This window comes from Pseudoalteromonas sp. SR43-2, assembly GCF_014163885.1.
GTDB lineage: Bacteria > Pseudomonadota > Gammaproteobacteria > Enterobacterales > Alteromonadaceae > Pseudoalteromonas > Pseudoalteromonas distincta.
The window spans coordinates 57,672-173,014 of the sequence record NZ_JACJED010000002.1 but is presented as its reverse complement, the minus strand read 5'-3'; the positions used below and the strand labels follow the sequence as shown (position 1 = coordinate 173,014).

Below are 115,343 nucleotides of genomic sequence, written 5' to 3'. Positions count from 1 at the left end.
GTGCAATAGAACTTGGCTGATAGCCTAGCTCTTTCATTGCTTCTAATACCTTTTTTTTAGTTTTTTTGCTTACGTAGTCGTTGTCGTTAAGTACCCTTGAAACAGTTGATAAAGACACACCTGCCATTTCTGATACTTGATAAATTGTCGCCATTGATGTCCTAGCTTATATGTGTTTTTACTCGCGCTTTATAAAAATATAAAGCGCGAAGGGTCATTAAAAGTTAATTTACACATTACTGCGTCTAATTGCTAAGTCTTCTGTTATTTTTTGCGTCATCGCTGAGGTTAGTGGATAAATAAGCATCAATGCGGCGCCTAAAAAAGCAAATGCGGCAGGTATCCAGCTCATAAGTAACTGCATACCAGGTAAGGCTTGTGTAATTGTTAGCTCATCCATACCGTTATAGCCGTAGCCTGCAAGTACCACCAATACTAATGCACCGGCAAAACCACCACCTGTTTTTTGCACAAATGTACCCGCAGAATAAATAAGGCCTGTAGCGCGGCGTTTGTTTTTCCACTCTGAATAATCGGCTGAATCACCAAGCATACTAAAAAATAATGTTGGCATCATCGCGGCAAAAAATTCAGCAGCGCAACCAAAGGTAAATACAGCAACCAGGTTATCGCTAGGCACCCAGTAAAATGCAGTAGTGAGTATGCCGCTTAGCATTAATGATGCAATAAATAGGTTTCGTTTACCCATAATTTCGGCCAGTTTACCTGTGGCAAGTGCGCCAAATATAGATACAACCAACAAAGCAATAAAGTATTGCCCAGCCATGAGTTCATTGGCTACGTGGTACTTAAAGTAGTACGCAATTACACCGTATTTTATGCCATTAAACATCATGGTTAAAAAACCAATGCCGAGTAACACCAGCCAAGGTTTGTTGGTCAGAAGATCAACCATATCGCGCTGTGATCCCGTTAAGCTTTGTTTATCTTTATTGAGTAATTTTTTAATAACGAATGTCATTGCAGCCATAACAAGGGCAAAAAATACGCCGCTGTATAAATCGCGGTAATAAAAAAACAGGGTGGTAGCAAGTAAAGGTAGGATTATAAATGGCAGGCTTTTGGTTAAATCAAACAACTCTGATTTTAAATTGCCTTCATTTGAGGCGTGCGGTGTTACACGCTCTTTGGTGGTCGCAAACGTTATAATCATTAAAATAATAAGTAAGCTGGCAAATAAGTACATAGTAAGCTGATAGCCTTTGGTGTTGTCGCCGCCACCAAAAAATGCCACTAGCTCAGGTAAAAAACCCATAACCAATAAGCCACCAGTAAACGCACCTGCAAACCTAAAACCAGAGAGCTTTGTGCGCTCTGTATCGTCTGGTGTCATAACGCCCATAAGTGCCGAGTAGGGCACGTTACTTACGGTGTAAGCAAGCGTTAAACCTATGTAAGTTACGTAAGCATAAATAAGTTTATTGGTGGTGCTAAAGTCGGGTGTAGTAAAACACAACACCATAAACAAGCCCAAAAACGGTGCCGAGTAGAGTATCCATGGGCGAAATTTACCAAAGCGCGACTGCGTTCTGTCGGCAATCATACCCATAATAATATCGGTTACGCCATCAGACAGCCTTACCACCAAAAACAACATGGCAGCGGCGGCTGCCGATATGCCAAATGTATCGGTGTAAAACACCGCTAAATAAGCAAGCGCGCCGCGCCATACTAAGTTAGCACCGGCATCGCCCATGGCGTAACCGACTTTTTCGTATAAAGGGAGTTTGTTCACTGTGTGTGTTCTTATTGTTATAAGCCGAAAAATTATCGGCTAGTTATTAGGTTACTGTATGCTTTACCGCTGGCTTTAACAGTTCGTTTTTGTGTGTTGTAGTCTACGTGTACTATTCCAAAGCGCTTTAAATATCCTTCTGCCCATTCAAAGTTATCCATTAGGCTCCACGCAAAGTAACCATCTACTTTTACGCCTTGCTCGGTTGCGTTATGCAGGGCATTTAAATGCTCGTGGTAATATTCAATACGGTCGTTATCTTTGATTTCACCGTCTTTAAATTCGTCAGCCATGGCTGCACCGTTTTCGGTAATATAAATAGGTGGTAGGGTGTATTTTTCGTTTAACGATACAAGTAATTCTGTCAGCGCTTTAGGATAAATTTCCCAGCCTATATCAGTCATTGGTGCTTTATGTGGCAGCTCATGGTAAAAGTCGGTTTCGCTTGCTTGATAATGCATGCGGGTATAAAAGTTAACCCCTAGGTAATCTAGCGGTTGAGCAATTATTTCCATATCGCCATCTAAAATATCAGGGTGGTGGGCTTTAGGTAATTGCTTAATAATATCAGGGTATTTACCTTGCATTACAGGCTGCATGTACCATTGGTTTATATAGTCATCAGCAAATGCAGTGGCTTTTAAATCGTCTTCACTTTGGCTAACTGAGTAACAAGGCGTAAAGTTAAGTACAATACCGTTTAGCGTATTTGGGCTATTTTTAGCAAGTACTTGCATAGCCAAACCGTGACCCAGTAATAAGTGGTGCGCGGCTTTACGACCAAATTCACGACCTACAATGCCAGGCGCATGTACGCCAATTTCGTAACCTAAATAAGAGCTGCAAAAAGGCTCGTTTAAGGTGGCGTAAGAGTGCACACGTTCCCCAAAAGCTTTTGTAATTAAATCTGTGTAATGTGCAAACTCGTAAGCGGTGTTACGGTTTAGCCAACCGCCTTCATCTTCAATATGTTGTGGTAAATCCCAGTGATACAGCGTTACAAAAGCTTTAATGTTACGACGTTTTAATTCATCTAAAATGTCGGTATAAAACTTAACGCCTGTCGGGTTTAAGTGACCGCTTTTAGTCATTACGCGCGGCCACGAAATCGAAAGTCTATAAGCGTCCACACCTAATGATTCAATTAAGTTTATATCTTCTTTCCAGCGAGTGTAGTGCTCGCAGGCTACATCGCCATTTGAATTGTCGACTATTTTGCCTTCTTTACTGCAAAAGGTATCCCAAATACATGGCAAGCGATCAGCTGCGCCGCCTTCAATTTGAAATGAGGCCGTAGCTACACCATAAGTAAAATTTTTGGCTAAAAGTGGTGAGCCACTAGGTAAAGATAATTGTTTCATTAAGAGAAAACCTCTGCTTCTTTTTTGGTAAAGTTTGCTTTGTATAGAGCGGATATTAAATTCATTATTGGAAGCGCTTCCATATTTAATTTGATTAATCACTAAGTATGGTATTTAATAACTTTAAGGAAGCGCTTCCATATTTAGGTTAGTGGCTATTGTTAAACAGGTCAATAGTTAAATTTAAATAACAAATAGGCGCTCACAAAATCACACTGACACAACACAGGGCTATAAAAATGAAAAAAAGCTTAAACACTAACAGGTTACACATGCTCCCCATTTTAATAGGAGGATTGTGTGTTTTAAGTGGGTGTAATAAACAAGAGATTAACGCAAATAATAGCCAAGGCGCCGTAGCCAAAAAGGCTGAGCATGAGCAAGGTAATTTATCACTTTGGCCAACGCTTAAAAGCAAAGTAGTTAAAACGCCCGAAATTGAAAATACAATTGCACAGTATTTAAAAACAATGACGCTTGAGCAAAAAGTAGCGCAAATGATCCAACCTGAAATTCGCGATATTAGTGTTGAAGACATGCGCAAATACGGTTTTGGTTCGTATTTAAATGGCGGTGGCTCTTTCCCTAATGCAAATAAGCATGCAACGCCTGCAGATTGGATAACACTTGCTGAGAGCATGTATCAGGCATCAGTTGATGACTCAATTGATGGCAGTAAAATTCCGACCATGTGGGGCACTGATGCAGTACATGGCCATAATAATGTGATTGGGGCGACGTTATTTCCGCATAATATTGGTTTAGGTGCTGCTAATAACCCCGCATTAATTGAGCGCATTGCAGCAGCTACTGCAATAGAGGTAATGGCAACAGGCATAGATTGGGTGTTTGCACCAACTGTTGCGGTTGTGCGCGACGACCGATGGGGCAGAACGTACGAAGGCTACTCAGAAGATCCTGCAATTGTACGTGAGTATTCAGCCGCAATTGTAAACGGATTGCAAGGCAGAGCCGATGAAGACTTTTTAAGTGATAAACGCGTAATTAGTACCGTTAAGCACTTTTTAGGCGATGGAGGCACTGTAGATGGTGACGATCAAGGCGATAACATTGATAGCGAAGAGGTGTTATATAATATTCATGCGCAAGGTTATATAGGTGGCTTAACCGCAGGTAGTCAGTCGGTTATGGCATCGTTTAATAGCTGGAATGGTAAAAAAAATCACGGCAATAAATACCTACTTACTGATGTGTTAAAAACAAAAATGGGTTTTGATGGCTTTGTTGTAGGAGATTGGAACGGACACGGACAAGTTGCAGGCTGTACAAATGAAAGTTGCCCGCAGGCTGTTAATGCGGGGCTTGATATTTTTATGGTGCCAACGGGTGCTTGGAAGCCACTTTATGAAAATACAATTAAACAAGTAAAAGCGGGCACAATAACAATGGCGCGAATAGATGACGCCGTAGCACGTATTTTACGCGTTAAATTACGTGCGGGTTTATTTGATAAGCCAAGCCCTGCAAATCGAAAATATTCAGGTAAATTAGAACTAATAGGTGCGCCAGCACATCGCGATATTGCCCGCCAAGCGGTACAAGAGTCGCTAGTACTGCTTAAAAATAACAATCATTTATTACCGCTTAACCCATCAAGCAACATACTTATAGCGGGCGATGCGGCCGATAACATAGGCAAGCAATCGGGTGGTTGGAGTATTACGTGGCAGGGAACTAATAATCAAAATGCAGATTTCCCTGGGGCAACGTCTATTTATGCGGGACTAAAAACGCAAATAGAGGCTGCTGGCGGTAACGCTATTTTAAGCCCAACGGGTGAGTTTAATACCAAACCCGATGTAGCCATTGTTGTATTTGGTGAAGAACCATACGCAGAGGGACATGGCGATAAAGACAACCTTGAGTTTGAACGTAACAATAAACGCTCTCTTAAAATATTAAAAACATTAAAGCAGCAAAATATACCGGTTGTTTCTGTGTTTATATCGGGCAGACCAATGTGGGTTAACAGCGAGCTTAACGCGTCAGATGCATTTGTAGCAGCATGGCTTCCTGGCACTGAAGGGCAAGGCATTGCTGATGTTTTATTAGCGGATAAAAATGGGAAGGTACAGTATGACTTTAAAGGTAAGTTGTCTTTCTCGTGGCCTAAATCGCCACTACAAACCGCAGTAAATAAGGGCGATGCTGATTACTCACCATTATTACCCTATGGCTTTGGCTTAACGTATAAAGATGAAAGTACGCTTGCCAATAATCTAAATGAAGACTCAGGTGTTGATATTAGTAACCTTGCGCCGCTGTCTATATTTAATGGCAGTTTTAAAACACCGTGGCGTTTGTTTTTAAATTCAAACAGCGAGCAGCACCAAGTAGCAAGTAACAGTGTAAAGCTTGGCGGCATTACTTATCGCACTGAAGACAAAGCGATTCAAGAAGATGCGATGCAATTTAATTTTGATGGCACTGCAGCCAGCTACATCGAAATTAATAGTAACTTTACCGAAGACAAAGTGGCCTATATTGAAGCAAATTCAGCCCTTAGCTTTAGCTATAAAGTAAACCAAATACCTAGCTCACAGACATACCTTGCAATGAAGTGCGAACAAGGCTGTGGCGGCGAGCTTGATATTACCCGTGATCTTGAAAATGCTGATTTAAATACATGGCAAACCATGAGTATAGATTTAACGTGTTTTGCTAAAAAGGGCGTTGATTTTGCCAGAGTAACCAGCCCTTTTATTATTAAAACGGCAGGAGAGCTTAACGTTTCAGTTGCAGATATTAGCTTTAAACCACAAAGCGCTAAAAGCGCCGTGGTTAAGTGTGAAGAATAAAACGTAAAAGTTGTTGTGTGTACCAAAAACCCTTAGTAATAAGGGTTTTTTATGCTGGGCAATACTGCTTTAAAAACTCATGATGAGATGGTAATTGGCTTACGCGTTGCTCTATTTGTTGCTTAATACCGTGTAAAAAACGGGTGAGTTCTTCATCACTCATCATGCTGGCTATTAAGTGATGTTGATTAGGCTCAATACCTTGACCAAGCATAACTTGCACCCACGAATCGACTCTAAAAATATCGCCATCGTCTAAAAACACACGGCCGGTTTGTTTAAACAAATCAATTTTATGCTGAAGTGTTTTTGGCACCTCCATGGCGCTACAGTGTTGCCAAAACTCACTGTCATCGCGATTAGTTACTTTGTAGTGCAGCACAATAAAGTCGCGAATATTTTCAATTTCGCTTTTAAGTTGTTTGTTGTATTCGTCAATGGCGTGATTGGTAATGCCATTAAACGGAAATAAACGCATAAAGCGAATAATACCCGACATTATTAAGTGAATGCTGGTGGACTCAAGTGGCTCAACAAAACCGCTAGCAAGGCCAAGCGCTAAGCAGTTTTTGTTCCAGCCTTTTAAGCGACGCCCTGTTTTAAATTTAATTATACGGGGCTCTGTAAGCGCCTCGCCTTCAATGTTATTTAATAATAGCGCTTTGGCTTGTACGTCATCCATATATTGGCTGCAATAAACTAATCCGTTGCCGACACGGTTTTGCAGTGGTATACGCCATTGCCAACCGCTTTTATGGGCAATAGAGCGGGTAAGTGGCAATACGGTATCGCTGGTCGATTTTGTTTGCACCGCAATGGCGCTGTTACACGGTAGTAAATGCGACCAGTCTTCGTAGCCAGTATGCAATGCTTGCTCTATTAATAAACCTCTAAAGCCGGTGCAATCAATAAAAAAGTCGCCGTTAATATGCTCGCCATTATTTAAAGTAAGTGATTCTATATGGCCCGTTTTAGTGTTTTTTACTACTTTTTGTATTTTACCTTCAATGCGTTTTACACCCAGTGGCTCTGAAAATTCACGTAAAAACTGCGCGTAACGCGTGGCATCCATATGGTAAGCATAGTTAATGGGGTTTTGCTGATTAAACGCAAATTTACCGCCTTTAGCCGCTTGCAGCTCGTAGCAGTAATCGCCAAATGGGTTGTTTATTCCTAAAGTTTGACCTTGCAGCCAAAAGTGATGAAATTCACCCGCCCAACATTCTTTGCCCGTTGCGCCAAATGAGTGAATATAATGCGTGTTTTCATCGCCCCAGTTTTCAAAGCTAATACCTAATTTAAAGCTTGCTTGAGTGGCTTTCATAAATGCTTGCTCGTTTATACCCAGCAATTTATGAAATGTACGAATAGGCGGAATTGTTGCTTCACCAACACCTACAGTGCCAATATCGTCAGATTCAACAAGGGTTATGTTTATATTGTTACCAACTAGTTTAGCAAGTGCTGCTGCGGCCATCCAACCTGCAGTGCCGCCTCCAGCAATTACTACGTTTTTAACAGCGTTTGTTTTAGTCATTATGTGGCTGCCCATTATTTGATAAAAGGTGATTTAAAAGCGCGCGATTACTTGGCAGTCCATTTAAACACTGCGCTATTTTTTCGCGATTTTGCTGATAATAGTAATCCCCAGCGCGGGGGTCGTTAAATGTATTTTGTGCAGAGATTGTTTGTGTATTAAAGCCCATGCCATATAAAACGTATTGGTAACTGCTTGATGAAAACACTTCTTCGTTTTCAATAAAATCAAAGCGGCTAGGGGGCTGAAATTGCCAAAGTTTAAGTAAGTTTTGCAGGCGCTCGGGCGCGGTATTTAAATTACTAATATCTTGCCAATAAGGCGTGTCGTCGCGCTCGCTTAGCACATAATGAAGTTTTAAAAATTCAATAACGCGCTGCCAACGAGTGCTAAAACGCTCATTAAAACGCGTTTCAAGCTGGCTCATGTGAGTACGGTTTTGCGGTAGTTGCTCGCTTATCATGCTAATTGAAAGCTCAACCATAGCAAGAGCTGACGCTTCAAGTGGTTCTAAAAAGCCAGCAGACATACCCACGGCAACACAGTTTTTAATCCAAAATTTTTGCCTGTAACCAGGGTTGAATTTTAATACACGGTAGGTAAGTTGCTCAGCTTGTTGCTCACTGCTGCTTTTGGCTATGTAGCTTTTTAGTGTATTTGTTGCGCTTTCATCGCTTTGATATTTACTACTAAATACATAACCTGTACCACGGCGTGTTGGCAGGGCTATATCCCAAATCCAGCCGTTACTTTGCGCTGTAGATAGCGTAGCTGAGGCAATTGGTTGATTGATGTGTGCATTAGGTATTTGCGCCGCAACAGCGCTGTTATTAAATAAAATATGATCTTGCGCTATAAACTCACTATTAAAATGCTCACCAATTAAACGAGCGCATGAGCCTGAGCAATCTATAAATAAATCACCCGTTATATTGCCATTATTATTTGTTTTTAATGAAGCAATATAGCCATGATCGTCGTTAATAACCTCGGTTACATCGTCAATAATATGTGTAACGTTTAGGTTTTTAACGCAGTGATTTTTTAAAAGTTCAGCAAATTTACCCGCATCTAAATGATAGCCATAGTTGGTGACCGCTGCATATTCGGGTGTTTGTAATTGCTTTGGTGCAAGTGCTGCTTGGCATACAAAGCTTTGCATATTTACAACGTCGGCAAATTTTTGATCAGGCGCAATACGTTGCCAACTGGCGTGTAAATTAGTGTGCTCGTAGCCTTGTGGATTCATAAAAGGGTGGTAGTAGTTTTCTCCCTCGGTGAGGTTGCGCCAATTTATAAATTTAGAACCTTGCTTAAATGACGCGTCGCACTGGGTTATAAAATCAATTTCTTTAATGCCAATGCGCTGTAGCGTGTTGCGCATTGACGGCCATGTGCCTTCGCCCACGCCCAATATAGGCACATTTGCCGACTCCACTAACGTTACATTAAGGTGCGGGTGTTCGGCGGCTAATAAGCCTGCGCTTAGCCAGCCGGCAGTGCCACCACCTAAAACGACTATTTTTGTTATTGGTTTGGTCATGAGTTAACACCCTAAAGTTGATAACAATTAAACTAGCATTAATACTGTTTTAAATACAAAAAAGCCGCTAGTAAAAACTAACGGCTTTACTTTGTATTACCTTTAGAAGTTGTAACGCATACCAATATTGTAACGTGCGCCTAGCTGTTGTAGGTTCCACAATTGTACTGACGTACGGCCGTGTTCGCGGCTGTTTTGTTCAGTAATGTTAAGGCCTTCAACAAAAAACGATAGTTGTTCGCTGTAGTTGTACGCAACATTAAAGTCGATTTGATAATATTCTTCAGTAAAGCCAGGCTCGTTTACGTATCGAGCTGCGCTATTTAAAAACTTATCACGCCAGTTGTAAGCAATACGTGCTTGAAAATCATCGTTTTCGTACATTGCAATAAAGTTGGCTGTATCGCTTAAACCCACTAGTGCAAATTGTGTAGTAGTAGGGTCAGCGTTTACATCAAAGTCTATGTCGCCATTAACTGTGGTGTAGTTTGCTTGCACACCAAAACCGCTTTCACCAAAAAAGTGCTGAAAGGCAATTTCAAAACCATCAATAGTGGCATTTTTATTGTTGGTAGGTACTTGCGCTGTAAATTCTAGTAATGGGTCGTCGCTGTTAGCAATTACATCGTAAGCGGCTTCAAACTCTTCGTAGGTCATAGAGTCAAAATCAACGCCATTTTCTGTTGCGGCAACCATTTGAAATAAGTTTGAATCGGTTAGGGCAAGTCCGCGAGATTCTAGCTCAGCAATGGCAGCTTGAGCACGAGGACCCGCTGTTGCATCGCGTAATCCGTAGTAGTTTTGCGTCATGGGTGTTAAACCAATAAAGTTTTCGATGTCTTTAGTGTAATAACCTACCGACACATAACTTGTTTCTGCAAAGTACCACTCAGCCGATACATCAATATTATCTGATTCAAGCGGCACTAAACCAGGATTACCCGTTGACGCTGTAGCCGGTGAAGAACCGGCTAAAAGAGTAGGGGCACCTGGTACACCAACAGTCGCTGCTGAACTTAAGTTATCGTAAGTTGGGCGAGCAATTGTTGTGCTATAAGAAAAACGCGCTTTTACGTTTTCAATTACTTCTATGTCAAAGTCAAAGCTTGGTAAAAAATGATCGTAGCTAGATTTAAGCGTGAAATCTTCTTTAGCCGAGCCAAAACGAACATTAAAGTCGTTATTACCTTCCCACGCTACTGCGTTAGGTAAATCGATATTAGCCGTTGAGGTAATGTCGGTAGACTCTTGGCGCGCGCCAATTACAATGTTGTATGGCATATCGCCAATGTAGCCGTTGTAAGTAAATTGCACAAACGCTGCGGTTATATCTTCTTCAATGGTGCGGTTAGTTGCAAATGCGCCATCGGCTGCAAAGTTAAAGCCGTATTCTTCACCTGCCCAGTAACCAATTTGCGATGCGCTGCCGGTATAACCTTGGTTGTACGAGCCCGATGTATCGTAGTCGTCAAACTCAGCTAAAAAGTTTGTTGGGTTTAGGTAGCCATCAGGTAGTTCGCCTGGGTTTTCGATACCCCAGTTACCCATAGTATTACGTGTAAGTGATTGCAGTGAATGGCTTTCCATAGAGCGAGACTCTATACCAAAGTCAATTGCGCCGTTTTCAATTTCGTATTTACCATGGATTCTAAATTCTGTGATTTCAGATTCTTGGCGAGCAAAGTTAGAATCTAAAATAGACGTACCCACATCAGAGGCATCTAATGTGTTATTACAATTTAGGTTGTCTCGGCGGCAATCATCAAAATCGATACTCATTGATGGAAGCTCACGGCTAAAATCAACTTCTTGTGCGTTAACTACGTTTGCGCCTAAGCCTGCGTTTACCCAGCTGCCGTAAGGTGCATCTGGTTTGCTAGTGGCTTTTGAATTGTGCGCATCAAACATAAAGCTCAATTCTGAATTGAAATAGTACTCAACGTTTAAACCAATAGAGTCGTTTTGGTTAACTTGGTTTAGCTCTTGAAACGCTAAACCTAAATCGCGTGTTTGCTGATCGCGACGTTCTTCTCGGTAATAAATAGGAGTTTTTACTGTGTTGTCGTCAAATGTTAGCGCGCTTTTGTAGTTATCCATCCAAATTGATTGCTCAGCACGGGCTTCGAATAAATCTTGCTTAGAATATGTGTAATCAAGCGTGGCTGTTAAATCGTCAATAGGGCTGTATTGCAGCGTTAATTGCGCGTTTGTACGAGTACGTTCTCTGTCGGCAATGGTGTAGCGCAAATCTGATGGCATTGAATAAAGCTGACCAACAGCGGGTGCATTAGTTAAAACAATATCGTCTGCAGCTTGTGGGATTGTGCCGTCAAAAGCTGATGTATTCCATTGATTTACAAACGCACCTGTTGATGAGCTATCGCGCTGTTGCATGCTTGCCGTTAACGAGGCACCAAATTTAGCTTCACTGTCGGTCCAGCTAATTAAGCCAGAAAGCTCTGGTGTTATGTCATCACCAACGCGGTTTGTTGAGTCGTGTAAAGCTTTTACGCCAATGCTTGAAACAAAGCCTGGATTGTCGAGTGGGCGAGCGGTATTAATATTAATTGTTGCGCCAATACCACCTGATGCAATGCTAGCTTTACCCGTTTTATATACTTCAACCGATTTAACGCTATCAGACGCTAAGTTTGCAAAGTCAAATGCACGAGAGCTAGGTGTACCACCGCCTGCAGGCAAAGATGCCGCCGGCATTGTACGCCCGTTTAGGGTTACCATATTGTAGTCGGGGCCAAAACCACGAACCGTTACTTTAGAGCCTTCACCATTTGAGCGATCAATCGACACACCCGTAATACGCTGTAGCGACTCGGCTAAGTTGGTATCGGGGAATTTACCAATATCTTCAGCTGATATTGCATCTACAACACCGGCGGCGTCGCGTTTTAAACGAGTCGATTCTTTAATACTGCTTTTAAAACCAGTAACTTGGATTACTTCAACATCTGTATTTGCTTCTTGTGCATATACAGGCAAAGAGATTGATGCACCTAAAATCAGAGATAGGCTGGTCGCTATCTTTGTTTTTCTTACAATATGGTTGGACATTCGGTTTCCCTCGCGCTTTTATCATTATTATTAACAGCTTGTATGGGGCTGTTATTGTGTAGTTATAAACATTGTCAAATGTGTGGAAGCGCTTCCAGAAAAACCCGCTTAACTAAGTTTTGTGGAAGCGCTTCCAGAAATGCTAGTTTATATTTTGAATAGGGTCAACTGTTGTTTTAATAAAATGAGACTAAATTGTTTTTAAAATGTATGTTTTTTGGATTTAATTTTATTTAAAGTATAAATTACAATTGGTTATAAAAAACCGTTTGCAATAGTGCGGTAACAACATTTTATTATAAGAAAACCAATTATTGATTAATTTAGTTATTTACACATTTTTATAAGGTGTTTAAATCAGCTTTCAATACTAGCTAAAATTAATAAATCGGCCGTTGGTCACTCAACAAAAAATAGGTACATTTGCTAACTTAGCGAAAATGCCGATGTAGTGATTATGTACAACGCAATTGAAGCAATCGCATCAAGCGGCGGCTCTATCTCAGTTTATTAATCGGTCATTAAAAACCAGCAGTTGTTTAAAAAATCGTTAATTAAATCACTAAAAAGTAACGTAGTTTTTGCAGAAGATGGTTTAAAAATAAACTTATAAAGTATTGCGCATAAGAGTGTTGCGGGTCGTTAGTTTTATCGCTATTTTAAAGGCTCTCTCATAGATGGATTTTATTATGCGCATTAAATTTTTAGCGAGCTTTTATTCTTTCTTCTTGTTTGCTCTTTTTGGTTGTGAAGATCAAAGTATGGCAATTCAAGGTAGTCCTCAGCTAAATAATAATGTAAGTAACTCACCCTCTAATCTCAAAGTAAACACGCCTTCAGCAGCTCAAACACACGAACCCGCTTTAGTACTCGGTATGCTAGCAACACATTGTAAAAGTAATGAAGCAGCCTACATTAACGCAAAAATGCATAAAGTTGTGCGTAACCCAGATGAAAATACAGCCTACAAGTTAGAGCCTACCGATAAAGTGCTTTCTATTTGCGTTGCAAAAGATGACTCATCACTTAGTTATCGATTTGGTAGAGTTAATGACATAGGGCTTGAAAAAGAAGCTACACCAAATGCACCATTTGGCAGTTATTACAGGCAAGTAGGGCGTATTGGCGAGAGTATTTTATTTTTTAGTAACGGCGAATATCATTACTATATTATTAACTCAGGCGGTATGGGCAGTGGTGTAACCGTTAATGTTTATAAAAACGATACATTAATAACTGAGCTGTTTTCGGGTAATGATCCTTACGATGATTTTGTTATAGCAACCGATTTAAATTTCCCTAAAAAATTGGTTATCGAAAAACAGCCATTTAATAAGCAAATGCAGTAAATAATGACTCCACAGCAGCAAAACGTTATAGAGCAAGGGCATTGGTTTAAAAACCGTAGCGCTTATTTAAAAAGCTTTTTATTAACGCAGGGCAAAACGCTCTCACTAAAGGCTCAGCAATCATTATTTTTGCGAGGTGATAAGCACGATGGAATTTATGCCGTACTTAGCGGCGTGGTGCGTATTAGTGGCGTAAGTAACGAAGGCAAAGAAGCTGTATTGAGCTTTATTGATTCATCACTGTGGTTTGGCGAAGTTACCTTGTTTGATGGTGGCCTGCGCACTCATGATGTATATGCACAAACTGATGTTGTGCTTTTTTACGTGCCCCAACGCGAGCTTGAACAGCTATTAAACGAACAGCCACAATATTGGCAAGAGTTTGGTTTATTGCTGGCACAAAAGTTACGCCTAATGTTTACCTCAATGGAAGATCACGCATTACTAAGCGCTGAGCAAAAAGTATGCAATCGACTTTTAATGCTTAGCGAACATACAGAGCACTTAACACCGCTTGTTTTATCTCAGCAGCAACTTGCTGATATGACCTACCTAACGCGCCAAACTATTAATCAAATACTGCAACAGCTTGTTAGCCTACAAGCCATTAGTTTGGGGTATCAACGTATAACTGTTTTAGATAAACAAAAGTTACAGGCGCGTGCTACACAAGCTTAAATAGAGACTTTTTTATTTAGTTGGAACCAAAATTGCTACAGATAATGTAACGCAACAATGGATTTGAGCTAATGACTACAATAACCTTTAAAAATCAATATAGTAACTATAACTCTCCTGCAGTAAATAAAGCGGCAGGACTAAGCGAAGTTGCGGCAACTAATACCCTCCCTAACGAAAAAACAAATGATGTTAAAGGCATTACCTCAGCTCCTAAAGAACCAACGTTTTTAGAAAGTGCTCAAGAAGCGCTGGTTTATCAGCGCTTAGGTGTAAACAAAAACAAAATAGACGAACTAAAAGCGACAATAGAAGAACTCACTAAAGAGCTACAAGGAGAGGGCGCAGACCCTGACGCAATTGCTGATAAAATTGATGAGCTTCAAAAAATGCTTGAGCAAGAGTATCAAAAAGGGCGCGAGCGAACGGATATGCAAGGTGAGCATGAGCCGGGTAAAATAATTTCTGCATTTGTTTAATTTACAAAATGTCGGATACCTGACATTGTTGTTGTGTCAACTTTTGCTAAAGTAAGTTTTATATATAAAAATAAAGGCAAAACAATGAAAACACTTCAACAGCAACTTGGTAAATATGGTTTGTATCATCGTTCTAAGCGCAATGTACTAACGCACTTTTTTGGTATTCCGCTGATTGTATTTGCAGCGTTGTGTTTACTAGCGCGTATTCAAATCCCCCTTGGTAGCTTTGTAATTGATGGCGCACAACTTTTTGTATTAGCGTCGGTTGTTTATTATTTTATGCTGAGCTTTTCGCTTGGCTTTATTATGGCCGTAATATTCACCTTACTCCTTGTTGGTGCTCAGCCTATTGCGGCAATGGCGTTTTGGCCTTGGTTGAGTATTGGCGTAGGTGTGTTTGTATTTGGCTGGGTACTGCAGTTTATTGGGCACTATTACGAAGGTAAAAAACCAGCGTTTGTAGATGACCTAATTGGCTTAATTATTGGCCCTTTGTACGTAACCGTTGAACTACTATTTTTAATGGGCTTTTACAAAACATTAGAAGATGAAGTAAACGCAATAGCAGGTCCTACAAAGGCGTAAAATACTTTACTAAGTACCTTTATAAAACCTAATAAATAACAATAAAAGGGCAGATAACGCATGCAATATAATAATAAAACAGTGTGGATCACCGGTGCATCGTCAGGTATTGGTAAAGAGCTTGCTATACAATTTGCCGAGCTTGGAGCGCGCGTTATTTTATCGGCGCGCAATGTAGATAAATTAAACGATTTAAAAGCAACGCTTAAAGGCGAAGGGCACTTAGTTGTGCCACTGGACTTAGCACAGCCAGAGCATGTACTAAGTACAGTAACAGCAAAAATGAGCGAGCTTCCTGTAATAGATATTTTAATTAATAACGGCGGCGTATCGCAGCGCAGTTTATTTTTAGAAAACGATTTTAACGTGTATCGCCAATTAATGGAGGTTAATTACTTTGGCTTAATTGCACTTACTAAAGCTGTATTGCCTACTATGGTGGCAAGGCGCAGTGGCTCAATTGTGTCTATTAGTAGTGTGGCGGGTAAAGTAGGTTCAAAATTTAGAACAGGTTATTCGGGTTCTAAATATGCGGTTGTTGGTTTTATGGATTGCCTACGTGCAGAAGTAGCACAACATAATATTCATTGTTTAACAATTTGCCCTGGCTCTATTAAAACAGCAATTGCGCATAACTCACTAAACGAGCAAGGCATAGCGCAAAATAAACCAGAAGAGTCGATAGAAAATGGCATGGATGTAAGCGTAGCGGCTTCAAAAATGATTCGTGCCATTAGCAATAAAAAAGACGAAGTGATTATTGGCAAAGGTTTAAGTGGTTGGGCGCCTACAATTAAGCGCTTTTTTCCTACTTTGTTTAATAGGCTAAGCGCAAAAACAAACTATAGGTAGCGTCGTTTATTTCAAAGGCGTAAAATGCCGTAAATTTGATCAATTTAGAAAAGGATTCTAAATGAAGTATTTATGGCTGAGCCTGTTTTTTATTGTATTAATTTGGTCTGGTATTAACCCAAAAGATCAATTTACATGGCTGCTTGAAGTTATCCCCGCAATTATTGGTTTAGTGCTGCTAGCAAGTACCTATAGCCACTTTAAACTTACCCCTATTTTATATACATTTATTTTAGCGCATTGCATAGTGCTGATGATTGGCGGGCATTACACCTACGCCGAAGTCCCTTTGTTCGATAACCTATTTGGTAGTGAGCGTAATAACTACGACAAAGTAGGGCACTTTTTTCAAGGGTTTGTACCTGCACTACTAGCACGCGAAATTTTACTGCGCAAAAAAGTAGTAAATGGTCGAGGCTGGTTAATCACCTTTGTTATTTCGGTATGTTTGGCATTTAGCGCCTTTTACGAATTAATAGAGTGGTGGGTTGCAGTGTTAAGCGGCGAAAACGCAGAAGCGTTTTTAGGCACGCAAGGTTACGTGTGGGATACCCAATCAGATATGGGACTGGCGTTATTTGGGGCTATTTGCTCATTGTTAGTACTTTCAAAAGTACACGACAAACAGCTAAAAAACGTTAAAGATTATTTATAGAAAAAGTTATATAAACGCTTATAAAAGCATTGATAAAAGACTATTAACGTATGACAGTAAACACTAGTGATTACTCAATTAGCACAGACAAAAGCAAACTTAACTTTAACGTTATTTATAACTTTATTGCTAATAGCTACTGGGCCAAAGGCATTCCTAAAAGCGTGATGCAATCGGCTATTGATAACTCAATGTGCTTTGGTGTTTACAGCGCTCATAACGAGCAAGTTGGCTTTGCCAGGGTAGTGACCGATAAAGCAACCTTTGCCTATTTAGCCGATGTATTTATTGCCCCGCACTTGCAAGGAAATGGGCTGAGTAAGTTACTTATTAAAACGATAGTAGAGCACCCTGAGCTGCAAGGGCTCAGGCGCTTTTTATTAGCAACTTCTGATGCGCATGGCCTTTATGCGCAATACGGGTTTAAACCGATAGACAACCCCGCACTACTAATGCAAATAAACCCTGAGAATGTGTATGGTAAAAATAATCGTGATACCTATTAAATGGGGAAGAGCAAATTCCGTCTAATGTTCTGTTATGTTTTTTTTGCACTCCACTTGCCAGAGAGAATCATGACATAAACACCGACGGTAATTGTACCAAGCATTAATCCTATAAAAGGCGATGAGCTCCCAACAAATATAGACATGCCTAGTGAAGCACCTAAACATAAAGTTACAGCACTTAACTGTGCTCGATTAAGTTTATTTTTGAATTTCATTTTGGACTCCTGATCCTTCAAGTTACTGTAAATAGTCGAAACACATAACGCTTTAAGCAGAGGCGCCGCTTGCGGCGTCCTGCTGACTTAACTTGTTAGCTTCAAATTCTACGATACGCTTAGCTGAGTGGAATGCCCGAATCTCATCTAGATTGACGTATGCTAAAAGGCCGAATGACAAAACCCAAGCAATTAAAGCTGCAAGCCCTGCCAGCCCGATTGAAACGAAATTATCAAGAAATATGATTGGCCCCAAAGAAAGTAGTGCAAAGGTCAAGTACCCCAAAGACAATCTAGCGTGCTTCCACCACCGTTTTGAATCCGTGTCTAATGAAGATTTAAATGTAATCTGCTGAACCACTTGATCGCCATCTCGGCTTACGGAAAGATTCCGTAAGCCGAGAGTATAATCAGTGAGCTTACTCAGAGGATCCTTTTCTTCGAGAAAATAACGAATGATAGAAGCTTCCAATTGCTTACCGGATAACCCCCAGTAGCCTCTTTCAAGAAGATAATCATCAATTGTTTTCCACTTTTCACCCAAGATAAATTTTTCTGCAAACTCATAATCAGCTCTTAACTTCTCTTTCTTCTTAGAAAATAGTTCAGAGAAAGCCTTGTATGCGGCTATAACACTTACAAATAGAGCTATTATTTTACCTATGTTTTCAATGCTGAAAAATTCCACTGATCTCTCCTTGAAGCTAACGAGCCTTTAGATTAACTCGTTTTTAAATTTGTTTTTATTGATAAACAAACCATAGCTGAGTTCCTATTTTGGTTCAATTGATTACTGTATTTTTACGCAGCATATAAAGAAGTGTTTGGTGTTGTTTTAATTGGCGTTTTGGACGGGATTATGGGTGCTGCTTTAGTAGCTTTATTTTAGTTTAAAAGGGCTTACCCTCATTAATGCATCGTGTTTTTCAGCTTTTCTATATTATGAACAAGGCAATACAGTTGCCGCAGCGTGAAGTAAGGCATTCACTTTCATTTGACCCCGTAAGGTCAATTTATTCATACCTTTATTCACTGTAATATTCCGCTTTTTATTTAAAGGAAAGTCGATTCAATACAGCCGAGTCGTTTGCTATTCTTTAATAAACAGCTATCGTCGTCCAATTGGGCTGTCTATTTTTACTTTCATTTTGTCTACATAGCTCAGCTTTTTGCGTGATTCGTTATTTATAACAATGCACTCTTTATACTGTTTTTGTTGGCTTTTTTCGTAATAATTAGGATGGGTATCATCCTAATTATTTATGGTATCACCAGTAAAGGCCTTTGTAAAAAGCTCAAAAAAAAGAAATTAACATTGCGCTAGACAATGACTATTTAGCATCACAAGGTTTAATGTCATTGAGAGATATTTGGATCGGTATTCATTACGGGAGATGAACTGCCCATTGCGGACCCGCATGATGGGTGTTGTGGGGGCTGGAGGTTAGAGACCTCCGGCTACCCGATTAAGTTCTATTTTTTAAGATTTGCTTCTTTTCAATATAAGCTAAGAATTCTTGCCCTTGCTTAGTTAGAGAAAAACGACGATATTTTACAGATGCGACTTTTTCATTTATTACGAGATTATGTATTTGTAACTTAGGAAGTATATTTTGATAAACAAACATGGTTAGATCATCAGTACCATGCTGATTTGTAACACCTGTAATTAGATGATCTTTTAGCCACATCAGCGCAGCGAACAAATTCATTTTAGGCTGTTCCATAGCCTTCGGAAAATCAATTTCAATTGATTTCAAGATCAAAGCCAACTCTTCATTTGACGAATCTTCCTTAGATGATGGTGCATTTTTAAGCTTGTCTTGAAGAGAGCCCATCTCATTTGTCAGTTCTCTATTTTCTTTAGTTAATCGTGTTATTTCATCAACCAAGCTTTTCGTATCTGGTACTTCTGCGCCTGATATCCAACCGTCTAATTCTCTAGTTGCAGCAATCTCAGGTAAACTTTCCAGAACACATAATCGAATATCTTTTTCATCTTCGTAAAATGATGACATATTAGATAATACTTTTTGTTTAAATGCTTTCAATTCGACTGGATGATCTTTTTCTAAAACAGAAGCACCAACTTTTTTAATTTTTTCATCTAACGCATTATCGTTTATAACAACTGCGAATAATGGTTTCCCTATATCTAAAGCATAATTGTATTCTAACTCTGTATAACTTAAACCACTGTTTGGCTCAACACTTCCATATCTTCCACCTAAAATTAACATATAAACATCTGATTCATCGATCCAACGCTTAATAATACTCCATTGGCTTTGATCTCCGGCTGTAAATAATTCCATCCCAGCAGGTATATGTCCTGATTTCAAAATTGCGGACACAGCGGCTTGTCTTTCAGGAACTAAATCTAAATAGGTTGATGAGACGAATACTTGTAATCTTTTTTTCATTAATTTCTCTTTAAATACAGAAGGTAGATAGCAACACGGGCACTTAACACTTTAGTATTTATGCAACACGCAGTTTGTGTTGCATAATCGCTTGTTGGACTGAGGCGCTACCGGCTCGGTGTGTCAGAGTTGGTATTGTTTATGCTATGGACTTTACTTATATAGAAAGGCTTTTTATGGCCTAACCGATATCTAGCCAATTTCATTGACGTGTATATCGTTTCTAAGCTATCCCTGCGTTACTCAGCGTTTATTATGTCCCCATTAAACCTAATATTTAACTGTTAAGCAATGATATTTCCACCACGCACAGTCGCTACTAACCTGAGCAATTAAGCAGGTTAACTCATTGATTCTATTCAGCAGGCTCGCCCACTAACTCGTTCGCTCTGTTGTAAGAATTGCTGTTTCCGACGCTGATATACCAATAAATCGTAAGTAACCGCTTTAAGTACACTTGTTTGTGTAAGCATATTATAAAAGGTGGTTTAGGGATGGTGGAAGCTGTAAAAAGGAGGTCATTAATTATTTACTAAACGCGTCTTCCTACTTTTAAAACAGGACAGACACGTTTAATACGAATTTACTTGGCTTTTTTAGCCTCTAGAGTTTCTATTTCACTCCAGATTTTTTCGGCTTCTGCACTTAACATGGCGAAGCTTTTAATGTCGCCTTTTCTTTGTGCCTGCATGCCTTGCTCTAGTTTTACGTCGTATTCTTTACGCAGTTTTTTTACGGGATCAGGCTTTAAAAATGAAAACATTAGTATTCTCTTAATTTATTAAATTATATTTAATTAGTGTACGCATTAATGGGCTTAATAGTTCTTTGTTTGGTGAAAATGTTTACTTTGCGCTTTAAAAGCGCAAAGTAAACACGGTGTAATTATTAACGTACTGTGTGCTAGTTCTAGGCTAATGTTTACATTTCTGGCTCTAGGCGTTTAATACCTTGCCCATCAATACCTAAATAAATAAAACCATCGCTGCTTTGGGCAAGGCTGCGTACTCTGCCAATTCCATCGAGTATTTTATATTGCTTAACAACCTTACCTTTTGAGAGCTCTAGTGCGCTAATGAATGCAAATTTCATTGATGCTAGTAATAGCTTACCTTTAAGCTTTGGGTATTTATCACTCGTTACATACAACATATCGGATGGCGCAATTGAAGGAGTCCAATGTAATGCGGGCGATTGCATGCCGTCTTTTTCTTTAAGGTCGGTAAACTTGGTACCACTGTAGTTAACGCCATAACTTACCAAAGGCCACCCGTAGTTAGCGCCTTTTTTTATTATATTAAGTTCATCACCGCCGCGCGGCCCGTGTTCGTGGGACCATAAAATATTATTTTGATTATCAAACCACATGCCTTGTGGATTACGGTGCCCATAAGACCATGCCGCATGTTTTGCATCTTTTTGTTTAACAAACGGATTGTCGCTTGGGATACTACCATCATCGTGTAAGCGATAAATTTTACCGCCGTCCCGCGTGAGATCTTGCGGGTTTATGTCGCGCGAGCCGCGATCGCCAATTGAAAAATAAACATAACCTTCATTATCAAACACAATACGGCTGCCGTAGTGCTGGCCTTTGGTACTATTATGCTCGCCTTTGTATAGCAATTGCTGATCAGATAACTGCGTATGATCGCTACTTAGCTTGGCGCGCATTAAAGCGGTGTTACTTCCGCTTCCTTTGCCCTCACTATTTGAGTAACTAAAGTATAGCCATTGGTTTTGCTTACTATCGGTGTGTAGTGATAAATCAAGTAATCCACCTTGGCCATTAGCGTCAATGTCGGGAAGCCCAGAGACCTTAGTTAATTTAGTGGTATTTTTAGGTAATAAAAATAACGTTCCGCTGCGCTCAGATATTAGTAAATCACCATTAGCTAAAGGCTCAATAGCCCAAGGTATAACTACACCTTCTGCCGCTGTTACTGCGTTAACGCTAAGCGATAAAGTATCGAGCTGTTTATAGTTTTTTACGTAATCGCTTTTTGCATGCGCGGGTGCGTTAATAGTAAATATAGCAACGGCTAAGCCTGCACTCATTAGTTTAGGGAGTGTGTTATGTGACATTAAATTTATCATTATGGCTTCCAAAATTAATCTAACCTTACACAACCTTATCATGGCATAAATCAATTTGTTAAGTGTTGAGTTGAATGAAAAACACACACTTATATATTTTAAAAATCACCACTTCAGAGGAAATTGTTTAAGCAAATTGCGCTAATAAAAATTGAATAATTACTCTATTGGGGTTGAAAACTTAAAATTTGAGCGTACACTTGTGCGCTGAAGTTTGGGCGTACACGTGTAAGTTCAAAGTAATTAAGATTTGATAGAGATTTAACCATGATGACTCAAGTATTAAACCAATTTTCAAAATGGTTTTTACACCATCAAAGTTTTGCAGGCTACATAGAGCCCGTAATGCAGGTGTTTAAACCTGCGTGGCGTGCAGGGCAGTTTAGGGCGCAAGTAGTTAGTACCGCTGTGCTTGATGGCGGTTTTTTAAGTGTGCAACTTAAGCCAAGCAAACAATGGCAGGCGCATACGTCAGGGCAGCATATAAGTCTAACGGTTGAAATTAATGGGCGATTACTAACACGCGTTTTTACCGTGGCCTCAAGCGCTCAGCAATTTAAAAATACAGGTTTAGTGCGTTTACTAATCAAAACAAATGCGCAAGGGCGCTTTACAGGCTTACTCAGCAGTGCATTAAAAGCGGGGTTGTGGTGCAATATTTCTGCGCCAAGCGGCGACTTTGTGTTTAAAGATACACACACGCCAGCCACTTTTATTGCAGGTGGCTCGGGTATAACACCTATGCTGGCTATGCTTGATGATTACTTAAGCCAAACTACGCAAAAAGTATCGTTGGTGTATTACGCAAAAGCCACTGAGCATCAATGTGTTGATGAGCTAAGTGAGTTGGCAGCGCAATTTGAGCATTTTTCGTTTTTATTATTAACGCGTGAGCAATCAAGCGATATAACCAGCAATATTAAGCCGTGGGAAAACCCAGACATTTACTGCTGTGGCCCTGCAGCATTTATGCAGACGGTGAGCGATTTTGCTAAAACGCATAAGCTAAATTACTACCAAGAAGCCTTTGGTTTAGCGCTGCCTAGCTTAAACGACGACAGCCAATTTAATGTAAAAATTAACGCCAGTGCCCATGTTGTGTCGGGCAACGATGTTTTACTACCTCAGTTTGAAGAAAAAAAGCTCCCCGTTAAACGCGGTTGCGGTATTGGTATTTGCCATCAATGTCAATGTATTAAAAAGTCAGGCGTGGTACGTAATTTAAAAACAGGTGAATTGAGTGACAACGGCGAGCAGTTAATACAACTTTGCGTAAGCCAACCTGTTAGTGATTTGGAGTTACAATTATGAAAAACATTAACTATGACATGCTCGCAAGCGAGCTAGATGCCATTAAAATGGACACCCTTGGCAAAGTTGGCCAACAAGATGCCGACTATATTCGCTCTGTTGTTCGCAAACAGCGAGTGTGTGAATGGAGCGGGCGAATTTTGCTAATGCTTGGTTTTATTCAGCCATTATTGTGGGTTGCAGGTGTGTTGCTATTAGCACTTGCTAAAATTTTAGACAATATGGAAATTGGCCACAATGTAATGCATGGTCAATACGATTGGATGAACGACAAGCAACTTAACTCACAGCATTATGAATGGGACATAGCGTGCGATGGACAAAGTTGGCACCGCGTTCATAACTTTGAGCACCATACGTATACTAATATTATTGGTAAAGACAGAGACTTTGGTTATGGCTTGTTGCGTTTAAGCGATGATTTTAAGTGGCGCTTTAAAAATGTATGGCAGTTTTTTACATATATTAATTTAAGTGTGTTATTTCAGTGGGGCGTGTCGTATCACGAGTTAGCTGCAGAGCGTGTTTTTATTGGTAAAAAGAAAGAAAACCGCGAAGGGCTTGTATCACACTCTACATTAAAGCAGCGCTTTTTTAGTAAAGGTGCTCGCCAGTTAATTAAAGATTATGCGATATTTCCGTTACTTGCAGGGCCTTTATTTTTATGGGTATTGGCGGGTAATTTAGTAGCAAACTTAATTCGTAATTTATGGACATCAACCATAATATTTTGTGGCCACTTTACCGAAGAGACCGAAACCTTTAAAGAAGAAGACTGTATAAACGAAACGCAAGGGCAGTGGTATTATCGCCAAGTACTGGGCTCGTCTAATATTAAAGGGTCGCATTGGTTTCATGTTTTAACGGGGCATTTGAGCTGCCAAATAGAGCATCACTTATTTCCAGATATGCCGTCTTCGCGCTATCAAGAAGTTGCACCTCAAGTACAAGCCGCTTTAAAAAAACACGGTATTGATTACCATACAGGTAGCTTTTTTAAACAGTATACCTCGGTGTTAAAACGTATTATTAGGTATTCGTTCAAGTAAATTATTTACCTTTAAGAATCGGCTAGTGCAACTGCATTAGCCGATTTTTTTGTTTATAGCACCCAATGCGGTTGATTAGTAAACAGTACTTGCAAAAATTTCTCATAGTTAATTAAAAAAGCCTTACTTTAGCTATGGTTAAATAGCGTGTGATTGTCATACAATGGAGGAAAATAGACCACACAAGAGAGATTAAAATGGCCGCATTTGGTACCGTGTTTATGCCGCAGATGATTCAAGCTCGTTTTTCTGATAATAAATGGAGCGAAAGCTCAATTGTCCCTTCCGATAAACTTGAACTTCATGCTGGTGCGCACGTTCTTCATTATTCAAGTACATGTTTTGAAGGCTTAAAAGCCTTTCGCCATGAAGATGGTTCTGTTTATCTTTTTAGAATGGATGCAAATATTGCACGCATGCAACAAAGCTCAGCGCTATTAAGCTTACCGAGTTTTGACAGTGATATGCTAAAAACGATGATTATCGATATTATGCGCGAATACGCAGATGAAACGCCATTACCACCAGGCTCTATGTATATTCGCCCAACTCATATTGGTACTGAGGCGGCAATTGGTAAAGCGGCAGCGCCATCAATGAGCTCGCTTTTATATACGTTACTATCGCCAGTAGGTGATTACTTTGCCGGTGGTGCAACTGCACTGCGCGTACTGCTTGAAGAAGATGGCATGCGCTGCGCCCCGCACATGGGAATGGTAAAAAGTGGTGGTAACTACGCCAGTGCTTTAGCACCTATTAGTGCTGCACGAACTAAGTATCAAGCAGATCAAATTTTATTTTGCCCAGGTGGCGACGTTCAAGAAACCGGTGCTGCTAACTTTATACTTATTGATGGCAACGAAATTATTACTAAAGCGCTTGATAGCACGTTTTTACATGGTGTAACGCGTAATAGTATTTTAACCATAGCCAAAGACTTAGGTATGACGGTAAGCGAGCGTAACTTTAGCGTTACTGAGCTATTAGAGCGTGCTGCTAAACCAGGTACTGAAGCGGCGCTTTCGGGCACTGCAGCTGTACTAACTGCTGTGGGTACGTTTATTCATAACGACAAAGAATACAAAGTAGGTACTGGCGAGCCAGGCCCAACAACTGCGCGCCTTCGCCAAGCATTGAACGATATTCAATGGGGTAAAAGTGAAGACAAACACGGTTGGTTAACTAAAATCTAATTATAGATTTAATAGCAACTCGCATTAAAAAGCCACCTAATCGGTGGCTTTTGTGTGTTTGGTTACTTTAAGCTGTGCTTATTAGAACTTCATTTCTATTTTGCCGTACACGTAGCGTCCGTTAAATCCATACGGCGAGAAGCTAGAGTAAGCAAATAAACGAGAGAAGGTGGTTACATCGTCAACATTTTCACGGGTTGCGTCTGGGTAAACATCAAAAATGTTATTAGCCCCTAAGCTCAGCGATACGTTGCTAGTAAGCGAATAGGCAACATCTAAGTCGGTTATCCATTTAGGCTTTAACACTTCGTTACGTTCTGGGTTATCTGAAGGGTCTTGAGTTTCACCGTAACGCGTTGTTCTAAGCGTGGTACGAATATCATCGTTAGTCCATGTTGCACTTAAATTGTATTTATTACGCGGTGTACTTACTTCAAAACGACGTAGTTCGTTACCAGAGAATAAGTTGTCTTGATCAAACCCTGCACCTTGTAGCTCTGCTGGTGGGTCAATTATATCGGTAACTTCATTTTTACCGTAGTTATAACCTAAGTTAAAGGCAACATCGCCGTAACCATCGGTTGCTACATTATAAGAAGCCACAACATCAACACCGCGCGTTTTACTGTCAATTGCGTTTAAGAAGAAACGACCTTGGTTAGCGCCTGTGCCTTGAAGTAAATCGGCAATAGCATCGCCCGATAAGTTGTTTGATAGCACAATGCGGTCATCAATTAATATTTGGTAGTAATCAACCGATAAGCTGAAATTAAAGTCGGTAGACCATGTAAAACCAACGCCGTAGTTTGTTGCTTCTTCTGCATCAAGACCCGGTGAGCCCAGTGCTTTTGCTACATCGCTGCTTGGTGCGAACGTACCTGTTTCGGTTGGTTCGCCATCAACAAATACAGTGGCCACTGAGGTAAAGTATTGTTGCTGCAAAGAGGGGGCTCTAAAACCAGTTGATACAGAGGCGCGCAGCGCTAAGTCTTCAGTTAATGAATAACGAGTCGCAACTTTACCGTTAAGTGTATCGCCAAAGTCTGAGTAATCTTCATAACGGGCGGCAACCGCTAAATTCCAATCGTCGGTTAGGTAGGTTTCAAGGTCTATATACAAGCTCACGTTATGGCGGCTATTATCGCCCTCTGATTCGGGTGTAAACCCTGGGAATACTTGTGCGCCCGCTGCGCCAAATGGGCCATCAACAGGGTCGGTTACTTCGCCGCCTGGGCCAAATGACCCTTGTGCATATGAAGCTTCTTCGCCTGCATCTATTTGGTATCCTTCGCGGCGATACTCAGCACCTACAGCTACACTTACCGAGCTTTCTAAAAAGCTGACGTCTACTTCGCGACTAAAATCAACGTTTAAGGTAAGTTGATCGTAGGTAAGTGTTCCTGCATCAAAGCTTGTTTGGCTAGTCGGGCCGTATGAGGTATTCAAGCTATTTATTACACCAAACTCAAATGCATCTTGACCATATACGGCCGATACATCGTAATTCCATTCACTTACAAAACCTTTAGCGCCAAGTGCCAGTGAAAAGTCATCTATGTTTGAGGTGATAACAGGTAAAAAGCCATCAGGATAAACTTCTTCTATATTACGGCTATCGCTTGCACGGCGATAAAAACCGCCGCCTTCGCCTTCACGTTTGCTGTAAGAGCCAAACGAATATAAATCTACTTCGTTTGTTAATTGATACCCCGCGTTATAAAACACTGAAAAGTCTTCTACATCGCCATTACCAAAGTTATGGTTATATCGATTTACGGTAAGTTCACGTGGGTCGAGAGAGCCATCATCTAATCGTGCGTAGTTTTCACGGTTATCGTAGTCAGAGCGGTTTGTTGAATGGCGGTCGCGGTATTCTGTTGAAATGTTTAAAAAGCCATTATCGCCAAGTTCAAAACCCATATTACCTTGCAGCGTTAGTGTTTGGCCGTCGGTTAAAGAACGATCGCCCCCTTCGTTAAAGGCTAAATTACCATCACTGCCTTCAGATACAGACTCAAGCTGTGGTACACCGTCCATTTCGGTTACGTTAGCACCATATATAGCCGCAACTGAACCACCGCTGCTGGCACTTTTAAGCACAATATTAATAACACCGGCTATAGCATCAGAGCCATATTGGGCTGCTGCGCCATCGCGTAATACTTCAATGCGGTCGATAGCATTTGCTGGAATTGCATTTAAATCAACTGATGATGAACCACGACCCGTTGAGCCATTTAAGTTAAGTAATGCATTGCTATGGCGACGCTTACCATTAACAAGCACTAAAGTGTGATCAGGTGCTAAACCACGAAGTTGAGCAGGGCGTACATGGTCACTACCATCAGTAAGTGATGCTTGCGGGAAGTTAAAGCTAGGTAATAAATTGCTAAGTAGGGCATTCGTTTCAGTAAAGCCTGAGTTTTTAAGTGCATCTGCACCAATTATATCGATGGGTACTGCGCTGTCTTCTATTGTACGGCCTAATCGGCGAGAGCCAATTACGCTTATTTGTTCGATGTTTTCTTCTGCTTTGGTGTCTTGCTCTGCAGCATTTACTGAGAGCGAACCAACTAGTGCAGCAGACGCGCTCATTGCGAGTAATATTTGTGGTACCGACTGCTGTAATTTAAATAACGGTTTTCTATTCATGCTGTATTTCCCCATACCCATTGAATTATTTTAGTTTTGTACAAAAAGATTAATACCAACCCGCAATAATACTTAATCATTTTTAGGGGCTAAACGTGCCGTTACCTGCGTTAAAAAATTCTCATTTAGAGCAACTAAATAGCGAATTTTTTGCCTAGCTATCAACACGTTTTTCCATCCTCAAAATAGATCACTTAATTAAGCGGATTGGTATAAACTTTTTTGTTACCTTGAACATATACTTAATTAACAAAGTCAGTCAATTGAATAACATTCAATTAATTTAGGTGTTTTTATAATTACATTTGATTGTTTTTTATAATCGCCATTGTTTTAGTTATATAGCGAAGGTAATTGCTAAGTAATTGATGGGTAATGAATTATATTTAAAATTAAGTTTAACATTTAATTAACTGGTAAGATGAGATTGGCGGGTATGACTAATTATAAGTAAGAAGCCATTTCTATTGGCCTAGCAATAAACAACTGTTGAGCTATAAATATTTTTGAAAATATAAAATAAAAACACACCCATTAAATGTTAACTAAATTAACATTTAATGGGTGTGTTATAAATTATGTACTACTTATTAGAACCTATACTTTAAAGCATGAAGTAATTTTGTTTTTATAAGTAATTGGTATAAAAAAGAGTGCTAGAAATAGTGTTAAAATTTAATTTTTCCAATAAGTATGTCTTTAAACATTACCCAATCTCCCCACAAACTGTAAAAAGGGTGTTTAAAAGTAGCAGGGCGGTTTTTTTCAAAAAAGAAATGCCCGATCCACGCAAACCCATATCCAATAACAGGTAATAGCCATAATAAACTGTATTGTTGTTTTATTAATGCTATTGCGATTACAACAAGAACGAGGGTGCTTCCTATAAAATGTAAGCGGCGGCAAGTCACGTTGCGGTGCTCTTTTAAATAATAAGGATAGAAAGCTTTAAAGCTTTTAAACGTGGGGTTTGTACTTTGCATAGTGTGCTCTTTTATTGTTTTTTATTTTAATGAGGGTCGTGCTATTAAAGCGTAAGTTTACATTTGTTTACAGCGGTAAATGGCGCTTAACGCATCTAAATAGACAAAAGGACTAAAAGTTAATAACTTAGGTGCACTATTAATAAATAATAATGGAACTCAGGATGTTTAAACATACTCTAGCGTGTGCTGTAATTGTAGCGCTTAGCGGCTGTTCAGAGCCAACTAATACGGTAACTCAAGAAGAAGTAAAAGCACCTATGAAGCAAGTTAACGCAGTTATATACCCAGAAACAAAAAAAGGCGATGTCGTAGACACCTACTTTGAAGAAGCCGTTAGTGACCCATATCGTTGGCTTGAAGATGATATGAGCGATGAAACTGCCGATTGGGTTAAAACGCAAAACAATTTAACGTTTTCTTATTTAGAACAAATCCCTTATCGCGATAAGTTAAAGCAGCGCCTTGAAAAATTAATGAATTACGAAAAAATAGGCCCTCCTTTTACTGAAGGCGATTACACCTATTTTTATAAAAACGATGGTCTGCAAAATCAATATGTTTTGTACCGCAGTAAAGATGGCGGCGACGTAGAAGTATTTTTAGATCCAAACAAGTTTAGTGAAGATGGTACGACGTCTATGTCGGGTTTATCGTTTTCAAAAGATGGTTCATTACTCGCTTATCAAATATCTGAAGGTGGTAGCGACTGGCGTAAAATTATAGTTATTGATGCACATACTAAAGAACAAGTTGAAGAAGCGCTTGTTGACGTTAAGTTTAGTGGCATAGAGTGGCTTGGCAACGAAGGTTTTTACTATTCAAGTTACGAAAAACCTAAAGGCAGTGAGCTTTCGGCTAAAACAGATCAGCATAAAGTGTATTACCATAAGTTAGGTACTGCACAATATGAAGATAGTGTTGTATTTGGTGAAACTGATGCGCAAAAACATCGCTATGTAGGCGCTGATGTAACTCATGATGGTCGATACTTACTTATTTCAGCTAGTACGTCTACCTCAGGCAATAAGCTGTTTATAAAAGACTTAACAAAGCAAAACAGTGAGTTTGTAACGGTTGTTGGAAATACTGATTCAGATACATCAGTGATTGATAACGAAGGCAGTAAGCTGTTTTTAGTTACTAACCTTAATGCACCAAACAAAAAAGTAGTGACGGTTGATGCAAGTAACCCAAGCCCTGAAAATTGGGTTGATTTAATTCCTGAAACCAAAAACGTACTAAACCTTACAAAAGGTGGCGATACGTTTTTTGCCAACTACATGGTTGATGCTATTTCGCAGGTAAAACAGTACAACAAAAAAGGCGAGCTAATTCGCGAAATTACATTGCCAGGCGTAGGTACAGCACGCGGTTTTGGCGGCAAAAAAGATCAAACAACGCTTTATTATTCGTTCACTAACTACAAAACACCAGGTACTACTTATACGTTTGACGTAACTACGGGTGAATCGGGTGTTTATCGTAAGTCGGCTATTGATTTTAATAGTGATGATTACACGTCTGAGCAGGTGTTTTACACATCAAAAGACGGTACTAAAATACCGATGGTAATTACCTATAAAACAGGCATTAAGCTTGATGGTTCAAACCCTACAATTTTATACGGTTACGGTGGTTTTAATATTAGTTTAACGCCAAGCTTTAGCCCGGTTAATGCAGTATGGCTTGAGCAAGGTGGTGTATACGCCGTTGCTAATATTCGCGGTGGTGGTGAGTACGGTAAAGACTGGCATAATGCAGGCACTAAATTGCAAAAGCAAAATGTGTTTGACGACTTTATTGCCGCGGCTGAGTACTTAAAAGATAAAAAGTACACCTCTAAAAAACGCTTAGCACTTCGCGGTGGATCTAACGGTGGTTTGTTAGTTGGCGCAGTGATGACGCAGCGCCCAGACTTATTTCAAGTGGCTCTTCCTGCTGTAGGCGTACTTGATATGCTGCGCTACCATACATTTACTGCAGGCGCTGGTTGGGCATACGACTACGGTACGAGTGAGCAAAGCAAAGAAATGTTTGAATACATTAAAGGTTATTCACCACTTCATAATGTAAAAGCAGGTGTTGAGTACCCAGCTACTATGATCACAACTGGCGATCATGATGACCGCGTTGTCCCTTCGCATTCGTTTAAGTTTGCCGCTGAGCTTCAAGCAAAGCAAACGGGTAATAATCCAACGCTTATTCGCATAGAAACCAATGCTGGGCATGGTGCAGGTACTCCAACGAGTAAAACAATTGAGCAGTACGCTGATATATTTGGTTTTACGTTATATAACATGGGCGTAGAGTCGTTATAAAAGCGCTTTAACTAAATAGATAACTTTAATAGCTGAGCAAAAAGGCCGAGTAAATTTAATTTACTCGGCCTTTTTAATGTTTGCTCAGTTTTATATTACTTACGACTATTGGTATTACTACTGCATAGGTGAAAACAATCGTTGATACGTTTTATAAGCGTATTCGTCGGTCATGCCGCTCAAATAATCGCAAATTATACGCATCCCTTGGTTTTGCTTTTGCGCTTCTATATATTGCGCTTGTGTTGTTTCGGGCAATAAGCGCAGCGGATCGCTCGCAAACGCGGTAAATAACTCTATTAGTAAGTTTTGACCTTTGAACTCTATTTGCTGCATTTCGGGGTCGCGTATTAAACGTTGAAACACAAAATGCTTAAGTATTTGCAATACACTGTCGTATTGGGCATCTAATTTAGCGGTGTACTTTAAAATAGGGCATTCAAAGTTATCATTTTGAATATCCAAATGTATATGAATAATAAAGGTATTAACCAGCTCACCTATGGCATCTTTTCGCTCATAATCATTTTTTGAAAACAAGCGCTGGGTCAGCGATTCAAGCATGTCGTTTAGCCAGTCAAAGTTTAGTGCTTTTAAATGAGGTAAAGCATGGGTTTGCCAATCGTCTAATGTGAGTACGTGGGTTGCAATGGCATCTTCTAAGTCGTGTACCGCGTATGCTATATCGTCGGCGTGCTCCATTATGGCGCTGTCGAGCGATTTATACGTTGTTTTAGCGCGGTACTTATCAATTGCAGCGTGGTTGCCAAGCAACGTTTTATCGTTTTGACTCAGTGGTTCTACTATCCAATTGAATATGGTTGCATCGTCGTTGTATAACCCTTTGGCAGGTCGCCAATCATCAGCTTTAATAAATGCACGACCGGTTGTGGCATCGGGAATGGTATGCCAAAGCGTATTAATAAACGCGGGGTATTTTATAAAACCTAATAAAGTACGACGAGTTAGGTTCATACCGTGGCCATTACTGTAGGGCTCAAGTTTTGCAACTATGCGCAGTGTTTGTGCGTTACCTTCAAAACCACCGTGATCGCGCATCATGTAATTTAGCGCTATTTCACCACCATGGCCAAAAGGCGGATGGCCAATATCGTGCGCCAAGCACAATGTTTCGAGCAGTCCAGTTGATGGAAAGTGCGTAAAGTCGCTATGTTGCGCTTTTAAATGGCGCAATATGCCGGTACCAATTTGCGACACTTCTAAAGAGTGAGTAAGGCGAGTGCGGTAAAAGTCGTTTAGGCCAATACCCATAATTTGGGTTTTAGCTTGCAAACGCCTAAATGCAGCTGCATGAATAATACGCGAACGATCGACCTGCCAAGGCGAGCGGTTATCGTTAGGACGATGTTTATATTGCTCTATTATTCGGCTTTGCCATTGTTTATCCATACTGCTTACTCACACATAGTTAATATTATTAAACTTTGCTCAGTATACCCATGGACTTATAAATTGCGAATGAACAAATGCATTACATAGGCTCTGTTTTATCTAAAACCCAAATACACTGCTGAAAATTCAACCGTAAAAGGTCATCAAACCCCAGTTATTCGCGTTTATAAAGTGGCTTAGGTATAATGCGCCTTCGTATGCTTGTGTATTAACCATGCATAGTTGTTGTTTCAAAGAGAGAATACATGCTAAAAACGATTTTTAAGCTTTTACTAACCGTGTTTTTTGTATGGGCGCTTGCATATCCGTTTATACAAAATGATGATGTTGAGCTAGATGAACAAACGTCAGAACAACCAAAAAAAGTGAAGAAAAAAGAAAAACCATTACATAATGTAAAACTGCCAAAGTTTTCAGAATTTAGTGATGTTAAAGAAAAAAAACATGCATTTTTTAGCTTTATTCGTCCGCACGTTGAAGCCGAAAACAAAAAAATATTACAGCAACGCGCTAAGCTTGAAATAGCACGCATGATGCTACAAAACGAATTACCTTTAGAAAAAAAGCAAAGCAAAGATATTGCAGCAATATTAAAGTCGTACGGCTTACCAACCACCATTGATACGCTAATACTTACGCAAGCACTACGCCGTGTTGATATAATTCCTAAAGAATTAGCGCTTATGCAAGCTGCAAATGAATCTGCGTGGGGCACATCGCGTTTTGCACGTATTGGCCTTAACTTTTTTGGTCAGTGGTGTTACACAAAAGGTTGTGGCATGGTACCAAAACGCCGTAATACTGGAGCTGCACACGAAGTTGCTGCGTTTAAATCGGTGAGAGCTGCTATAAACTCTTATTTTAAAAACATAAATACGCATCCTGCTTATAAAGATTTGCGCGCAATACGTGAAAACTTACGTCTTGAGCAAAAACCAATTTTAGCGACTGAACTTACACACGGTTTAATGTCTTACTCTGAGCGCGGTGAAGCGTATATAGAAGAGCTAAACACGATGATTAGCCAAAATAGAGCCTACTTTGATGAATAAATACATTTTTAATTGCACCAACGCCATTGCGTTAGTGCTGCTGGGCATGAGTGCATTTAATGTTAATGCAAGAGAATTTGTTATGTCGTATGACGGTTTTTATGACCGATTAAAAGTTGTTAACAAAGGCGACTTTCAATATGCGCGAGTTAATTTTTATATAAGTGATATAGCAACTAACGAAGCGTGTGCCATTAAAAGCGGTACTATTTTAACTGAAAGAAACGAGTACCCACTTAACTTTACAGATAAAGCACAATTACTATTACCGTTCGATAAGCAACTTGATACAGATAAAGCTGTTATTGTGGTGCAGCCACAAAATCCAGATCATGATTGCCAATTAAAACTTCAAATAGAAGCAAACGAACTTGAAGATTTAACGTTTTCAAAGCAGTCGTTATATACCATTAACGAAGAACTTGATGAGCTGTTAACTGATTTGTCGGGCTTTTTTGTAAGTAAATTAATGTGGTTTTTATTACCAGAGCAAAAGGGCGTGGCGGTTACATTTAAAAGCCCAATGCAATTTGATGATAAGGGCATAACGTGCGAAAAGTCTGTGTGTTATTTTGCAGTTAAAGATAACTGGGAAGATGATACCGCGTCACTTGGCGATATATCGCAGGTTATTAAAGTAACGCCTTGGATTGTTAAGTAGCTCACATATGAAAAAGCGGCATTTGGCCGCTTTTTTGTACCAAAATTAGTATTCGCTTTTAGTCTTTATTTGATAAGTGGTGCAGATGAATCACGCTGCATTAAAGTAGGTTCAAAAAAGCGATTTATAACAAGGTTTTTATTTTGATAAACATCTTTAAGCACTAATTTAGCAGCCATTTCGCCCATTTTTCCGATCGGATTATCAATCGTCGTGAGTGTAGGGTACAGATAATTTGCAAAAATAACGTTATCAAATCCAACAATCGATAAATCGTTTGGTAAATTATAACCGTGCTCTCGAGCATATTTCATAGCACCGGAAGCCATTTCGTCATTGGCGCACACTAGTGCAGTAAAGCTGAGCTTTTCATCAATAAAATGTTTTAAGCCTGTACTACCACCGGTTTCGTTAAAGTCCCCAATGTAATAAAGCGCAGGATCAAATTTAATACCAGCCTCTGTGAGTGCTTGTTTATGACCCTCTAAGCGGTTAAAAGCATCGGCTTTAAACTGGGGACCTGCAATGTACGCTATTTGTGTATGGCCTTGATTTAATATCGATTTAGTGGCCAGGTAGCCACCTAATTGATTATCTAAACTGATACAGTTATCTTTTAATTGCTCTACGTAACGGCTCATTAAATAAACGGGCGTAGAGCCTTTACTTAGTTTTATTAGGTAGTCGTCTGAAACGGCTTCAACGTGCAAAATAATAGCATCGCAGCGTCTGCTAATTAAAAACTCAATGCCTTCTTGTTCTTTGTCTTCTTCACTGTGCCCGGTGGTAATAATAACGTGTTTACCCGCAGCTCGAAGCTCCGACTCAATACCTGCCATCATTTGGGCAAAGAAAGGACCATGTAACTCAGACACTAAAATACCGACACTGTTAGTACAGTTAGAGGCTAAAGATTGCGCTATTGAGTTAGGCTTGTAGCCAAGCTGCTCCATGGCATCAAGCACTTTTTGTTTGGTTTTATCGCTTACACGGGTATTTTTGTTCATCACGCGAGAAACGGTGGCTAACGATACGCCCGCAAGCTCTGAAACTTGATAAATTGTTGCCATGTTAATTGTTCACTCGCTTATCCTTAACTACTTCGGCTAAATAATACCTTAGAGTATATATCTTAACTAGTTGTTAGTTTAGATTGAATATTTTCAACAACCTGATTAGTCAGTGTATATTTTTTCATTATGTAGGCAACAAATAATGAGCCTAAAGCAGGTAGTACAGTGAATGACAGTAAAATACCGTGCTGGGTATCAAGAGTTTGTACTGCATCGGCCTGATAACTGTAAAAAGATAACAACCAGCCTGCAATTGCGCCGCCTACAGCCACGCCCATTTTAATAAAAAATATAACGCCTGAATAAACCAAACCCGTAATGCGTACCCCTGTTTTTTCATGCCCGTAATCTATGGTGTCGGCCATTTTTGCCCATAACAACGGGGTTGCCATATCTAAAAAGAACTTCCATAAAATAAAGGCAATAAATGCGAGTACTAATTGATCTTTACTAATAAAGTAGCTAAAACCACAAATAGCGGCAGCAATAACTTGTAAGCTTATATAGGCTTTTATTTTACAAAAGCGCTTTGCAAGCGGTTGAGCTAAAGCACACCCTAGCATGCTTGCTGCAACGCCTAGTGTCATAAATAAGGTGATTAAATCGTCTCGACCTAAATAGTATTTTACGTAGTAAACAGCAAGCGTAAGCCTTAATACTTGACCGGTAAGTAAAAAAAACGCAGCTAAGCAAAGCGTTCGCCATTGATCGTTTTTAATTAATGCTTTAACACTTTGGGCAAAAGGAATGTTTTGCTCTTTTGGTTGTTGTATACGCTCTTTTGTGCCTAAAAAACAAAGTAAAAAAAGTACAAAGCCTAAAGTGCTCATTGCAGTCATGGTGTATTGATAGCCCTTAGCTGCATCGCCTTGGCCAAAGTACTCAACCATTGGCATAGTGCAACCCGCTACTATTACACCGCCTAACATACCAAATACAAAGCGGTAAGACTGAATAGTCACGCGCTCTTTTACGTCGCTTGTAAGTACACCGCCCAATGCACAATAAGGAATATTGATAGCGGTGTAAGCCACCATAAGTAGTGTGTAAGTAGTAAAGGCGTAAATTATTTTATCGGTGCCTTCTAAATCAGGCGTAGTAAACGCTAAAATACTAATAATGGCAAAAGGAAGCGAAAGCCACAGTAAATAGGGGCGAAAGTGCCCCCAGCGCGTATGTGTTTTGTCAGCAAGGTTGCCCATTAATGGGTCGGTTACGGCATCAAAAATACGTACTGCTAAAAACATAGTACCGACAACAGCGGGTGATAAACCCACTACGTCTGTGTAGTACAGCATTAAAAACATCATAACTGTTTGAAAAATAATATTACTGGCGGTGTCGCCTAAGCCATACGCTATTTTTTCTTTTACACTGACCATGATTATTTATCCCGCTTTATACTTGTTTTTAGTTATGGGTATGCTCTTATCTTTTAGAGATGAGTTCTTTATAAGCTAAGCCACTGTTTTTAATAGTGCGTTGCTGGGTTTTATAATCTACATACACAATACCAAAACGTTTTAAATAGCCTTCTGCCCATTCAAAGTTATCCATTAGGCTCCAAGCAAAGTAGCCATGTATAACAACACCTTGTTCAATTGCATTATGAACCGCGTTTAAATGAGTATTATAATAACTTAAACGGTCTAAGTCGTTAACTTCACCATTATTATACGTATCGGGCATTGCTGCACCATTTTCGGTTATATAAATAGGCGGTAAGGTGTATGTTTTATTAAGCGATACGAGCAAGTCAGTGAACGATTGCGGGTAAATTTCCCACCCCATATCAGTTAGCGGGCCTGTAGGTGCAATAGGCTCATAAATGTCAGTAGGGTGCGCTTTATAAACTTGGCGGGTATAAAAGTTAATACCTAAGTAATCAATAGATTGAGAAATTAGTTCCATATCGCCCTCAAGAATCTCAGGCTGATGGTTTAATGGTAATTGATTAATTATATCAGGATATTGGGCATCAATTATTGGTTTTATATACCACTGATTAAGATAGTCGTCTGCAAATGCAGTGGCTTTTAAGTCTTCATCACTTTGAGTAAGGCTATAACACGGCGTAAAGTTAAGCACTATGCCATTTAATGTATTAGGCGAGTTTTGCTTTAATACGCTCATAGCGAGTCCGTGGGCTAATAATAAATGGTGCGCTGCTTTACGGCCATATTCTTTACCCACTTTACCTGGGGCATGAATACCAATTTCGTAACCTAAAAACGCACTACAAAATGGTTCATTCAATGTGGCGTAAGAGTGAACGCGATCGCCAAAGGCTTTGGTAATTAAATTTACGTAATGTTCAAAAGCGTAAGCTGTTTGTCTGTTAAGCCAACCGCCTTCATCTTCAAGGTGTTGCGGTAAATCCCAGTGGTACAAAGTAACAAAGGCTTTAATATTGCGACGTTTTAGCTCATCTAAAATATCAGTATAAAACTTCACGCCTACAGGATTTAACTTTGCGTCTTGGGTCATCACACGCGGCCATGAAATAGAAAGCCTGTAAGCATCTACGCCAAGTGACTCAATAAGGTCTATATCATCACGCCAAAGGTTATAGTGATCGCACGCGGTATGACCGTCTGAGCAATCGACTATTTTATTGGGCGTATCGCAAAAAGTGTCCCAAATACATGGGAGACGATCTTGTGATCCGCCTTCTATTTGAAAAGAAGCTGTGGCCACACCGTATACAAAGTTTTTAGATAAAAGCGGTGAATGGGGTGGTAGTGATAATTTTGTCATTAATAACAAACCTTTTGTTAGTCATTTACAGAGAAATCAGCTCTGTGTTTTTGCTTAATTAATGCTGTATGAGGGTACAAAAAATAAAAAGTGTTGAAATATACAGCTTGTTCGTATTTAATTGCATATGAAAGCGCTTACATTTAAGGTTAGTGTTTATTAATTCTTAGGTCAACTCTTTAATGCTTCTGGATGGTTTAAAGACAGCTGAAAACTAAAACAGGGCAGCTTAAGAATAGATTTATAATAATAAAATACGGAGAACACATGGCAAGTTCAGCACCAGTGACAACACACACACAGTCGCAAAACTATCAGGATGAAAATTACAGTTTTGCATTAACTTCTCTAACAACATTATTTTTTATGTGGGGATTTATAACCTGCTTAAATGATATTTTAATCCCACACTTAAAAGCCGTATTTAACTTAACGTATGTACAAGCCATGTTGGTTCAGTTTTGCTTTTTTGGCGCTTACTTTTTAATGTCACTTCCAAGTGGTTATATAGTTAAAAAGGTGGGCTATAAAAAAGGCATCGTGATTGGATTATTAATTGCAGCAGCCGGGTGTATATTATTTTACCCAGCAGCGTCTTTACATAGTTACCCTGTATTTTTATTCGCTTTATTTGTACTTGCCAGCGGCATAACGTTATTGCAAGTATCTGCTAATCCTTACGTAAGTTTGTTGGGCTCACCAAAAACTGCATCGTCTCGACTTACGCTTACCCAAGCTTTTAATGCATTAGGTACTACTGTTGCGCCATCATTTGGTGCTCTGTTAATTCTAGATTCAGCGTCAGAAGCCTTTTTAACACCAGCTCAAAATGCAGAGTCAGTTCAACTTCCTTACCTCCTTTTAGCTGCAATGCTTATTTTACTAGCCGGTATTTTTGCTTGGCTTAAATTACCAGACATTATGAGCGAGCAAAAAGCAGAAGCCGAAAAATCAGAAGCAATTGAAGGCAGTGCTTGGCAGTATCGCCATCTTGTATTAGGTGCTGTGGGTATATTTATGTATGTAGGCGCCGAAGTGGCAATTGGTAGCTTTTTAGTAAGCTTTTTAGCACAAGAAAATATAGCAGGGCTAAAAGAGAATGTTGCAGCTCATTACATCACTTATTATTTTGGTGGTGCTATGGTTGGGCGTTTTATTGGTGCTGCTGTAATGCAAAAACTACCCGCTGGTAAAGTACTTGGCTTTAACGCAACCATGGCTATTATTTTAGTCATTATTGCCATGAGCACGTCGGGTCAATTAGCAATGTGGTCAATCCTATTGGTTGGTTTATTCAATTCTATTATGTTCCCCACTATTTTTAGTTTAGCGTTAAATGGACTTGGTAAGCATACCGCTCAAGGCTCTGGTATTTTGTGTTTGGCGATTGTAGGTGGTGCAATAGTGCCACTTTTACAAGGTGCACTTGCTGATAGTGTGGGTGTTCAACTTTCGTATGTTTTACCTATTTTATGTTACATATTTATTGTTTTTTACGGCCTACGAGGCAGCAAACCAGTATTAGTGAAGGAGCCATCATAATGAAAACGACTTTTAAACTTAATGCATTAGCAATTGCAACGTTAGTAGGAAGTGTTACTGCACTAAGCGGATGTACTAACGAAAGCAATGTTGAAAAAGTAAATGTTGAAGCGCAATCAGAGCTTGAGAAAATTTGGCCAAAGCTTTCAATTGCAGTGAAAAAAGACCCTGCTATTGAAGCTCAAATTCTCACGTTTTTAGAAAATATGACGCTTGAGCAAAAAGTAGCGCAAATGATTCAACCAGAAATTCGTGATATTACCGTTGAAGACATGCGTAAATATGGTTTTGGCTCTTACCTTAATGGCGGTGGTGCTTTTCCTAATGGCGATAAACATGCAACGCCAGAGGATTGGGTTGCACTTGCAGAAAAAATGTATCAAGCATCTATTGATGACTCAGTGGATGGCAGCAAAATTCCAACTATGTGGGGCACCGATGCAGTACATGGTCATAATAACGTAATTGGCGCGACACTTTTTCCACATAATATTGGTTTAGGCGCAGCTAATAACCCCGATTTAATAGAGCAAATAGCGTCTATTACCGCAGTAGAAGTAATGGCTACGGGGATAGATTGGGTATTTGCACCCACTGTAGCAGTAGTACGAGACGACCGATGGGGCAGAACGTACGAAGGCTATTCTGAGGATCCAAAAATTGTTCACGATTACTCAGCAGCGATTGTAAATGGATTGCAAGGTAAAGCCGATGGCGACTTTTTAAGTGATAAGCGCGTTATTAGCACTGTTAAGCACTTTATTGGCGATGGCGGCACCGTTGATGGGGATGATCAGGGAAATAATATAGACAGCGAGCAATCGCTATTTGATATTCATGCTCAAGGTTACGTAGGTGGTTTGTCGGCAGGTAGTCAATCTGTTATGGCATCTTTTAATAGCTGGAATGGCGTTAAAAATCACGGCAATAAATACTTACTTACAGATGTATTAAAAACACGTATGGGTTTTGATGGTTTTGTAGTGGGTGATTGGAACGGCCATGGGCAAATTAAAGGCTGTACTAACGAAAGCTGCCCAGAAGCGGTAAATGCTGGCCTTGATATTTTTATGGTGCCAACAGGTGCCTGGAAGCCACTATATGAAAATACAATTGCACAAGTAAATGCAGGTAAAATAAGTATGAGCCGCATTGATGATGCGGTGGCACGTATTTTACGCGTTAAATTACGCGCTGGGTTATTTGATAAACCAAGTCCGGCTAAGCGTCTTTACTCGGGTAAAACAGATCTTATTGGCGCGCAAGCGCATCGCGAAGTAGCACGTCAAGCTGTACGCGAATCGCTTGTATTACTTAAAAATAAAAATAACCTATTACCTATCGCAGCTAATCAACGCGTACTTGTTGCTGGTGATGGTGCCGATAATATAGGCAAACAGTCGGGTGGTTGGAGTATTACGTGGCAGGGGACTAATAATAAAAATGCTGATTTCCCTGGTGCTACTTCGATATATAAAGGGCTTGAAGAGCAAATATCTGCAGCAGGTGGAAGTGTTACTTTAAGTGCTGATGGTACGTTTGAACAACGTCCTGATGTTGCCATTGTTGTATTTGGTGAGGAACCTTACGCAGAAGGGCACGGCGATAAAGATAACCTTGAGTTTGAGCGCGGAAATAAAAAGTCATTAGCACTTTTAAGCTCGTTAAAAGAGCAAGGCATCCCTGTTTTATCTGTGTTTATTTCAGGTCGACCTATGTGGGTGAACAGCGAACTTAACGCATCTGATGCGTTTGTAGCTGCATGGTTACCAGGTACAGAAGGTGCGGGTATTGCTGATGTGTTATTAAAAGCGGCAGACGGCACCATCCAAAATAACTTTAAAGGTAAGCTATCGTTTTCTTGGCCTAAATCGGCGGTACAAACTGCGGTTAATAAAGGCGATGAAAATTACGATCCATTACTTCCTTATGGTTTTGGTTTAACGTATGGCGATAAAAACGTGCTAGCTGACGACCTTGATGAAGACTCTAAACTTGATAACTCAGGGCTTACAAGTATGGATATACTTGTTGGTGCACCTGTAGCACCATGGCGCTTATTGTTAAAATCGGGCGATGAGCTTTTAGATGTATCGAGTAGTACCCATGAATTTGGTGCAATTAAATACCGTACTGAGGACAAAACAGTACAAGAAGACGCGCGCCAATTTAACTTCAGCGGTGCAGAAAAAGCCAGTGCTGAAATAGTAACAAGCTTTGCAGAAGATACCATTGCCTACGTTGAAGCAAACAGTGTGATTAGCTTTGATATTAAATTAAACGAGGCACTAACGAACGATGTAGCCCTTGCTATGACTTGTTCTGGTGAGTGTGGTGCAAGCATTGATTTAGCAAACGTCGTGGATAAAACTATTGAAAATAAATGGCAGTCAGTATCAATCGATTTAGGTTGTTTTGCAGATAAGGGTGTTAATTTTGCAAACCTAACAAGCCCATTTAGCTTACACAGCAATGGTAAAGCATCAATTTCTGTAGCTAATATTCAGTTTGTACCAAATAAGGCGGACGAGGCTACACTTTCTTGTAGGTAGTTTACAAACTCTATTGTGTGTATACCAAAGCCCTTCGAATGAAGGGCTTTTTTTATGTAGGTATTAGGGCGTATTTATCTTTGACGATTAGCTTTGCATTAATAAGCTTTTTTCATCAAAGGTAACTACTTTGTCTCGGCCTGTTTCTTTAGCTAAGTAAAGGCGTTTATCCGCATAAGCAAGTAGCTCTTTTATTGTGGCCTCACCATTGATTGCATTACTTACTCCAGCGCTTACGGAAAGTTTTATATGCTGATTTTCATGATAAAAAGCTTGAGTGCTTATATTCTTTCTTAACAGCTCAGCATCACTTTTTGCTGCACTAAGGGTGTAATCAGGTAGTAAAATGGCAAATTCTTCTCCGCCAATTCTGGCACTAATACCTACATTTAAAAATTGCTCTTTAATAAAGTGAGATATCCACTTAATTGCGTGGTCGCCCGCTTCGTGACCAAACTGATCGTTTACACGTTTAAAAAAATCAATATCGAGCAAAATAACAGACACATTTTTGTCTATATTTTTAGGATCACTTAGTGCTTCTTTACTTTTTGTAAAAAAGCCACGGCGATTAAGTAATTGGCTTAAAGTATCGGTGTTAGCAAGGCTTGAAAGTGTATGCTCTGTATTAGAGGCCAGCAGGTATGGCAATATTAGTGCGCTACAAGTGGCCAAAATTAAATGGCTACTTAAGATAAGTTGCAGTGGCTCTATGTAGTTCGGCGAATTAATACTAAAAATAGATATTGCCAATAATGTTGTTTGTATGAGCATTAAAATGCTGTGAATTGAAAAACAAACTATCAGCGCTTTTTTTTGCAAAGTGGCTACAAAGTTCATCTGCTTAATAATATATGCGGAATATAGGTATAAAACCGAAATAATTAAGCTTGTCAGCACTTGCCCTGCAGGGTCTGAATATATGGGTAATAAAGCAACCCCCGTTAATCCAAGGAGACAATACAGAGGTTTTAAGTTTAGTGCCTTACTGTGCTTATATTTATTTAACCCAATAATAATTAACAATGGACTTAGTAATATAAAAATATCAGCCAAATAGTGAGTAATAAAAGGCGCGTCTATTACTAACTTTAAACAGGCAAGTAACTCGGCAAATGCAAAGGTAATGCACGCTAGGCCAAATAATAAAAATGATGTTTGTTTTTTAAAGTTATGTACGGATAAAAAAAACAAGCCTATTAATACGTTAAGAATAAAAGAGAGACTGATCACAGTAGGCAGGTGTAGCATTTAAGATTCTCTTTTATTAAAGATAGGCGTGGTTGGCGTGGAAAACGTGCTGATTATTATGTATTAATGTTTAAAGGTCAATATGGGTAAAAAGTAGTAATTTACCCATATATCTAATTTGAAAGGGATTTTAACTGAACGAATATTAACGCCCGCTAAACCAAGCTCTCTAAAGCCGATTTTATATCAGGGTGATGAAAACGATAATTATGAACGAGTGCCTTTTTAGGGACTACAAATTGCCCCGTTGTTAGTAAGTCTGACATTTCACCCATTAATAGTTTAAGTACTGGGGTTGGCATAGTGATAAATGCAGGTCGAGAGAGCGCCTCGCCTAAGCTTTTACTAAATTGAGCATTGCTTACAGGGTTGGGTGCTGTTGCGTTAACAGGGCCTGATATTTCTGGGTGTTTAATAATAAAGAGTATTAGCTGAAACATATCGTCGATGTGTATCCACGACATGCCTTGCTCGCCATTACCAATCGGGCCACCCAAGCATAATTTAAAAGCAGGCAACATTTTTCCAAGTGCACCTCCTTTTTTAGCTAAAACAATACCCGTTCGCAAAAGACATACTCTGGTTTGTTCTGATTGGGCGAGTAGTGCTGCATTTTCCCAGTCTTTACAAAGCTGGTGGCTAAATTCATCGTGTGGGCGTTCAAAAGTTTCATCAATAGGATTACTATTTTGTCGACCATAAAAACCAATTGCACTGCCAGATATAAAAGTATGCGGGGGTATACTACAGGCTTTAATAGCTTCACTAATTTGCTGTGTAATATCAATACGACTGTTTCGTATTATTTGCTTTTGTTTGTCGCTCCAGCGTTTATTTACAATCGGCTCGCCAGCGAGATTAATAACGATATCAACAGTGTTAAAGTCAACATCACTAATGTCACTTACGGCTTTAACTTTGTGGCCTAATAATACGTTTGCTTTAGTTGGATTGCGGCTAAGTACAGTAACAGTATTATGATGAAGTAAAAAAGGGCATAAGTGCTTACCAATTAATCCGGTCGCGCCAGTTATAAATATATGCATTATTCATCCTTACAATAAAATAGAAGCAAGTGATTAAAAAACATACTCGCTAGCAAACAGCTTTGCAAATTTATACGTAAAACAGGCTTTTATGATCACTTCGTAATTATTTCATTTAATTACCTTTTGCCTTACACTGGGACGATATAGTTAATAAAAGGATTAATAAATTGGCAAGTTTAACTGGAGTAAATAAAAGCTTAATAGTTTTTGCTTCCTTAGTAGTGGTCCTCGCTGGAATAAAAGCCGCGAGTGTAATTATTATTCCGTTTATTTTGGCGGCATTTATTGCCATTATTTGTAACCCGCTTATCAAGTTTTTTGCGCGCTACAAAATTCCTAAAGGCATTGCTGTTATGTTGGTCGTGCTGATTATAGTTGGCTTAGGGGTAAGCCTTGGCGGGCTTGTAGGGCAATCTATCAACGATTTTTCTCAGCAGCTTCCTGAGTATAAAACACAACTTAAAGAAGAATTTGTGTGGCTGGTCGATTTAGCATCTCAATACAACATACTGATCAATAAAGATCAGTTAATTAATATGTTCGACCCTGGCAAAATGGTTGATGTGGCCACTAATATGCTCACAGGATTAGGTGGCGTAATGGCAAACATGTTTTTAATTATTTTAACGGTTGTTTTTATGCTGTTTGAAGGGCCAATGTTGAGCAAGAAAATACATATGGCACTTGAAGACCCTGATAGTAAAATGAAGCAAATTGACCGCTTTTTAGAATCTATTAATTCATACTTGGCAATTAAAACGCTAGTAAGTTTAGGGACGGGTATTATTGCTGCGTTTTACTTATGGATTTTAGACGTTGACTACTTTGTGCTTTGGGGCGTGTTGGCATTTATGTTCAATTACATTCCAAATATAGGTTCAATTATTGCGGCTGTACCAGCTGTATTACTTGCCCTTATTACTCAAGGCCCATTAGTGGCAGGACTTGTTGCTGCAGGGTATTTAACAATAAATACGATAATGGGTAATATTGTAGAGCCTAAATTTTTGGGTAAAGGGCTGGGTCTTTCAACGTTAGTGGTGTTTTTATCATTAATATTTTGGGGCTGGTTATTAGGTACTGTGGGTATGCTTTTATCTGTACCATTAACAATGATTGTAAAAATAGCCCTAGAAGCCAGTGCAGAGGGCAAGTGGGTTGCCACTTTACTGGGCAGTGGTGAAGACGTTACTAAAAATAACTAACATTTATAACCATCAAGGGCTGTAAAATTAAAACCCTTGATGGTTAAGTTATCAATAAATACAGGGCTATTAATTAATAAACGATTTAATAGCGCCATCCACTGCGTTTATTGCGCCTTCTAAATACCCTGCTTCTTGTTTTGCAAACTCACTCGCTACAAAATGAATGTTGAGGTTACTTAATTGCTCTTCCAAGTTTGAAAAATCAAATTCTGGGTGCTGTGAAGGCTGAGTTTGATCGTCCCTATTAGCTACAAATTTATCCTCTGCCCAGTCTTTAATAAAGTATCCGGTTGCCTTTTCAGCATCCTTACCATAAAAGTAGCTGAGCTGTTGGGCACAGGCTTGAATTAATTGCTCTTGAGTTACTTGGTTTCGTGATAAGTAGGGCACACCTATAAAGCCAAATAATGCGGCGTAATTACTATCCTCAGCACTGGCATCGTGAATCTCGACCATAGGGCCTACGCGACTAAAGCATTGCCCAGATAAGTTTTTATCACGCCAAAATGCATGTTCAAAAGTAGCTATAAATTTGGCTTGTCCTGCCATCCATGTAGGTACACTACTGAGGCGGTTTATGAGTGTTGGATTCGCCCATAGTTCAGGTGTTAAATGCGTTGTAACCATACGAGGAGGAATTGCTGAAATTAATTTGCCAGTAGTAAAGTGCTTTATATTACCTAAGTGATTAACAGTAACTTGCCAGCTATTATCGTTCTTTTTAAGCTCAGTGACATTGTGTTCTAATAATATTGAATCAGGATTAAGTTTCTCGTATAAGGCAGTTATTAAGGTATTCATGCTATGTTTGAGTCTAAATAGTTGCATATCTCCAGCGCCTGCAATTTGTTGAGGTTGCTTGGAGTTAGGTGCTTGATATAACACATCACCTTTATTGTATTGCTCAAATATACTTAAGTTGAGTGACTTAATTAGCGCTTGAATTTTTGGTTGGTGGGGAAATATCCACGTAGGACCCAAATCAAAACTAACATCGTTATTTATTGGTGATTGCGCGGCAAAAATTCGGCCACCCAATTGCGATTTAGCCTCTAATAATAAGTACTCAATATTAAGTAGTTGTAATTTATACGCACTGTATAAACCAGCAAGCCCGCCACCTATAATAATTACTGGTTTAGTCATCTGTTTACCCATTAGTTTTTAGCAATCTACTAGTAGGTAGTTTGTTTTGATATGAATAAATTGTCAAGTAAGCTAAAGGGAGTGAGTAAATAAACGTAACTAGTTTAGTGTGCTTAAGTTACGTCAAAATGGGGGTTTTAGTGATTCTGTAAATTGATTTATAAGCTCAATTTCACACAGTTTATAGCTAATGGCTGCGGTTGTCGCATTAGGAAGTTTTATTAAGTAGCGCCATTGGCAGGCGCTCTCAAGGTACTTTTCATTATTTTTAATGCTGCGCATAAATAACGGCAGCACTTGCGTATTGCCTGTGCTTTCTTGTGATTGAGTTAGCTCATATTTACGCTTTTGTATCCAACTGCTTTGTGCTTGTTTTGCTTTATCAATTTGGCTATCTAGGCATTGAATATATCGCTTAGCTTCATCGGTTGTTGCTTTAGCGGCTAAAGTACATGCTTCATCTGCAAAGCTGTATTGGCTTGAAGCTAATAACACAATGGCAGTTAGTTGTAATAAATGGTTACTTTTTGTCATTGTAATTAAACTCTAAAATAAATTGAGCGCCGCCTAAGTTATCAGCTTCTGTAATGGTAAGTGTACCGCGATAGGACTTAACCAAGTCAGATACAATTGCCATCCCTACGCCGTGTCCGCTTTCGTATGTATCCAGACGAGTACCCCGTGTAAGTAGAGATTCACGTTTGTCCTCTGGTACGCCAGGGCCATCATCGCTAATTCCAATACACAAAGTTTTGCTTTGAATAACTTGTATTGCTACTTGTGAGCGACACGCTTTACAGGCGTTATCAATCAGGTTGCCAAGTAATTCCATTAAATCTGTTTGGTCACCTAAAAAGTAATCTTTTTCGGTTACGGTGCAGGTAAAAATAATATCTTTATCACGGTACACTTTTGCCATAGCACTGAGTATTGAATCGAGTACTGGCTTAATAGGTGTTTGTTTTTTCCAGGTGTCTGATGCACCGGTTGCAGCACGCTTTAATTGGTGCTCGATCATCACATTAATTCTGTCGAGTTGTTCTTGTGCATCGGCATCGTTTGCCAATGGACTTGATTTAAGTACCGCAAGCGGTGTTTTAAGTGCATGAGCAAGGTCGCTTAATGAGGCTCTGTAACGCTCTTTTTGGCGTTGTTGAGACTCAAGTAGCAAGTTCAGGTCTGCTTTTATTGTTTGCAGTTCTACAGGGTAGAGGCCTTTAATCTCTTGAATATCACCCGATTCAATTGCTTTTATTTCTTTATCGAGTCGTTGGAGTGGGCGAGCGCTCCAAATAAAACCAATCGCCATAAGGCCTGCAATTGCAATGCCCATGATAAACATCCAATCTACAAGGGTTTGCTTAAAGCCATCCATTAAACGAAGTAGAGCGTCATTACGTTTAACTAATATAAAGCGAGCTTGTTCTGATTGATCTATGTTATTTAAAATTACAGTCAGGCTAAGTTGCCAGTACGCGGTGTTATTATACTCCACGCGCCTGAAATCGGCAGCACCGGCTTTGGTTTCTATTTGCTCTGGTACATAGTTTAAATTTACAGCCGATTCTGAGTTCCAAACAGGATCATCATCTCGGTAAATCATTGCGTAGGTATCTGAATTTAATCTGTTTAACTCAGGCGCTAAAATAGTGCTGGGCATAATAATACCATGCTCAGTAAAGTCGACTTCAGATATTAGCGAGTAAAGCTGTGCTTCGAGAGTTTTTTCAGTCGCATCAACAAGTGAAGCGTAATACGCTTTGCCAATTGAATAAAATAAGATAGGGAGTGCGACTAATAAAACAAAGACAAGGATAAATCCTTGCCTTATTTTTAACGATATTTGCGGTATTACCACTGGCTTTTAAGCCTGTAACCACGCCCACGTAGTGTCTCTACTGGGTTTAGCACACCATCAGGGTCAAGCTTTTTACGCAAACGTAGTACAAATACTTCAATTACGTTTGAATCAAGATCGAAATCTTGGTCGTAAATATGCTCAGTAAGTTCTGATTTAGAAATTACTTTTTGCGGATTTACCATTAAGTATTCAAGTACTTTATACTCGTAAGCTGTAAGGCTAAGCTCTTTATCATCAACCCATACTTGTTGAGAACGTGTATGAATTTTAATTGGGCCCGCAGTCATTTCTGGATTTGCTTTACCAGCACTGCGACGAATTAATGCATTACAACGTGCAATAAGTTCTTCAACATGAAATGGTTTGGTAAGGTAGTCATCAGCACCTGCATCTAAACCTTCTACTTTATCCTGCCAGCGATCGCGCGCTGTTAAGATTAAAATAGGAATAGTAATGCCTTGTGCTCGTGCTTTATTGATTAGCTCAATACCGTCTATTTTAGGTAAACCTAAATCAACTACGGCCATATCAAGCGGGTATTCTGTAATGTGGAAAAGACCTGCTTCACCATCGTGACATAAATCCACGCTGTAACGTTCTTTTTCTAAAGCATTACGTAGGTTATCTGCTAAATGTAAATCGTCTTCAATAACTAAAATTCGCATTTGTTAATCCTTTTTCACTTCGCCGGTTTTTTTATTTATATGTAAATCAACGACGTGGCCGTCAGATTTGAGTATTCGTACGGTATAAAAATCTGTTTTTTCGGTAATTTTTAAGGTCTTACCGCCTATTGTTTTCTTTGCAAGTATTACGGCTTTCTTTTTGTCCACCTCAGCATGAGATGCTTGGGTGGCCGTCGCTGCTTGAGCAAAGTTAGCTAAGCTAGCACAAGCAATAAAACCGAGGCTTAATAATACGCGCATAATGGAAAACTCCTAGACCAGACCCACTTAGTTTAATTAACTAAGTTACTAAAATTCAAGTAAAAACGCTAAATTCGCTTTTATCTCGGTAATTTTAATTAAAATCTTGTGAACAAACCCTGAATTACAGTGCAACGCACGCTCTTAGGGTTTAATACACTTTTAAGCAGGGAACACTTTTTTGAAAGGTTTAACAACTGTATTTTCATAGATGCCAGCGGCAACGTAAGGGTCAGCTGTTGCCCATTCTCGAGCGGCTTCAATTGACTCAAACTCAGCTACAACTAATGAACCGGTAAAGCCTGCTTCTTGAGGATCTTCACTATCGACTGCCGGAAACGGACCTGCGGTAAGTAAACGATTTTGAGAATCAAGCTCACTAAGGCGCGCTAAATGTGCAGGGCGTGCAGCTTTTCTGAGCTCTAAGCTATTTTCAACGTCTGTTGAATGAATCATGTACAACATAAGTAATCTCATAAAAATTGTTAAATTTGATTAACGCAATACTACCACAGCGTTGAAAATTGGTGAATTAAAAGCGTATTTACACAGGTTTACACATCGATTTTATTTTTACACTGTAATTGCTTGAAAATCTCTGTGTAACACTGGTAGAGTCGCTGAAATATACAAAATAATAAAAAGGTTTCAAGCATGAGCGAAAATAGAGAACGATTTAGTTCCCGTCTCGGATTCATATTAGCGGCGGCAGGTTCGGCTGTTGGTATTGGTAATTTAGTTGGCTTTCCGGTTTCTGCTACTAAAAATGGCGGCGGCGCATTTTTATTAATTTACGCTTTATTTGTCGTATTCATTTGTTTACCAGTCATGATGGCTGAAATGGCAATGGGTCGTAACGCTCAAAAAGATCCACTTGGTTCGTATAAGCTATTATCAAATAATGATAAAAAATGGAAGTTTGCAGGCTTTTTAGCCGTGCTTACGCCATTTATGATTGCTGTATTTTATATGGTAATTACTGTTTGGATTTTTGGCTATTTAACGCAAACAGGCCTAGGTAATTTAGATTTATTAGCAGATCCCGGCCACTTTGGTGTTTTTATCAATAGTTACACTGTGTTTGGTTATATGGCCGTTGTGGTTATTATGGTGAACTTAATTTTATTAGGCGGTGTTAAGCAGGGCATAGAAAAAGCCGCTAAGTTTTTAATGCCCGCCTTATTGGTTATGCTGCTTGCCCTCGTTATTTATGTATTAACGCTTGATAACGCAATGGCCGGTGTTAAATACTATATTATTCCTGATTTTTCTAAAATGAATGCAAGTGTCTTAAATGGCGCATTAAGCCAAGCGTTTTTCTCGCTATCTTTGGGCATGGGTATCTTAATGACTTACGCGTCGTATATTTCTAAAAAGGATGACATTGTAAGTAGCGCTAAAATGGTTGCTATTACGGACTCACTTGTTGCGTTTGTAGCTGGTTTAATGGTGCTACCGGCTATATTTAGTTTTGATCCAAATACAGACCCTGCTGCACTTTCTGACTCGTCTGTATCGATGATTTTTGTATACCTACCTAAAATCTTATTAGCACTGCAAAATGATATTGGCTATGTAGGTGCATCTATTGTTGCATTCTCGTTCTTCTTATTAGTCTTTTTTGCAGCAATTACCTCACTTGTTTCAATAGTAGAAGTCCCGACTGCAACCCTAAGTGACCGCAAAGGTATTAGCCGTAAAAAAGCATTGGGCATCCTTACACTTTCAACCGGCGTACTTACTATTTTATGTACAATGTCGTTTGGTATGATTGACAGCCTCACTTCGTTCACCAGTTATGGCGGCGTTAATAAGAGCTTTTTTGATATTATTGTTGATGTATTTTACGACACAATTTTACCGCTTAATGGGTTAATGGTGTGTTTGTTTGTAATGTACCGCTGGAAAAAAGCACGCTTAACACAAGAGCTAAGCTTAGGTTCGCCTAATTATGCGGGAAGCTTTATGGAAAAGTACGTTAACTTTTCACTTTCAACGTTTATTCCTGTTATTTTAGCTGTGATATTTATTAATACAGTAGCGACTAAGTTTTTCCACTTAAAAATATTTGGCTTTTAAATAGACCTCTTTAAAAGCTTATTGAATAATATAATGCCGCTCAGCTAAGCTCTGCGGCATTTTTTATGAGCGTTTTTTTACAGGTATCTGGTAACTATTAAAAGGATTTAAAATGAATAAAATTATTATTGGGTTTGCTTTTGCTATTTCATCATTTGGCGCATTTGCACAAAGCGCTGATGGTTGGCCAGAAGGCGGTGCAATGCATACTGGCAATATTTATAATTTAGAGGGCAATAGATACAAAACTAAAATCAGTAAAATGATGGATGAAATTTACCCGCAACTAACTGATGATTACCAAGTTGATGCAGTTAAAGCACAAATAAAAGCATGGGAGCAGTATATAGACGCTACATGTAACGTTGTTGGCATAGCAACGGGGGCAGGTGGCTCTTGGCCCTCAACGTATAGTGTTAAATGCGAAAGAAGCCTAAGTTATGATAGATACTTTGCGACTAAAAACGCGCTGAAGTGCGTTAATAGATTAAGTAAGGAAGAGTTTGAAGGGCGTAGCGAAAAGTTAAATTGTTTAATTCAAACATTAAATATAAAAATATTTTAAGGTTTGCAGCGCTACAGCTAAATTATACAGTTAGCTGTAGCATTTTAGGCTTTATAGCAACTCAATACTTACTGTTGCGCCTTTTTCGATATTGCCGCTTTGCGCCGGAACTACAATTAAACAGTTAGCTTTACTAAGCGACGAAAGTACACCCGAGCCCTGTTTATTAAACGGGGCAACTACCAAGTCACCTTGTTCGTTAATTGTTGCAGTACCGCGCTGAAAGTCAGCTCTGCCAGGGCGCTTTTTAATGACGGATGTAGTAACAGCGTTAAAGCGCATTTTAGGGTTTACGTCACCAAGACCCGACAGCTTTTGCAGTGCAGGCTCTACTAACTGATTAAACGTAACAGCAGCCGACACAGGGTTACCTGGCAAGCCAAAAAAGTAACTGTTACTTAATTTACCAAAGGCAAAAGGTTTGCCTGGTTTCATGGCTATTTTCCAAAAGTGGATATTGCCAATTTCGTTGAGCACTTCTTTGGTAAAGTCGGCTTCACCAACCGATACACCGCCTGAGCTTATTACGGCATCGGCAAGTTCGTTCGCTTTTAAAAATGCATTAGTGATGAGTTCTTTGTCATCAGGGATTATTCCTAAATCAAGCACGTCTATATTTTTTTGTTGCAGCGCACTAATAATAACAGCGCGGTTGCTTTCAAAAATAGCGCCTTGCTTAAGAGGCTGACCAGGTTCTATTAGCTCATCGCCTGTAGAAAGCACGGCTATTTTTAGGGTTCTTACCACATCTATATTCGCAATTCCTAAAGATGCCAGTAATCCCACATCAACGGCTTTTAATTTATCGCCTGCTTTTAAAATAACGTCGTCTATAGCAATATCTTCGCCAGCAAAACGCACGTTTTCATTTAGCTCAGGTTGCGCAGTAAACGTAATTTTATCGCCATCAACCGAGGCGTTTTCTTGCATTACAACGCCGTTAGCTCCAGGTGCAATGGCGGCGCCGGTCATTATTCTTACGCATTGCCCTGGGGTAAGCGTTTCTTCAAAAACTTGACCTGCAAACACGCTGCCTACTTGTGTGTAGGTTAAGCTTTTATCTGAAATACACAGCGCATAGCCATCCATTGCTGAGTTGTTATGAGCGGGTACGTTTATAGTTGACTTAACATCGCTTGCTAAAACGCGATCAACACTTTGCATTATAGAAATGGTTTCAACGTCTTTAACAGGCGTTATTGTGCCAAGTATATTTTGTATTGCAGTTTCAATTGGTAATAAACCGGGTGCATTGCAAACATCGTTCATATATATTGCTTACTTAAATCATTTTATTTTGAAACAATACTTATAATGTCAAAGCTTTACAATACATGGTTGGGTTATTTTTTGTGTCTGATATGCATGCTTTCATGCAGCGTAAACGCAAAAGAAACGCTGCAAGTAGCCGTAGCGAGTAATTTTAAAACTGTATTGGAAACCCTACTAAAAAGATCCCCATTACCTAATGTTGACGTGAAAATATCAGCCGCTTCTAGCGGTGTTTTATATTCGCAAATAGTGCATGGCGCACCATTTGATGTGTTTTTATCGGCCGACGATTTTCGACCGCAATCACTTATCAAAGAAGGCTATGCCGAGCAAAGCAGCTTAATCACTTACGCGTTAGGCGAACTTGCTTTGTGGCAACCCAAAGCTGAAAAAGTAAATAATAAAGTAGCCATTGCTAATCCGCGTTTTTCACCATACGGGCGTGCCTCAGAGCACTACGCGAATAATCATTTTAAAAAGCCAGTAAATTATGTGTACGGGAATAATATTACGCATGCGTTTCAGTTTGTGCAAAGTGGTAATGTAGGAGTAGGGCTGGTGGCAGTTTCATCACTAAAGGCGGCTTACAGTAACACGCAAGATCAAAAATATTTAGATTACACCGTGCTGCCTATAAATCAATATCCCGATATAATTCAACAAGGCGTTATTATTAGCTCGACTAAAAAGCATGCTAGCGCTAAGCAACTTATGCAATTTTTAATGACGCAGGCTACGCAGCAACAGTTAATTGAATTAGGTTACAGAATAAAGGACAACAATGCTTCAAAGTGATTTAACCGCGCTGTGGTTAACTATAAAACTTGCCTTTATAACCGCAGTGCTCCTTCTTGTTTTTTGCATTCCACTGGCTTACAAGCTCGCTGGCTATAACGGTAAATTTAAACCATTTTTAGAGGCATTAATTGCAATGCCTTTAGTGCTGCCGCCTACGTTATTAGGGTTTTACTTACTTGTTTTGTTTTCGCCTGATCACGCTTTTGGGCAGTTTTGGTTTTGGCTAACGGGTACTCAGCTTGCGTTTAGTTTTCAGGGCGTGGTTATTGGCTCGCTTTTTTATTCGCTGCCTTTTGTAATGCAGCCGCTTGTGGCTGGGTTTAAGCATATTAATCAAACCTATAACGAAGCTGCCATTGCGCTTGGATTAAGCCCGTTTAAACGCTTTGTGCATTTAATTATTCCGCTTTTAAAACCCAGTATTGGTAGCGCATTTGCTTTAGGTTTTGCGCATACATTGGGTGAATTTGGTTTGGTATTAATGATTGGCGGTAATATTCAGGGGCAAACACAGGTGGTGTCTATTGCGCTTTATGACCATGTTGAATCGTTAAATTATACGGCGGCGCATCAGCTTTCACTTATTTTACTGGCTATTTCGTTTGCCTGTTTAGTGCTGTTATTTAAGTTTAATAAAAGCATTGTAGGGGTTAAGCAATAAAATGATTAAGTTAAGCCTTTTTAAAGCACTCAATAATTTTGATTTAGATATAAACCTTGAGCTTGAGTCGTTTAATGTATTGGGTGTTTACGGGCCTTCAGGCTCTGGTAAGTCAACATTACTGCGTTGTATTAGTGGTTTAGAGCCTGCAAAAAGTGTTCATATTAATAATCAGCCAGTGCATGAGTTGCCAAGCGATAAACGCGGTATAACGCTTCAGTTGCAATCGTGCCCGTTGTTTCCTCATTTAGATGTGGCAGGTAATTTAGCGTTTACACAAAAACACTGCGGGAATAAACAAACCAGCTTAACGCTTCAATACGTTGTTAAAACACTTGAATTACAAGATTTATTAAATCGTGATGTACAAAGCTTATCGGGTGGCGAACGCCAACGTGTAGTATTTGCGCGCACTTTGCTTGCCGGTCAAAAATTTATAATGCTTGATGAGCCTTTTAGTGCGCTTGATTGGTCATTGCGTTTTAAAACGCTCACTAAACTCAATGAGTTAGCCGTTAAGTTTAATATTAAATTTATAATAGTAAGTCACTCATTAAAAGAGCTGCTATTTTGCTGCGATATCCTTATTCAGCTTGATAAAGGTAAGGTGATAAACCAAGGTGCAAGTGCACACGTTGCAAAAGCTATTTATGCAAACGATAGGCAAACACCGCTGAGCTTAATTAATTACAATGTGGTTAAATTTGATGAAGACTACGGGCTATATCAACTGCAATTACAGCAAAGTGAGCAACCGCTTTTTGTGCTTCCTGCACTTGTCGATAGCAGTAATAAGCTAATTATAGAAAGTGAGCAAATGTCGCTTAGTGCGTTAAAGCCTGAGCAAACAACGCACAGTAATGTTTTAAGGTCGGTATTAACTCAAGCTGAGTTTATTAATAATAAGTGGCAGTTAACGCTTAATGTAGATGGGCAAACTTTGTATTGCTTGGCTTCAAGACGAGTGTGGGACAAAAACGACTTTAAAGTGGGCGATGTGCTTTATACAACAATCAGTGATCTAGAATAACTAAATGCTGCAAACCGCACATTGACTATTTTTAGCAATTTTAAAACGATTAAACTCCATGCTTAAACCATCCACCAGCAATAAGTGTTCGCTTAAGCCGCTGGGTAAACCAGCAAGCATTTTTAGCGCTTCAGTTGCCTGAATACTGCCTATTAACCCCACAATAGGGGAAAGCACTCCAGATTCGGAGCAGCTTTGTGTTTGTTCACTAAAAAATTGCGATAAACAACCATAACAATGGCTATTTTCATCCATAGTAAAACACGCGACTTGTCCTTCCATACGTATTGCAGAGCCAGACACTAGCGGAACTTTAGCCTTAAAACAGGCGCTATTAAGTGCATTACGCGTTGCTAGGTTATCTGAGCAATCAATTACTATATCAATGTTATTAAATAGCTGTTCTGTAGAGGTATTTACATCAAAAAATGCCTCAATGGTGTTTATATCTATTTCACTATTAAGTGCGTTAAGCTGTTTTTTTGCAGCACTGCATTTTGAGCTACCAATATCACTTTCTTTATACAGTATTTGCCTTTGCAGGTTGGTCACGTCTATTTCATCGTTATCAATTAAGGTAAGCGTGCCAACGCCAGATGCCGCTAAGTATTGACCTACCGCACATCCAAGCCCACCCACACCAACAACTAAAGCATGCGATTGCCATAGTTTCTCTTGTCCGTCTATATCAAGCTGCGGCAGCATAATATGCCGAGAATAGCGTAGTTGCTGTTGGTACGTTAACGGTGCTTTTTGCATTTTCAAACTTCTCATACTTTTTTTGAACAATACCAATTTGTTAAATCCTAGAGCAAGTAGTAACGCTTTTTATTTGCACTGTAACAGTCCATAGCCCTTCACTCATATAGTGCAACTATAACGTATTAAAACAGTAAATACATATAACCAACTGAAATTAATGGCTTTTAATTAGTGGCTCAGTAATTGCTGTAGTAGGTTAACTAAAATTTAACAAACATTGGGCTGCTACTCATCTAAAAGAGTGGGGCATTAGTAAAACAATAATACGTTTACGAGGAAATAAACATGCAACCGAGTTCTGGGTTTAACCTAATATCCTTTAAAGGAAAAATGAAAGTATTACATCTAAGTTGGATGGTCTTTTTTGTGTCATTTTTTGTATGGTTTAACCATGCTCCTTTATTAGGTGCAATTGCGGGCTCGCTTGGTATTACCATGGCACAAGTTAAAACATTACTAATTTTAAATGTAGCGTTAACTATTCCAGCGCGTGTTGTGGTGGGTATGCTAACCGATAAATTTGGTCCCCGTATTGTTTATGCGGCACTACTTATTAGCTGTAGTATTCCATGTTTTATGTTTGCTATGGCAACCACATTTGAGCAAGCCGCAATAGCGCGTTTTGCTTTAGGCTTTATTGGTGCTGGCTTTGTTGTGGGCATTCGTATGGTGAGTGAATGGTTTCCTGCTAACGAACTGGGTATAGCTGAAGGTATTTATGGCGGTTGGGGTAACTTTGGTTCAGCAGCAGCGGCTATGTTACTGCCAATTATTGCACTTATGTTTGGTGGCGAAGATGGTTGGCGTTACGCTGTAGGTTTAACGGGTGTATTAAGCGTTATATTTGGTATTATTTGGTACTTAAATGTAACCGATACACCAAAAGGCGGTACATACTTTAAGCCTAAAAAAGTAGGCGCAATGGAAGTAACCAGTAAAGGCGACTTTGTATTACTTCTTATTATGAAAATTCCTATGTATGGTGCTCTAGCATTACTTACTTGGAAGCTTTCACCAACCGGTGCTAACCTAATTTCGGCTAACTTTGTACTTGCCGTGTATGCTTTTTTAGTTCTGCTTTATATTTACGAAGTGTATAAAACCTTTGATGTAAATGGTCATATTTTTAAAGAGCCTGTACCTGAGTCTCATCGTTATGAATTTAAGCAAGTAGCTGTTTTAAATATTCTATATTTTACAACCTTTGGTTCTGAACTTGCGGTTGTCTCTATGTTACCGCTGTTTTTTATGGATGTATTTGCGCTTGATATGGTGTACGCGGGTATTTTAGCCTCTGCTTATGCATTTATGAATTTAGCATCTCGTCCTGGTGGCGGTTGGATTTCAGATAAGTTAGGTCGTCGTATAACACTTATTGTACTTACGACAGGTCTTGCTGTTGGTTATTTTGTAATGGGCTTGGTTGATGCATCGTGGCCTTTATGGCTTGCTGTTGTAGCTGCCATGGCATGTTCGTTCTTTGTGCAAGCTGGTGAAGGTGCTGTATTTGCCGCAGTACCGCTAATTAAGCGCCGTTTAACTGGGCAAATAGCTGGAATGACAGGGGCTTACGGTAATGTTGGTGCAGTTGTTTACTTAACGGCATTGTCGCTTGTTGATTATCAAACCTTCTTTTTCATTATTGCGGGTAGTGCATTACTTGGTCTAGCTGCACTGTTTTTTATGAAAGAACCAGACGGACATATTACCGAAGTAAATGAAGACGGCACTGTTGAACTTATTTCAGTGACTTAAGGCATTATTGACTATGTTTGATGAAACACTCCACGCTAAATCGCTAAAAAATGAGCTCAATGTTTCATTTGGCGGGCATAGTGCTAAAGGGTTAAAAGCAGAAAACCAAGATGCGTTTGCAGCTCTTAATACTAAAGCACAAGAAAAAGAGTCTAAAGGCGTTATTGCCTGCTTAGCCGATGGGTGTTCATCAGCAAAAAATGCTAAACAAGCGTCTCAACTTTCGGTTACTCATTTTATAAATGAGTATTTAAATACCCCCGAAAGTTGGGCGGTTAAAAAGTCAGTGTCGAAGGTGTTAGCAAGTTTAAATCAATGGCTTTATTCGCAATCAGTTAATTACAATCACTTAGGTCAGCGCCAAGCCGATTGGATGACGACTTTTACAGCACTTATTTTAAAGTCGGCAACGGGTTATATATTTCACTTAGGTGATACGCGTATTACTCGCTTGCGAGGAAATAAAATAGAGGCGATAACACGGGATCACAAAGTAAACGATACGCTAACACGTGCACTTGGCGCACAACTTCATCAAGAAATAGATGTATACGAGGTTGACCTAAAAGCAGATGATATTTATATATTAACCTGCGATGGCATACACGATGTGCTCCCAAGTAGTGATATAGCTAAATTAATTAACGAGCACACTAATTTAGAGCATGCAGCTAAAGCAATTACCGAACTTGCATTAGCGCGAGGCAGTGACGACAACGTAAGTTGTTTGCTTGTAAAAGTAGAAAATATTGCCGAGCAAAAGTTAGATGAGCTTTATCATTCGCTAACACGACGAAAAATTCCACCTGCGCTTAATGTTGGGCAAAAAATTGATGACTACACGGTTATTCGTAAATTGCATGCCAGTAGTCGCTCGCACATTTATTTAGTGCAACAAGCGCCCGATATACCGCCAGTTGTTTTAAAAGCACCTTCGGTTAATTTTGAAGACGATGTGCACTACCTTCAAGGCTTTATAAGAGAAGGTTGGGTAGGACAACGCATAAACCATTTAAACGTGATGAAAGTACTGAGTACGCAATCGCAAAGTCGTTTTTTGTATCATATTTGTGAGTACATGGACGGGCAAACACTCAGTGATTGGAAGCACGACGTGCCGCACCCTGAAATAACCCAAGTACGCAGTATTATTGAACAAATAGTACATGCACTAAGGGCGTTTCAGCGACTCGATATGGTACATCGCGATTTAAAACTCGATAATGTAATGATAGATGCGCACGGTAAAGTAACGCTCATTGATTACGGCACAGTAAGTGTTGCGGCTATGGACGAGTCGGTTAAACAAATTGCGGATGATTGCCCGCAAGGCACTGCCGACTACACCGCACCCGAAACACTTATTACTATGCACGCCGATTTTAAAAGTGATTTGTTTTCACTTGGCGTGATTGCATATGAGTTATTGTGCTCAAAATTGCCTTATAAACCACTGCCACTTAACCACGTAGCGCCAAAAGATTACAGCCATTGGCACTACACAAGTATTCGTAAATACAGAGCCGATATTCCGTTTTGGTTAGATCAAGCCCTTATGAAAGCGCTTGCCCCTAAACCAGAGCTCAGATACCAAGCTTTTTCTGAGTTTATAAACGATATCAACAAACCTAATCCTTATTTAGAAAGTACCGCTAATAAAAGTTCAATAATGAAACGCGATCCAGTTATGGTGTGGAAATGTATTTCGCTGTGTTTATTTATTGCTTTGGTATGTGTATTAATAATTAAAACTTAGAGAACCAAAATGCTTAACTATAAGAACAACTTACCTATTATTTTTATACTGGGTTGCTTCACTGCGCCTTCAATAAGCCAAGCTTCGCAAACTGATCTTGATTTTAGACTGCGTTTTGAAAGCGTTGATCAAAACAATGCCTTAAAAGATGCAAGCGGCTTAACACTTAGAACCCGCTTAACGCACCAAACAGACGAGGTGAATGGTTTTTCAGCGCTGATTGAAGTAGAAGACACTCGCAGCCTATTGGGCGTAGATGATTACAACGATACGTTGGGGAAAAACACTAATTATTCTGTTATTGCAGACCCAGAAAACACTGAAATAGACCAAGGTTTTGTTAAATATGCCCGCGATGGTCTATCGCTAAAAGTAGGACGCCAAGTAATAGCCCTTGATGGGCAGCGTTTTGTTGGGCACGTAGGTTGGCGCCAAGACAGACAAACCTTTGATGCAGCAACCATTAATTACGCATTTAACAACATAGATTTACAGTACAGTTATTTAAATAAGCGTAACCGCATATTTGCTGACGATAAAGACATTAAATCGTCCGATCATTTAATTAATGCAAGCTTTAAAACAGACTACGGTAAAGTGGTTTTATACAGTTACTTATTAAGTGACGATGCACTACAAGACGACAGTTTAGATACTTATGGCGTTTATTTTATCGGTAATAAAACCCTAAACGACATAAAATTTTATTACAAAGCGGAGTATGCAACGCAGTCTGCCTCAACAAGCGTGAGTGATTTTGATGCTGATTACTATGCACTTGAAGGCGCTGTGGATTTAAATGGGTTGGGCATAAAAACAGTAACTTTAAAAGTCGGCATAGAGTCACTTGGCTCTGACAATGGCGATTACGGGTTTGCAACACCGCTTGCCACGTTACATAAATTTAATGGTTGGACAGATACGTTTTTAAATACACCCGCACAAGGCTTGGACGACACTTACATAAGCTTAAACGGTAAAGCGTTTGACGGAAAATGGCTGGTGGCTTATCACAGTTTTGATGCTAATGAGCAATCAAATGGGGTTGACGATTTGGGTACTGAACTAAACGTACAATACGTTAAACCTATTAATAAACAATACGCAGTGGGTGTTAAATACGCTGATTACTCAGCGGGCGATACCGCTGCTAATAAAGTCGATACTCAAAAATTATGGGTATGGATGAGCGCTAAATTTTAACCCTCACTATCTTCTAAAATCCTCTTGTAATTTATAGCGACACAAGATGGTGCAGTTGCACCATCTTGTGGGGCTTTACGCTTTTCATCTCTGCACCAATGTAGGCAACTTGCTGATTTTAAATGCTTATATATTTGGCTTACATATTGCTATAACAATCCTATAACAAATCATTCGATTTCAATTTTAGTCAATTACTAAAGTAGATATCATTTTAAGGTGAGTAAATGCTAAGCAAGCAGCGTGTTGTAGTGGTAGGAAACGGAATGGTGGGGCATCATTTTGTGCAGCAGCTAGTTTCTCAAAATCAGGTTGATGAGCAATTTGAAATTACCGTACTGAGCGGTGAAGACCGTTTAGCGTATGACCGCGTGCAACTATCCTCTTTTTTTAAAGGCAAAACCGCAGACGACCTCGCACTTACATGCAATAAAACATATGACGATTGGCAAGTACGCTTTCATACTCATTCTAAAGTGGTTGACATAAATCGTGATGCGCACACTGTAACGACCGCTAAAGGGGAGTCGTTTGAATACGACAAGCTTGTGCTTGCTACAGGTTCATTTCCATTTGTCCCTCCTATACCGGGTAAAGATCGTGAGCATTGCCTTGTTTATCGCACCATTAACGATTTACACGAAATAAAAAACTCAGCCCACGGCAGCAAAGTAGGCGTGGTAATTGGTGGCGGTTTACTGGGTCTTGAGGCTGCAAACGCATTAAAGCAACTGGGTTTACATACTCACGTAATAGAATTTGCACCGCAACTTATGGGCGTACAAGTTGATGCGGGTGGCGGTCGGCTACTAAAAAACAAAATTACAGATTTGGGCGTTACTGTACATACATCGGTAGCGACTGAGGAAATAGTAGAAGGTGAAAGCTGCCGTTACAAAATGTGTTTTAAAGGCGGCAAAACCCTTGAAACCGACATGATTGTATTTTCGGCGGGTATTCGCCCTTATGATAATTTAGCCCGCGAGTTTAATTTAGAGTTAGGTGAGCGCGGCGGTATTGTAATTAATAACCACTGCCAAACGAGCGACAAAAACATATACGCAATTGGTGAATGTGCACTGTGGAATAATTTTATTTTTGGCTTAGTGGCACCCGGTTACGCTATGGCTAAAATAGCAGTTGGTCATATTTTACAAGATACGCAGCAAGGTACTTTACAAAGTACTGGCTTAGACAATAAAGCCGATGAATTTAGCGGTGCCGATATGAGCACTAAGCTTAAATTAATGGGTGTTGAAGTAGGCTCTATTGGCGATGCACATGCACGCAGCGAAGGCGCAATAAGCTATTATTTTGAGGATCAATCCAATGGTATTTATAAAAAAGTAGTCACTAATTCACAAAGTAATAAGCTGATTGGCGCCGTGCTTGTTGGCGATACCAGCGATTACGATAATTTACTGCAATATCATTTAAACGACATTGAACTTACCACCGCTCCCGAAGCGCTCATTATGCCCCTCGCCGGCGACATAGCAGAGCTAAGCGCCGATGACTTGCCTGATGACGCCATTATTTGCGCTTGTCATAAAGTAACTAAACACACCATTGAACAAACAGTCGCTAAAGGCTGCATAGATTTGGCAAGTGTGCAGCAAAGCACCAAAGCCAGTACAGGCTGTGGAGGGTGTGAAAAACTCGTTCAAAACGTAATAAACAGCGCACTCGCTAAAGCAAGTAACACAATTAACGTAGTTACCCTTAATGAGCCTGTTAAACAGCCTGCATAAATTAAAGCACACTAAAAGAGAGCAGTATGGCAACCGCAAACACGTCACCAACTATAAATAAAACGAGTTTAAAACAAACAACATGTGCTTACTGTGGTGTAGGGTGTGGTGTTGATATTTCACTTTTTAATAATGTGCCAACCAAGCTTGAAGGCATGCGAGAGCATCCCGCAAACTTTGGTCGTTTATGTGTAAAAGGCACCCATTTGCTCGACACAACAGGCAGTGATAATCGCTTAACGTCGCCCCTTATTAATAATAAAGCAGCCACGTGGGATGAAGCAACTGACCACGTTGCCAATAAATTTAACGACATAATACAAAAGCACGGGCCTGATGCGGTGGCTTTTTATGTGTCAGGGCAGTTACTTACTGAAGATTACTACATCGCGAATAAATTAATGAAAGGCTACATAGGCTCAGGCAATATTGATACTAATTCACGCCTGTGTATGTCGTCTGCTGTGGCAGGTTATAAACGCGCTTTTGGTGAAGACGTAGTGCCGTGTACCTACGAAGATTTAGAGCAAACTGAGTTACTTATATTAATTGGCTCAAATGCCGCATGGACGCATCCGGTTTTGTATCAGCGAATGGAGCGTGCAAAGCAGCTTAACTCAAATATGAAAGTGGTGGTTATTGATCCGCGTAAAACCGACACAGCTGAGCTTGCCGACACATTTTTAAATATAAAACCAGGCAGTGACGCCGCGCTTTATAACGGCTTGCTTAATTATTTAAATGAGCATAACCACCTCGACACGCAATTTATTGCTCAGCACACAAACGGCTTTGAAAGCGCATTGCAAGAGGCACAAAAGTGGAGCTGTGAGGCAGTTAGCGATTTTTGCGATATAGCAATTGAGCAAGTCACTGAGTTTTACGCGCTATTTGCTAATAGCCCAAGTGCGATTAGCTTTTACTCAATGGGTATAAATCAGTCAAGTTCGGGTGTAGATAAATGCAACGCTATTATTAATGCGCATTTAGCCTCAGGTAAATTACTTAAGCCGGGCAGTGGCCCGTTTTCAATTACTGGGCAGCCCAATGCGATGGGCGGGCGCGAAGTAGGTGGCTTGGCTAATCAGTTAGCGGCGCATTTAGATATTGAAAACGAAGCGCATCAATCACTTGTGCAACGTTTTTGGCTCTCGCCAACTGTGGCTAACAAAGCAGGCAGCAATGCCATTGATATGTTTGATGACATAGCCGCGGGCAAAATAAAAGCAGTGTGGATAATGGCAACAAACCCAATGGTGAGTTTGCCCAATAACGCCGCTATTAAAAAAGCATTAGAGACCTGCGAGCTGGTGGTTGTATCTGACTGTATTGCAAAAAGTGATACGTTAAAGTTTGCCGATGTTGCTTTTCCATCAACCGGATGGGGCGAAAAAAACGGCACAGTAACTAACTCAGAGCGAAGAATATCAAGGCAGCGCCCGTTAGTAGCGCCTTATTCAGGAGCTAAAAACGATTGGCAAATTATGTGCGAAGTCGCTAAAAAAATGGGCTTTGAAGGGTTTGATTTTACAGATCCCAGTGGCATTTTTGAAGAATGGGCACAATTAACCGACTTTGAAAATAATGGCAGCCGAGTATTAAACCTCTCTGGTTTAGTTGGGCTCACAAAAAGCCAGTACGATAACTTAAAACCCATTATGTGGCCTGTTGTTAAAAATCAGCCTTATAAAAACGGTCAGGTTTTTACAGATAACCAATTTAGCACCGCTGATAAAAAGGCGCGTTTTATACCTATAACGCCGCAATTACCTGTGCAACAAACATCAAGTGATTATCCGTTTGTAATGAACTCAGGGCGTATACGCGACCAATGGCATACCATGAGCCGCACGGGTAAAAGCACTGCGCTTTCATCGCATATTACACGCCCGTATATTGAAATTAATCCGCTTGATGCCAGTGAATTAGCAATTAAGCAAAACGATTTAATAAGTGCGATTGCCCAAACAGGGAACGTTACCGCGCATGCCAAAGTAACCGATTCGGTGCGAAAAGGTGAATGTTTTATGCCTATTCATTGGAATAAGCAATTTGCGTCATCAGCAACAGTAAGTGGGTTGTATCAATCGGTAGTTGACCCTCTATCTGGTCAGGCTGAGTGCAAACACGGCGCTGTTAATATAGTTAAAGCACCCTTTGTGCAATATATGCAGCTGTTTGCTAGAAACGAACTTGTTATAAACAGTGATTTTTGGCTTAAAGTTAATGCAAGTAATTGCTTTAATTACCAATTAGCGCTTAATGAACCACAAAGTGATTTACTGTATTTCTGCCAAACCTTAACCGGTTTACAAGGGCAGTGGTCGGCTATGAATACGGCAAAAGCCATGCATGTGCAGTGTATTCAAAACGATCAATTAGCGTTTGTTGGTGTTATTTCTAATGAGCAAAAAGAAATATCACTTGAGTGGATAAACCATTTGTTTGCAGAGCCATTACTGACTTTTACACAGTTACAGTCTTTGCTTTATGCAACCCCCGATGAAGAATTTACCCAAGGCGTGCAAGTGTGTAGCTGCTTTAAAGTAAGAGAGCAGCCAATTATAAACGCCATTAAAAACGGTGCAAACACCGTCGAGCAATTGGGGTCTGAACTTAAATGTGGGACGAACTGCGGTTCGTGTAAAACGCAATTAAGTCAATTAATTAAGCAACATGCTACGCAAAAAGCGAACAGTATTAATGTTGCGGTTGAAATGTAAACAAACAAGGAAGCATATGCTTAATGATCAATTTGGTCGGCAGTTTAACTATTTGCGCCTCTCAATAACTGATGTATGTAATTTTAGTTGTAGTTATTGTTTACCAAACGGATATCAGTGCGATACGCCGCGTAATTTTTTAAATAAAAATGAAATTAGCACGCTTGTAAATGCGTTTGCAGAACTAGGTACTAAAAAAGTGCGTATTACAGGTGGCGAACCGTGCTTGCGAAACGACGTCACCGATATTATAAAACTCTGTAAAAACACGCGCGGCATAGAAAAAGTAGCCATTACTACCAACGGATTTAATTTATTAAAGAAAATTGATGAATTTGCAGAAGCCGGGCTTGATGCGCTTAATGTCAGTATTGATAGTTTAAATCCGAGTATGTTTAAACTCATAACAGGGCACGACAAACTTAACCTTATTTTAAAAGGGATTGAGCGCGCGGTAGAGCTGGGCATAAAAGATATAAAAATAAATGCGGTACTTGCCAAGCAGTTTAATAAAAACCAATTGAAGGATTTTTTAGCGTGGGTAAAGCACCACAAAGTTACGGTACGCTTTATAGAATTAATGGAAACCGGTGACGGCGCCACCTTTTTTGAAGAAAACCACTTAAGTGGGCAAACGGTCAAAGCCCAATTACTCGACCAAGGTTGGTTACAAGTAGTTAGGGGGAAATTAAACGGACCCGCTGAGGAATTTTGTCATCCTGATTACGATGGTCGTATTGGTTTAATAATGCCGTACAGTAAAGACTTTTGTAAAAGCTGTAATCGCTTAAGGGTGTCGGCGCTGGGTAAATTACACTTATGCTTGTTTGCCGAACAAGGTATAGATTTACGCGAACTACTCAACGAGGATGATACTGCAGCGACTGTAAAGGCAATTCAAGCTGCTATGGGCAATAAAGAAATAAGCCATGAGCTGGATAAACGCTTAACAGGTGCTACAACTCACCTAGCCATGTTAGGCGGCTAATATGAAAGCTAATATAAAATCTAATATGAAAGTTAAGCGAGATTTTACAGGCGTTGTACTTGCTGGTGGTAAGTCATCAAGAATGGGCTCAGACAAAGCCGATTTAGTTTTAAAAAATAAAACGCTATTGCACAATGCGTGTGATTTATTAAAAGACGCAGGCGCTAAAAATATACTAATAAGCCGCAACGTTACAAATCCAGTTAAATCATCGAGCCAATATTCTTGCGATTATCCCTCAGAGAAGTACGTTAAAGATATATACCCAAATAGTGGACCCCTTGGCGGTATTTACTCAACATTAATAGCCACCGAGCACGACTTACTTATTACTGCGGTAGATATGCCTCTACTTACGAGTAGTTTGTTAAGCACAATTGTGCTGGCTTCTCAGTCAAATAAAGTACAAAGTGTGAGCAATCAATTAAATCAGTCACAAATACATGCTTGGCACTTTGAAAATGAACCACTACCGCTGTATATTCGTAATACAAGCAGTGTAAAAAATCATTTAAAACACATACTCACAAACGCAAACAGTCATAAGTCAATAAAGCAGTTTACCCAAAGTATTGGTGTGCAAACGCTGTTATGTAATAAAACGCATGCATTAATAAACACCAATACGCCGGCGCAATTTAAAGCTGTAAATGAGCATTTTGATCAAAGCATTAACCAATTGAGAAAAACATTATGAGTCACACAAGCGATACACAAATACCTTTAAACATTGCCGTACTTACAGTAAGTGATACGCGCGATGCGATTACCGATACTTCTGGTCATTACTTAATTAAAGCGCTAACTGAGGCGGGTCATCACTTAGCAGATAAAGAAATTGTAAAAGATGATGTTTACCAAATGCGCGCTATTGCATCGCAGTGGATAGCCGACGACACCATTCACGCTATTTTAGTGACTGGTGGTACAGGATTTACCGAACGTGATTCAACACCTGAGGCATTTGCGCCGCTGTTTGATAAAAGTGTAGACGGCTTTGGTGAGCTATTTAGACATATATCGTACGGTGAAATTGGTAACTCAACTATTCAGTCTCGTGCATTGGCAGGACTTGCTAACAACACCGTTATTTTTTGTATGCCAGGCTCTACAGGCGCATGCAAAACAGCATGGACAGGCATTATAAAAGATCAACTTAACTCAATGCATAAACCGTGTAACTTTGTACCGCACATTACCATTGGTAAAAAGTGTGAATCGCGTGAGCAATAGTATGTTAAGCCACGTAGACGAAAACGGCCAAGCGAATATGGTTGATGTATCGCTCAAAGACGTAACCTTGCGCGATGCCTCAGCTGAAGCATTTATTAGCATGAGCAAGCTTGCCTTTGAACAAGTAATGCTTAATCAAAACAAAAAGGGTGATGTGTTAGGCGTGGCACGCATTGCAGGTATTCAAGGCGCAAAAAAATGCGCTGATTTAATTCCGCTTTGTCATCCGCTTGCACTTACTAAAGTAGCTGTTGATTTTGAACTTGATGAAGCAAACAGCCAAATTAAAGTAACCAGCTACTGCAAACTTGCCGGTAAAACCGGGGTCGAAATGGAAGCGCTAACGGCGGTATCTATTGCTGCGCTTACTTTGTTTGATATGTGTAAAGCAGCCGACCCACTTATGGAAATTAGTGGCATGCGCGTTACTCAAAAAGCTGGGGGCAAAAATGGCAGTTGGCAACGCGATTAATCCAAACGATGCTATACCTAGCGTCCAAAATGTAGAGTTATTGTTTTTTGGGCAACTAAAAGAGCGGTTAAAGTGCAGTAAATTAAGTCTTGAAATTACGCAGCCGCTTACTATTTCAGAGCTTAAATTAAGATTAGTAAGCCAATACCCGCACTGGAAACCGTGGCTGGAAGAGCGTGAGCTACTTGCAGCGCTTAACCAAACTATGTCATCAAGCGACGAAATAGTGAAAGCAGGGGATGAGCTTGCCTTTTTTCCGCCGGTTACAGGTGGTTAATGAGCATACATATTCAAGTACAAACCGATGATTTTAATGTAGGTGACGAGCACAATACGCTTTGTAGTAATAACAAAAGCGATGGCGCTGTTGTCACCTTTACAGGTTTGGTAAGAGAGTTCAGCAGTGGCGATAACGTTATTGCACTTGAGCTTGAGCACTATCCTGGTATGACCGAGCAACTGCTTCAATCTATAGCAGAGCAAGCACAAACGCGCTGGCAACTGGCGCGAATATGTATTATTCACCGCGTTGGTTATTTAGCACTTGGTGAGCAAATTGTGTTTGTTGGCGTAACTTCCCGACACCGCAAAGCCGCCTTTGAAGGCGCACAATTTATAATGGATTATTTAAAAAACCACGCCACGTTTTGGAAAAAAGAGCACTTTAAAGACTCATCAAACTGGGTTGAGTTTAAACAAAGTGACAAACAAGCGATGGGTAGGTGGGAGTCTTAATGAAAATAATCTCTACTAATATCTCTAAAATAAAAACGGTAGTGTATAACGGCAAAGAGGTTAAAACCGGTATTTTTAAAACGGCAACTAACGAACCTGTTGTTATTGAAAAGCTAAATATTATAGGGGATGAGCAAGCTGATTTAGTTAATCACGGCGGGGTTGATAAAGCGGTTTACGCGTTTTCGCACAATCATTATGATTATTGGAAACAAACCCTCGAGAATGATGATTTGGCAGTAGGTGCCTTTGGCGAAAACTTCACGATTTCTGACCTTGATGAAGCGAATATACACATAGGTGACCATATTCGAATTGGTACTGCATTACTTGAAGTAAGCCAGCCTCGTGTGCCTTGTTTTAAATTAGCTATCGCCCTTAATAATAAAAACAGCCTTAAACTGTTTACGCAGCATTACTGCACTGGCGTGTATTTTAGGGTACTAGAGCAGGGCGTTGCAAAAACGGGTGATAGTGTTGTTATCGAGAAGAAAGCCTCGCACGACATATCAGTAAAAAAACTGTTCCAGGCTTTTTTTGATAAAAAATATCCAGATTATGAAAGTGTATTATTAGCAGCACTCGAATTGCCGGAGCTTGCTCTTGAGTGGCAAACTAAAATTAAAAAGAAGCTTTGTATTAAAAATGAACTAAGTTAAGCGTAAATTGTTATTTATAGAGGAGCTAGTAAAAAAGATAAAACCTGCTATACCTAATGTGATAAATACTATAATTATTATAGTGTTATTAAAAAACTGTTGGGTTAGTAGCTAAAATAGGTGTCGTATATGAATATCTCCAGAAAACTGATGCTTATTGTGATTTTAACAGTTGCAGAGGTAAGTATTACTGTTTACTCAGCTTTTGAAATAGCTAAAGGGGCCAAGTTTCACCAACTTAATTTTCTTCACTTAAAATATACTCATCAACTTACTAAGTCAGTTAAAAAAATAGAAAATGATCTCCCCATAGATATAAATACCATTGAGTCAGATATATTGTTAATTAGGCAGCAACCAATTGACTGTATTGAAGAAATAAATCCATTAAATTATGCTGTTATGAAATTTATTAACACAGAGAAAACTTTAACAATTTGTGAAAAAGATATAGAAAATGAATTTTTACGTTGGACTAACTGATTTACAAAGTTTTTTTGTAAACTATTTAAAATTGATTTTTCTTTTTCTGTAAGTAGTGAATCACTTGCTCGCTCGAATATCAACCATCCAAACTTAAGACCTGAGGGCAAAATAATAAGCGATATAACTCTAAATATTTTAGGATCATGCTCAATAATCGATTCATTAAAAATATCATCAGATAGTTGCTCTTTAGCTACTGCTATTTCTGAACCTGATTTATATAGCTCGACAGCACGTTGAGGCAGATTAGCAACAATAGAAAATGAGCTCGTATCAAAAATGTTTAAAATTAGCTCAGCAATGTTTTCTATGTTTGTTTGAATGTCATTATCAAGAGAAGTTGTTAATTGCTGCTCATCTATAAATGATACACCTTCTATATAACTCTCTACATTGGGCATTCAAACTCCTACAACAGTATTAAATATGCCTCATTAAAATGAGATGCAACAAATGATTAACTTATTGTAGTTGATTATTTTGAATGCGTTGAATAATTTGCATTATAAATAGACTTCAAATTAGGGTTTTACCTTATTATAGTCAGAAGGTTATGAATCAATTTTAAAATAAGGCAAAACTCAATCTGGGTGTGAAATTTGTAACTTAATAAATAACTATTATTTAGGGTAGTGGTATTACTAAAGATCTACATGCCCAAGTAAAAACAGCATATTTAATCGCTCATTTGTACAATTGTTTGCGCTACGCTAAATAAGGTTTTATGCGTATCCATTGCTTGTTTTTGTAGCTGTTTATGGGCTTGCTCTTCGGTGAGCTTTAACTGCTCAATAAGTATGTACTTGGCTTGGTGAATGACCTTTTGCTCACTAATAACTTTTTTAGCGTCAAGTAACGCTTGGTTTATTTGTTTTATATGCTGGCTTTGCTCGATAATTAAATCATACATAGTTTTATTACTGTTGAGCTTATCGGCCGCTATATTTTGGTTTACTTCTGGCTCTGGTTGCTTAATGGCTAATTGGCCAAAAGTAGGGGCTATGTGTTGCTCTGCCATATTGTTAAGTACTTGCTTATTTGTATTTAAACTACGTTGAGCACAGGCTATTTGCATTGCTGCGGTATCAATTAATTGATCTGCTATATTTTGCTCAATCTTGTGCATTATATCTATGCGCGTAGTGGTTACTTCGTACCATACTTCGCTTAGTTGCGAGAGCGGTTGAGCATTCTCGTCATCGAGTTTTTGCAGTAAACTTCTAAGTTGGTCTACCTGATTATTCACCTGATGTGTTGTTAACGTGGCAAAGCATTTTAAAAGGTGCGCATCGGCGTACTCATTAAAAAAGTCAAAACTGTGGTTTTGCTCTTGTTCAAAATGCGCGAGTTGTTGTTTTTGCTCAGTGGTAAATTTACTCGCTGCAAATGCTTGTGCACCACAGGCGCGCTCTTGTCCTGCATACTCTTTACCTTGCATAAAGTTAAAAAAGGCAACTAATAAACGCGTTATTTTAGGATCGCTTGCGCCATCTGCTGCCTCTAAAATAATATTGAGTAAACTAGCAATTAACTGCGTGAACGACTGCGTAGCATGCACTGCACTAATGTTTTGTCGTGCTATTTGATTGCGTAATTCGGGCAATGCGTCAAGTGTTTGCAGGCTATAGGTAATTAAATTAAATAACCGAGTATGACCAGTATCGGCGTTGTCGTTTATAAATGTTTGTTTAAGAGAATCATAAAATGCAGTTTGTGCGCTGCTGCTTAAAGGGATTTGTTCTTGTAATTGGGTTTTAAATCGCTCGCGATTTGAGGCCAAAAATATATTACTCATTGCACGTTCTTTTTGTAACTGATGTACAAAATCGCCTAATTTAGTAAGCGAGGCACAACTGTTTTGTAATTGCTTTAGCGCGTGTATTTCTTGATACTTAGCCGCTAATAAAAACTGTTTTGTGAGAGGATTGCTTGTCGCCATTGGTATTATTCCACACTTTTTTGTTTTTAAAGTGCAACCACTGTTCCAATCATTAATAAATTTCATCATTGAATTTAAAATCAAGCTAATACAATTGCTTAAAGTATTATTTTTATTTGTCACTGTGTTTCTATAATTTAACTTGCCATTACTTTTAACTTATTTGGTGCATTTAAGTATGTTATTGCACACAACTTGAACCCAAATTAAAAACAAAAAAAGCGCCTACTCCTGGGGAGGTAGTAAGCGCGAAAAGTGCATTATTCATTTTACGTCATGCGTTAACATTTACACTGTTTAGTAACTCAGGACTAATAGCCATTTTATGATTTATTACTTCGCCAATCATAATTAGGGTAGGGCCTTGAAGGTTGTGTTTAGCATGCTCATTTACAATCAGTTCAAGCGTACTAGTAATTACCTTTTGCTTAGTGGTAGTGGCATTCTCTATTAGTGCAATGGGTGTATTACTTGGCCAGCCCACTGATTGCAAACCGCAGCTTAGCGTTTGTAAGCGCGAAAGCCCCATATAAACCACTAAAGTGGGGTTGTTGTTTGCAGGCATAAACGCGTAATTTTGCCAATGAGGTTGCTTATTAGGATCGGCAAACTGCGCCGTTAAAAATGTAACACTGCGTGCTACGTCCCTTGCAGTGAGGGGAATACCCGTATAAGCGGACGTAGCACAAGCCGTTGTCACACCCGGAACAATAGCATAATTAATATTATGCTCACTAAGCGCATCGGCTTCTTCGTTAATACGTGCAAATATACTCGGATCACCGCCTTTTAAACGCACTACGTTTAAGCCTTGTTGCGCGTATTTAACCAGTAGTTCGCAAATGTTAGCTTGGGTCATTGAGTGCTTACCCGCACGTTTACCTACAAATACTCGCTGTGCTTTTTTAGGAAGCGTTTTTAATAAATCATCGCTTACTAACCAATCGTATAAAACAACATCGGCGGTATTAATTAAACGCTGCGCTTTTACCGTAATTAGCTCTGCGTCTCCTGGGCCCGCACCAATTATATAAACGTTGCCGCTTTTGACGCTGCGACTATTTGAGCTTGTTAGCTTAGTAACAAGCTTATTTAGCCACACGTTTTCAATACCCGAAAAATAAGACAGTACACTCATAATATTCCCCTAAGCCACAGCTGTTGTAACTTTTGGTTCAGAGCTTATAAATACACTGCCGTCTTCAATTTTTGCATTAAAAACCGGTAAGTGTATTGCTTCTGCTTCTAAACATTCGCCTGTTTCTAGGCAAAAGTGTTGCTTATATAAAGGCGATGCGACAACTAATTTATTGTCGATTGAGCCAATAATGCCACGCGATAATACATTGGCTTTGCCAATCGGGTCGTAGTTGCTAATGGCAAACACAGCCGTTGGGTTTTGCGGAATGTAAAAAATAGCTACTTGCTGATTATTAACTAATGCGCATACGCCGCTATTAGCCACTAGGTTGTCGATTGTTCCAATATTATGCCAAGACATCAGCTTGCTCCTCTTCAACTTCCATTACTGGAATACGGTTTTGTGTATTACGTTGCTCACGTTTTTCGGCTTCTGTAGCAGGGCGAATTTGGTTACGCTCTTGCACAAATAAAATGTTCTCATCGGTTTCGGGGCTATTAACAAACTGGCGGAATCGTTTGGCAGCATCTGGGCTTTCAATCGCTTTTTTCCACTCACACGCATAGGTTTGTGTAATTAACTCCATTTGCGCTTCTAGTTCGTCGCAAATGCCTAAGCTGTCGTCAATTACTACACTTTTAAGGTAGTCTAAACCGCCTTCAAGATTTTCCATCCATACCGACGTACGCTGTAATTTGTCAGCCGTTTTAATGTAAAACATAATCACGCGGTCAATGTATTTAATCAGTGTTGGCGTGTCTAAATCGGTTGCAAATAAATCAGCGTGTCGAGGGCGCATACCGCCATTACCACACACATATAAGTTCCAGCCGTTTTCAGTGGCTATAATGCCAATATCTTTACTTTGTGCTTCGGCGCATTCGCGAGTACAACCCGATACTGCCATTTTAAATTTATGCGGCGCACGTAATCCTTTGTAGCGGTTTTCTATTTCTATTGCGTGTCCAACGCTGTCTTGCACACCATAACGACACCATGTACTACCCACACACGATTTAACCGTTCTAAGAGACTTACCATAGGCATGACCGGTCTCAAATCCAGCTTCGATAAGTCGCTCCCAAATAACAGGAAGCTCTTCTAAGCGCGCACCAAATAAATCAATACGTTGACCGCCAGTGACTTTGCAGTACAGGTTAAAGTCTTTGGCTACTTGTCCAATTACAATGAGTTTGTCGGGTGTTATTTCGCCGCCAGCAATACGCGGTACCACAGAGTACGAACCATCTTTTTGCATATTTGCTAGGTACGTATCGTTAGTGTCTTGCAAGCCAACATGAGCGGGCTCTAAAATAAAGTCGTTCCATGTTGATGCTAAAATAGAGCCAATGGCAGGTTTACATATTTCACAGCCATGACCGCTGCCGTGTTTAGTTAGTAAGTCATCAAAGCTTTTAATGCTTTCTACTTTCACCATGTGCAGTAGTTCTTGGCGTGAATACGCAAAGTGCTCACATACATGGTTATTTACTTCAACACCGCGACTTGCTAATTCGTTATCAACAACAGATTTTAATAACGCAGCACAACCGCCACAGCCGCTTGCTGCTTTAGTGCATGATTTTACCGATGCTAAATCGCATGAGCCGCCATCAATCGCGCCTACAATGTCGCCTTTACTCACATTGTGACACGAACAAATAGTGGCGGTGTCGGGTAGGGCACTGCCAGATAACGACGGCGCGCCGCTGCTGTCTGGTAAAATTAAACACTCAGGGTTTTCTGGTAAGTCCATGTCGTTAAGCATGTACTGTAATAAAGTATCGTAATCGCTGGTATCGCCAACAAGTACAGCGCCCAGTAATTTATCGCCTTTTTCACTTAGTATTATTTTTTTATAACAGCCGCGAATAGCGTCTTGATATATAAGCTCTTTACAGTCTGGCGTTTTTGCATGAGCGTCGCCAATTGAGCCTACTTCCACGCCTAATAGCTTAAGTTTGGTGCTCATATCGGCACCTAAAAACTCAAGCTCGCCACCACTTAATTGACTCGCTGCAACGCGCGCCATGTTGTAACCCGGTGCTACTAAACCAAATAGTTTTTTGTCCCACAGGGCACATTCACCAATGGCTAAAATATCAGGATCTGACGTTTGGCATTGGTTATTAATAATAATACCGCCGCGCTCACCGAGTTCTAAATCAGCAATTTTACCTAGCTGATCATACGGGCGAATACCGGCAGAGAACAAAATTAGGTCTGTTTCTAAAAATGACTCATCCGAAAAATTCAATCTAAAGCGACTCGTTTCGCCTTTTACTATTTCACTGGTTGCCTTTGATGTGTGTACCGTTACGCCAAGTTCTTCTATTTTATTTTTTAGAAGCGTACCGCCTTGCCCATCAAGTTGAACAGCCATAAGCTGCGGCGCAAATTCAACTACGTGGGTATCAAGTCCTAGTTGCTTAATCGCATTTGCGGCTTCAAGCCCTAACAAACCACCGCCAATAACAACACCGCTTTTACTTACAGCGGCACTGGCTTTTATTTGTTCTAAATCTTCTAATGTGCGATACACCAAACAATGGGGTTGGTCGTTACCTTTTATAGGCGGCACAAACGGAAATGAACCTGTCGCGAGTACAAGCTTGTCGTACGGGTATTGCTCACCGGTTAATGTGGTCACTATTTTTGCTGTTCTATCAATGCCTTCAACCCACTGGCTGGTATGCACATTAATATTGAGCTGTTTGTAGTTGTCGTGAGTGGTAAGAGCTAAATCGGCAGCCGTTTTGCCATCAAATACACTTGATAAGTATACGCGATCGTATGCAAGATTTGCTTCTCCGCAAAGTACAGTAATGTCTGCGTTGGCATCGCTTTGGCGCATTTGCTCAACAAAGTAGTGTCCGACCATACCATTACCAATAATGAGTATTTTTTGCGAGGTTTGCATAGGGCATTCCTTAAAGTGACGGTTTAAATACAATTAACAAAAAAGCCCGCCACAAATACGCATTATGCATAACTGTGTGCGGGCTTCTTTGCCGATGGTTGCTAATAGCTATTGTGCTCACAACCTAAATTTTTGCCGTAAGTAAAACGGGCTTGTTAATAGAATGTTTGCAAAAATACAGCCAGTTTTTTAAGTTATTGTTTAAATGGTATTTAATGTATTTTTAGAGTGAAGATAAAACCCGTTTTGTTATATTTTGGTGCGCGCCTAGCACTAAGAGGGTGCAAGTATTGTCATTGTTTTGTGCATTATCAGTCAATAAAACACCCATTATCATTCATTGTGTATTGAGTTAAATTTAGCCCATAAAATACGCACACGAATTACGAGCAAAATGATAAACACAAATTCAATAGATGATTCCCCTTTTCACGAAGGCGAGTTGGCAATACAAGACAAACTCGGTAAACGAAAAATAATGGCAACATTTAGTAAACGTGGCGTGCGCTCATTTATGCCAGAGCAGCATAGAAAGTTTGTGGCTCAAAAGGTTACGTCGTTTATTCAGTTTTTATTTGAAAAGTTTGAAGCTAGGCCAAAAACAAAAAGCCTAAAATCAGTTAAGTGATTTTAGGCTTTTGATACTGGTTTAAACCTATTTAAAATAGCTACTTACTTTAAAATAACCACAGGCACATCGCTGTTCTCGAGCATTTTAATGGTGTTACTGCCCACAAAAAACTGCCTTAGTTTAGAGTGCCCAAATGCACCCATTACAATTAGTTCTACATTATTTTGCTCTTTATATTGCATTAACGAGTCAAAAATATTGCCCTCTAAAAAGCTTGCCGACACTTCAAAGTCCATACTGATAAGCTTGTGCTGTGCGTTAACAAATTTTTCTTGAAGGTCTTTTTCGTTATTTTTAATACTCACTAAATGACAATGCAAACCATGTAATAAGCCGCCATCAATCACTTGTTGTAGCGCTTTGTCGGCTGTTTCGCGGCCGTCGTACGCAATCATAAATGATTTAGGTTGTTTAAATGTTTCAGGAATAAGCAAAATAGGTTGTGTTGCATTGCGCACTAAGGTTTCTATATGTGAGCCCAGCACCGCAAAGCTATTACTATGTCCAGCACCATTTTGGCCAATAACAATAAGGCGTGTATCGTCTTTTAAGTCTATAACGGTATCGAGCAAATCACCGTGGCGCTTAATTAGTTCAAAATTAGTAACACCTGCCGATTTAGCATGCTCACTTACTGAATTTAATAATTCGTCAGCCATTTTTAAACTTACTTTGCAGCGTTGTTCGTCAAGCTTAGTCATTTCATCAAGAAGTGTTGACTGTGCACCAAGCCCAATACTACCAGAGTAGTCGCCGATATTAGTTTGCTGCGTTTTTTCAATTGTATGCACAAAGCTAATTGGTTTATTTAGCTTTTTTGAAGCCCAAATAGCAGCGTCGGTTACATTTTTTGTAATGGCTGAGCCATCTACATAGGTAATTATTTTAGTCATTGCATTCTCCTTAATGTCCGCCAAGTAGTTTTTCGACTTCTTCAGGGTTGTTATGCACACCAAATTTATCAATTACAGTTTCGGTTGCGCTATTCATACCAATAATATTAACTGTTGCGCCTTCGCGTCTAAATTTAATAACCACCTTGTCGAGTGACGATACACCGGTTATATCCCAAAAATGTGCATGGGTTAAATCAATGACCACGTTAGAAACCGCATTTTTAAAATCGAACGATGAAATAAATTGCTCAGCTGAGGCAAAAAACACTTGGCCAACGACTTCATAGGTTATTTCATCGTTGCTTTCATCATGGTTAGCTTTAACCACCATAAAGCGACCAATTTTATTAGCAAAAAACAGCGTAGCTAACAACACACCAACTAAAACGCCAATGGCTAGGTTATGCGTGGCAACAACCACAATAACGGTGGAAATCATCACAACATTTGATGAAAGCGGGTTCTTTTTTAAATCCTTAACAGATGTCCACGAAAACGTACCAATCGATACCATAATCATTACCGCAACTAATGCTGCCATAGGAATTAAACGCAGCCATTCATCTAAAAACACCACCATGATGATTAAAAATAAACCTGCAATAAAGGTAGAAAGCCTGCCGCGACCGCCCGATTTAACATTAATAATTGATTGCCCAATCATAGCGCAACCCGCCATACCACCAAATAAGCCTGCGCCAATATTAGCAATACCTTGGCCCTTACATTCTTTATTACGATCGCTCGTTGTATCAGTTAAGTCATCAACAATAGTGGCGGTCATCATTGACTCAAGTAAGCCCACAACAGCAAGACCAATTGAATACGGTAATACAATTTGCAGTGTTTCGAGTGTTAGCGGTACATCGGGCCATAAAAATATAGGTAGAGTGTCTGGCAGTTCGCCCATGTCGCCAACGGTTCTTATATCAAGACCCAAAAATATTGAAATCAGTGTAATAACAACAATACACACTAAAGGAGAGGGAAGTATTTTGCCAATAGTTGGAATATATGGGAATAAGTAAATAATACCTAAGCCCGCTGCGGTCATCGCATAAACATGCCAAGTAACATTAGTCAGCTCAGGTAACTGCGCCATAAATATTAAAATCGCCAGCGCGTTTACAAACCCTGTTACAACAGAGCGCGATACAAAGCGCATTAATTCACCGAGCTTTAAAAAGCCTGCAAATATTTGTAGTACACCAGTGAGTAAGGTAGCAACCAGTAAGTACTCCAGACCATGATCTTTAACCAGCGTTACCATTAACAGTGCCATTGCACCGGTGGCCGCCGATATCATACCTGGACGTCCGCCTACAAAGGCAATAATAACCGCAATACAAAATGAGGCGTATAAACCTACTTTTGGATCAACACCGGCAATAATAGAAAAGGCAATAGCTTCAGGTATTAGGGCAAGCGCCACAACAATACCAGCAAGCACATCACCACGAACATTAGAGAGCCAATCTCTTTTTACGTGATCAAACATGTAATAAACCTAATTAGTTAGTTTCCCAAAGTATAGGGGAGTATTTTATTTAAATAACAGTGATTCTCGCGCAGGCGGCGATTAAGGTTGCACGTAACGTGCTGATGAAAAAGGGGGGGTGGTTGCCTAGGGCGGCGTAAGTTTCAAGAAAAAGCTCCTTTTGATTAGTTTATATTAATAATGCGGACGAATTATAAGCATCACATATATATTAGCAATATGTTATTTGGCCTTAAAGACCAAACAATAATTTAATTATGAATTTGCTTATTTAAAACTCAAATGTAAAACCAAACTCTCTTAATTTTTCATATACGTTTATATCAAAACGGTACAAAGTAGCAGCTCGGTGAGCTACGTTGGTTTGTTTTTCTTTGCAGTTTATTAGTAAGTTCATTTTTTGGAACTTACGTCTAAAGTTAGGCTTATCGAGTGATTTATTTAAAATTGACTCGTAAATTCCTTGTAGCTCAAGTAGGGTAAACTTTTCAGGGAGCAGGCTAAAACCAATCGGCTCGTGCCTTACTTTATAGCGTAAGTAATCTAAGCCACTTTTTAAAATGTCGGCGTGGTCAAATATTAAAGGGGGAACGTTATTTACATCAAACCATTCACATTCTAAAGCATTGTCGCCGCTCACAAGATTGGTCTCTTCAAAGCGTACGAGCGAATAGTAAACAATGGTTATAATACGTCTAGCAGGGTAGCGGTCAACGTTACCAAACGCGCCTAACTGATCTAAATAAAGGTTTTCAACACCGGTCGTACTTTTAACAACACGTAAAGCTGCAAGGTCTAAGTTTTCATCTTTACGAACCCAATGACCAATTAAACCCCATTGGCTTGTTGCAAGGCCTCGATTATATTTAACCAGCAACACCTTTAACTTACCTTCATGAATAGCAAATACAATATTATCTACGGTTAGATTACTAATGCAGTCATCAGGAATCGATTCTTCGTCGATGTTGTTAGAAATGTTTGATGTTTTATAGTGCATAAATTACTCAGCCAAAGCTATACGAAGATATTGTTATAAAGACTATTAAGGGTATATAAAAGGTGGGTAAAGCGCAAATAAAAAGCTTTTATAATCCCTATTTAAAACAATCACATCTATTTAATTAATCACTTTATACACTGTACCTGTTTTTACGCGTTAACGCCGATATTCGGCTTTGGTTTGGTATTGGTTTTTTATTGAACGAATAATATCTTTGTATGTTAGTAAATTTAGCGCTTAATTAGCGCCATGTATTAAATAAATTACTGGCTGATTAAAAATGTAACATAAATGTTTACATGCGCTAAAAATGCATATAGTATTTTTGACTATATCGATTTGCATTGAAAATTGAGCACACATGAACAACACAAAACACACACTCACAATTAAAGAAAAAATAGGGTACGGCCTTGGTGATACAGCCAGTAATATTGTATTTCAAATGGTCGCTAACTTTATGTTGATATTTTATACCGATGTTTACGGTTTATCTGCAGCCGCTGCGGGTACCTTATTATTAGCGGTTCGTTTATTTGATGGTATTACCGACCCTATAATGGGCAGCATTGCCGATAGAACGCGCAGCCGTTGGGGCTCTTACCGCCCATATATATTATTTTTAGCCGTGCCTTACGGTGTGTTTGCTTGCTTAGCATTTATAACCCCAGATTTTGATTCTACGGGCAAGCTTATATATGCCTACTTTACTTACGGGCTATTAATGACGTGTTATACCGCTATTAATATACCTTATGGCGCACTTGGCGCAGTAATGACAAACGACCCTAAAGAGCGTGCATCGCTTCAGTCATACCGATTTGCAATGGCAATGTCAGCTCTGCTTGTAATTGTATGGGCACTGCCAAAGCTGGTTGCTTTTTTTGGCGACGGCGACGATGTAGTAGGTTACCCACTAGCAATGGTGTTTTTAGGCGGACTTGCTGCGGCTTGTTTTTTACTATGTTTTAAAATGACTAAAGAAACCAAACAAGTTAAACCCGCGCAAACTAAAAAGAATGCCTTTCTTGAGTTTTTAAGCTTATTTAAAAACGATCAATGGGTTGTTATAGCCGTTATAAGCCTAGCAACATTAATCTTAATTGGCGTTAGAGCCTCTGTAGCACCGCATTATATTAAGTACTACGTAGGAGAAGCCTCACTTACTTCTAATTTTTTAACACTCTCAGCAATTGGCTCAGTACTAGGCGCTGTGTCTACTAACTTTTTAACCAAATTTATTGAAAAGAAAACACTTTTTATCGCCGCGTTAGTGGTGGTAATTGTTTCTCATAGCATGTTCTACGTACTTGAGAGCGACGCCATAGTTACCATTTTTATCGTCTACTTTATTGCTAACTTTGCCCACATGATAATTACCCCAATTATGTTTTCAATGGTGGCAGATACGGTTGACTACGGCGCATTAAAAATTGGTCGCAGATTAACCGCCGTTACGTTTTCGGGTCATTTATTGGCAATAAAACTAGGCTTTGCAATTGGCGGTGCTATTGCAGGCTGGATATTATCTGGCTATGCATACGTGCCTAATCAAGAACAATCAGAACACACGTTATCAGGCATTTTACTCGCCTTTGCTGGCATTCCAGTAATTTGTACCGTGGCATGTTTAATTTTTATAACACGTTACAAACTTACCGAGCCTGAGGTAAAGCGCATTCAAACGCAGCTGGCTGATAACAAAACCATAAACTAATTTAGCAGTCCATTTTGCACCTTTTAAAAGTGCAAAGTGGGCAGGCAATACTAGGAGTAAAAATGCAAAATACAGCGCAAGCAGCACCCCCATCTAATGGATTAAGTGACGCTGAACTTAAACAGTTAAAAGACTTACAACGAGCCAACTCGTTAATACAAAATCATAATGTGTTAGTTGATCACATGTATACCGCCGATCCGTCTGCGCATGTGTTTAACGGCAAAGTGTATATTTATCCGTCGCACGACATTGAATCAAAAAATGAAATTAATGATAACGGCGACCACTTTGCAATGCGCGACTACCATGTGTTTTCGCTTGACGAAAGCTCAGGCAAAGCCATAGACCATGGCGTAGCACTTTGTGTAGACGACGTAAAATGGGCAAGTAAGCAAATGTGGGCACCCGATGCTGCGCATAAACTTGGTCAGTATTACCTTTATTTTCCGGCGCGAGATCAGCAAGGTATTTTTAGAATTGGCGTTGCAAAAAGTGACAGTCCAACAGGTCCATTTAAAGCCGAAGATGATTACATTCAAGGGACGTTTAGTATTGACCCTGCTGTATTTGAAGATGACGACTCAAGCCATTATTTATATTTTGGTGGCTTGTGGGGCGGCCAATTACAAAATTGGCAAACCAGCGAATTTAATGAACAAAGCACGTATCCAAAAAATGGTGAACCTGCAATTCCTGCGCGCGTTGCAAAATTATCGGAAGATATGATCAGCCTAAGCGAAGACGTAAAAGAGGTTGTTGTACTAGATGAGAGCGGCTCACCAATTACAGTGTGCGATAACAACCGCCGGTTTTTTGAAGGTCCTTGGGTACACAAACATAACGGTATTTATTACTTTTCGTACTCAACGGGCGATACACACAAAATTGTATACGCAACGGGCGATAACCCATACGGACCATTTACCTATCAGGGCGTTATTTTAAACCCAGTACTTGGTTGGACCACACATCACTCAATTGTTAAGCACAATGATGGTTGGTTTTTATTTTATCACGACAGTACGTTGTCGGGCGGACAAACCCATTTACGCAGTATGAAAATGGCTAAGCTTGAGCACGACTCAAACGGAAAAATCCAAACAATAAGCCCATATGAACACGCTTAATATAAATAGTTACAAACAATGCAAATTATCTGCGTAAGCAAAGCTTAAGCTTTTATTTGCACAAAAAAGATATAGTCAATATGACCATTAACTTATTTTGTTAATGGTCTAAATAAGAGGAAGCTGAGGACATATGACAAAATGAAAATATTTTAAAGCAAAAAATTAGCACAAAGAATTAGCATAAACATCCTGTTACTTAATAGTTTTTAGTTGAGTAGCACATGTTTAAAACTGGTTGTGGTCTTTGTAAAACGTTTAAAACATACACACACAATAATTATTTATTGACCGTAAAATGAAACAAATAGTTTACAATTATGTTTCGAGTAATTCTTAAAGTCTTGCAGTACGTCAATAATAATTAAATAAGAAAAAGGCATCATGATGTTTAAGAAAAAGATAATTTCAACAGCCATACTCGCTGCAATGGGTACCGTTACGCTTCCTCACCAAAGCTACGCTGCAGAAACTGTTGCCGATGAAGATGTAGAAATAATACAAGTAACAGGCATTAGAGGTTCATTGCAGCGCTCTATGGATGTTAAACGCGATTCTTCTGGTATTGTCGATGCAATTTCGGCTGAGGATATGGGGAAATTTCCTGATACCAATCTTGCTGAATCACTACAACGTATTACCGGCGTATCAATAGATAGAGCGGGCGGTGAAGGTAGCCGCGTAACAGTACGTGGATTTGGACCTGCTAATAACTTAATTACAATTAATGGCCGCCAACTTCCAAATACAACAGGTGACCGTACATTTGATTTTGCAAATGTCGCATCTGAAAGCGTATCGGGCGTGCAAGTTTATAAAACATCAGACGCAAGTGTCACCTCAGGTGGCATTGGCGCAACTATAAACTTAACAACAAACAGGCCTTTAAATAGCCCAGGTATAAAAGCATCGTTTGGCGTAAAAGCTGTAGACGATCAATCAACCGACGAGGGCAGTATTACACCAGAGGTAAGTGGTTTATATTCGCAAACATTTGGTGACGATAAATTTGGTATATCTATTTCAGGTAGCTACCAAGACCGTGAAAGCGGTATGCAACAGTTTATTCAAGATCAAGGCTACAGAGCATCTGATTACACAAATACAGGGTGGGGCGGTGTACCTGCAGGCGCAGAGGGCGGAGCAAACAGACCTACATCAGGTATTTATTCAAACCCGCAACAACCACGTTATGTGTTTGAAGAACGCCAACGTGAACGTGTAAATGGCCAGCTAGTTTTTCAATATCAACCTGTTGAAAACATTACAGCAACCCTTGACTACACTACGTTTAGAACAACCGTTGAAGAGCAGCACACTGATGCGTCAGTTTGGTTTAACTACGCAGGCGATAGAAGTGAATCTGTTTGGGCGGGCGAGCCTAACGCGTATCCACTTATTTACTCAGAAATTTATGACATTCAAAGTGATGCCGATTACCGCGATACGTCGCTTACGGTGGGTTCTTGGGGTCGCGAAGAAAAAACAGATTCATTAGGCTTTAACCTAGAATGGGCAGTGTCTGATCAGCTTAACCTAGAGTTTGATCACCACAGTTCAAAAGCGTCAATGAAAGCAACTGATCCACGCCACGGTACACGTAACAATATTCAGTTACCGTCGTACACACGTTCGCGCTCAGGGCTTGATTTAACAGGCGACTTACCAGGTATTGCAATTGGTAATATTGAAAACTTTAACCCGAGCACCATGCGTTTATCGGGTAGTTGGTTTGCAAACGATAAATACGATTCAGAAATCGATCAAACGCAAATTTCGGGCGACTACTACATTGACGACAACCTAAGCATTGATTTTGGTATTGCGGTTAATAAAGTAAATAACCATTACCGTCATACGCAAGTACAGCGCCCAGATTGGGGTGGAGTTGGTGTTGAAGGTGACTTTGCTGATATTGATTGGCGCCAAGATACTATTTTAGATAAGTTTCAAGCTAAAGCGGGCAACTTTGAAGGCACTGCAACACAAGGCGAATATGATTTATTTAATACAATCTTTTTTGCCGACTTTGATGCGATTGTAAATGCAGCAGAGTATGCAGATCCTGTTGCTAACGTAGATAACCTTTACGGTGATTGTAAAGCAGCCGACGGCGCAGCGGCAGGACCAAACGGCGAAGGACAATTTTGTGCCTCAACCGACTGGGATGCAGCTACAAACCGCTTTACTGAAGAAAAAACGCAGTCTGCTTTTGCACAAGTAAATTATAAAGGCGAATTGAGTGGCATGTTCTTCGACCTACAAATTGGCTTACGCTACGAAAAAACAGACGTATTTTCTAAAGCAACCGCACCCGGTTACAGCCGCGTAGAGTGGAACGAAGATACAGCTACATCAGTAACCGGTGTTACCGGTATTGAAACGCTAAGCCAATCTGCAGATTACAGCCAGTTCCTGCCAAATATTAACTTTAATATCGAAATTGTTGAAGATGTAATGATTCGCGCAGCAGCGAGCAAAACTATTTCAAGAGCGGGTTATGGTCAACTGCAAGGCGGTACAACTATTAATACCGGCGGTAGCTTAAGTGGTTATTCGGGTGGCTCTGGTAACCCAGGACTTAAACCGCTTGAATCAATTAACTATGACTTATCAAGTGAATGGTATTACGGCGAAGGTAGCTATATTTCGTTTGGTTACTTTAAAAAAGACGTAACAAATTGGATTACTACAGGTACTATCGACTCAAATATATTTAACTTAGCTGATCCATTAAATGGTGAAAAGTTTAGAGCTGCTACAGCGGCACTTGGCGCTAATGCATCTAACGAAGATATCAGAACCTATATATTTGAAAACTTTGCTGATGATCCAAATGTACAACCTAAATTTGATGAAGATGGCGAGTTAGACGGCGGCACAATTGTTGGTGACCCAGACTCAGATGATCCAATTAACTTTAGAATAAACGTGCCTGTAAATGGCGACCAAGAATACACCATTGATGGCTTTGAATTTAATATTCAGCATTTATTTGGTGAGTCAGGCTTTGGTGGTATTTTTAACTACACCATGGTTGACTCGGGTCTTGAATACGACAACGACTCATTAGAGGATACAGAAGCACTTGTAGGGTTAAGTGATACAGCAAACGTGGTGTTCTTTTACGATAAAGAAGGCTTACAAGCACGTATTGCGTATAACTGGCGCGACTCGTTTTTAAATGAACGTCGTGTAAATGGCGATTTAACCGCACCAATTTACACCGATGAGTATTACCAAATAGACTTTAACGTAAGTTATGAAGTACCAGCAGTAGAAGGACTTACTGTATTTATTGAAGGTATAAACATTACTGACGAGTACGTAACATCGTACGGGCGTAAGCAACAGTTGATTTATAACATCACTCAAACTGGCTCTCGTTACGGTTTAGGTGTTCGTTATAATTTTTAATAAATTACTCTTGTAGCAACCTTATAAAAGCCGCATTTTGCGGCTTTTTTATTTGCCTAAATTAGCCTAGCAATAGTAATACTCAGCTGTTATAGTCAATGTGAATTTAACTTATTGGTTACATTTAATGTGTAGCAATAGGTAAAGGCACACAACAACAATTGGAGCACACAATCCATGGCCAATCATGCATTATTAAATAATGTTGAGCATCAGCATTTAAAAATAAACCCTGCACGCAGCACACACTTAGGTGACGGGGTTTGGTATAGCGAAACATTTGTGAGCGAATTTAGAGTCGCTCAAGCACATTACCCAATATTTTTTACCAAAGACGATACAACAAATACATTTTCGCCGGTGTGTTTGTACGGCATAAATAAAGACGAAAACTTATTTTTAGTAAACCAGCAATGGCAAGCACACTACATTCCGCTAAGTATGCAGCGACTGCCTTTTGCTATCGCGACTCAAAATACAATGCAAAACGGTGTGGCAACGCAAGAGCGCATGCTTAGCATTGATTTAGACTCGCCAAAAGTGACAACAAAGCAGGGTATTCACTTATTTTTAGAACACGGCGGGAATAGCGATTACCTCGAAAACATCATAAACGTGCTCGACAACCTGCATCATGGGTTAGAACAAAACCAGCCCTTTATTAAAATCTTAATTAAACATGGTTTGCTTGAATCGGTATCGCTAGAGCTTGATTTAGTAAACGGGCTTAAACATAACTTACTCGGTTTTTATACCATAAACGAAGACTCGCTTAACCAGCTAAGTAGCGAGGCAATTGCAGAGCTGCATTCACAAGGGTATTTAGCGTGTATATACATGATCATTGCATCGCAAGTACATGTGCGTGATTTAGTGGCGCTTAAAAACGAGCAACTTATGCTACAAAAGCACGCTGTGTAAGTACTTAGCTATGGAAAATTTAGCAAATAATATTCAAACGCTGAGTGGCTTAACTCCCAGTACGTTGCCCAAGGAGCTTTTAAACTCGTCTGTGCCTATTGTACTAAAAGGGTTTGTGAGCGATTGGCCCTTAGTTATTGCTGCTAAAAAGTCAGACAGTGCAGCAATTGATTGTTTAACGCCGTTTTACGAAGGTTTTTTAGTTAACACTTGCACAATACCTGCCAGTCAAAGCGGGGTTGTAGGGTATAACCCCGATTTGAGCGGTTTTAACTTTACTAATCAGCAAGCGGCATTTATTAATACGCTTGAGCAAATAACGCAAAGTGCAAATAACCCACAAGCCGACACTTTATACATTGGCTCTACTAGCATTGCACAGTGCTTACCTGGTTTGGTTAATCACTGCCACGTTAACGCATTAAACGAAGGCTGTTTATTTAATGTATGGGCAGGCGGAAAAGTTACCGTACCAGCACATTACGACGTAGCGCAAAATTTAGCATGTTGTGTTGCAGGTAAAAGGCGTTTTACTTTATTTGCCCCCGATCAAATAGATAATTTATACATAGGCCCGCTTGATAAAGCACCCGGTGGTCAGCCAATAAGCTTAACTACCACAACTGCACCTAATTTCACAAAATACCCTAAATTTAAACAAGCTATAAAAGCAGCAATAACTGTTGATTTGGAAGCAGGCGATGCCCTTATATTACCCAGCATGTGGTGGCACCAAGTACAGGGGCTTGGCAGTTTAAATATACTGTTTAATTATTGGTTTAAAAATACGCCAGCGGTGTATGGGCAGCCTACTAATGCGTTGCACCTTGCTATTTTAAACATACGTAATTTACCAAAGCATGAGCGCGCAGCATGGCAACGTTTGTTTAATTACTATGTATTTGCTGATAACGAATTTACCCACATACCAGAGCCCGCACAGGCTATTTTAACAAAGCCAATGGATGAGCTTACAGCGCGTAAATTAAGAGCCCAATTACAAAATAAATTAAGACGCTAGGCGACTTGTAAGGTTTGAATTATGAATCAAAATGCAATTAAAAAAATAGTAATAGCAGGTGGCGGCACCGCTGGTTGGATGTGCAGCGCTGCAATGGCAAAGCTACTAGGTAAAAATAATGAAATATGCTTGATTGAATCCGATTTAATACCTACCGTAGGGGTCGGAGAGTCAACTATTCCTACGCTGCATATATTTCATGATTTACTAAAAATCAGCGAATCAGAATTTATGGCAGCCACTAATGCCACGTTTAAATTAGGCATATCGTTTGAGGGCTGGAAACAAAACCAGCAAAGCTACTTTCACTCATTTGGTTATGTGGGGCAAGGCTGTTGGGCTGCAGGTTTTCAGCACTTTTGGCTAAAAGGCATGCAACAAGGTGTTGCAGCCGATATTGGCGACTATTGCACAGAGCACGTAGCAAGTCGCTTGGGTAAATTTGCCGTAGTGCCGAATCAAGACCGTAACCATGCTTATCAGTTAGATGCCGGTTTGTACGCTAAGTTTTTACGAAATTTTGCACAGCAAAACGGCGCTAAACGTATAGAAGGCATGATAAGCAAAGTTAACTTAGAGCCCACTAATGGCTTTATAAAATCACTTACTTTAGGTGACGGGCAAATTATTGAGGGCGATTTATTTATAGATTGCACCGGCTTTAAAGGTTTATTAATAGAGCAAGCGCTACACACCGGATACGAAGATTGGAGCCATTGGCTTCCGTGCGACAGCGCAGTAGCAGTACAAACCGAATTAGTAAGCCCAATAGTGCCATATACGCGTGCAATGGCACATAAATGTGGTTGGCAGTGGCAAATACCGCTGCAAAGCCGCCGTGGTAATGGTTTAGTGTTTTGTAGTAAATACATGAGCGATGATGAGGCCAAAACAGCGCTACTCAATAACGTAGAAGGCAAACCGATTAATGAGCCGCGCGTTATTAAATACCGCACCGGTACACGGCGCAAACATTGGAACAAAAACTGTGTTGCTATTGGCTTGGCAAGTGGTTTTATTGAGCCGCTTGAATCAACCAGTATTCATTTAATTCAGCAAAGCATTATAAGATTAATGCAAAACATGCCAACCAAAGCAATCGAGTCGTGCTATCAAGATGACTTTAATAACAAAATGCGTTTTGAAGCCGAAAACATTCGCGACTTTATTGTACTTCATTACCATGTGACGCAGCGCACCGATAGCGACTTTTGGCTCTACTGTAAAAATATGCCAATTCCAGAGTCGCTTGCCAAACGACTTGAGCTATTTAAGCAAAGCGGGCACGTATATAAAGCAGAGCAAGAGTTATTTGGCGAAGCCTCGTGGTTACAAGTGATGTTAGGGCAAGGGCTAATGCCGCAAAATTATCACCCAATTGTTGATAGCATGAGCAATGATGAGTTAAAACGCTTTTTAGATTCAATAAAAAACCATGTGGCTAAAAAAGCAAATAGTTTACCGAGCCACATCGATTTTATTAATCATTATTGCAAGGCTAACTAAGCACTATGCTAACACTTTGCAATAATTTACAGCCGCAGTATGAGTTGATAGGGCAAGAGCAAACGCCAATTATTATAATTGACGACTACCTGAGTGTGCCGCAAAAACTTATAAACTTAGCTAAAAGTGCTGAGAACAACAGTGGCGAGTTTAAGCCTGACGAACTCACTCAATACCCTGGTTTACGCATGCCGCTGCCAAAGCAATGTGTAGTTGATTACCTAAAGCCGCTTATACAGGGGTTTTATAACGTATTTAATATTGGGCAAACACTTACCCCATACCCAAAAAATAATACCTTATCGTTAATTACTAAAACGGAGCAGCAGCTATCACCAATACAAACCTTGCCACACTTTGATACCAACGAGCCTAACTTAATTGCCATTATTCATTACCTTGGCGAAGGCGAGCATGGCGGCACTGGATTTTTTAGACATAAAAAAACAGGGTTTGAAACAATAAGCACAAAGCGCAAAAACACGTATTTAATGCATGCTCAACACATCCTTGAACGCAGTAAGGTAAAACCTAGTTACTGCACCACACAGCACAATGAGTTTGAGTGCTACAAGCACATAGAATATAAGCCAAATAGGCTTATTGTATTTCCTGGGTATTTGCTGCACACCAGTTTACTTAACACGTCTACCGATATTTCGTCGTGTCCACAAACAGGGCGGCTAACGGCTAATATGTTTGTTCATTTTAAATAGGATTACTATGTCTTTTTCTTTATCTAGATTCGCATATAAGGGTTGGCTATTAAGCTTTGTTGTATTGGCGCTGAGTATGGTAACAGTGCAAAAAAGTAATGCTACAGGGTTTGATACCCTCCCTAAAAAGCAATTTAATGTGCTGCTATTTACAAAAACCGCAGGGTGGCACCATAAGTCGCAAACCGAAGGCGTTAAAGCGCTAGAAGGCTTAGCCGATAAGCACTTTTTTAACTTAATTTGGCACGAAGAAAGCCATTATTTTAACGACGATTACTTAAAAAATGTTGATGTAGTGGTATTTTTATCAACCACGGGCGATATTTTAAACCCAAAAGAGCAAGCCGCGCTTGAGCGATTTGTAAAAGCAGGTAAAGGCTTTGTTGGCATTCATAGCGCATCAGATACCGAATACGACTGGCCGTGTTATCAAAAGTTGGTGGGGCGCACCTTTAACATTCATCCTGTTATTCAAACTGGCTTACTAAGTAAAGTACCTAATACTCGCTTTATTGGCTTAAACCATATGTCGCAGGAAATGCTTTGGACCGACGAGTGGTACGAATTTGGGCCCGAGCTAACTAAGTTAAACTACTTACTCACAGTTGATGAGCAAAGTTACGACCCAACTGCCGATTGGGGTAATAACAAAACAGGCTCGGGTATGGGGGCGTTTCATCCTATTTCGTGGTATCACAATTACGATGGTGGTCGATCATTTTATACAGCCCTTGGGCATACTAATGCTGTGTATAAAAGTGAGTTTTTAATCGAGCATATTTATGGCGGAATTTATTGGGCTGCAACGGGTAAAGGGTTAAAAAAAAGTAGCAATTAATAAATAACCAATAAATACGCTTTTAACACTATTCATGTCGATTTAGGCTGCTTTTTAAGCGGCCTTTTATATTTTTTAAGAACGTATTAAACACCTTCACACATTTCACTTAGTTTATAAAATAAACAAATAATTTTGAGAATTACTTGATCAAATGGTCAAGAAGACTATATTGAATTTGCACGCTGATATAATTCAAATAAAGAGGATAAACATGAAAGTATTTTTTAAAATAACAACTTTATTGTTAACGCTAATAAGCTATCAATCACTTGCTGCATTTAATAATAACCCATCGAGTGTAGGCGCCGACAGTTCAGGAGCATACCGTAACCTCGCACAAGAAATGGGTAAAACAAATATACAGCAAAAAGTGAATAGTACTTTTGACAATATGTTTGGCTATAACAACACACAACAACTTTACTACCCGTACACCGAAAACGGTGTTTATAAAGCACACTACATAAAAGCAATTAACCCAGACGAAGGCGACGATATAAGAACAGAAGGGCAATCGTGGGGAATGACTGCCGCAGTCATGCTTTATAAACAAGAAGAATTTGATAACCTATGGCGCTTTGCAAAAGCGTATCAAAAAAATCCAGACAATCACCCTGATGTAAAAAAACAAGGCGTTTACGCGTGGAAACTAAAGCTTAATCAAAACGGCTTTGTTTATAAAGTGGATGAGGGCCCCGCTCCCGATGGTGAAGAGTACTTTGCGTTTGCACTACTTAATGCCTCTGCTCGTTGGGGGAATTCGGGTGAGTTTAACTACTACAACGATGCCATTACCATGTTAAACACAATTAAAAATAAGCTGATGGAAAACCAAATAATCCGCTTTTCACCTTACATTGATAACCTAACAGACCCTTCTTATCACATACCTGCGTTTTATGACTACTTTGCAAATAACGTAACTAACCAAGCAGACAAAATTTACTGGCGACAAGTGGCTACAAAAAGTAGAACCTTACTTAAAAACCATTTTACAAAAGTAAGTGGTAGCCCGCATTGGAACTTACCTACATTTTTATCGCGCTTAGATGGCAGCCCTGTTATTGGCTACATTTTTAACGACCAAGCAAACCCAGGTCAATGGTATGAATTTGATGCATGGCGCGTAATTATGAATGTGGGTTTAGACGCGCATTTAATGGGTGCTCAAGCGTGGCATAAAAGCGCAGTAAATAAAGCACTGGGCTTTTTAAGTTATGCAAAAACAAACAACAGTAAAAACTGTTACGAGCAAGTGTATTCGTACGGTGGAGCGCAAAACAAAGGCTGTGCAGGCGAAGGTCAAAAAGCCGCGAATGCAGTAGCGTTACTTGCTTCAACAAACGCTGGGCAAGCAAATGAATTTTTTAACGAATTTTGGTCTTTATCGCAACCAACGGGTGACTACCGTTACTATAATGGTTCGTTATATATGTTAGCTATGCTGCATGTATCGGGCAATTTTAAGTTTTATAACAACACGTTTAATTAAAATAACACTACCTAAGTAGCAAAAACCTAAGCGGCAAAAGCTTAGGTAGCAATAACTTAAATAATAAAAAACCGGTGTAACTAAGTTACACCGGTTTTTGTGCTTAACGAGTGAGCTTAACTTTCTCTTTAATACGTTGCTTAACTAATTTAGCTAATTAGCCAAACCCGCTACTTTTACATCAAGCGTAAACAAGCCCTTAGCGGTGGTTATTAATAACGTTTTGCGATTTTTACCACCAAACGCAAGGTTAGTTACATTAGGGCCAAGTTCAATTTTATCGATAAGTGAGCCGCGTGGCGTGTAAATATTAATAACGCCTTTTTGGTGACTGCTTACGTAAATATTGCCAGCAGAGTCTACTTTTATACCATCGGGTGAGGTTACTTTAATAAAGTCTTCGCGCGGTGAGATATCACCATTTTCATCAATAGTGTATTTGCTGACGCGGTTACTAAAGTCGCCAACATAAAGGGTACGTTGATCGGGCGAGAGCGCAACACCATTGGGCTTTTCAAGAGTAGCGTCAATTAAACTAAGTACGCCTGTATTGCTTAACTTATACACACCGGTATAAGACATTTGCTGAGTGCGTTCGCCTAGTTGCCAATTAGGATCGGTAAAAAATATATCGCCATTTTTATGCATAGTCATATCGTTTGGTGAGCTAAAGCTTAGCCCATCAAATTTATTGACTATTACGGTATTGGTCTTACTTTTTATATTAATTTTAGAAAGCGATTGCGTACTATGGTTAAGCGTATAGAGGCTCTCTCCTTTGGCATACAAGCCATTTGTACCACTGTGTTTTAAATAAGTAGTGATGGTATTAGGCAATTGCAATTTATAAATGGTGGAGTCGGGGCCTAGTGCTTGCAGGCTTGCAAAGTTCATTTCTGAAAAATAAAACGCATTGTCATGGCTTGACCACGTTGGGCCTTCTAAAAACAAAAAATCGTCACTAACAAGTGTGGGTATTACGCCCTTTATTAGCGGTGATTGCTCATTGCTTTGGCTGTTTACAGCGTTTAACAAAGCTGGGTTTTGAAGTTGTTGTGCCAGCGCTGCTCTATTAAAACAGAGCATTAATACAACTAAGCTTAGCGTTTTTTTGTGTGTTTTTAGCATAGACGTTTACTCAGGTTTGTTTAATTTATAAATAATGGTCACATTGACTATATCATTTATTTTTTTCGTTGTATGATATTTATCAAAAATAATAACGATTCAACGGAGCACACACATGCATAAAAAACACACACTCAGCCTGCTTTTACTTGCAGGATCATTAAGCGTAAACGCTGCACAAGACCCAGCCCTTAAAAACACCTTTGCAGACTCATTCAAAATGGGGGTTGCTGTAAATCAAGATATAGTGACAGGTCAAAACACCGCCGCACAGTCAATTATTGCTAAGCAATTTAATACAGTGACGCTTGAAAATGCTATGAAAGCAGAAGTAATTTACCCACAGCAAGGTAAGGTTGATTTTAGTGGTGCAGATGCGTTTATAGATTTTGCCAAGCAAAATAACATGTTTACGGTAGGGCACACCTTAGTGTGGCATAACCAAACGCCTGACTGGTTTTTTACAAATAGCAAAAATGAGCCAAATACCCCTGCAGAGCAGCTTGAGCAAATGCGCAAACACATAGAGCTGGTAGCAGGGCGCTATAAAAACAAAGTAGATGCGTGGGATGTAGTAAACGAAGTAATAGCTGATGACGGCTCTTATCGCCCAACTGTGTGGGTTAACCGCATAGGTAATGGTGATACGATGGTAAAAGCCGCGTTTAAATACGCCCAGCAGTATTCACCTAATACTGAGCTTTATTACAACGACTTTAATGCATGGCGACCAGAAAAAAGAGACGGCATTATACGTATGATCAAAATGCTGCAAAAAGAAGGAATTCGAATCGACGGCATAGGCATACAAGCGCACTGGGGGCTTAATTTTCCTAAAATGCAATATATTGAACAAGCAATTGACGCATACGCCGCGCTGGGTATAAAAGTGATGATCACCGAGCTTGATATAGATGTGCTGCCGTTAACAAAAGAGGGGCAAATTACCGGCACCGATATGATGAAACCACAATTTCAGCTAGAAGAGTTTGAAACCTACCTCGACCCATACAAAAATGGCTTGCCAAGCGACGTAGAAGCGCAACTAAACGCCCGTTATAAAGCCTTGTTTGAACTGTTCTATGCAAAACGCGACAAAATAGACCGCGTAACCTTTTGGGGATTACACGATGGTATGTCGTGGAAAAACGACTACCCAATCCCAAACAGAACAAACTACCCATTACTATGGGATCTTAATTTAAACCCTAAGCCAGTTATTAAAACCATTGCTGAAGTAGTTCAGTAAATCGCATTGTGTAGTCAAAGCCGAGTATTTTTAAATACTCGGTTTTTTTTTGATACTTTCACAAAGAGAAAAGAATGAGAAGTGCCCCATGACTTTAAAGTATCATGATAAGCAAAAAGAGCTCAAAGTTTATAACTAGCAATACGTTATAGTATTTGGTACTAGTTTAGATAAAGTGCATACTTTAATCAGAAAATTAAAAAGATTTGGACTTCCCTGCTTTCATTAAATAGTTTCTATTTTTAGCTAATCGCGTTTTAGAGCTGAGAATATATTATCATCCAGCTAGAGCAACTAAATGCTAAAAAAGTAAAAGATAAAGGAATATTATGAGTATAAAAGATATTAGAAACGAAGCTGAGATATTTACTGACCTTAGTGAGTTAAGTGCATCTCCGGGATTTGTTCACGCCATTGCTTATTTATGTTTTAGAGATAACACCTTTTCTTACAATTTGGATAAAGGTGTTGAAAGTGAAGATGTCTTACAGCAATTTTCTATGGAAAGGCTTGTGCGTACAGAAATATCTGCTCTTATTGGGTTAGCATTTAAGCATGGAATTGACTTTAAAATACCTGAACAACAAGAGTTACAATATTACGCGAATAAAGCTGAACAGCTTTTACATGAGTATCATATTGCAATGATGCCATCTCCTGAAAATTTCTTTAAAGACGGTCAAGTTCAATTAAAAATAATGGGTGAAATGATTAGTAGTGGGGAAATGTTACGCGAAGCTATTTTTTATGGTGGTGAATCAGCTTTTCAATTTCAATATAGAGATCTCTGCTTAAAGAAATATAAGAAAGATAGCGACTTTTTTCTAATTCATAAGGGTTATACGCTTCAGCAGGCTTATGACGTTATTTATTGCCTAGAAGGGCTTCAAAATAAGCACTTAAATTGCAATATGAAAGAAATGATAACTAAAGATCCTTCCGACTGGACTTTTTTACCTGCCTTCACTTTTACTTATGAAGAAGTAGTTAAGGCATGCCGACATGACCTTAGTATAGTTAAGAATATACTGGATAGTTTCACAGCATCTGGCTTAAATGAAACATATGCCTCTATTGACAGTTTTAATACAACGAACGCCTATCCAATCATTAAAATAAATGAGGAGGAGTTTTTATTACTCCAATATTACTCCCTTGTTGAAGCATTTTATGAAACACCGTTTTTTTGGTTTTTAGAAAATTCTAATTATAAGTCTACTGCACTTAAAAATAGAGGAGACTTTACAGAAGAGTTTGCTTATGAGCGCTTAATTAGAGTGTTTGGTAAGGGAAATGTACATAAGAATATTAATATTTACGGTGCTGATGGAAACATTGCTGGAGAAGTAGATGTTTTGGTTACATATGCTGACAGGGCTATTGTTTTGCAAGCAAAATCAAAGAAGCTTACTTTGCAGGCGAGGCAAGGTAATAAAAGTAACTTGGAGAGTGATTTCGAGAAAGCAGTACAAGCTGCTTATGGACAAGCCTACTCTTGTGCAGAATTTATGTTGGAGCCTGATAAATATACTTTCAAGCATGAAGATGGAACACAATTAAAAAGAATAGTAAAGTACAAGGAAATCTATATTATCTGTTTAGTATCAGATCATTACCCTGCGCTATTCACACAATCAAAGCAGTTTCTTAAAACACAAGAGTCTGAATCAATTGTATCTCCTTATGTAATGGATGTATTTTTCTTAGATACTTTGACTGAAATGCTAGATAGACCATTTCATTTTCTGAGCTATATAAATAGAAGGGCAACATATGACAAGCAAGTACATGCTTCATTTGAACTAACAGTACTATCTTATCATCTTAGAAAAAACCTTTGGATCGAAGATGATTTATCATATATGTACTTAGGTGACGATATTTGTGCTGATTTAGATTTAGCAATGATGGTACGTAGACGAGGTATTCCCGGTAATGATACTCCTGTAGGGATTTTAACTGAGTACGAAGGTACGCCTATAGATCGTCTCATTAAGCAGATTGAGCAGGAAGAAAATGCCAATATAATAGACTTTGCATTCTTATTGCTTTCACTTAGTGGTGATGTTATTCGTGATATCAATAAAGCAATTGATAGAATTACGGAATTATCTTGTAGGGATGGAAAAACACATGATTTAACAATGTTTTTTGATAAATCAGATTGTGGATTTACCATTCATACAAATGGATATCCTAAAGAAGTGGCCTTGAACTCTTTAAGTGATCATTGCGAGAAGAGAAAATATACCACTAAAGCAAGTAAATGGCATGGCATATGTATTCAACCAAATGACGGATCCTTTAGATTTGGAGTCACTTTAGATTTTGAGTGGCAATACTCAGCTAAGATGGGAGAAATTGTTCGGCACCTGCCTAAGCCGCAAAAATCTATAGATTTTAATGCGAAAAACAAAAGAAGGAATAACATAGGTCGAAACGAACTTTGCCCATGTAATAGCGGTAAAAAATATAAGAAATGCTGCTTGTAATGGTATGCTAGTCAAACTTAGAATAACTAGTTGAATATTAATGATTAATTATAAATATTCAACTAGCTTTATGATTTTGGCAGATTTTAAAATTCAACTATCTATAAAAAAGATCTACTAATCAGATAATTAGTAGCTCTGAATTGATTCAACAGCCTGATCTCATATCAGGCTGTTTTATTTCCTATAAAAGCGAAGCGCCTCTTAACCTCTTTGTGCATAATTCACTTAGTCTATTTCACTAAAAAACTCAAAAAGCCATTCAAAACTACTTAGCCTGATACCTCACTACTACAAACTTAAGCGGCGCATCGCCGTTGTTATAAATGCCGTGTACGTCGTTAGGGGCTGCAAATAAAATATCCCCGGTGAGTGCTGGCTGGCTTTTGCCATTAAGCGTCCACGTGCCAGAGCCCTCGAGAATCATTAGGTATTCTTCATCAGGATGCTGGTGGGCGGGATGTATTTCGTTATTAGGTTTAATAACCGCAACGCCCGTAATAGCGCCTTTGGTGAGTGGTGTATCGCCATAAAAGTAGGTATGAAAATCGCCGCCTTCGTAGTGAGTAATGTGCGCGTCTTTTTGACTCACAATAGCTGATGTAAGTTGTGTGGGTTTATCTGCTGCGTTTGCAGGCAATGCAATGGTGGCTGCGGTTGTAAGTAATACGCCGGTTACACAATGTTTAACTGTTAAATGATTCATGGTTGTTATCCTTATTATTTAGCGCTTAGGTTAATTAAATAAACCCAGTCGTTATTAGGTGTGTTGGGTGGTGTTGCCAGTTGTGTACTCGTTGCGGTATTTACACAAAAGCGTTTGCCGTTTATGTAGTTGTTAGTTCGTGGGTTAAACCAGTCGAGTGTATAGCAGGCATTTGGTAATGTGACCTGAGCTTGGCTTGCGTTACTAAAATAAAATAAGTAAAACGCTGAGTTATCACTTAACGCCCAGCCTGTTTTTGTAAGCTCTGGAGTGGGTGTAAGCTTTGTAAAAGGCACGTATTTTTGAAAAAACGCAACAGCGTTGGTCATCGCTAAATAGTAATCTTTGTATGGCGTTAAATCTTGCTCTGTTAAGTCGCCGCCACCGCCTAAATAAAACTCAATACCTGCGCCACCTGCCATAAATGTGGCCCAGACGTTACTTTTACGCCACGTATCTACATTGTTTGCATACTCATAAATATAGGCTTCGTCCATGGTGATCACCCACGGGTGAGGAATGTTTTGCGTAAGCTGGCGGTACTTTAAAACATCGCTGTAAGTGGTGTTTGTTTTAAGTTCACCTTGTAAGCTTGCCCCTGTGTAGGCGGGGTAGCCCAAAATGTTGTCGTTTGGTTTATCGTAAATGTGGTAGTCGAGCGACGGACCGTTATGTACAACAATATGCTCAGGATAGTAGGTGAGTGATTGAAAGTAATCGGCAAATTGCTTTCTTTGTTTGGTGGTATTGGCTTTTTGTTGTTTATCGTCGCCGCTTGGATCTTGCCAGCCGTTTTCTTCGCCTATATTCCACGTGGTTGCTAAATGATAGCCAAAGCGGGCAAATAACTCGCGATAGTAAATTTTACGACTAACAGCAAAATCGTTTTTAAGCTGGCTTTCGTTCCATTCAAACAGTGACTCGTTTTCGGTTTCGCTCATTACAAAGTGAGTCATTATGCCTTTTTGCTGCATGTGGCTAAATACAATATCCCACTGAGCTAATTTAGATACATCGTAGCGTGTGGTTTGGGTTTTGCTAAGCCATGGCCAAACTTGGTCGTCATCGCCGTAGGCGTTCATGGTTAAAAAGTAATACGCGTTAATGTTAAGCGACGCTAAATAATTTATTAGCCCAATAATGCCTTTAGAAGATTGATTACTACTGTTATCAGTCTCTGTATTGGTTGTTTGCCATGTAGGGTCGCTATTTTGCCAATGCTTTATGTGCGCTTGGTAGTTACGCTTTGTGGGAGTGGCATCAAACCCTGAAAAGCCAAGCAGCACTTCGGGGCTGTTAGCACCGGCTTTTAAAAAGTACTCTTTTGAGCCATTAAACTGCAAATAGGGTTTGTTAACGTATTCAAGCTTACCTTTGCTTTTAAAGTCTTTACTGCTGGATGACTTAGTGGCGGTGGTAACATTAAACTCGCCTGTTTGTTTATCAAAAAAACCGGCTGATTGCTCATTTGTAACAGTATTTAATGGCACGCTTGCGATATTACGGCCTTTAACAAATGAGAGTGTATAGCGCCATTTGCCAAGTTCGTTGGGCGAAAACAAAACCTGCCATTTATTACCTGCTGTTGCATGTGTTTGAGCAGTGTTTGCATCGGCTGCATAATATCCAGGTACTGTATATTGCCTGTTAGTGGGGCTGGTAAATGTTGCATCTAAGCGGTAGTCGGTAAAGGGGTTAGGCGTGGCAAGCTCGCTGGTGTGCGGGCCTTCAAGGGTTAAGCTTAATTTATGCCAAATAGGCACGTGAGTGCTGGTTTGATCTGCTCGAATTAGGGCGCTGAATATAAATGAGGCGAAAAATGCGCTAATTAACAGAAGCCGTTTTATTGTTATTTTTTTCATGTGTATCCTTGCTAATTTTATTGCTAGTAAAGTGTGTGATTAAGGAATATGTACTGTGTTGTTTTTGTTCAGTCTATTTTAATAAAACGTTGTTGTCAAAAAGACTATATGGTGTTAAGTTTACGTTGCACACTAAAAAACACACAACAGGTACATCATGCATAAAAATAAATTTACGATTGCTATTTTATTAGGAATGTCGAGCCTTGCACTTGGCTGTAATGGCTCAGCAGAGCAAAGTAAACCAACATTAAAAGCGCCGGAGCAATTAACGCTTAAAGCGCAATTTAAAGAGCACTTTAAAATAGGTACAGCGATTAGCCGAGACCAAATATTAGGGGCTTTGCCTGAAGATTTAAATGTGGCTAAAACGCAATTTAATACCTTTACGCCAGAGAACTCAATGAAGTGGGAGCGTATACACCCAGAGCTTGAAACCTACGATTTTGAAGCCGCTGATGCGTTAGTTCAGTACGCACAAGAGAACAACCAAGAATTAGTTGGGCACACATTAGTGTGGCATTCGCAAACGCCTGACTGGGTTTTTGAAGACGAACAAGGCGAGCCGCTAACCCGCGATGCATTACTTAAGCGTATGCAAAACCATATTAATGCAGTTGCAGGGCGCTATAAAAACCGTATTTTTGCATGGGACGTGGTAAACGAAGCACTTAACGAAGACGGCACACTGCGTGAATCTAAATGGAGCACCATTATTGGTGACGACTTTATAGAATATGCGTTTAAATACGCTAAGCAGGCAGCGCCTAATGCCAAGTTATATTACAACGACTATAACTTGTTTAAGTCAGAAAAAAGAGCTGGTGCAATTGCGCTTATTAAAAACTTGCAAAATAAAGGTATTCAAATTGATGGAATTGGTATGCAAGCGCATTATTCGCTTGATAACCCAGAGCTTTCGTTAATGGAAGACTCTATTGTGGCATACGCTGCCACAGGTATTGATGTGATGATAACCGAGCTTGATATTTCGGTATTGCCATTCCCTGAAGGTGAAGAACAAGGGGCTGATATTTCGTTAGATATTGCGCTGCAAGAGCGATTTAACCCATACCCGAATGGTTTGCCTAGTGAAGTAAACACCCAGTTAGGCGAGCGCTATAAAGCCGTGTTCGACATACTTAAAAAACATGACGACAAAGTAAGCCGCGTTACTTTTTGGGGCATAAGCGATGCACGCACTTGGCGCAACGATTGGCCAATGCAAGGGCGCACCGATTACCCATTATTAATTGACCGTGAGCTAAAACTTAAAAGCTTTGTAAGCGATTTATAATCGCACTAAACATTTAACCTCCCGCAAAGGATCGCTTAATAGCGATCCTTTTTTGGTTTATAAAATAGCTATTTTTTATTGGTTTTAGTTAAGCAGTAACTAATATGCGTTTGCAAAGGCACTTGAGGTGTTAAATAGCTAAATGGGAAGTGTGGGTTATTAGGGCTGTCGGGGCAAAATTGCGGCTCTAGGCAAATACCGTCAAATTGGTTAAACGGGCTTTTTAAATGCTGCCCTGTATAAACCTGAATAGCAGGGTAGTTAGAAAGCACACTCAGCATTACTTTTTCATCAGCGCTTGTAAGCGTTGCGTGTTGCTTATTGGTTTGCAGATTAAGTACTTGCTCGGTTACAAAGTTATGATCGAGTTTATCGGTTTTATTAAGCACCCGCGCATTTGTGTAGTCAAAAGTTGTATTTGCTACAGGGGCTATTAAACCTGTGGGAATGGCGTTTGTATCTACGGGGGTATAATGCGCGGCGGCCAGTTTTAATGTATGCCCTTGTGCGCTGTTAGTAATGCCATTTAAATTAAAATATGGGTGCGCTGTTGGCCCTGCAATGGTTTTTTTATTACTGGTAATCGTAAATTTAATATCAAGATTACTTTGGTTTTTACTGTTAGTGGTAAAGGTATACAGCACGTTAAATATAGTTTTACCGGGGTAGCCGTTGTAACCATCAGGCAGGGTAATACTTAAACTTAATGCATTTTTTTGATGATAATCGAGCTGCCAAAATAAGTCGCTTAATGCTTTTTGGCCGCCGTGAAGTTGGTTTACGCCTTCGTTTTTATTAAGTACATAGGTTTTATCATCAATGTTTATTTGGGCGTTATTTAGCCTGTTTGCATAAGGGCCGGCTACAGCGCCTAAGTAAAACGTGTCGTTTAAATAGTCATTAATATTAGAATAGCCAAGTATAATATTTCGTTTTTTATTATCAACATGGGTAATCCAGCTGGTAAGCCGGGCACCGTAGTTAATAATAGAAATAGTGTCGTTTGCTTCATTACTTAGTGTGTATTGAACAATTGAAGTTGTCATGTTGGTTACTCTTTTAATTGTTCGTTCTGGCTTTTTTAATTTCTTCTTTTACGATTGGGTACAGATCGTATGTTGGATAAAACTCAGTGCTGTAGGCTTTCCAGCCATAACGTTCAATCGATAAATTTACTTTTGGTAATAACGCTGCCGGAAAGCGCAAGGTAACTACTTGCCCTATACCCATCATTACTTTCCAAGATTCTACTGTTGCGCCTTCTGGCGGGAAGTGTTTGTAAAAGTTAGCGTTGTTGAGTATTTCTTTTATTTCAGAGAGGTTTTTTGATTGGTCGTGCTTTAAAAAAATCGTTAGCATTAGTTCATCATTTTGCTCGTCACTTGCCCATGCGTTAAAACTAGTACTTGCACTAAAAAGTATAATTAATAGTAAATATTTCATAGTTCACCTTTGTTAGTTAATTATAAAAATGCGCCGAGCTTTGAAAGGCTTAGCGCATTAATTGGATAAAGTTTGGATTATTTAGCGCATTACGCGTACTAAATATTAAGCCTTCGCTTTAATTAACGCCTGCGCGGTGCTCACTACATTTTTGGTGGTAAAGCCAAAATGCTCTAATAACACGTTACCTGGCGCCGACTCACCAAAAGTGCTCATACCAATTACTTTGCCTTGTAAGCCAACATATTTAAGCCAGTAATCTTGGTGTGATGTTTCAATCGCAATACGGTTTGCTACCGAGTTTGGCAATACACTTTGCTTGTAATCGTCTGATTGTAGATCAAACAATGTGGTGCTTGGCATTGATACCACACGCACTGCAACGCATTGTGCTGTCAGCTCTTTTGCGGCTTGCATTGCTAAATCAACTTCAGACCCCGTTGCTATTAAAATAAGCTCAGGCGCTTTATTGCTTTCGCTAAGAATATAGCCGCCTTTTTCTATGTCGCTAATTTGCTGAGCGGTACGTGGCTGGTGGTTGAGCCCTTGGCGACTAAAAATAAGCGCCGTAGGTTGCTGCTGATTTTGTATCGCGTTTTTCCACGACACTGCAGTTTCTACTGCGTCACATGGGCGCCATGTGACTAGGTTTGGCGTCATACGTAGGTTGGCTAGTTGCTCAATAGGTTGGTGAGTTGGACCGTCTTCACCTTGGCCAATAGAGTCGTGGGTATACACAAATATATTTTGAATACCCATAAGTGCCGACATTCTTACTGCGTTACGGGCGTATTCCATAAACATTAAAAATGTAGCACCGTAATTAATAAAACCACTGTGCAGTGATATGCCATTCATAATGCCGCTCATACCAAACTCGCGCACGCCATAAAACAGGTAATTACCGCTGGCGTCATCTGCGCTTATGCCTTTAGAGCCAGACCACAGCGTTAAGTTAGAACCGGCTAAATCGGCAGAGCCACCCAGTAACTCTGGTAAATGCGGGGCAAAGGCTTCAATGGTGTTTTGCGAGGCTTTTCGGCTGGCAATGTTAGCGGCGTCATTGTTGCACTGTGCAATATAGTTGTTTGCAATAGCTTCGAAGTTGTCAGGCAGGGTGCGCTTAATTACGCGCCTTTCAAATTCTTTAGCAAGCTCTGGGTGGCTTTTGGTGTAGTCGCTAAACAGTTGCTGCCATTGTTTTTGTTTTTTATCACCGCTTTGTTTAGCGTCCCAATGGGCGTAAATATCATCACTGATACTAAATGCTTCATTTGGTAGGTTTAAAAATTTGCGCGCCGCAGTTATTTCGTCATTACCTAATGGTGAGCCATGGCAGTCGTGCGAGCCTGATTTATTTGGCGAGCCAAAACCAATCACGGTTTTACAACAAAGTAGGGTAGGTTTATCGCTCACTTGTTTGGCTTGTGCAATGGCGCTTGCAATTTGCTCTGGGTCGTGGCCGTCTATATCTTTTATTACATGCCAGCCGTAAGCGTCAAAGCGTTTAGCTGTGTCGTCGGTAAACCAGCCCTCAACGTGTCCGTCGATAGATATGCCGTTATCGTCCCAAAAAGCAATAAGTTTACCCAGGCCTAATGTGCCTGCAAGCGAACATGCTTCGTGCGATATGCCTTCCATTAAACAGCCATCACCCATAAAACAGTAAGTGTAATGATCTACAAGATCAAAACTCTCTTTGTTAAATTGCGCTGCTAGGGCTTTTTCGGCAATAGCCATACCTACGGCATTTGATAAACCTGCGCCAAGCGGACCTGTGGTTGTTTCAACACCTGGGGTATAACCGTATTCAGGGTGACCTGGGGTTTTTGAATGCATTTGCCTAAATTGTTTAAGCTCACTAAGTGGTAACTCGTACCCGCTTAAATGCAATAAAGAATAAATAAGCATAGAGCCGTGACCGTTACTAAGTACAAAGCGGTCTCGGTTTGGCCAATTTGGATCGGTTGGATTGTGGTTTAAAAAATCGTTCCACAGTACTTCGGCTATATCGGCCATACCCATAGGTGCGCCCGGATGCCCTGAGTTTGCTTGCTGTACCGCATCCATACTGAGTGCGCGAATGGCATTAGCAAAAGGCGCACGAGAAGAAAGTTGAGTCATGTATTACCTCAAATAAAATTAAAAAAGCCCGCACGTTATGTGGCAGGCTTGAGGGAAATTAGTTTAGTAAGTCTTCAACCAATTTAGCCAAAATACGCTGATCTTTGGCAAAGTTACGAATACCTTCACCGAGCTTTTCGCTGGCCATTGGATCTTCGTTGTGATGCCATAAAAATTGCTCGTGGGTGAGTGGGGTTATGTCGCTTTGCGGTGCTTTGGCAATGTTTGCAGCGTTAAGCTTTGTAACCAGTTCACCTTCTTGGCTTTGTAAATCATTGAGTAATGATGGCGAGATAGTCAGTAAATCGCAGCCAGCAAGTTCGAATATTTCCTGAATGTTTCTAAAGCTTGCGCCCATTACCACGGTTTTATAATCGTACTTTTTATAGTACTGATAAATACCTGTAACCGACTGCACACCAGGATCTTCGCTTGGGGTGTATTCTTTATTATCGCGGGCTTTGTACCAATCAAGAATACGACCAACAAACGGAGATATAAGCGTTACGTTAGCTTGTGCGCACGCAACGGCTTGAGCCATCGAAAAAAGCAGTGTTAGATTACACTTAATGCCTTCTTTTTCTAATTGTTCGGCGGCTTTAATGCCTTCCCATGTTGAAGCAAGTTTAATAAGTACGCGGTCTTTTGAAATACCCGCTTGCTCGTAAAGTGAAATAAGCTTACGTCCTTTGGCAATACTTGCTTGGGTATCAAACGATAAACGGGCATCTACTTCGCTCGATATACGCCCAGGTATTACTTTTAGTATTTCACAGCCAAAGTTAACAATAAGTTGGTCGCAAACAGCATCAACGTCGCTCCCTGCTTTTTGTATAGCGTCTTCAATTAAATGTTTATATTGAGGTAATTTTGCAGCTTGTAAAATTAATGAGGGGTTGGTTGTTGCATCAACCGGTTGTAGGGCCTTGATTGACTCTACATCGCCACTGTCGGCAACGACCGTGGTTACTTTTTTGAGTTGTTCTAACAAGTTCATAATGATGTACGCCTCGGCTTTAAAACCGAGGCGATGTCCTTATACGTAGCGGTTAACAATATTCTCAAGCAGCTCTTGTCGGCCCGAAACTTGCTTAGGATCGATGTTGTTTTCGTGTACTAACGCAGCAAGGCTCTCAAGTGATTGTTCACCTTTTAAAATGCTTTGGCCTAGGTCTTCTTTCCAACCAGCGTAACGTTTTTCAACAAAATCAGTCAGCTCGCCGCCTTCAATCATTGCTGCTGCATTGAGTAATGCTTTAGCCATCGTATCCATACCGCCAATGTGACCGATGAATAAGTCATCACGCTCACACGATTGACGACGAAGTTTAGTATCAAAGTTGAAGCCACCGGTTGTAAAACCGCCATTCTTTAAAATTTCGTAAACGACAAGTGTGCACTCAGCTACATCGTTAGGGAATTGATCTGTATCCCATCCGTTTTGCATATCACCACGGTTAGCATCAATACTACCCATAATACCTTCAGCGCAAGCAACGGCAATTTCGTGATGGAAGCTATGACCTGCAAGTGTTGCGTGGTTTGCTTCAATGTTTACTTTAATTTCGTCTTGTAAGCCGTGCTTGTGTAAAAAGCCTGCAACCGTTGCTGTATCGTAATCGTACTGGTGCTTAGTTGGCTCTTGTGGTTTTGGCTCAATTAATAATGTGCCTTTAAAACCAATTTTTTTCTTGTGTTCTACAACCATTTTCAAAAAGCGTGCGTACTGCTCGCTTTCTTGCGCAAGGTCTGTATTTAGTAGTGTGTCGTAACCTTCACGACCACCCCAAAGTACGTAGTTTTCGCCGCCTAAACGATGCGTTATTTCCATTGCATGTTTAACTTGTGCTGCTGCATATGCATACGTATTAGGATTAGGGTTTGTTGCACCACCGGCACAAAAACGTTTGTTTGAGAACAAGTTAGCAGTACCCCACAGTAGTTTTACACCTGTGCGCTGCATTTCTTTTTCGATAATGTTAGCTATGTGCGTTACGTTATCGTGGCTTTCTTGTAGTGTTTTGCCTTCAGGGGCAATATCAACATCATGAAAACAAAAGTAAGGTACGCCTAGTTTTTCGAAAAACTCAAAAGCCACTTTTACTTTTTGTTCAGCAAGTTCTAATTGGTTGCCTACAGGTTGGATCCAAGGGCGGTCAAACGTACCTTCACCAAAAATATCAAACCCTGTAGAACAAAAGTTATGCCAGTAACAGGCTGCAAAACGTAAATGTTCTTTCATTGTTTTGCCAAGCACTACTTGGTTTTCGTCGTAATAACGAAATGCAAATGGGTTTTTAGAGTTTTCACCCTCAAATTTAATTTTTTCAACGTTTGTGAAAAATTGCTCGCTCATATTGTGCTCCATTAATTTTATAATAGTGTTTTAAAAGTATGTTTTTACACTTTGATAAAGTGCTTTGTATGTTGTGTATTGCTGTGCGTAAAAATCTTGCATAACTGGATTTGGTTCAATGGTTTGCGTTACTTTGCCGTTAACGCATACATGTTGTGCTGGGAGTTGTGTTACTGCTATTCGAGCAAGTCTTGCAGCGCCAAATGCGGGGCCAACTTCTGAGCCTTCTCGGTAAATTAGGGGGCGTTTGAGTACACTTGCGATGATTTTTCCCCACAGTGAGCTTTTAGCGCCACCACCAATAACGGTTACATCATCAATTTGTGCACCAGCATCAAGCAGTACTTGTTGGCCATCGGCAAAAGCAAAGGCAACACCCTCGAGTACTGCACGGCCAAGGGTTGCTGCATCGGTATCGCTGTCTAAACCAAAAAATACGCCTTTGGCATCGGGGTTATTGTGCGGCGTGCGCTCACCTGTTAAATAAGGCAAAAATATCACTGAGCTTGGTTTGCTAAAGTCGCATTTACTTACTTGTTCAAGGAGTGCGCCTTCGTTTTCAAAACCGGTTAATTTAGTGACCCATGTTAAGCAGCTCGCTGCGCTTAACACCACTGACATTTGGTGCCAGGTGTTTTCAATGCAATGACAAAAAGTATGTACAGCACCTTCTGGGTTAGGCAGGTATTTTTCGTTGGCAACAAAGTAAACGCCCGAAGTACCTAATGATAAAAACGCTTGCTTTGGTTTTACAACGCCAACACCTGCAGCGCCTGCGGCATTATCGCCACCGCCTGCAACAACAGGTACTTGCTCCATTCCCCATTTAGCTGCAACTTGGGCTGTTAATTTGCCCGTAATTTGTGTGCCTTCAAAAAGGGTAGGCATGTGTTGCTCTGCTAAGTCGCAGGCGCTAAGCATTTTTTGAGACCATGCTCTCTTTTCTACGTCTAGCCACAGTGTGCCTGCAGAGTCAGACATGTCTGATGCAAAATCGCCGGTCATTAAAAAGCGTAGGTAGTCTTTTGGTAGTAATACTTTGGCTACTTTTGCAAAGTTTTCTGGTTCAAACTCTTTTAACCACACCAATTTAGGTGCAGTAAAACCAGGCATTGCTATGTTGCCGGTAATATTACGAGAATTTGGTTCGCGTTTTTCAAGCTCTACACATTGTGCTGCACTGCGCCCGTCGTTCCATAAAATGGCTGGGCGAATAATGTTATTGTTTTTATCAAGCAGCGTAGCGCCATGCATTTGCCCAGAAAGGCCCACAGCCTTTACCGATTTTAGTAATGCAGGGTGAGTATTTTTAAGCTCCTCGATTGCACTACAGGTAGCAAGCCACCAATCTGTAGGGTTTTGCTCAGAAAAAAGTGGTGCTGGGCGTGAAACGCTTAAAGATCCACTTGCTTGAGCAAGCAATTGGTCTTGCTCGTCTAAAATAATTACTTTTACACCTGAAGTGCCTAAATCGATACCAAGGAACATGAATGTGATACTTAATGTTGTTTTGATGTTAGCGCTAACATTAATGATTTGATATTGTTAAGTCAAGCTAGTTTTAAACTATGTTTAACAATTAATTAGCAAGTTTATTGCTTGGTTGTTGGAGTTCACTTAAATTTCTTTTTAAGATCATAAGGAAACACTATGAAAAAAATAAACTGGGGTATTGTTGGTTGTGGCCGAATTGCTGCACAATTTTGTGAAGACTTAGCACATACAAATAATGGTGTTGTGTACGCAGTTGCAGCAAGAAATGGAGATGATGCAACCGCTTTTGCGAGCAAGTATGGTGCGGCCAATGCTTACGAAGGGTATCAGGCATTATTTGACGATAAAAATGTGGATGTAGTTTATATTGCGACCCCGCATAACTTTCACTTTAAAAATGCCAGCGATGCTATTAAAGCAGGTAAGCATGTATTGTGCGAAAAGCCCATTACGGTTTCGGCTGAAGAGTGTAAGCAGTTGTCTTTACTGGCTAAAAAGCACGACGTATTTTTAATGGAAGCCATGTGGACGTACTTTTTACCTGCAATACAAAAAGCAAAAAAATGGGTGGAGCAAGGGCGAATTGGCACTATTAAACATGTTAAAGCTGACTTTGGCTATCCAGTGCCTTTTAATCTCGATGGGCGTGAATACAACCCAGATTTAGCGGGCGGTTGTTTACTTGATATGGGAGTTTATCCGCTGGCTATCGCTAATTACTTTTTAAATAACGACCTTGAAAACTTACACGTAAGAGCAAATATTCGTTACAAGGGCGTGGAAGACGATGTACTTATTACTGCTAATTGTGGCGATGTAATGGTGAGCTTAGCAACGTCATTTCAATGCCGGCTAGGGAATGGCGCGTATATTATTGGCGACAAAGGCTATATAAAAATACCCGATGCATTTAGGGCTTATGAGTGCTCTTTGTATGAGCTTGAAGACTTAATTGAGCATTTTGAAGATGGTAGGCAGTCACAAGGTTATAGCTTTGAAGCCCAAGAAGTAGGGCGCTTACTGAGCGAAAACAAACGAGAGAGTGACATTATGAGCCACTCTCAAAGTTTACTTTTACAATCACAAATGGAACGTATTAAAGCCCTGTTTTAAAATAGTTTTAAAATAGTTTTAAGAGAACTTTAATAGAGCTTTAAAAGAGTTTTGAATGAGCTTTAAAGCAGTTTCAAAAAGCTTTCAATCAAATAATAAACTTAACTGGCGGCGATTTATTCGCCGCTAGGTTCGTCATAATTAAAAAATGAATAGTGAGCTTCTTTATTTCTCCCCGATAAGTCTTGGCACGCCATACCAACAAAAGCACCGGTAAAACACGGGCGATACCCTTGCGGTGATTGCTGCACGTAATCATCAGATAAAATACTGCCATCGAGCACTGGACCCAACTTTATCCAGCAGTTTTTTTCGGTGGCGTAGTAAAACTGCAGCTGAGCGCCATTAAAATCAGCTTTTAAGTAAACAGGTTTGTTTGTTTTAAGCAAAAGCGGTGCAACAGGCGTGCTTGTTTGGTATTTATCGCAGCTTATTATATTTAAATAACGTGGTGTGGTTTCATCGCCTACATCGCCGCCGCTTATATGCAAATAGTAGTAATGAGCGGTGTTGTAATAACATACTAGCCCCGCCATTTGCTGAAAACTGCTCGGCGCAAAATCAACGCATGTGCTGCTAACAGTATGATGAGCCTGTACACGCCTGGCAATAAAACTTTGCTGATGCAATGAGCTTAAAGACTCTTTTCCCACTAGGGTGAGCGATGCTTTTTGAGTATTTTTATACACCCAGCTTTTGCACATGGGCATACGCAATGACTGAAAATCAACAGTCAGATCATCTTTACTAAAATCAATATGTGTTGTGGGTTGCGGCTGTGGGTTTAGTGTTAAACCTTCAACGGGTACGTGTACTCTGGGGGCTTTATTTGTGTGTTTTGCATAAGGCCAGCCATCTTCTTTCCAGATTATTTGCTCAATCCCTGTTTCACGCCCTGTAATGCAGCGGCCACGCTCAGACAGCGGTCTTGATGTTAAAAATACCGTGTACCAATCACCGGTTTGTGTTTGAAAAAAATCTCCATGGCCACATTTTTGTAGCGTATTACTCGGCTCGTGGGCTGCTGTAATAACGGGGTTGTGCGGGTGTACTTGGTAAGGGCCAAATACGTTTTTAGCACGCGCTACACTAATGCAGTGTTCATACCCAGTGCCACCTTCAGCGGTAATTAAATAGTAGTAATCGCCGCGTTTTAAAATATGCGGGCCTTCAGTGCAACCAAGTTCTGTGCCTGAAAATATAGGTTTAACATCGCCTATTAATTTATTGGTTTTTAGGCAAAGCTCTTGCATTACTATACCACCAAATAGTGCGTTATTACGGTGATCAACCAGCATGTTTAACAAATAGCTTTTACCGTCATCATCGTGAAAAATAGACGGATCAAAACCGCTAGAATTTAAGTAAGTCGCTTGTGACCAGTTACCGGTGATATCAGTGGTTGATACAAAATAGTTTGGTGTGTCTTTGTAAGGGCCATCAAAGCTTTTTACATTGGTATATACCAAATAAAAACGGCCATTATTGTAACTAAGTTGCGGTGCCCATACGCCGCAAGAGTCGGGCACTCCTCGCATATCGAGTTGCTCTACGGTGTTAAGTGCTTGGCCTATAACTCGCCAATTTACTAAATCGGTAGAGTGGTGAATTTGCACACCGCCAAACCATTCAAATGTTGAAGTGGCTATGTAGTAGTCGTTATTAACTCTGACAATGTTTGGGTCTGGGTTAAAGCCTCTTAGAATTGGGTTTTGCAGCATGCTCATAATATAGGCCTTTCTAAGTTTTTTATATTATTGGGTGTGAATATTGTAAATTTGTTGTTAGCGCTAACATTTTCAGTGTAGTATAAGACTTTGTCAATAAGTAATCATTTAAAACGCGCTGTAAACAATATCAAGCTTTACAATTATGTATAATGAAAACTAAGAAAGTTAGTTATAACAATCCACTGATTGTGAGTAGGTAATAACAGTAATGGCCGATCCTAAAAGAGCAAGAATACAAGATGTAGCCGAGCAGGCTGGTGTATCAATGATGACAGTTTCACGCGTGCTCAACCAAGACAAAAAAGTAAGCGACAAAACCCGCGAAAAAGTAATGGCGGTTGTTGAGCAATTAAATTACAGGCCAAATGTGTCTGCTAGGCGCCTTGCTAGTACTAAGTCATTCTTTTTAGGGCTTTTATACGATAACCCAAGTGACTCTTACATAAGCCAATTTTTATTGGCAGCGCTTAAAAAATGCCGCGCACTGGGCTACCACCTTGTTGTTGACGAAGCGCATACCGATATTGACAAAACAATTGAATCGGTAAAGCAACTTATTGATGTTACACAGGTTGATGGCATGATTTTACTGCCTCCTATGTGCGACAACGAACAGGTTTTAGATGTGCTTACTAAAGCACAAGTGCCATTTGTAAGAATAACGCCAGATACAAAATTAAATCGCTCCCCTTATATATGCATGGACGATTATCAAGCGGCGTTTGATGTTACAGAGCATTTAATAAATCAAGGGCATAGCAAAATTGCACATATTATTGGTGACACCAAACAAGGTGTAAGTCGTTTGCGTTACCAAGGTTATTTAGATGCGCTGCGCTCTAATAAAATAATAACACCACCTGAGTATATAGAGCAGGGCAGTTTTACCTATCAATCGGGTATGGAAGCGGCAATAAAATTACTTTCGCTTGATGATAAACCAACGGCTATTTTTGCAGCTAACGATGATATGGCAGCCGCTGTAATCTCAATAGCTCAAAAACAAGGTATTAATATTCCAAGCGAACTGTCGGTTGTTGGCTTTGATGACACGCAACTTGCAACCATAGTTTGGCCAAATATTTCTACGGTAAAACAGCCCATTAATGAAATGGCTGAGCTTGCGATTACTTTACTTGCATCGGGTCAGTATAACGATTTAAGCAATGTAAAAAGCTTAGACTTAAGACATATTTTAGATTTTGAATTAATAGAAAGAGAATCAAGCTCAACCAATAAAAACAACTAAATAAGCACAGCCTTTTGAGCTTCAAAATCTATATAAAATAACAACAACACACAATATGGATACTTATGAACGAGAAAGAAAATGTACTTTTAATAGTACTGGTTTGCTTTGTTGCGACCATTGGCGGTTTTTTATTTGGTTTTGACAGCGGCGTAATTAATGGCACTGTTGATGGATTACAAACGGCGTTTGGCTCCAGTAGTGCAGGTACGGGATTTAACGTATCGAGCATGCTAATTGGTTGTGCCATTGGTGCGTTTTGCGCAGGTCGATTGGCTGATAAATTTGGTCGGCGTCCAATTTTACTTTTTGCCGCTGCTTTATTTATTATAAGTGCTTGGGGCTCGGGTGTGTCAGTCACATCGTTTGAATTTGTGATTTATCGCATTTTAGGCGGCTTAGCTGTAGGGGCTGCATCGGTTATGACCCCAGCTTATATTAGCGAAATTGCCCCCGCACGATACAGAGGCACGCTCTCTACACTTCAACAAGTGGCTATTATATTTGGTTTGTTTAGCGCATTTGTGAGTAACTACTTTTTAGCAAATACGGCTGGCGGTTCTACGGCTTTATTTTGGCTCGACTTTGAAACATGGCGTTGGATGTTTTGGGTTGAATTATTACCTGCATGCTTGTTTTTAATCGCTTTATTTTTTATCCCCGAAAGCCCTCGATACTTAATTATGGCTGGTAAAAAAGACGCTGCTGCACGTGTTTTATCGTCATTATATGGTGCTGAAACTGCCTCTCTTAAATTAAATGAAATAGCAGAGTCTCTTGCTGGCGATAAACACCAACCTAAATTATCTGATCTTATTGATAAACCTAAAAAACGTTTACGCCCCATTGTTTGGATAGGAATTGGCTTAGCTACATTTCAGCAATTAGTCGGCATTAACGTTGTTTTTTACTACGGCGCGGTACTTTGGCAAGCAGCCGGTTTTACTGAATCTGACGCGTTACTTATTAATATAATAAGCGGCTTTGTAAGTATTTTAGCAGTGTTTATTACCATGTATTTTATAGACAAAATTGGCAGAAAACCTTTTTTGTTAACCGGCTCAATTGGTATGACGGTTACGCTTTCTGTTATTGTTTATGCCTTTTTAAACGCAGATATTGGCTCAACAGGTAACTTAGAACTAGGAGAGCAGGGCATAGTTGCTTTAATAGCCGCTAATGCGTATGTTTTCTTTTTTAACTTATCGTGGGGCCCTGTAATGTGGGTTATGTTAGGCGAAATGTTCCCTAACCAAATTCGCGGCTCTGGCCTTGCAGTTACCGGCTTTGCCCAGTGGATAGCTAACTTTTTAATTACCTGGTCGTTCCCTGTTATGCTCACAGGCATTGGTTTAGCTGGGGCTTATGGTTTTTACGCATTTTGTGCGTTTGTTTCAGTCATATTTGTATTTAAGTTTTTACGCGAAACCAAAGGCAAAGAGCTTGAACAAAT

The 115,343-nt window shown here is 39.8% G+C and carries 95 protein-coding genes and 1 pseudogene (2 of these 96 cut by a window edge); 51 read left to right on the top strand and 45 right to left on the bottom strand.

Annotation, left to right across the window (positions count from 1 at the left end; genetic code table 11):
• The 3 genes from H5120_RS02400 to H5120_RS02390 form a co-directional block, all read right to left on the bottom strand.
• Nucleotides 1–154 carry the start of a LacI family DNA-binding transcriptional regulator gene (locus H5120_RS02400; RefSeq protein WP_010553502.1) on the bottom strand. Its footprint begins 848 nt before the window's first position, so the window shows 154 of its 1,002 coding nt (coding positions 1–154); its start codon is at nt 152–154; its stop codon lies beyond the left edge, outside the window.
• A 75-nt stretch (nt 155–229) separates the two neighbouring features.
• Nucleotides 230–1,756: an MFS transporter gene (locus H5120_RS02395; protein WP_182673479.1), complete on the bottom strand. Its 1,527-nt coding sequence runs from the start codon at nt 1,754–1,756 to the stop codon at nt 230–232.
• A 32-nt stretch (nt 1,757–1,788) separates the two neighbouring features.
• Nucleotides 1,789–3,117, bottom strand: coding sequence for a GH1 family beta-glucosidase (locus tag H5120_RS02390; protein ID WP_182673478.1), 1,329 nt, complete (start codon nt 3,115–3,117; stop codon nt 1,789–1,791).
• A gap of 239 nt (nt 3,118–3,356) precedes the next feature.
• On the opposite strand from H5120_RS02390, the gene H5120_RS02385 reads away from it, so the two are divergent.
• A complete protein-coding gene (locus tag H5120_RS02385; RefSeq protein WP_182673477.1) occupies nt 3,357–5,936 on the top strand; it encodes an exo 1,3/1,4-beta-D-glucan glucohydrolase in 2,580 nt (859 codons plus the stop codon).
• A 49-nt stretch (nt 5,937–5,985) separates the two neighbouring features.
• Here H5120_RS02385 and H5120_RS02380 read toward each other — a convergent pair whose 3' ends face one another.
• The 3 genes from H5120_RS02380 to H5120_RS02370 all read right to left on the bottom strand — a co-directional run bounded on the left by H5120_RS02380 (nt 5,986) and on the right by H5120_RS02370 (nt 12,085).
• On the bottom strand, nt 5,986–7,473 hold the full coding sequence (locus H5120_RS02380; RefSeq protein WP_182673476.1) for a tryptophan halogenase family protein: 1,488 nt from the start codon (nt 7,471–7,473) through the stop codon (nt 5,986–5,988).
• Nucleotides 7,466–9,016: a tryptophan halogenase family protein gene (locus H5120_RS02375; protein ID WP_182673475.1), complete on the bottom strand. Its 1,551-nt coding sequence runs from the start codon at nt 9,014–9,016 to the stop codon at nt 7,466–7,468. Before H5120_RS02375 ends, H5120_RS02380 begins: the two co-directional genes overlap by 8 nt.
• A 102-nt stretch (nt 9,017–9,118) precedes the next feature.
• Complete coding sequence (locus H5120_RS02370; RefSeq protein WP_182673474.1) at nt 9,119–12,085, bottom strand: TonB-dependent receptor; 2,967 nt, start codon at nt 12,083–12,085, stop codon at nt 9,119–9,121.
• Between the two features lie 689 nt (nt 12,086–12,774).
• Between H5120_RS02370 and H5120_RS02365 the strand changes: the two genes are divergently transcribed.
• The 7 genes from H5120_RS02365 (at nt 12,775) to H5120_RS02335 (ending at nt 17,192) form a co-directional block, all read left to right on the top strand.
• Complete coding sequence (locus H5120_RS02365) at nt 12,775–13,434, top strand: hypothetical protein (protein ID WP_259397813.1); 660 nt, start codon at nt 12,775–12,777, stop codon at nt 13,432–13,434.
• Between the two features lie 3 nt (nt 13,435–13,437).
• The gene (locus tag H5120_RS02360) at nt 13,438–14,112 is read left to right on the top strand and encodes a Crp/Fnr family transcriptional regulator (protein WP_010553509.1); all 675 of its coding nucleotides are present in this window, start codon (nt 13,438–13,440) and stop codon (nt 14,110–14,112) included.
• 71 nt (nt 14,113–14,183) lie between these two features.
• On the top strand, nt 14,184–14,591 hold the full coding sequence (locus H5120_RS02355) for a hypothetical protein (protein WP_182673472.1): 408 nt from the start codon (nt 14,184–14,186) through the stop codon (nt 14,589–14,591).
• Between the two features lie 84 nt (nt 14,592–14,675).
• The gene (locus H5120_RS02350; protein WP_008137888.1) at nt 14,676–15,179 is read left to right on the top strand and encodes a DUF962 domain-containing protein; all 504 of its coding nucleotides are present in this window, start codon (nt 14,676–14,678) and stop codon (nt 15,177–15,179) included.
• Between the two features lie 60 nt (nt 15,180–15,239).
• Nucleotides 15,240–16,031, top strand: a complete 792-nt coding sequence (locus H5120_RS02345) for an SDR family oxidoreductase (protein WP_182673471.1) — start codon at nt 15,240–15,242, stop codon at nt 16,029–16,031.
• A 61-nt stretch (nt 16,032–16,092) separates the two neighbouring features.
• The gene (locus tag H5120_RS02340) at nt 16,093–16,686 is read left to right on the top strand and encodes a DUF2238 domain-containing protein (protein ID WP_149604942.1); all 594 of its coding nucleotides are present in this window, start codon (nt 16,093–16,095) and stop codon (nt 16,684–16,686) included.
• Nucleotides 16,687–16,736: 50 nt separating this feature from the next.
• Entirely contained in the window at nt 16,737–17,192 is a 456-nt protein-coding gene (locus H5120_RS02335; protein WP_182673470.1) for a GNAT family N-acetyltransferase, read from the top strand.
• 32 nt (nt 17,193–17,224) lie between these two features.
• Here the strand turns inward: H5120_RS02335 and H5120_RS02330 are convergent, their stop codons facing one another.
• From H5120_RS02330 to H5120_RS02310, 5 genes are all read right to left on the bottom strand, one after another.
• Nucleotides 17,225–17,410 carry a hypothetical protein gene (locus H5120_RS02330; RefSeq protein ID WP_182673469.1) on the bottom strand — a complete coding sequence of 62 codons (186 nt, stop codon included), beginning with the start codon at nt 17,408–17,410 and terminating at the stop codon, nt 17,225–17,227.
• Nucleotides 17,411–17,462: 52 nt separating this feature from the next.
• Nucleotides 17,463–18,098: a hypothetical protein gene (locus H5120_RS02325; RefSeq protein ID WP_182673468.1), complete on the bottom strand. Its 636-nt coding sequence runs from the start codon at nt 18,096–18,098 to the stop codon at nt 17,463–17,465.
• 778 nt (nt 18,099–18,876) lie between these two features.
• Nucleotides 18,877–19,833, bottom strand: coding sequence for a DUF4062 domain-containing protein (locus H5120_RS02320; protein WP_182673467.1), 957 nt, complete (start codon nt 19,831–19,833; stop codon nt 18,877–18,879).
• 583 nt (nt 19,834–20,416) lie between these two features.
• Complete coding sequence (locus H5120_RS02315) at nt 20,417–20,596, bottom strand: DUF6435 family protein (protein ID WP_007375469.1); 180 nt, start codon at nt 20,594–20,596, stop codon at nt 20,417–20,419.
• A gap of 158 nt (nt 20,597–20,754) precedes the next feature.
• Nucleotides 20,755–21,930 (bottom strand): PQQ-dependent sugar dehydrogenase, encoded by a 1,176-nt coding sequence (locus H5120_RS02310; RefSeq protein WP_182673466.1) that lies wholly within the window; start codon nt 21,928–21,930, stop codon nt 20,755–20,757.
• A 267-nt stretch (nt 21,931–22,197) separates the two neighbouring features.
• Here H5120_RS02310 and H5120_RS02305 point away from each other — a divergent pair, with 267 nt between their 5' ends.
• From H5120_RS02305 to H5120_RS02295, 3 genes are all read left to right on the top strand, one after another.
• Nucleotides 22,198–23,241, top strand: coding sequence for a flavin reductase family protein (locus H5120_RS02305; RefSeq protein ID WP_182673465.1), 1,044 nt, complete (start codon nt 22,198–22,200; stop codon nt 23,239–23,241).
• Entirely contained in the window at nt 23,238–24,290 is a 1,053-nt protein-coding gene (locus H5120_RS02300; RefSeq protein ID WP_182673464.1) for an acyl-CoA desaturase, read from the top strand. Before H5120_RS02305 ends, H5120_RS02300 begins: the two co-directional genes overlap by 4 nt.
• A gap of 191 nt (nt 24,291–24,481) precedes the next feature.
• The gene (locus H5120_RS02295; protein WP_257983256.1) at nt 24,482–25,483 is read left to right on the top strand and encodes a branched-chain amino acid aminotransferase; all 1,002 of its coding nucleotides are present in this window, start codon (nt 24,482–24,484) and stop codon (nt 25,481–25,483) included.
• Nucleotides 25,484–25,564: 81 nt separating this feature from the next.
• On the opposite strand, the gene H5120_RS02290 is transcribed toward H5120_RS02295, so the two are convergent.
• Together H5120_RS02290 and H5120_RS02285 are read right to left on the bottom strand one after the other, a co-directional pair.
• Nucleotides 25,565–28,135: a TonB-dependent siderophore receptor gene (locus H5120_RS02290; RefSeq protein WP_182673463.1), complete on the bottom strand. Its 2,571-nt coding sequence runs from the start codon at nt 28,133–28,135 to the stop codon at nt 25,565–25,567.
• A 668-nt stretch (nt 28,136–28,803) separates the two neighbouring features.
• Nucleotides 28,804–29,118, bottom strand: coding sequence for a DUF962 domain-containing protein (locus tag H5120_RS02285; RefSeq protein ID WP_182673462.1), 315 nt, complete (start codon nt 29,116–29,118; stop codon nt 28,804–28,806).
• Between the two features lie 164 nt (nt 29,119–29,282).
• Here H5120_RS02285 and H5120_RS02280 point away from each other — a divergent pair, with 164 nt between their 5' ends.
• The gene (locus H5120_RS02280) at nt 29,283–31,439 is read left to right on the top strand and encodes a prolyl oligopeptidase family protein (RefSeq protein WP_182673461.1); all 2,157 of its coding nucleotides are present in this window, start codon (nt 29,283–29,285) and stop codon (nt 31,437–31,439) included.
• 117 nt (nt 31,440–31,556) lie between these two features.
• Here H5120_RS02280 and H5120_RS02275 read toward each other — a convergent pair whose 3' ends face one another.
• Nucleotides 31,557–32,849 carry an anti-phage deoxyguanosine triphosphatase gene (locus H5120_RS02275; RefSeq protein WP_182673460.1) on the bottom strand — a complete coding sequence of 431 codons (1,293 nt, stop codon included), beginning with the start codon at nt 32,847–32,849 and terminating at the stop codon, nt 31,557–31,559.
• Between the two features lie 248 nt (nt 32,850–33,097).
• Here H5120_RS02275 and H5120_RS02270 point away from each other — a divergent pair, with 248 nt between their 5' ends.
• Both H5120_RS02270 and H5120_RS02265 read left to right on the top strand, forming a co-directional pair.
• Nucleotides 33,098–33,904, top strand: coding sequence for a glucosaminidase domain-containing protein (locus H5120_RS02270; protein ID WP_024606443.1), 807 nt, complete (start codon nt 33,098–33,100; stop codon nt 33,902–33,904).
• Nucleotides 33,897–34,565 (top strand): DUF2987 domain-containing protein, encoded by a 669-nt coding sequence (locus H5120_RS02265; RefSeq protein ID WP_259396397.1) that lies wholly within the window; start codon nt 33,897–33,899, stop codon nt 34,563–34,565. Before H5120_RS02270 ends, H5120_RS02265 begins: the two co-directional genes overlap by 8 nt.
• A 65-nt stretch (nt 34,566–34,630) precedes the next feature.
• On the opposite strand, the gene H5120_RS02260 is transcribed toward H5120_RS02265, so the two are convergent.
• The 3 genes from H5120_RS02260 to H5120_RS02250 form a co-directional block, all read right to left on the bottom strand.
• Nucleotides 34,631–35,635, bottom strand: coding sequence for a LacI family DNA-binding transcriptional regulator (locus tag H5120_RS02260; protein ID WP_182673459.1), 1,005 nt, complete (start codon nt 35,633–35,635; stop codon nt 34,631–34,633).
• Nucleotides 35,636–35,697: 62 nt separating this feature from the next.
• On the bottom strand, nt 35,698–37,020 hold the full coding sequence (locus H5120_RS02255) for a glycoside-pentoside-hexuronide (GPH):cation symporter (protein WP_182673458.1): 1,323 nt from the start codon (nt 37,018–37,020) through the stop codon (nt 35,698–35,700).
• 46 nt (nt 37,021–37,066) lie between these two features.
• On the bottom strand, nt 37,067–38,395 hold the full coding sequence (locus H5120_RS02250; RefSeq protein ID WP_182673457.1) for a GH1 family beta-glucosidase: 1,329 nt from the start codon (nt 38,393–38,395) through the stop codon (nt 37,067–37,069).
• 267 nt (nt 38,396–38,662) lie between these two features.
• On the opposite strand from H5120_RS02250, the gene H5120_RS02245 reads away from it, so the two are divergent.
• Both H5120_RS02245 and H5120_RS02240 read left to right on the top strand, forming a co-directional pair.
• The gene (locus H5120_RS02245; RefSeq protein ID WP_182673456.1) at nt 38,663–39,937 is read left to right on the top strand and encodes a sugar MFS transporter; all 1,275 of its coding nucleotides are present in this window, start codon (nt 38,663–38,665) and stop codon (nt 39,935–39,937) included.
• Nucleotides 39,937–42,489: an exo 1,3/1,4-beta-D-glucan glucohydrolase gene (locus tag H5120_RS02240; protein ID WP_182673455.1), complete on the top strand. Its 2,553-nt coding sequence runs from the start codon at nt 39,937–39,939 to the stop codon at nt 42,487–42,489. The genes H5120_RS02245 and H5120_RS02240 overlap by 1 nt, the downstream gene beginning before the upstream one ends.
• Before the next feature lie 87 nt (nt 42,490–42,576).
• Here H5120_RS02240 and H5120_RS02235 read toward each other — a convergent pair whose 3' ends face one another.
• Nucleotides 42,577–43,740: a GGDEF domain-containing protein gene (locus H5120_RS02235; RefSeq protein WP_182673454.1), complete on the bottom strand. Its 1,164-nt coding sequence runs from the start codon at nt 43,738–43,740 to the stop codon at nt 42,577–42,579.
• A gap of 155 nt (nt 43,741–43,895) precedes the next feature.
• Nucleotides 43,896–44,786, bottom strand: coding sequence for a TIGR01777 family oxidoreductase (locus H5120_RS02230; protein ID WP_182673453.1), 891 nt, complete (start codon nt 44,784–44,786; stop codon nt 43,896–43,898).
• Nucleotides 44,787–44,956: 170 nt separating this feature from the next.
• Here H5120_RS02230 and H5120_RS02225 point away from each other — a divergent pair, with 170 nt between their 5' ends.
• A complete protein-coding gene (locus H5120_RS02225) occupies nt 44,957–45,994 on the top strand; it encodes an AI-2E family transporter (RefSeq protein WP_182672216.1) in 1,038 nt (345 codons plus the stop codon).
• A gap of 69 nt (nt 45,995–46,063) precedes the next feature.
• Here H5120_RS02225 and H5120_RS02220 read toward each other — a convergent pair whose 3' ends face one another.
• The 6 genes from H5120_RS02220 to H5120_RS02195 all read right to left on the bottom strand — a co-directional run bounded on the left by H5120_RS02220 (nt 46,064) and on the right by H5120_RS02195 (nt 50,395).
• Nucleotides 46,064–47,143 (bottom strand): FAD-dependent oxidoreductase, encoded by a 1,080-nt coding sequence (locus tag H5120_RS02220; RefSeq protein ID WP_182673452.1) that lies wholly within the window; start codon nt 47,141–47,143, stop codon nt 46,064–46,066.
• Nucleotides 47,144–47,266: 123 nt separating this feature from the next.
• The gene (locus H5120_RS02215) at nt 47,267–47,677 is read right to left on the bottom strand and encodes a hypothetical protein (protein WP_182673451.1); all 411 of its coding nucleotides are present in this window, start codon (nt 47,675–47,677) and stop codon (nt 47,267–47,269) included.
• Nucleotides 47,664–49,001, bottom strand: coding sequence for an ATP-binding protein (locus tag H5120_RS02210; protein ID WP_182673450.1), 1,338 nt, complete (start codon nt 48,999–49,001; stop codon nt 47,664–47,666). The genes H5120_RS02215 and H5120_RS02210 overlap by 14 nt, the downstream gene beginning before the upstream one ends.
• Nucleotides 48,995–49,669: a response regulator transcription factor gene (locus H5120_RS02205; protein ID WP_002959806.1), complete on the bottom strand. Its 675-nt coding sequence runs from the start codon at nt 49,667–49,669 to the stop codon at nt 48,995–48,997. The genes H5120_RS02210 and H5120_RS02205 overlap by 7 nt, the downstream gene beginning before the upstream one ends.
• Nucleotides 49,670–49,672: 3 nt before the next feature.
• The gene (locus H5120_RS02200) at nt 49,673–49,930 is read right to left on the bottom strand and encodes a PepSY domain-containing protein (RefSeq protein ID WP_182673449.1); all 258 of its coding nucleotides are present in this window, start codon (nt 49,928–49,930) and stop codon (nt 49,673–49,675) included.
• Between the two features lie 162 nt (nt 49,931–50,092).
• Complete coding sequence (locus tag H5120_RS02195) at nt 50,093–50,395, bottom strand: YciI family protein (protein WP_182673448.1); 303 nt, start codon at nt 50,393–50,395, stop codon at nt 50,093–50,095.
• A 189-nt stretch (nt 50,396–50,584) separates the two neighbouring features.
• Between H5120_RS02195 and H5120_RS02190 the strand changes: the two genes are divergently transcribed.
• Complete coding sequence (locus H5120_RS02190) at nt 50,585–52,009, top strand: sodium-dependent transporter (protein WP_165744344.1); 1,425 nt, start codon at nt 50,585–50,587, stop codon at nt 52,007–52,009.
• A 112-nt stretch (nt 52,010–52,121) separates the two neighbouring features.
• A complete protein-coding gene (locus tag H5120_RS02185) occupies nt 52,122–52,574 on the top strand; it encodes a hypothetical protein (RefSeq protein ID WP_182672211.1) in 453 nt (150 codons plus the stop codon).
• 51 nt (nt 52,575–52,625) lie between these two features.
• Here H5120_RS02185 and glp read toward each other — a convergent pair whose 3' ends face one another.
• Complete coding sequence (gene glp / locus H5120_RS02180; RefSeq protein ID WP_182673447.1) at nt 52,626–53,843, bottom strand: gephyrin-like molybdotransferase Glp; 1,218 nt, start codon at nt 53,841–53,843, stop codon at nt 52,626–52,628.
• Nucleotides 53,844–53,939: 96 nt separating this feature from the next.
• Between glp and modA the strand changes: the two genes are divergently transcribed.
• Genes modA through H5120_RS02165 form a run of 3 tightly spaced genes read left to right on the top strand, consistent with a single transcriptional unit; the run spans nt 53,940 to nt 56,335 of the window.
• Nucleotides 53,940–54,641: a molybdate ABC transporter substrate-binding protein gene (gene modA, locus H5120_RS02175; protein ID WP_259397812.1), complete on the top strand. Its 702-nt coding sequence runs from the start codon at nt 53,940–53,942 to the stop codon at nt 54,639–54,641.
• Nucleotides 54,628–55,305, top strand: a complete 678-nt coding sequence (gene modB, locus H5120_RS02170) for a molybdate ABC transporter permease subunit (RefSeq protein WP_002959821.1) — start codon at nt 54,628–54,630, stop codon at nt 55,303–55,305. Before modA ends, modB begins: the two co-directional genes overlap by 14 nt.
• Before the next feature lies 1 nt (nt 55,306).
• Nucleotides 55,307–56,335: an ATP-binding cassette domain-containing protein gene (locus tag H5120_RS02165; protein WP_182673445.1), complete on the top strand. Its 1,029-nt coding sequence runs from the start codon at nt 55,307–55,309 to the stop codon at nt 56,333–56,335.
• Here the strand turns inward: H5120_RS02165 and moeB are convergent, their stop codons facing one another.
• The gene (moeB, locus tag H5120_RS02160) at nt 56,336–57,094 is read right to left on the bottom strand and encodes a molybdopterin-synthase adenylyltransferase MoeB (protein ID WP_182673444.1); all 759 of its coding nucleotides are present in this window, start codon (nt 57,092–57,094) and stop codon (nt 56,336–56,338) included.
• Between the two features lie 288 nt (nt 57,095–57,382).
• Between moeB and H5120_RS02155 the strand changes: the two genes are divergently transcribed.
• From H5120_RS02155 to H5120_RS20300, 13 genes and pseudogenes are all read left to right on the top strand, one after another.
• On the top strand, nt 57,383–58,852 hold the full coding sequence (locus H5120_RS02155; RefSeq protein ID WP_182673443.1) for a NarK family nitrate/nitrite MFS transporter: 1,470 nt from the start codon (nt 57,383–57,385) through the stop codon (nt 58,850–58,852).
• 13 nt (nt 58,853–58,865) lie between these two features.
• Entirely contained in the window at nt 58,866–60,608 is a 1,743-nt protein-coding gene (locus tag H5120_RS02150; protein ID WP_182673442.1) for a bifunctional protein-serine/threonine kinase/phosphatase, read from the top strand.
• 9 nt (nt 60,609–60,617) lie between these two features.
• Nucleotides 60,618–61,811 (top strand): alginate export family protein, encoded by a 1,194-nt coding sequence (locus tag H5120_RS02145; protein ID WP_182673441.1) that lies wholly within the window; start codon nt 60,618–60,620, stop codon nt 61,809–61,811.
• A 227-nt stretch (nt 61,812–62,038) separates the two neighbouring features.
• Nucleotides 62,039–63,562 (top strand): FAD-dependent oxidoreductase, encoded by a 1,524-nt coding sequence (locus tag H5120_RS02140; RefSeq protein ID WP_182673440.1) that lies wholly within the window; start codon nt 62,039–62,041, stop codon nt 63,560–63,562.
• A gap of 26 nt (nt 63,563–63,588) precedes the next feature.
• Nucleotides 63,589–66,285 (top strand): nitrate reductase, encoded by a 2,697-nt coding sequence (locus H5120_RS02135; RefSeq protein ID WP_182673439.1) that lies wholly within the window; start codon nt 63,589–63,591, stop codon nt 66,283–66,285.
• A gap of 16 nt (nt 66,286–66,301) precedes the next feature.
• Complete coding sequence (gene moaA, locus H5120_RS02130) at nt 66,302–67,273, top strand: GTP 3',8-cyclase MoaA (RefSeq protein WP_007585246.1); 972 nt, start codon at nt 66,302–66,304, stop codon at nt 67,271–67,273.
• 25 nt (nt 67,274–67,298) lie between these two features.
• Nucleotides 67,299–67,970: a molybdenum cofactor guanylyltransferase gene (locus H5120_RS02125; protein WP_404936366.1), complete on the top strand. Its 672-nt coding sequence runs from the start codon at nt 67,299–67,301 to the stop codon at nt 67,968–67,970.
• A complete protein-coding gene (moaB, locus tag H5120_RS02120) occupies nt 67,967–68,506 on the top strand; it encodes a molybdenum cofactor biosynthesis protein B (protein WP_007585240.1) in 540 nt (179 codons plus the stop codon). Before H5120_RS02125 ends, moaB begins: the two co-directional genes overlap by 4 nt.
• A gap of 1 nt (nt 68,507) precedes the next feature.
• Nucleotides 68,508–68,978: a cyclic pyranopterin monophosphate synthase MoaC gene (moaC, locus tag H5120_RS02115; RefSeq protein WP_182673542.1), complete on the top strand. Its 471-nt coding sequence runs from the start codon at nt 68,508–68,510 to the stop codon at nt 68,976–68,978.
• On the top strand, nt 68,956–69,255 hold the full coding sequence (locus H5120_RS02110; protein WP_182673437.1) for a MoaD/ThiS family protein: 300 nt from the start codon (nt 68,956–68,958) through the stop codon (nt 69,253–69,255). Before moaC ends, H5120_RS02110 begins: the two co-directional genes overlap by 23 nt.
• Entirely contained in the window at nt 69,255–69,713 is a 459-nt protein-coding gene (moaE, locus tag H5120_RS02105) for a molybdopterin synthase catalytic subunit MoaE (RefSeq protein WP_182673436.1), read from the top strand. The genes H5120_RS02110 and moaE overlap by 1 nt, the downstream gene beginning before the upstream one ends.
• Nucleotides 69,713–70,372 carry an MOSC domain-containing protein gene (locus tag H5120_RS02100; protein WP_182672197.1) on the top strand — a complete coding sequence of 220 codons (660 nt, stop codon included), beginning with the start codon at nt 69,713–69,715 and terminating at the stop codon, nt 70,370–70,372. The genes moaE and H5120_RS02100 overlap by 1 nt, the downstream gene beginning before the upstream one ends.
• A gap of 129 nt (nt 70,373–70,501) precedes the next feature.
• Nucleotides 70,502–70,828: pseudogene (locus tag H5120_RS20300) on the top strand (sensor histidine kinase); the annotation flags it as partial.
• Here the strand turns inward: H5120_RS20300 and H5120_RS02095 are convergent.
• The 5 genes from H5120_RS02095 to nirB all read right to left on the bottom strand — a co-directional run bounded on the left by H5120_RS02095 (nt 70,765) and on the right by nirB (nt 76,858).
• A complete protein-coding gene (locus tag H5120_RS02095; RefSeq protein WP_259397811.1) occupies nt 70,765–71,259 on the bottom strand; it encodes a hypothetical protein in 495 nt (164 codons plus the stop codon). The pseudogene H5120_RS20300 and the gene H5120_RS02095 overlap by 64 nt on opposite strands.
• Nucleotides 71,260–71,534: 275 nt before the next feature.
• Nucleotides 71,535–72,797 carry a nitrate- and nitrite sensing domain-containing protein gene (locus H5120_RS02090; RefSeq protein ID WP_182673435.1) on the bottom strand — a complete coding sequence of 421 codons (1,263 nt, stop codon included), beginning with the start codon at nt 72,795–72,797 and terminating at the stop codon, nt 71,535–71,537.
• Nucleotides 72,798–73,071: 274 nt separating this feature from the next.
• Complete coding sequence (cobA, locus tag H5120_RS02085) at nt 73,072–73,935, bottom strand: uroporphyrinogen-III C-methyltransferase (RefSeq protein WP_182673434.1); 864 nt, start codon at nt 73,933–73,935, stop codon at nt 73,072–73,074.
• A 9-nt stretch (nt 73,936–73,944) separates the two neighbouring features.
• The gene (nirD, locus tag H5120_RS02080; protein WP_002959861.1) at nt 73,945–74,298 is read right to left on the bottom strand and encodes a nitrite reductase small subunit NirD; all 354 of its coding nucleotides are present in this window, start codon (nt 74,296–74,298) and stop codon (nt 73,945–73,947) included.
• Nucleotides 74,285–76,858: a nitrite reductase large subunit NirB gene (nirB, locus tag H5120_RS02075; protein WP_182673433.1), complete on the bottom strand. Its 2,574-nt coding sequence runs from the start codon at nt 76,856–76,858 to the stop codon at nt 74,285–74,287. The genes nirD and nirB overlap by 14 nt, the downstream gene beginning before the upstream one ends.
• Before the next feature lie 394 nt (nt 76,859–77,252).
• Here nirB and H5120_RS02070 point away from each other — a divergent pair, with 394 nt between their 5' ends.
• Nucleotides 77,253–77,486 carry a hypothetical protein gene (locus H5120_RS02070; RefSeq protein ID WP_182673548.1) on the top strand — a complete coding sequence of 78 codons (234 nt, stop codon included), beginning with the start codon at nt 77,253–77,255 and terminating at the stop codon, nt 77,484–77,486.
• A gap of 44 nt (nt 77,487–77,530) precedes the next feature.
• Here the strand turns inward: H5120_RS02070 and H5120_RS02065 are convergent, their stop codons facing one another.
• The 3 genes from H5120_RS02065 to H5120_RS02055 form a co-directional block, all read right to left on the bottom strand.
• Entirely contained in the window at nt 77,531–78,382 is an 852-nt protein-coding gene (locus tag H5120_RS02065; protein ID WP_182673432.1) for a universal stress protein, read from the bottom strand.
• 10 nt (nt 78,383–78,392) lie between these two features.
• On the bottom strand, nt 78,393–79,883 hold the full coding sequence (locus tag H5120_RS02060) for a SulP family inorganic anion transporter (RefSeq protein WP_182673431.1): 1,491 nt from the start codon (nt 79,881–79,883) through the stop codon (nt 78,393–78,395).
• A 271-nt stretch (nt 79,884–80,154) separates the two neighbouring features.
• Nucleotides 80,155–80,883: an NrtR DNA-binding winged helix domain-containing protein gene (locus tag H5120_RS02055; protein ID WP_182672192.1), complete on the bottom strand. Its 729-nt coding sequence runs from the start codon at nt 80,881–80,883 to the stop codon at nt 80,155–80,157.
• Nucleotides 80,884–81,247: 364 nt separating this feature from the next.
• Here H5120_RS02055 and H5120_RS02050 point away from each other — a divergent pair, with 364 nt between their 5' ends.
• The 9 genes from H5120_RS02050 (at nt 81,248) to H5120_RS02010 (ending at nt 93,647) form a co-directional block, all read left to right on the top strand.
• Nucleotides 81,248–82,603, top strand: coding sequence for an MFS transporter (locus tag H5120_RS02050; RefSeq protein ID WP_182672191.1), 1,356 nt, complete (start codon nt 81,248–81,250; stop codon nt 82,601–82,603).
• Between the two features lie 62 nt (nt 82,604–82,665).
• A complete protein-coding gene (locus H5120_RS02045; RefSeq protein WP_182673430.1) occupies nt 82,666–83,733 on the top strand; it encodes a glycoside hydrolase family 43 protein in 1,068 nt (355 codons plus the stop codon).
• 387 nt (nt 83,734–84,120) lie between these two features.
• The gene (locus H5120_RS02040; RefSeq protein WP_182673429.1) at nt 84,121–87,150 is read left to right on the top strand and encodes a TonB-dependent receptor; all 3,030 of its coding nucleotides are present in this window, start codon (nt 84,121–84,123) and stop codon (nt 87,148–87,150) included.
• A gap of 177 nt (nt 87,151–87,327) precedes the next feature.
• Nucleotides 87,328–88,071: a SapC family protein gene (locus H5120_RS02035; protein ID WP_182673428.1), complete on the top strand. Its 744-nt coding sequence runs from the start codon at nt 87,328–87,330 to the stop codon at nt 88,069–88,071.
• 10 nt (nt 88,072–88,081) lie between these two features.
• On the top strand, nt 88,082–89,092 hold the full coding sequence (locus H5120_RS02030; protein ID WP_182673427.1) for a cupin-like domain-containing protein: 1,011 nt from the start codon (nt 88,082–88,084) through the stop codon (nt 89,090–89,092).
• A gap of 21 nt (nt 89,093–89,113) precedes the next feature.
• A complete protein-coding gene (locus tag H5120_RS02025; RefSeq protein ID WP_182673426.1) occupies nt 89,114–90,598 on the top strand; it encodes a tryptophan halogenase family protein in 1,485 nt (494 codons plus the stop codon).
• Nucleotides 90,599–90,603: 5 nt separating this feature from the next.
• Nucleotides 90,604–91,314: a DUF6445 family protein gene (locus H5120_RS02020; RefSeq protein ID WP_182673425.1), complete on the top strand. Its 711-nt coding sequence runs from the start codon at nt 90,604–90,606 to the stop codon at nt 91,312–91,314.
• A gap of 7 nt (nt 91,315–91,321) precedes the next feature.
• Entirely contained in the window at nt 91,322–92,152 is an 831-nt protein-coding gene (locus H5120_RS02015; RefSeq protein WP_182673424.1) for a ThuA domain-containing protein, read from the top strand.
• 214 nt (nt 92,153–92,366) lie between these two features.
• Nucleotides 92,367–93,647, top strand: a complete 1,281-nt coding sequence (locus tag H5120_RS02010; protein WP_182673423.1) for a glycosyl hydrolase family 8 — start codon at nt 92,367–92,369, stop codon at nt 93,645–93,647.
• Between the two features lie 153 nt (nt 93,648–93,800).
• Here the strand turns inward: H5120_RS02010 and H5120_RS02005 are convergent, their stop codons facing one another.
• Entirely contained in the window at nt 93,801–94,775 is a 975-nt protein-coding gene (locus tag H5120_RS02005; RefSeq protein ID WP_182673422.1) for an SMP-30/gluconolactonase/LRE family protein, read from the bottom strand.
• 115 nt (nt 94,776–94,890) lie between these two features.
• On the opposite strand from H5120_RS02005, the gene H5120_RS02000 reads away from it, so the two are divergent.
• Together H5120_RS02000 and H5120_RS01995 are read left to right on the top strand one after the other, a co-directional pair.
• The gene (locus H5120_RS02000) at nt 94,891–96,024 is read left to right on the top strand and encodes an endo-1,4-beta-xylanase (RefSeq protein WP_182673421.1); all 1,134 of its coding nucleotides are present in this window, start codon (nt 94,891–94,893) and stop codon (nt 96,022–96,024) included.
• 329 nt (nt 96,025–96,353) lie between these two features.
• Nucleotides 96,354–98,516, top strand: a complete 2,163-nt coding sequence (locus H5120_RS01995; protein WP_182673420.1) for an SEC-C domain-containing protein — start codon at nt 96,354–96,356, stop codon at nt 98,514–98,516.
• Nucleotides 98,517–98,784: 268 nt separating this feature from the next.
• Here H5120_RS01995 and H5120_RS01990 read toward each other — a convergent pair whose 3' ends face one another.
• On the bottom strand, nt 98,785–99,222 hold the full coding sequence (locus tag H5120_RS01990) for a cupin domain-containing protein (protein ID WP_182673419.1): 438 nt from the start codon (nt 99,220–99,222) through the stop codon (nt 98,785–98,787).
• 14 nt (nt 99,223–99,236) lie between these two features.
• Entirely contained in the window at nt 99,237–101,084 is a 1,848-nt protein-coding gene (locus H5120_RS01985; RefSeq protein ID WP_182673418.1) for a DUF5060 domain-containing protein, read from the bottom strand.
• Nucleotides 101,085–101,241: 157 nt separating this feature from the next.
• Here H5120_RS01985 and H5120_RS01980 point away from each other — a divergent pair, with 157 nt between their 5' ends.
• The gene (locus H5120_RS01980; RefSeq protein WP_182673417.1) at nt 101,242–102,381 is read left to right on the top strand and encodes an endo-1,4-beta-xylanase; all 1,140 of its coding nucleotides are present in this window, start codon (nt 101,242–101,244) and stop codon (nt 102,379–102,381) included.
• 68 nt (nt 102,382–102,449) lie between these two features.
• Here H5120_RS01980 and H5120_RS01975 read toward each other — a convergent pair whose 3' ends face one another.
• The 6 genes from H5120_RS01975 to xylB form a co-directional block, all read right to left on the bottom strand.
• A complete protein-coding gene (locus H5120_RS01975; protein ID WP_182673416.1) occupies nt 102,450–103,427 on the bottom strand; it encodes an aldose epimerase family protein in 978 nt (325 codons plus the stop codon).
• 13 nt (nt 103,428–103,440) lie between these two features.
• Nucleotides 103,441–103,824: a hypothetical protein gene (locus H5120_RS01970; protein WP_149602527.1), complete on the bottom strand. Its 384-nt coding sequence runs from the start codon at nt 103,822–103,824 to the stop codon at nt 103,441–103,443.
• Nucleotides 103,825–103,929: 105 nt separating this feature from the next.
• Nucleotides 103,930–105,948 carry a transketolase gene (gene tkt, locus H5120_RS01965; protein ID WP_182673415.1) on the bottom strand — a complete coding sequence of 673 codons (2,019 nt, stop codon included), beginning with the start codon at nt 105,946–105,948 and terminating at the stop codon, nt 103,930–103,932.
• 58 nt (nt 105,949–106,006) lie between these two features.
• Nucleotides 106,007–106,945 carry a transaldolase gene (gene tal, locus H5120_RS01960; protein ID WP_182673414.1) on the bottom strand — a complete coding sequence of 313 codons (939 nt, stop codon included), beginning with the start codon at nt 106,943–106,945 and terminating at the stop codon, nt 106,007–106,009.
• 39 nt (nt 106,946–106,984) lie between these two features.
• Nucleotides 106,985–108,304: a xylose isomerase gene (gene xylA / locus H5120_RS01955; RefSeq protein ID WP_182672173.1), complete on the bottom strand. Its 1,320-nt coding sequence runs from the start codon at nt 108,302–108,304 to the stop codon at nt 106,985–106,987.
• 30 nt (nt 108,305–108,334) lie between these two features.
• Complete coding sequence (gene xylB / locus H5120_RS01950; protein WP_182673413.1) at nt 108,335–109,792, bottom strand: xylulokinase; 1,458 nt, start codon at nt 109,790–109,792, stop codon at nt 108,335–108,337.
• A gap of 162 nt (nt 109,793–109,954) precedes the next feature.
• On the opposite strand from xylB, the gene H5120_RS01945 reads away from it, so the two are divergent.
• A complete protein-coding gene (locus H5120_RS01945) occupies nt 109,955–110,911 on the top strand; it encodes a Gfo/Idh/MocA family protein (protein ID WP_182673412.1) in 957 nt (318 codons plus the stop codon).
• A gap of 116 nt (nt 110,912–111,027) precedes the next feature.
• Here the strand turns inward: H5120_RS01945 and H5120_RS01940 are convergent, their stop codons facing one another.
• Nucleotides 111,028–112,638, bottom strand: coding sequence for a glycoside hydrolase family 43 protein (locus H5120_RS01940; protein ID WP_182673411.1), 1,611 nt, complete (start codon nt 112,636–112,638; stop codon nt 111,028–111,030).
• Between the two features lie 211 nt (nt 112,639–112,849).
• Between H5120_RS01940 and H5120_RS01935 the strand changes: the two genes are divergently transcribed.
• Together H5120_RS01935 and H5120_RS01930 are read left to right on the top strand one after the other, a co-directional pair.
• Nucleotides 112,850–113,890, top strand: a complete 1,041-nt coding sequence (locus H5120_RS01935) for a LacI family DNA-binding transcriptional regulator (protein ID WP_007585144.1) — start codon at nt 112,850–112,852, stop codon at nt 113,888–113,890.
• A gap of 59 nt (nt 113,891–113,949) precedes the next feature.
• Nucleotides 113,950–115,343 carry the 5' portion of a sugar porter family MFS transporter gene (locus H5120_RS01930; RefSeq protein WP_404936097.1) on the top strand. It continues 10 nt past the right edge of the window, so the window shows 1,394 of its 1,404 coding nt (coding positions 1–1,394); it begins with the start codon at nt 113,950–113,952; its stop codon lies beyond the right edge, outside the window.

What these genes read in the sequence shown, in the direction of transcription:
- H5120_RS02390 (WP_182673478.1), bottom strand. Translation starts at nt 3,117, where the DNA reads ATGAAACAATTATCTTTACCTAGTGGCTCACCACTTTTAGCCAAAAAT.
- H5120_RS02385 (WP_182673477.1), top strand. Translation starts at nt 3,357, where the DNA reads ATGAAAAAAAGCTTAAACACTAACAGGTTACACATGCTCCCCATTTTA.
- H5120_RS02380 (WP_182673476.1), bottom strand. Translation starts at nt 7,473, where the DNA reads ATGACTAAAACAAACGCTGTTAAAAACGTAGTAATTGCTGGAGGCGGC.
- H5120_RS02375 (WP_182673475.1), bottom strand. Translation starts at nt 9,016, where the DNA reads ATGACCAAACCAATAACAAAAATAGTCGTTTTAGGTGGTGGCACTGCC.
- H5120_RS02370 (WP_182673474.1), bottom strand. Translation starts at nt 12,085, where the DNA reads ATGTCCAACCATATTGTAAGAAAAACAAAGATAGCGACCAGCCTATCT.
- H5120_RS02365 (WP_259397813.1), top strand. Translation starts at nt 12,775, where the DNA reads ATGCGCATTAAATTTTTAGCGAGCTTTTATTCTTTCTTCTTGTTTGCT.
- H5120_RS02360 (WP_010553509.1), top strand. Translation starts at nt 13,438, where the DNA reads ATGACTCCACAGCAGCAAAACGTTATAGAGCAAGGGCATTGGTTTAAA.
- H5120_RS02355 (WP_182673472.1), top strand. Translation starts at nt 14,184, where the DNA reads ATGACTACAATAACCTTTAAAAATCAATATAGTAACTATAACTCTCCT.
- H5120_RS02350 (WP_008137888.1), top strand. Translation starts at nt 14,676, where the DNA reads ATGAAAACACTTCAACAGCAACTTGGTAAATATGGTTTGTATCATCGT.
- H5120_RS02345 (WP_182673471.1), top strand. Translation starts at nt 15,240, where the DNA reads ATGCAATATAATAATAAAACAGTGTGGATCACCGGTGCATCGTCAGGT.
- H5120_RS02340 (WP_149604942.1), top strand. Translation starts at nt 16,093, where the DNA reads ATGAAGTATTTATGGCTGAGCCTGTTTTTTATTGTATTAATTTGGTCT.
- H5120_RS02335 (WP_182673470.1), top strand. Translation starts at nt 16,737, where the DNA reads ATGACAGTAAACACTAGTGATTACTCAATTAGCACAGACAAAAGCAAA.
- H5120_RS02330 (WP_182673469.1), bottom strand. Translation starts at nt 17,410, where the DNA reads ATGAAATTCAAAAATAAACTTAATCGAGCACAGTTAAGTGCTGTAACT.
- H5120_RS02320 (WP_182673467.1), bottom strand. Translation starts at nt 19,833, where the DNA reads ATGAAAAAAAGATTACAAGTATTCGTCTCATCAACCTATTTAGATTTA.
- H5120_RS02315 (WP_007375469.1), bottom strand. Translation starts at nt 20,596, where the DNA reads ATGTTTTCATTTTTAAAGCCTGATCCCGTAAAAAAACTGCGTAAAGAA.
- H5120_RS02310 (WP_182673466.1), bottom strand. Translation starts at nt 21,930, where the DNA reads ATGATAAATTTAATGTCACATAACACACTCCCTAAACTAATGAGTGCA.
- H5120_RS02305 (WP_182673465.1), top strand. Translation starts at nt 22,198, where the DNA reads ATGATGACTCAAGTATTAAACCAATTTTCAAAATGGTTTTTACACCAT.
- H5120_RS02300 (WP_182673464.1), top strand. Translation starts at nt 23,238, where the DNA reads ATGAAAAACATTAACTATGACATGCTCGCAAGCGAGCTAGATGCCATT.
- H5120_RS02290 (WP_182673463.1), bottom strand. Translation starts at nt 28,135, where the DNA reads ATGAATAGAAAACCGTTATTTAAATTACAGCAGTCGGTACCACAAATA.
- H5120_RS02285 (WP_182673462.1), bottom strand. Translation starts at nt 29,118, where the DNA reads ATGCAAAGTACAAACCCCACGTTTAAAAGCTTTAAAGCTTTCTATCCT.
- H5120_RS02280 (WP_182673461.1), top strand. Translation starts at nt 29,283, where the DNA reads ATGTTTAAACATACTCTAGCGTGTGCTGTAATTGTAGCGCTTAGCGGC.
- H5120_RS02275 (WP_182673460.1), bottom strand. Translation starts at nt 32,849, where the DNA reads ATGGATAAACAATGGCAAAGCCGAATAATAGAGCAATATAAACATCGT.
- H5120_RS02270 (WP_024606443.1), top strand. Translation starts at nt 33,098, where the DNA reads ATGCTAAAAACGATTTTTAAGCTTTTACTAACCGTGTTTTTTGTATGG.
- H5120_RS02265 (WP_259396397.1), top strand. Translation starts at nt 33,897, where the DNA reads ATGAATAAATACATTTTTAATTGCACCAACGCCATTGCGTTAGTGCTG.
- H5120_RS02260 (WP_182673459.1), bottom strand. Translation starts at nt 35,635, where the DNA reads ATGGCAACAATTTATCAAGTTTCAGAGCTTGCGGGCGTATCGTTAGCC.
- H5120_RS02255 (WP_182673458.1), bottom strand. Translation starts at nt 37,020, where the DNA reads ATGGTCAGTGTAAAAGAAAAAATAGCGTATGGCTTAGGCGACACCGCC.
- H5120_RS02250 (WP_182673457.1), bottom strand. Translation starts at nt 38,395, where the DNA reads ATGACAAAATTATCACTACCACCCCATTCACCGCTTTTATCTAAAAAC.
- H5120_RS02245 (WP_182673456.1), top strand. Translation starts at nt 38,663, where the DNA reads ATGGCAAGTTCAGCACCAGTGACAACACACACACAGTCGCAAAACTAT.
- H5120_RS02240 (WP_182673455.1), top strand. Translation starts at nt 39,937, where the DNA reads ATGAAAACGACTTTTAAACTTAATGCATTAGCAATTGCAACGTTAGTA.
- H5120_RS02235 (WP_182673454.1), bottom strand. Translation starts at nt 43,740, where the DNA reads ATGCTACACCTGCCTACTGTGATCAGTCTCTCTTTTATTCTTAACGTA.
- H5120_RS02230 (WP_182673453.1), bottom strand. Translation starts at nt 44,786, where the DNA reads ATGCATATATTTATAACTGGCGCGACCGGATTAATTGGTAAGCACTTA.
- H5120_RS02220 (WP_182673452.1), bottom strand. Translation starts at nt 47,143, where the DNA reads ATGACTAAACCAGTAATTATTATAGGTGGCGGGCTTGCTGGTTTATAC.
- H5120_RS02215 (WP_182673451.1), bottom strand. Translation starts at nt 47,677, where the DNA reads ATGACAAAAAGTAACCATTTATTACAACTAACTGCCATTGTGTTATTA.
- H5120_RS02205 (WP_002959806.1), bottom strand. Translation starts at nt 49,669, where the DNA reads ATGCGAATTTTAGTTATTGAAGACGATTTACATTTAGCAGATAACCTA.
- H5120_RS02200 (WP_182673449.1), bottom strand. Translation starts at nt 49,930, where the DNA reads ATGCGCGTATTATTAAGCCTCGGTTTTATTGCTTGTGCTAGCTTAGCT.
- H5120_RS02195 (WP_182673448.1), bottom strand. Translation starts at nt 50,395, where the DNA reads ATGTTGTACATGATTCATTCAACAGACGTTGAAAATAGCTTAGAGCTC.
- H5120_RS02190 (WP_165744344.1), top strand. Translation starts at nt 50,585, where the DNA reads ATGAGCGAAAATAGAGAACGATTTAGTTCCCGTCTCGGATTCATATTA.
- H5120_RS02185 (WP_182672211.1), top strand. Translation starts at nt 52,122, where the DNA reads ATGAATAAAATTATTATTGGGTTTGCTTTTGCTATTTCATCATTTGGC.
- glp (WP_182673447.1), bottom strand. Translation starts at nt 53,843, where the DNA reads ATGAACGATGTTTGCAATGCACCCGGTTTATTACCAATTGAAACTGCA.
- modA (WP_259397812.1), top strand. Translation starts at nt 53,940, where the DNA reads ATGCTTTCATGCAGCGTAAACGCAAAAGAAACGCTGCAAGTAGCCGTA.
- modB (WP_002959821.1), top strand. Translation starts at nt 54,628, where the DNA reads ATGCTTCAAAGTGATTTAACCGCGCTGTGGTTAACTATAAAACTTGCC.
- H5120_RS02165 (WP_182673445.1), top strand. Translation starts at nt 55,307, where the DNA reads ATGATTAAGTTAAGCCTTTTTAAAGCACTCAATAATTTTGATTTAGAT.
- moeB (WP_182673444.1), bottom strand. Translation starts at nt 57,094, where the DNA reads ATGCAAAAAGCACCGTTAACGTACCAACAGCAACTACGCTATTCTCGG.
- H5120_RS02155 (WP_182673443.1), top strand. Translation starts at nt 57,383, where the DNA reads ATGCAACCGAGTTCTGGGTTTAACCTAATATCCTTTAAAGGAAAAATG.
- H5120_RS02150 (WP_182673442.1), top strand. Translation starts at nt 58,866, where the DNA reads ATGTTTGATGAAACACTCCACGCTAAATCGCTAAAAAATGAGCTCAAT.
- H5120_RS02145 (WP_182673441.1), top strand. Translation starts at nt 60,618, where the DNA reads ATGCTTAACTATAAGAACAACTTACCTATTATTTTTATACTGGGTTGC.
- H5120_RS02140 (WP_182673440.1), top strand. Translation starts at nt 62,039, where the DNA reads ATGCTAAGCAAGCAGCGTGTTGTAGTGGTAGGAAACGGAATGGTGGGG.
- H5120_RS02135 (WP_182673439.1), top strand. Translation starts at nt 63,589, where the DNA reads ATGGCAACCGCAAACACGTCACCAACTATAAATAAAACGAGTTTAAAA.
- moaA (WP_007585246.1), top strand. Translation starts at nt 66,302, where the DNA reads ATGCTTAATGATCAATTTGGTCGGCAGTTTAACTATTTGCGCCTCTCA.
- H5120_RS02125 (WP_404936366.1), top strand. Translation starts at nt 67,299, where the DNA reads ATGAAAGTTAAGCGAGATTTTACAGGCGTTGTACTTGCTGGTGGTAAG.
- moaB (WP_007585240.1), top strand. Translation starts at nt 67,967, where the DNA reads ATGAGTCACACAAGCGATACACAAATACCTTTAAACATTGCCGTACTT.
- moaC (WP_182673542.1), top strand. Translation starts at nt 68,508, where the DNA reads ATGTTAAGCCACGTAGACGAAAACGGCCAAGCGAATATGGTTGATGTA.
- H5120_RS02110 (WP_182673437.1), top strand. Translation starts at nt 68,956, where the DNA reads ATGGCAGTTGGCAACGCGATTAATCCAAACGATGCTATACCTAGCGTC.
- moaE (WP_182673436.1), top strand. Translation starts at nt 69,255, where the DNA reads ATGAGCATACATATTCAAGTACAAACCGATGATTTTAATGTAGGTGAC.
- H5120_RS02100 (WP_182672197.1), top strand. Translation starts at nt 69,713, where the DNA reads ATGAAAATAATCTCTACTAATATCTCTAAAATAAAAACGGTAGTGTAT.
- H5120_RS02095 (WP_259397811.1), bottom strand. Translation starts at nt 71,259, where the DNA reads ATGCCCAATGTAGAGAGTTATATAGAAGGTGTATCATTTATAGATGAG.
- H5120_RS02090 (WP_182673435.1), bottom strand. Translation starts at nt 72,797, where the DNA reads ATGGCGACAAGCAATCCTCTCACAAAACAGTTTTTATTAGCGGCTAAG.
- cobA (WP_182673434.1), bottom strand. Translation starts at nt 73,935, where the DNA reads ATGAGTGTACTGTCTTATTTTTCGGGTATTGAAAACGTGTGGCTAAAT.
- nirD (WP_002959861.1), bottom strand. Translation starts at nt 74,298, where the DNA reads ATGTCTTGGCATAATATTGGAACAATCGACAACCTAGTGGCTAATAGC.
- nirB (WP_182673433.1), bottom strand. Translation starts at nt 76,858, where the DNA reads ATGCAAACCTCGCAAAAAATACTCATTATTGGTAATGGTATGGTCGGA.
- H5120_RS02070 (WP_182673548.1), top strand. Translation starts at nt 77,253, where the DNA reads ATGATAAACACAAATTCAATAGATGATTCCCCTTTTCACGAAGGCGAG.
- H5120_RS02065 (WP_182673432.1), bottom strand. Translation starts at nt 78,382, where the DNA reads ATGACTAAAATAATTACCTATGTAGATGGCTCAGCCATTACAAAAAAT.
- H5120_RS02060 (WP_182673431.1), bottom strand. Translation starts at nt 79,883, where the DNA reads ATGTTTGATCACGTAAAAAGAGATTGGCTCTCTAATGTTCGTGGTGAT.
- H5120_RS02055 (WP_182672192.1), bottom strand. Translation starts at nt 80,883, where the DNA reads ATGCACTATAAAACATCAAACATTTCTAACAACATCGACGAAGAATCG.
- H5120_RS02050 (WP_182672191.1), top strand. Translation starts at nt 81,248, where the DNA reads ATGAACAACACAAAACACACACTCACAATTAAAGAAAAAATAGGGTAC.
- H5120_RS02045 (WP_182673430.1), top strand. Translation starts at nt 82,666, where the DNA reads ATGCAAAATACAGCGCAAGCAGCACCCCCATCTAATGGATTAAGTGAC.
- H5120_RS02040 (WP_182673429.1), top strand. Translation starts at nt 84,121, where the DNA reads ATGTTTAAGAAAAAGATAATTTCAACAGCCATACTCGCTGCAATGGGT.
- H5120_RS02035 (WP_182673428.1), top strand. Translation starts at nt 87,328, where the DNA reads ATGGCCAATCATGCATTATTAAATAATGTTGAGCATCAGCATTTAAAA.
- H5120_RS02030 (WP_182673427.1), top strand. Translation starts at nt 88,082, where the DNA reads ATGGAAAATTTAGCAAATAATATTCAAACGCTGAGTGGCTTAACTCCC.
- H5120_RS02025 (WP_182673426.1), top strand. Translation starts at nt 89,114, where the DNA reads ATGAATCAAAATGCAATTAAAAAAATAGTAATAGCAGGTGGCGGCACC.
- H5120_RS02020 (WP_182673425.1), top strand. Translation starts at nt 90,604, where the DNA reads ATGCTAACACTTTGCAATAATTTACAGCCGCAGTATGAGTTGATAGGG.
- H5120_RS02015 (WP_182673424.1), top strand. Translation starts at nt 91,322, where the DNA reads ATGTCTTTTTCTTTATCTAGATTCGCATATAAGGGTTGGCTATTAAGC.
- H5120_RS02010 (WP_182673423.1), top strand. Translation starts at nt 92,367, where the DNA reads ATGAAAGTATTTTTTAAAATAACAACTTTATTGTTAACGCTAATAAGC.
- H5120_RS02005 (WP_182673422.1), bottom strand. Translation starts at nt 94,775, where the DNA reads ATGCTAAAAACACACAAAAAAACGCTAAGCTTAGTTGTATTAATGCTC.
- H5120_RS02000 (WP_182673421.1), top strand. Translation starts at nt 94,891, where the DNA reads ATGCATAAAAAACACACACTCAGCCTGCTTTTACTTGCAGGATCATTA.
- H5120_RS01995 (WP_182673420.1), top strand. Translation starts at nt 96,354, where the DNA reads ATGAGTATAAAAGATATTAGAAACGAAGCTGAGATATTTACTGACCTT.
- H5120_RS01990 (WP_182673419.1), bottom strand. Translation starts at nt 99,222, where the DNA reads ATGAATCATTTAACAGTTAAACATTGTGTAACCGGCGTATTACTTACA.
- H5120_RS01985 (WP_182673418.1), bottom strand. Translation starts at nt 101,084, where the DNA reads ATGAAAAAAATAACAATAAAACGGCTTCTGTTAATTAGCGCATTTTTC.
- H5120_RS01980 (WP_182673417.1), top strand. Translation starts at nt 101,242, where the DNA reads ATGCATAAAAATAAATTTACGATTGCTATTTTATTAGGAATGTCGAGC.
- H5120_RS01975 (WP_182673416.1), bottom strand. Translation starts at nt 103,427, where the DNA reads ATGACAACTTCAATTGTTCAATACACACTAAGTAATGAAGCAAACGAC.
- H5120_RS01970 (WP_149602527.1), bottom strand. Translation starts at nt 103,824, where the DNA reads ATGAAATATTTACTATTAATTATACTTTTTAGTGCAAGTACTAGTTTT.
- tkt (WP_182673415.1), bottom strand. Translation starts at nt 105,948, where the DNA reads ATGACTCAACTTTCTTCTCGTGCGCCTTTTGCTAATGCCATTCGCGCA.
- tal (WP_182673414.1), bottom strand. Translation starts at nt 106,945, where the DNA reads ATGAACTTGTTAGAACAACTCAAAAAAGTAACCACGGTCGTTGCCGAC.
- xylA (WP_182672173.1), bottom strand. Translation starts at nt 108,304, where the DNA reads ATGAGCGAGCAATTTTTCACAAACGTTGAAAAAATTAAATTTGAGGGT.
- xylB (WP_182673413.1), bottom strand. Translation starts at nt 109,792, where the DNA reads ATGTTCCTTGGTATCGATTTAGGCACTTCAGGTGTAAAAGTAATTATT.
- H5120_RS01945 (WP_182673412.1), top strand. Translation starts at nt 109,955, where the DNA reads ATGAAAAAAATAAACTGGGGTATTGTTGGTTGTGGCCGAATTGCTGCA.
- H5120_RS01940 (WP_182673411.1), bottom strand. Translation starts at nt 112,638, where the DNA reads ATGAGCATGCTGCAAAACCCAATTCTAAGAGGCTTTAACCCAGACCCA.
- H5120_RS01935 (WP_007585144.1), top strand. Translation starts at nt 112,850, where the DNA reads ATGGCCGATCCTAAAAGAGCAAGAATACAAGATGTAGCCGAGCAGGCT.